Annotated in this window: 108 protein-coding genes, 6 pseudogenes and 1 riboswitch (1 of these 115 running past the window's edge); of the genes and pseudogenes, 91 read left to right on the top strand and 23 right to left on the bottom strand. The window is 40.9% G+C overall.

Going from position 1 to position 115343, the window contains the following annotated elements; translation table 11 throughout:
- The 21 genes from J2Z20_RS04985 to J2Z20_RS04885 all read left to right on the top strand — a co-directional run.
- A protein-coding gene (locus tag J2Z20_RS04985) for a 3-oxoacyl-ACP synthase (protein ID WP_209845930.1) crosses the window boundary here: on the top strand, window positions 1–477 show its end. Its footprint begins 558 nt before the window's first position; only the last 477 of its 1035 coding nucleotides appear in the window; its start codon lies off the left edge, out of view; the stop codon is at window positions 475–477.
- 4 nt (window positions 478–481) lie between these two features.
- The gene (gene phaZ / locus J2Z20_RS04980) at window positions 482–1378 is read left to right on the top strand and encodes an intracellular short-chain-length polyhydroxyalkanoate depolymerase (RefSeq protein WP_209845929.1); all 897 of its coding nucleotides are present in this window, start codon (window positions 482–484) and stop codon (window positions 1376–1378) included.
- Window positions 1379–1412: 34 nt separating this feature from the next.
- The gene (gene fabG, locus J2Z20_RS04975; RefSeq protein WP_209845928.1) at window positions 1413–2156 is read left to right on the top strand and encodes a 3-oxoacyl-ACP reductase FabG; all 744 of its coding nucleotides are present in this window, start codon (window positions 1413–1415) and stop codon (window positions 2154–2156) included.
- A 190-nt stretch (window positions 2157–2346) separates the two neighbouring features.
- Complete coding sequence (prpB, locus tag J2Z20_RS04970) at window positions 2347–3267, top strand: methylisocitrate lyase (protein WP_209845926.1); 921 nt, start codon at window positions 2347–2349, stop codon at window positions 3265–3267.
- Window positions 3240–4361 carry a bifunctional 2-methylcitrate synthase/citrate synthase gene (gene prpC, locus J2Z20_RS04965; protein ID WP_209845924.1) on the top strand — a complete coding sequence of 374 codons (1122 nt, stop codon included), beginning with the start codon at window positions 3240–3242 and terminating at the stop codon, window positions 4359–4361. Before prpB ends, prpC begins: the two co-directional genes overlap by 28 nt.
- 31 nt (window positions 4362–4392) lie before the next feature.
- Window positions 4393–5835: a bifunctional 2-methylcitrate dehydratase/aconitate hydratase gene (locus J2Z20_RS04960; RefSeq protein WP_209845922.1), complete on the top strand. Its 1443-nt coding sequence runs from the start codon at window positions 4393–4395 to the stop codon at window positions 5833–5835.
- A gap of 30 nt (window positions 5836–5865) precedes the next feature.
- The gene (locus tag J2Z20_RS04955; protein ID WP_209845920.1) at window positions 5866–6273 is read left to right on the top strand and encodes a VOC family protein; all 408 of its coding nucleotides are present in this window, start codon (window positions 5866–5868) and stop codon (window positions 6271–6273) included.
- Between the two features lie 151 nt (window positions 6274–6424).
- Entirely contained in the window at window positions 6425–7306 is an 882-nt protein-coding gene (locus J2Z20_RS04950; protein WP_209845918.1) for a L,D-transpeptidase family protein, read from the top strand.
- Between the two features lie 273 nt (window positions 7307–7579).
- Window positions 7580–8140, top strand: a complete 561-nt coding sequence (lepB, locus tag J2Z20_RS04945; protein ID WP_209845916.1) for a signal peptidase I — start codon at window positions 7580–7582, stop codon at window positions 8138–8140.
- Window positions 8141–8218: 78 nt separating this feature from the next.
- The gene (locus tag J2Z20_RS04940; RefSeq protein ID WP_209845914.1) at window positions 8219–9412 is read left to right on the top strand and encodes a MalY/PatB family protein; all 1194 of its coding nucleotides are present in this window, start codon (window positions 8219–8221) and stop codon (window positions 9410–9412) included.
- A 68-nt stretch (window positions 9413–9480) separates the two neighbouring features.
- Window positions 9481–9777 (top strand): DUF6509 family protein, encoded by a 297-nt coding sequence (locus J2Z20_RS04935; RefSeq protein ID WP_209845912.1) that lies wholly within the window; start codon window positions 9481–9483, stop codon window positions 9775–9777.
- 77 nt (window positions 9778–9854) lie between these two features.
- Window positions 9855–10070, top strand: a complete 216-nt coding sequence (locus J2Z20_RS04930; protein WP_209845910.1) for a hypothetical protein — start codon at window positions 9855–9857, stop codon at window positions 10068–10070.
- 351 nt (window positions 10071–10421) lie between these two features.
- Window positions 10422–10561: riboswitch (cyclic di-AMP (ydaO/yuaA leader) on the top strand.
- 5 nt (window positions 10562–10566) lie between these two features.
- A complete protein-coding gene (locus J2Z20_RS04925; protein WP_209845908.1) occupies window positions 10567–11031 on the top strand; it encodes a C40 family peptidase in 465 nt (154 codons plus the stop codon).
- 231 nt (window positions 11032–11262) lie between these two features.
- Complete coding sequence (locus J2Z20_RS04920) at window positions 11263–12375, top strand: Gfo/Idh/MocA family protein (RefSeq protein WP_209845906.1); 1113 nt, start codon at window positions 11263–11265, stop codon at window positions 12373–12375.
- Window positions 12376–12423: 48 nt separating this feature from the next.
- Entirely contained in the window at window positions 12424–13176 is a 753-nt protein-coding gene (locus J2Z20_RS04915; RefSeq protein WP_209845904.1) for a sugar phosphate isomerase/epimerase family protein, read from the top strand.
- Window positions 13177–13501: 325 nt separating this feature from the next.
- A complete protein-coding gene (locus J2Z20_RS04910) occupies window positions 13502–14848 on the top strand; it encodes a sugar ABC transporter substrate-binding protein (RefSeq protein ID WP_209845902.1) in 1347 nt (448 codons plus the stop codon).
- Between the two features lie 109 nt (window positions 14849–14957).
- On the top strand, window positions 14958–15848 hold the full coding sequence (locus tag J2Z20_RS04905; protein ID WP_209845900.1) for a carbohydrate ABC transporter permease: 891 nt from the start codon (window positions 14958–14960) through the stop codon (window positions 15846–15848).
- A gap of 15 nt (window positions 15849–15863) precedes the next feature.
- Complete coding sequence (locus J2Z20_RS04900; RefSeq protein WP_209845898.1) at window positions 15864–16754, top strand: carbohydrate ABC transporter permease; 891 nt, start codon at window positions 15864–15866, stop codon at window positions 16752–16754.
- Between the two features lie 80 nt (window positions 16755–16834).
- On the top strand, window positions 16835–18598 hold the full coding sequence (locus J2Z20_RS04895; RefSeq protein ID WP_209845896.1) for a sensor histidine kinase: 1764 nt from the start codon (window positions 16835–16837) through the stop codon (window positions 18596–18598).
- Window positions 18595–19779 (top strand): response regulator transcription factor, encoded by a 1185-nt coding sequence (locus tag J2Z20_RS04890; RefSeq protein ID WP_209845894.1) that lies wholly within the window; start codon window positions 18595–18597, stop codon window positions 19777–19779. Before J2Z20_RS04895 ends, J2Z20_RS04890 begins: the two co-directional genes overlap by 4 nt.
- Before the next feature lie 297 nt (window positions 19780–20076).
- Window positions 20077–21054: a polysaccharide deacetylase family protein gene (locus tag J2Z20_RS04885; RefSeq protein ID WP_209845892.1), complete on the top strand. Its 978-nt coding sequence runs from the start codon at window positions 20077–20079 to the stop codon at window positions 21052–21054.
- 42 nt (window positions 21055–21096) lie between these two features.
- On the opposite strand, the gene J2Z20_RS04880 is transcribed toward J2Z20_RS04885, so the two are convergent.
- From J2Z20_RS04880 to J2Z20_RS04870, 3 genes are all read right to left on the bottom strand, one after another.
- On the bottom strand, window positions 21097–21402 hold the full coding sequence (locus J2Z20_RS04880) for a DUF2653 family protein (RefSeq protein WP_209845891.1): 306 nt from the start codon (window positions 21400–21402) through the stop codon (window positions 21097–21099).
- Between the two features lie 5 nt (window positions 21403–21407).
- Window positions 21408–21893 carry a hypothetical protein gene (locus J2Z20_RS04875; protein ID WP_209845889.1) on the bottom strand — a complete coding sequence of 162 codons (486 nt, stop codon included), beginning with the start codon at window positions 21891–21893 and terminating at the stop codon, window positions 21408–21410.
- Between the two features lie 89 nt (window positions 21894–21982).
- Window positions 21983–22147 carry a hypothetical protein gene (locus J2Z20_RS04870; protein ID WP_209845888.1) on the bottom strand — a complete coding sequence of 55 codons (165 nt, stop codon included), beginning with the start codon at window positions 22145–22147 and terminating at the stop codon, window positions 21983–21985.
- Between the two features lie 196 nt (window positions 22148–22343).
- Between J2Z20_RS04870 and J2Z20_RS04865 the strand changes: the two genes are divergently transcribed.
- The 9 genes from J2Z20_RS04865 (at window position 22344) to J2Z20_RS04825 (ending at window position 33675) form a co-directional block, all read left to right on the top strand.
- On the top strand, window positions 22344–23258 hold the full coding sequence (locus tag J2Z20_RS04865; RefSeq protein WP_209845887.1) for a permease: 915 nt from the start codon (window positions 22344–22346) through the stop codon (window positions 23256–23258).
- On the top strand, window positions 23255–24136 hold the full coding sequence (locus tag J2Z20_RS04860; protein ID WP_209845886.1) for a TIGR03943 family putative permease subunit: 882 nt from the start codon (window positions 23255–23257) through the stop codon (window positions 24134–24136). Before J2Z20_RS04865 ends, J2Z20_RS04860 begins: the two co-directional genes overlap by 4 nt.
- 63 nt (window positions 24137–24199) lie before the next feature.
- Complete coding sequence (locus tag J2Z20_RS04855) at window positions 24200–26080, top strand: LTA synthase family protein (RefSeq protein WP_209847307.1); 1881 nt, start codon at window positions 24200–24202, stop codon at window positions 26078–26080.
- A gap of 43 nt (window positions 26081–26123) precedes the next feature.
- On the top strand, window positions 26124–28013 hold the full coding sequence (locus J2Z20_RS04850) for an LTA synthase family protein (protein ID WP_209845885.1): 1890 nt from the start codon (window positions 26124–26126) through the stop codon (window positions 28011–28013).
- Between the two features lie 482 nt (window positions 28014–28495).
- Window positions 28496–29743, top strand: coding sequence for a stalk domain-containing protein (locus J2Z20_RS04845; protein WP_209845884.1), 1248 nt, complete (start codon window positions 28496–28498; stop codon window positions 29741–29743).
- 362 nt (window positions 29744–30105) lie between these two features.
- Window positions 30106–30903, top strand: coding sequence for a sulfite exporter TauE/SafE family protein (locus J2Z20_RS04840; protein WP_209847304.1), 798 nt, complete (start codon window positions 30106–30108; stop codon window positions 30901–30903).
- Between the two features lie 118 nt (window positions 30904–31021).
- The gene (locus J2Z20_RS04835) at window positions 31022–31534 is read left to right on the top strand and encodes a hypothetical protein (protein WP_209845882.1); all 513 of its coding nucleotides are present in this window, start codon (window positions 31022–31024) and stop codon (window positions 31532–31534) included.
- 109 nt (window positions 31535–31643) lie between these two features.
- Window positions 31644–32318 (top strand): response regulator transcription factor, encoded by a 675-nt coding sequence (locus tag J2Z20_RS04830; RefSeq protein ID WP_209845880.1) that lies wholly within the window; start codon window positions 31644–31646, stop codon window positions 32316–32318.
- Window positions 32319–32343: 25 nt separating this feature from the next.
- The gene (locus J2Z20_RS04825; RefSeq protein ID WP_209845878.1) at window positions 32344–33675 is read left to right on the top strand and encodes a sensor histidine kinase; all 1332 of its coding nucleotides are present in this window, start codon (window positions 32344–32346) and stop codon (window positions 33673–33675) included.
- On the opposite strand, the gene J2Z20_RS04820 is transcribed toward J2Z20_RS04825, so the two are convergent.
- Window positions 33649–34716, bottom strand: coding sequence for a YeiH family protein (locus J2Z20_RS04820; protein WP_209845876.1), 1068 nt, complete (start codon window positions 34714–34716; stop codon window positions 33649–33651). The genes J2Z20_RS04825 and J2Z20_RS04820 overlap by 27 nt on opposite strands.
- 137 nt (window positions 34717–34853) lie before the next feature.
- Here J2Z20_RS04820 and J2Z20_RS04815 point away from each other — a divergent pair, with 137 nt between their 5' ends.
- From J2Z20_RS04815 to J2Z20_RS04800, 4 genes and pseudogenes are all read left to right on the top strand, one after another.
- Window positions 34854–35765: a LysR family transcriptional regulator gene (locus J2Z20_RS04815; RefSeq protein WP_209845874.1), complete on the top strand. Its 912-nt coding sequence runs from the start codon at window positions 34854–34856 to the stop codon at window positions 35763–35765.
- A gap of 227 nt (window positions 35766–35992) precedes the next feature.
- On the top strand, window positions 35993–36712 hold the full coding sequence (locus J2Z20_RS04810; RefSeq protein WP_245251861.1) for a DsbA family protein: 720 nt from the start codon (window positions 35993–35995) through the stop codon (window positions 36710–36712).
- Between the two features lies 1 nt (window position 36713).
- Window positions 36714–37148, top strand: a complete 435-nt coding sequence (locus J2Z20_RS04805; RefSeq protein WP_209845873.1) for a disulfide oxidoreductase — start codon at window positions 36714–36716, stop codon at window positions 37146–37148.
- A gap of 109 nt (window positions 37149–37257) precedes the next feature.
- Window positions 37258–37425: pseudogene (locus tag J2Z20_RS04800) on the top strand (SulP family inorganic anion transporter); the annotation flags it as partial.
- A gap of 84 nt (window positions 37426–37509) precedes the next feature.
- Here the strand turns inward: J2Z20_RS04800 and J2Z20_RS04795 are convergent.
- Window positions 37510–38439: an AEC family transporter gene (locus J2Z20_RS04795; protein WP_209845871.1), complete on the bottom strand. Its 930-nt coding sequence runs from the start codon at window positions 38437–38439 to the stop codon at window positions 37510–37512.
- A 219-nt stretch (window positions 38440–38658) separates the two neighbouring features.
- Between J2Z20_RS04795 and J2Z20_RS04790 the strand changes: the two genes are divergently transcribed.
- The 4 genes from J2Z20_RS04790 (at window position 38659) to J2Z20_RS04775 (ending at window position 44814) form a co-directional block, all read left to right on the top strand.
- Window positions 38659–39357 (top strand): GntR family transcriptional regulator, encoded by a 699-nt coding sequence (locus tag J2Z20_RS04790; RefSeq protein WP_209845870.1) that lies wholly within the window; start codon window positions 38659–38661, stop codon window positions 39355–39357.
- A 2-nt stretch (window positions 39358–39359) separates the two neighbouring features.
- Entirely contained in the window at window positions 39360–39989 is a 630-nt protein-coding gene (locus J2Z20_RS04785) for a sterol desaturase family protein (RefSeq protein ID WP_209845869.1), read from the top strand.
- 144 nt (window positions 39990–40133) lie between these two features.
- On the top strand, window positions 40134–43382 hold the full coding sequence (locus J2Z20_RS04780; protein WP_209845868.1) for a DEAD/DEAH box helicase: 3249 nt from the start codon (window positions 40134–40136) through the stop codon (window positions 43380–43382).
- Between the two features lie 139 nt (window positions 43383–43521).
- The gene (locus J2Z20_RS04775) at window positions 43522–44814 is read left to right on the top strand and encodes an amino acid permease (protein WP_209845867.1); all 1293 of its coding nucleotides are present in this window, start codon (window positions 43522–43524) and stop codon (window positions 44812–44814) included.
- 23 nt (window positions 44815–44837) lie between these two features.
- Here the strand turns inward: J2Z20_RS04775 and J2Z20_RS04770 are convergent, their stop codons facing one another.
- Together J2Z20_RS04770 and clpP are read right to left on the bottom strand one after the other, a co-directional pair.
- The gene (locus tag J2Z20_RS04770; protein WP_209845866.1) at window positions 44838–45044 is read right to left on the bottom strand and encodes a hypothetical protein; all 207 of its coding nucleotides are present in this window, start codon (window positions 45042–45044) and stop codon (window positions 44838–44840) included.
- A gap of 15 nt (window positions 45045–45059) precedes the next feature.
- A complete protein-coding gene (gene clpP / locus J2Z20_RS04765) occupies window positions 45060–45644 on the bottom strand; it encodes an ATP-dependent Clp endopeptidase proteolytic subunit ClpP (protein WP_209845864.1) in 585 nt (194 codons plus the stop codon).
- Between the two features lie 198 nt (window positions 45645–45842).
- Here clpP and J2Z20_RS04760 point away from each other — a divergent pair, with 198 nt between their 5' ends.
- From J2Z20_RS04760 to J2Z20_RS04750, 3 genes are all read left to right on the top strand, one after another.
- Entirely contained in the window at window positions 45843–46556 is a 714-nt protein-coding gene (locus tag J2Z20_RS04760) for a sigma-70 family RNA polymerase sigma factor (RefSeq protein WP_209845862.1), read from the top strand.
- Window positions 46557–46853: 297 nt separating this feature from the next.
- Complete coding sequence (locus J2Z20_RS04755; RefSeq protein WP_209845860.1) at window positions 46854–47843, top strand: Gfo/Idh/MocA family protein; 990 nt, start codon at window positions 46854–46856, stop codon at window positions 47841–47843.
- 232 nt (window positions 47844–48075) lie between these two features.
- Window positions 48076–49851, top strand: coding sequence for an ABC transporter ATP-binding protein (locus J2Z20_RS04750; protein ID WP_209845858.1), 1776 nt, complete (start codon window positions 48076–48078; stop codon window positions 49849–49851).
- Window positions 49852–49991: 140 nt separating this feature from the next.
- Here J2Z20_RS04750 and dapA read toward each other — a convergent pair whose 3' ends face one another.
- Window positions 49992–50885 (bottom strand): 4-hydroxy-tetrahydrodipicolinate synthase, encoded by an 894-nt coding sequence (gene dapA, locus J2Z20_RS04745; protein ID WP_209847297.1) that lies wholly within the window; start codon window positions 50883–50885, stop codon window positions 49992–49994.
- Window positions 50886–50994: 109 nt separating this feature from the next.
- On the opposite strand from dapA, the gene J2Z20_RS04740 reads away from it, so the two are divergent.
- Window positions 50995–51873 (top strand): LysR family transcriptional regulator, encoded by an 879-nt coding sequence (locus J2Z20_RS04740; protein ID WP_209845855.1) that lies wholly within the window; start codon window positions 50995–50997, stop codon window positions 51871–51873.
- Between the two features lie 7 nt (window positions 51874–51880).
- Here the strand turns inward: J2Z20_RS04740 and J2Z20_RS04735 are convergent, their stop codons facing one another.
- Window positions 51881–52774 (bottom strand): LysR family transcriptional regulator, encoded by an 894-nt coding sequence (locus J2Z20_RS04735; RefSeq protein WP_209845853.1) that lies wholly within the window; start codon window positions 52772–52774, stop codon window positions 51881–51883.
- A gap of 121 nt (window positions 52775–52895) precedes the next feature.
- On the opposite strand from J2Z20_RS04735, the gene J2Z20_RS04730 reads away from it, so the two are divergent.
- The 7 genes from J2Z20_RS04730 to J2Z20_RS04700 all read left to right on the top strand — a co-directional run bounded on the left by J2Z20_RS04730 (window position 52896) and on the right by J2Z20_RS04700 (window position 59444).
- The gene (locus J2Z20_RS04730) at window positions 52896–53819 is read left to right on the top strand and encodes a DMT family transporter (RefSeq protein ID WP_209845851.1); all 924 of its coding nucleotides are present in this window, start codon (window positions 52896–52898) and stop codon (window positions 53817–53819) included.
- A 144-nt stretch (window positions 53820–53963) separates the two neighbouring features.
- Complete coding sequence (locus tag J2Z20_RS04725; RefSeq protein WP_209845848.1) at window positions 53964–54515, top strand: HXXEE domain-containing protein; 552 nt, start codon at window positions 53964–53966, stop codon at window positions 54513–54515.
- 112 nt (window positions 54516–54627) lie between these two features.
- Window positions 54628–55860 carry an aminopeptidase gene (locus tag J2Z20_RS04720; RefSeq protein WP_209845846.1) on the top strand — a complete coding sequence of 411 codons (1233 nt, stop codon included), beginning with the start codon at window positions 54628–54630 and terminating at the stop codon, window positions 55858–55860.
- Between the two features lie 169 nt (window positions 55861–56029).
- Window positions 56030–57373 carry a hypothetical protein gene (locus J2Z20_RS04715; RefSeq protein WP_209845844.1) on the top strand — a complete coding sequence of 448 codons (1344 nt, stop codon included), beginning with the start codon at window positions 56030–56032 and terminating at the stop codon, window positions 57371–57373.
- A 71-nt stretch (window positions 57374–57444) separates the two neighbouring features.
- Entirely contained in the window at window positions 57445–58017 is a 573-nt protein-coding gene (locus tag J2Z20_RS04710) for a sigma-70 family RNA polymerase sigma factor (protein WP_245251860.1), read from the top strand.
- Entirely contained in the window at window positions 58004–58762 is a 759-nt protein-coding gene (locus tag J2Z20_RS04705; protein ID WP_209845842.1) for an anti-sigma factor, read from the top strand. The genes J2Z20_RS04710 and J2Z20_RS04705 overlap by 14 nt, the downstream gene beginning before the upstream one ends.
- Before the next feature lie 64 nt (window positions 58763–58826).
- Window positions 58827–59444, top strand: coding sequence for a DNA-3-methyladenine glycosylase family protein (locus J2Z20_RS04700; protein WP_209845840.1), 618 nt, complete (start codon window positions 58827–58829; stop codon window positions 59442–59444).
- A gap of 28 nt (window positions 59445–59472) precedes the next feature.
- Here the strand turns inward: J2Z20_RS04700 and J2Z20_RS17905 are convergent.
- Window positions 59473–59665 (bottom strand): annotated as a pseudogene (locus J2Z20_RS17905) (hypothetical protein); the annotation flags it as partial.
- Between the two features lie 225 nt (window positions 59666–59890).
- Window positions 59891–60547, bottom strand: coding sequence for a bifunctional transcriptional activator/DNA repair enzyme AdaA (locus tag J2Z20_RS04695; RefSeq protein WP_209845839.1), 657 nt, complete (start codon window positions 60545–60547; stop codon window positions 59891–59893).
- A 280-nt stretch (window positions 60548–60827) separates the two neighbouring features.
- Here J2Z20_RS04695 and J2Z20_RS04690 point away from each other — a divergent pair, with 280 nt between their 5' ends.
- The 19 genes from J2Z20_RS04690 to J2Z20_RS04600 all read left to right on the top strand — a co-directional run bounded on the left by J2Z20_RS04690 (window position 60828) and on the right by J2Z20_RS04600 (window position 78212).
- On the top strand, window positions 60828–61628 hold the full coding sequence (locus J2Z20_RS04690; protein ID WP_245251859.1) for a hypothetical protein: 801 nt from the start codon (window positions 60828–60830) through the stop codon (window positions 61626–61628).
- A 175-nt stretch (window positions 61629–61803) separates the two neighbouring features.
- Window positions 61804–62271, top strand: a complete 468-nt coding sequence (locus J2Z20_RS18105; protein WP_209845834.1) for a helix-turn-helix domain-containing protein — start codon at window positions 61804–61806, stop codon at window positions 62269–62271.
- A gap of 154 nt (window positions 62272–62425) precedes the next feature.
- Window positions 62426–62716 (top strand): MFS transporter, encoded by a 291-nt coding sequence (locus J2Z20_RS04680; RefSeq protein WP_209845833.1) that lies wholly within the window; start codon window positions 62426–62428, stop codon window positions 62714–62716.
- Window positions 62659–63009 carry an MFS transporter gene (locus J2Z20_RS04675; protein WP_209845831.1) on the top strand — a complete coding sequence of 117 codons (351 nt, stop codon included), beginning with the start codon at window positions 62659–62661 and terminating at the stop codon, window positions 63007–63009. The genes J2Z20_RS04680 and J2Z20_RS04675 overlap by 58 nt, the downstream gene beginning before the upstream one ends.
- Before the next feature lie 138 nt (window positions 63010–63147).
- A complete protein-coding gene (gene gpmA, locus J2Z20_RS04670; protein ID WP_209847291.1) occupies window positions 63148–63879 on the top strand; it encodes a 2,3-diphosphoglycerate-dependent phosphoglycerate mutase in 732 nt (243 codons plus the stop codon).
- 165 nt (window positions 63880–64044) lie between these two features.
- Complete coding sequence (locus J2Z20_RS04665) at window positions 64045–64461, top strand: acyl-CoA thioesterase (protein ID WP_209845829.1); 417 nt, start codon at window positions 64045–64047, stop codon at window positions 64459–64461.
- Between the two features lie 161 nt (window positions 64462–64622).
- On the top strand, window positions 64623–66167 hold the full coding sequence (locus tag J2Z20_RS04660; RefSeq protein WP_209845827.1) for a class I adenylate-forming enzyme family protein: 1545 nt from the start codon (window positions 64623–64625) through the stop codon (window positions 66165–66167).
- An 18-nt stretch (window positions 66168–66185) separates the two neighbouring features.
- Entirely contained in the window at window positions 66186–68018 is a 1833-nt protein-coding gene (locus J2Z20_RS04655) for an acyl-CoA dehydrogenase family protein (RefSeq protein WP_209845825.1), read from the top strand.
- A 165-nt stretch (window positions 68019–68183) separates the two neighbouring features.
- Window positions 68184–69407 carry a spinster family MFS transporter gene (locus tag J2Z20_RS04650; RefSeq protein WP_209845823.1) on the top strand — a complete coding sequence of 408 codons (1224 nt, stop codon included), beginning with the start codon at window positions 68184–68186 and terminating at the stop codon, window positions 69405–69407.
- A gap of 153 nt (window positions 69408–69560) precedes the next feature.
- Entirely contained in the window at window positions 69561–70280 is a 720-nt protein-coding gene (locus J2Z20_RS04645) for a YebC/PmpR family DNA-binding transcriptional regulator (protein WP_209845822.1), read from the top strand.
- A 373-nt stretch (window positions 70281–70653) separates the two neighbouring features.
- The gene (locus J2Z20_RS04640; protein ID WP_209845820.1) at window positions 70654–71118 is read left to right on the top strand and encodes a DUF2062 domain-containing protein; all 465 of its coding nucleotides are present in this window, start codon (window positions 70654–70656) and stop codon (window positions 71116–71118) included.
- Between the two features lie 194 nt (window positions 71119–71312).
- Window positions 71313–72062 (top strand): CPBP family intramembrane glutamic endopeptidase, encoded by a 750-nt coding sequence (locus J2Z20_RS04635; RefSeq protein WP_209845818.1) that lies wholly within the window; start codon window positions 71313–71315, stop codon window positions 72060–72062.
- Window positions 72063–72216: 154 nt separating this feature from the next.
- Window positions 72217–73434, top strand: coding sequence for an MFS transporter (locus tag J2Z20_RS04630; protein WP_209845816.1), 1218 nt, complete (start codon window positions 72217–72219; stop codon window positions 73432–73434).
- 28 nt (window positions 73435–73462) lie between these two features.
- A complete protein-coding gene (locus J2Z20_RS04625; RefSeq protein ID WP_209845814.1) occupies window positions 73463–73993 on the top strand; it encodes a PadR family transcriptional regulator in 531 nt (176 codons plus the stop codon).
- Between the two features lie 204 nt (window positions 73994–74197).
- Complete coding sequence (ptsP, locus tag J2Z20_RS04620; RefSeq protein WP_245252010.1) at window positions 74198–75847, top strand: phosphoenolpyruvate--protein phosphotransferase; 1650 nt, start codon at window positions 74198–74200, stop codon at window positions 75845–75847.
- A 41-nt stretch (window positions 75848–75888) separates the two neighbouring features.
- On the top strand, window positions 75889–76881 hold the full coding sequence (gene dhaK, locus J2Z20_RS04615) for a dihydroxyacetone kinase subunit DhaK (RefSeq protein ID WP_209845810.1): 993 nt from the start codon (window positions 75889–75891) through the stop codon (window positions 76879–76881).
- Window positions 76882–76918: 37 nt separating this feature from the next.
- Window positions 76919–77551, top strand: a complete 633-nt coding sequence (gene dhaL, locus J2Z20_RS04610) for a dihydroxyacetone kinase subunit DhaL (protein ID WP_209845809.1) — start codon at window positions 76919–76921, stop codon at window positions 77549–77551.
- A complete protein-coding gene (gene dhaM / locus J2Z20_RS04605) occupies window positions 77548–77943 on the top strand; it encodes a dihydroxyacetone kinase phosphoryl donor subunit DhaM (protein ID WP_209845807.1) in 396 nt (131 codons plus the stop codon). Before dhaL ends, dhaM begins: the two co-directional genes overlap by 4 nt.
- An 11-nt stretch (window positions 77944–77954) precedes the next feature.
- Window positions 77955–78212, top strand: a complete 258-nt coding sequence (locus tag J2Z20_RS04600) for an HPr family phosphocarrier protein (protein WP_209845805.1) — start codon at window positions 77955–77957, stop codon at window positions 78210–78212.
- Between the two features lie 75 nt (window positions 78213–78287).
- Here the strand turns inward: J2Z20_RS04600 and J2Z20_RS04595 are convergent.
- Together J2Z20_RS04595 and J2Z20_RS04590 are read right to left on the bottom strand one after the other, a co-directional pair.
- Window positions 78288–78959, bottom strand: a pseudogene (locus J2Z20_RS04595) (cupin domain-containing protein).
- Window positions 78960–79123: 164 nt separating this feature from the next.
- Window positions 79124–79582 carry an alpha-amylase family glycosyl hydrolase gene (locus J2Z20_RS04590; RefSeq protein WP_415639997.1) on the bottom strand — a complete coding sequence of 153 codons (459 nt, stop codon included), beginning with the start codon at window positions 79580–79582 and terminating at the stop codon, window positions 79124–79126.
- A 414-nt stretch (window positions 79583–79996) separates the two neighbouring features.
- Here J2Z20_RS04590 and rocF point away from each other — a divergent pair, with 414 nt between their 5' ends.
- From rocF to J2Z20_RS04575, 3 genes are all read left to right on the top strand, one after another.
- Window positions 79997–80875, top strand: a complete 879-nt coding sequence (gene rocF, locus J2Z20_RS04585) for an arginase (RefSeq protein ID WP_209845804.1) — start codon at window positions 79997–79999, stop codon at window positions 80873–80875.
- Window positions 80876–80901: 26 nt separating this feature from the next.
- Window positions 80902–82095, top strand: a complete 1194-nt coding sequence (locus tag J2Z20_RS04580) for an ornithine--oxo-acid transaminase (RefSeq protein WP_209845802.1) — start codon at window positions 80902–80904, stop codon at window positions 82093–82095.
- Window positions 82096–82444: 349 nt separating this feature from the next.
- A complete protein-coding gene (locus J2Z20_RS04575) occupies window positions 82445–83710 on the top strand; it encodes a cation:dicarboxylate symporter family transporter (protein WP_209845800.1) in 1266 nt (421 codons plus the stop codon).
- Window positions 83711–84132: 422 nt separating this feature from the next.
- Here J2Z20_RS04575 and J2Z20_RS04570 read toward each other — a convergent pair whose 3' ends face one another.
- Both J2Z20_RS04570 and J2Z20_RS04565 read right to left on the bottom strand, forming a co-directional pair.
- Window positions 84133–84348 carry a hypothetical protein gene (locus J2Z20_RS04570; protein WP_209845798.1) on the bottom strand — a complete coding sequence of 72 codons (216 nt, stop codon included), beginning with the start codon at window positions 84346–84348 and terminating at the stop codon, window positions 84133–84135.
- A gap of 46 nt (window positions 84349–84394) precedes the next feature.
- Complete coding sequence (locus tag J2Z20_RS04565; protein WP_209845796.1) at window positions 84395–84931, bottom strand: M48 family metallopeptidase; 537 nt, start codon at window positions 84929–84931, stop codon at window positions 84395–84397.
- 739 nt (window positions 84932–85670) lie between these two features.
- On the opposite strand from J2Z20_RS04565, the gene J2Z20_RS04560 reads away from it, so the two are divergent.
- Together J2Z20_RS04560 and J2Z20_RS04555 are read left to right on the top strand one after the other, a co-directional pair.
- Window positions 85671–87431, top strand: a complete 1761-nt coding sequence (locus J2Z20_RS04560; protein ID WP_209845794.1) for a GMC family oxidoreductase — start codon at window positions 85671–85673, stop codon at window positions 87429–87431.
- Window positions 87432–87773: 342 nt separating this feature from the next.
- Entirely contained in the window at window positions 87774–88994 is a 1221-nt protein-coding gene (locus tag J2Z20_RS04555; protein ID WP_209845792.1) for a sugar efflux transporter, read from the top strand.
- Between the two features lie 205 nt (window positions 88995–89199).
- Here the strand turns inward: J2Z20_RS04555 and J2Z20_RS04550 are convergent, their stop codons facing one another.
- Window positions 89200–89745 (bottom strand): TetR/AcrR family transcriptional regulator, encoded by a 546-nt coding sequence (locus J2Z20_RS04550; RefSeq protein ID WP_209845790.1) that lies wholly within the window; start codon window positions 89743–89745, stop codon window positions 89200–89202.
- Between the two features lie 246 nt (window positions 89746–89991).
- Here J2Z20_RS04550 and J2Z20_RS04545 point away from each other — a divergent pair, with 246 nt between their 5' ends.
- Both J2Z20_RS04545 and J2Z20_RS04540 read left to right on the top strand, forming a co-directional pair.
- Window positions 89992–90972, top strand: coding sequence for an aldo/keto reductase (locus J2Z20_RS04545; RefSeq protein WP_209845788.1), 981 nt, complete (start codon window positions 89992–89994; stop codon window positions 90970–90972).
- 25 nt (window positions 90973–90997) lie between these two features.
- Window positions 90998–92173 carry an MFS transporter gene (locus J2Z20_RS04540; protein ID WP_209845786.1) on the top strand — a complete coding sequence of 392 codons (1176 nt, stop codon included), beginning with the start codon at window positions 90998–91000 and terminating at the stop codon, window positions 92171–92173.
- Window positions 92174–92476: 303 nt separating this feature from the next.
- On the opposite strand, the gene J2Z20_RS04535 is transcribed toward J2Z20_RS04540, so the two are convergent.
- Window positions 92477–93685: a COG4705 family protein gene (locus tag J2Z20_RS04535; protein WP_209845784.1), complete on the bottom strand. Its 1209-nt coding sequence runs from the start codon at window positions 93683–93685 to the stop codon at window positions 92477–92479.
- Between the two features lie 425 nt (window positions 93686–94110).
- Between J2Z20_RS04535 and J2Z20_RS04530 the strand changes: the two are divergent.
- The 8 genes and pseudogenes from J2Z20_RS04530 to J2Z20_RS04495 form a co-directional block, all read left to right on the top strand.
- A pseudogene (locus tag J2Z20_RS04530) lies at window positions 94111–94710 on the top strand (IS256 family transposase); the annotation flags it as partial.
- A 551-nt stretch (window positions 94711–95261) separates the two neighbouring features.
- Window positions 95262–95453 (top strand): hypothetical protein, encoded by a 192-nt coding sequence (locus tag J2Z20_RS04525; protein ID WP_209845783.1) that lies wholly within the window; start codon window positions 95262–95264, stop codon window positions 95451–95453.
- Between the two features lie 1378 nt (window positions 95454–96831).
- Window positions 96832–97107, top strand: coding sequence for a hypothetical protein (locus J2Z20_RS04520; protein WP_209845782.1), 276 nt, complete (start codon window positions 96832–96834; stop codon window positions 97105–97107).
- Between the two features lie 239 nt (window positions 97108–97346).
- Window positions 97347–97841, top strand: a complete 495-nt coding sequence (locus tag J2Z20_RS04515) for a DUF6933 domain-containing protein (protein ID WP_209845781.1) — start codon at window positions 97347–97349, stop codon at window positions 97839–97841.
- Window positions 97842–98068: 227 nt separating this feature from the next.
- Window positions 98069–98392: a DUF3024 domain-containing protein gene (locus J2Z20_RS18215; RefSeq protein WP_209845780.1), complete on the top strand. Its 324-nt coding sequence runs from the start codon at window positions 98069–98071 to the stop codon at window positions 98390–98392.
- Between the two features lie 487 nt (window positions 98393–98879).
- A complete protein-coding gene (locus J2Z20_RS04505) occupies window positions 98880–99983 on the top strand; it encodes a P-loop NTPase family protein (RefSeq protein ID WP_209845779.1) in 1104 nt (367 codons plus the stop codon).
- 679 nt (window positions 99984–100662) lie between these two features.
- Complete coding sequence (locus J2Z20_RS04500) at window positions 100663–100857, top strand: hypothetical protein (protein ID WP_209845778.1); 195 nt, start codon at window positions 100663–100665, stop codon at window positions 100855–100857.
- 455 nt (window positions 100858–101312) lie between these two features.
- Window positions 101313–102170: a copper amine oxidase N-terminal domain-containing protein gene (locus J2Z20_RS04495; RefSeq protein ID WP_209845777.1), complete on the top strand. Its 858-nt coding sequence runs from the start codon at window positions 101313–101315 to the stop codon at window positions 102168–102170.
- A gap of 372 nt (window positions 102171–102542) precedes the next feature.
- Here the strand turns inward: J2Z20_RS04495 and J2Z20_RS04490 are convergent, their stop codons facing one another.
- Window positions 102543–103436 (bottom strand): AraC family transcriptional regulator, encoded by an 894-nt coding sequence (locus tag J2Z20_RS04490; protein ID WP_209845776.1) that lies wholly within the window; start codon window positions 103434–103436, stop codon window positions 102543–102545.
- 229 nt (window positions 103437–103665) lie between these two features.
- On the opposite strand from J2Z20_RS04490, the pseudogene J2Z20_RS04485 reads away from it, so the two are divergent.
- Both J2Z20_RS04485 and J2Z20_RS04480 read left to right on the top strand, forming a co-directional pair.
- Window positions 103666–103818, top strand: a pseudogene (locus tag J2Z20_RS04485) (aldo/keto reductase); the annotation flags it as partial.
- A 100-nt stretch (window positions 103819–103918) separates the two neighbouring features.
- Window positions 103919–104899 carry an aldo/keto reductase gene (locus J2Z20_RS04480; RefSeq protein WP_209845775.1) on the top strand — a complete coding sequence of 327 codons (981 nt, stop codon included), beginning with the start codon at window positions 103919–103921 and terminating at the stop codon, window positions 104897–104899.
- 908 nt (window positions 104900–105807) lie between these two features.
- On the opposite strand, the gene J2Z20_RS18325 is transcribed toward J2Z20_RS04480, so the two are convergent.
- Together J2Z20_RS18325 and J2Z20_RS04470 are read right to left on the bottom strand one after the other, a co-directional pair.
- Window positions 105808–106182 carry a VanZ family protein gene (locus J2Z20_RS18325; RefSeq protein WP_415639986.1) on the bottom strand — a complete coding sequence of 125 codons (375 nt, stop codon included), beginning with the start codon at window positions 106180–106182 and terminating at the stop codon, window positions 105808–105810.
- Window positions 106183–106627: 445 nt separating this feature from the next.
- Entirely contained in the window at window positions 106628–107170 is a 543-nt protein-coding gene (locus J2Z20_RS04470) for a hypothetical protein (RefSeq protein WP_209845774.1), read from the bottom strand.
- A 295-nt stretch (window positions 107171–107465) separates the two neighbouring features.
- Here J2Z20_RS04470 and J2Z20_RS04465 point away from each other — a divergent pair, with 295 nt between their 5' ends.
- The 6 genes and pseudogenes from J2Z20_RS04465 (at window position 107466) to J2Z20_RS04440 (ending at window position 112568) form a co-directional block, all read left to right on the top strand.
- Window positions 107466–108095 (top strand): hypothetical protein, encoded by a 630-nt coding sequence (locus J2Z20_RS04465; RefSeq protein WP_209845773.1) that lies wholly within the window; start codon window positions 107466–107468, stop codon window positions 108093–108095.
- A 290-nt stretch (window positions 108096–108385) separates the two neighbouring features.
- Window positions 108386–109102 carry a P-loop NTPase family protein gene (locus tag J2Z20_RS04460; protein ID WP_209845772.1) on the top strand — a complete coding sequence of 239 codons (717 nt, stop codon included), beginning with the start codon at window positions 108386–108388 and terminating at the stop codon, window positions 109100–109102.
- Entirely contained in the window at window positions 109099–109356 is a 258-nt protein-coding gene (locus J2Z20_RS04455) for a hypothetical protein (protein WP_209845771.1), read from the top strand. Before J2Z20_RS04460 ends, J2Z20_RS04455 begins: the two co-directional genes overlap by 4 nt.
- A 402-nt stretch (window positions 109357–109758) precedes the next feature.
- Window positions 109759–110367 (top strand): RNA polymerase sigma factor, encoded by a 609-nt coding sequence (locus J2Z20_RS04450; RefSeq protein ID WP_209845769.1) that lies wholly within the window; start codon window positions 109759–109761, stop codon window positions 110365–110367.
- Window positions 110328–111293, top strand: coding sequence for a hypothetical protein (locus J2Z20_RS04445; protein ID WP_209845768.1), 966 nt, complete (start codon window positions 110328–110330; stop codon window positions 111291–111293). The genes J2Z20_RS04450 and J2Z20_RS04445 overlap by 40 nt, the downstream gene beginning before the upstream one ends.
- Before the next feature lie 269 nt (window positions 111294–111562).
- A pseudogene (locus J2Z20_RS04440) lies at window positions 111563–112568 on the top strand (site-specific integrase).
- A 569-nt stretch (window positions 112569–113137) separates the two neighbouring features.
- Here the strand turns inward: J2Z20_RS04440 and J2Z20_RS04435 are convergent.
- The 3 genes from J2Z20_RS04435 to J2Z20_RS04425 all read right to left on the bottom strand — a co-directional run bounded on the left by J2Z20_RS04435 (window position 113138) and on the right by J2Z20_RS04425 (window position 114822).
- Complete coding sequence (locus J2Z20_RS04435; protein WP_209845766.1) at window positions 113138–113692, bottom strand: hypothetical protein; 555 nt, start codon at window positions 113690–113692, stop codon at window positions 113138–113140.
- 23 nt (window positions 113693–113715) lie between these two features.
- Window positions 113716–114255 carry a matrixin family metalloprotease gene (locus tag J2Z20_RS04430; protein WP_209845764.1) on the bottom strand — a complete coding sequence of 180 codons (540 nt, stop codon included), beginning with the start codon at window positions 114253–114255 and terminating at the stop codon, window positions 113716–113718.
- Window positions 114256–114471: 216 nt separating this feature from the next.
- Complete coding sequence (locus J2Z20_RS04425) at window positions 114472–114822, bottom strand: hypothetical protein (protein WP_209845762.1); 351 nt, start codon at window positions 114820–114822, stop codon at window positions 114472–114474.
- Window positions 114823–115343: the final 521 nt, after the last annotated feature.

Below are 115343 nucleotides of genomic sequence, written 5' to 3'. Positions count from 1 at the left end.
AATCAATTGCTAGAGAGTCATCTCATTACAGACGGTTCCTTCTCTGAGGATGTGGTAGTGCGCGCCGGCGGCACCAAGAGACCGATGACATCAGAGGCTCTGGAGCAGCGATTGAACTTCCTGGATGTGCCTAACCCTGAAGGGATGAAGCAGCGTCTTGAAACGAAATCGATGGATAACTTTCTTCGATCGATTCGGGAATGCGTCGCAAAGAGCGGGTATTCGGAGAAAGATATTGGATATTTAGGCATTCTTCACATGAAGAAATCAGCGCATGATTATGTACTTCGTGAGCTTGGCCTTAAGCAGGAGCAATCTATCTACTTACATGAATACGGTCACATTGGTCAAATCGATCAAATATTAAGTCTAGAGCTCGGTATTCAGCAAGGAAAAATTAAAGGCGGCGATTTAGTTGTCCTTGTCAGTGCCGGTATCGGCTATGCATGGGGCGCTACCGCTTTGAAATGGGGATGAGAAAATGGTGGACATCGCATTGAAATCAATTGAACTTCCAAACGGGGAAACAATGGGCTACAGGGAAAGAGCAGGCGGCGATGAGATTGTATTACTTGTACACGGCAATATGAATTCGTCAAAGCATTGGGATGTTGTCATTGAAAATCTCGACTCTGCATTTAAAGTATTTGCAGTAGATTTGAGGGGATTTGGCATTTCTACCTATCATCGTCCTATTGAAGATTTAACAGACTACAGCCGCGATTTGAAAATGTTCACGGAAGCGCTCGGTCTGAGCTCGTTCCATTTGGTTGGATGGTCGACTGGCGGCGGGGTAGTGATGCAGTACGCCGCGGACTATCCAGAGCAGGTGAAGAAGCTCATATTGTTGGCATCGATGTCTACACGAGGCTATCCATTCTATTACGATAACGAGCAAGGACTGCCTGACCTGGGCCTGAGAATTACGACAAGAGAAGGGATCGAACAGCTTGCTAGAACACAAATGGTTTCTGCTGCTGCAGTTAATAGAGATAAAGCGTTCATGAAGTCGTTGTTTGACTTTGCTGTTTATAACGGAAATAAGCCTGACCCTGAACGATACGAGGAATACTTAGATGATATTTTGACTCAGCGGAATTTAGCTGATATCTATCATGGATTGAATATATTTAACATTAGTTCCATCGATAATGAGGCGGCGAAAGGGACACGAGCGGCAGACCGAATCCAAGCTTCAGCGCTTGTAATTCGGGGAAATAACGATTTGGTAATTACAGAGCAGATGTTCCAAGAAATTTTAGAAGATTTGGGTGAACGCGCTCGGCCAGTACTTATGGACAATTGCGGTCATTCACCGCTGATTGATAATTTGCCGCTGTTGCTGCAGCATATGACTGACTTTTTGAAAGAACAATAATCATTTCAATTTACAGCTATGAGGAGGAACGGGTATGAGACTGGAAGGCAAGGTTGCCATCATTACGGGAGGCGGCAACGGAATTGGACGGGAAACAGCTGCTTTATTCGTCAGGGAAGGCACCAAGGTGTGTGTTGCTGACTATGATGAAACGGCTGGTCAAAGGGTGGTAGACGAACTGCTAGCTATTGCTGATGAGTGTGCGATGTTCGTTAAGGTTGATGTGTCGAGCGCGGAAAGCGTAGAGCATATGGCCAGGGCTGTCATTGAATCATGGGGGACACCGGATATACTCATCAACAATGCGGGAATTACTCAGGACAGCATGCTGACCAAAATGTCTATTGAGCAGTGGCAGAGGGTCATTGATGTGAATTTGAACGGGGTTTTTTACTGCACTCGATTTATTGCTCCTTATATGGTCGAGCGAGGAAAAGGGAAGATCATTAACACATCCTCTATCGTTGGCATGCATGGGAACATTGGTCAGACGAATTATGCAGCCACGAAAGCGGGTGTCATCGGCATGACAAAGACATGGGCGAAAGAGCTCGGTCATAAAGGAATTCGTGTGAATGCAGTCGCTCCAGGATATGTAGAGACGGGCATGGTCGCGAATGTACCGGATAAGGTGCTGCAGCTCATGCTGGATAAAGTTCCGCTGCATCGTTTAGGCAGACCGTCTGATATCGCTCACGCCTATTTATATTTAGCGTCAGATGAATCCGATTACGTGAATGGTACCGTGCTCGAAGTTAATGGAGGGCTGGTCATATAATGACTGATAAGAAAATATTGATGATAAATTACTGAAGAGAACCCCCTGCAACCAGATGCACATTTAAGCAGAGGGTTTTTCAGTTTTCATTTGAATTGAACAGATCGGAATATGTCCTACTCGTAAGTCATATCGTGTTTTAGCAGGAGTAATCGTTTGAATCATTATATTCTATCAAAGGAGTGTTACCATGAGTAGTTATCGTTCTCCTGGCACTGCATTTCGTTTAGCTGTTGCAGAGGAAAAGCCGCTTCAGGTTGTAGGAACTATTAATGCATACACAGCCATTATGGCGGAAAGTGTGGGCTACAGGGCTATTTATTTGTCGGGTGCAGGCGTTGCAAATGCTTCCTATGGTTTGCCGGACCTTGGAATTACGACCTTAAACGACGTTCTGGAGGATGTAAGGAGGATTGCGAACGCTTCAACGCTGCCACTGCTTGTGGACGTAGATACGGGGTTCGGCAGTGCTTTTAATATCGCTCGCACCATTCAGCAAATGGAGAAAGCCGGAGCAGCAGGGGTACACATTGAAGATCAAGTGATGGCTAAACGGTGCGGACACAGGCCGAATAAAGCAATTGTAAGTACCGATGAAATGACGGATCGCATTAAATCAGCTGTGGACGCAAGAATCGATTCCAATTTTGTCATTATGGCACGAACGGATGCGGTAGCTTCCGAGGGGATGGAGTCCTCTATAGAAAGGGCCTTTGCCTACGTAGAGGCTGGGGCGGATATGATTTTTGCAGAGGCTATTCATGAGCTGGATCAGTATAAGCAGTTTGCAGATGCTGTTAAAGTTCCAGTCCTTGCGAACATTACGGAATTTGGCCAAACCCCGCTGTTCACTATCGACGAATTAAGAGAAGCAGGAGTTAGTCTAGTGCTGTACCCTCTCTCAGCATTCCGCGCCATGAACGCCGCAGCTCTCAAAGTCTATCACGCTCTTCGTGCAGAAGGAACGCAACAAAATGTCATCGATCTTATGCAGACTCGGATGGAATTATATGATTTCTTGCATTATCACGATTATGAGAAAAAGCTGGATCAACTGTTTGCAAAAGAACAGGAGGAAGATCAATGGCTATACAAAAAACCGGAGGCTTAGCAGGTATAGTCGCAGGGCAGACCGCCATTGCGACTGTCGGTAAAGAAGGCAAAGGTTTAAATTATCGCGGATTTTCGATTGCGGATTTAGCGCAGTATGCGAGCTTCGAGGAAACGGCTTATTTACTCATTTACGGAAAACTGCCTAATTCGAAAGAGTTGGAAGATTACAAGGAAAAATTACAGAAGCTGCGTCATTTACCTGAGCCGCTTAGAGCCATTTTGGAGCAGCTTCCTTCGAATTCACATCCCATGGATGTGCTGCGTACAGGTTGCTCTGTGCTTGGCACGATGGAATCGGAGGGTCAGGAGCGTACACAGCAGGACATCGCCGATCGATTAATTGCATCCTTTGGTTCGATGCTGCTCTACTGGTATCACTTTCATAACACAGGAACACGAATTACTACTGAGACAGATGATGCGAGCGTTGCAGGTCATTTCCTCCATTTACTTCACGGGTATAAGCCAAGCGGGCTGCATGAGAGGGCAATGGATGTCTCTTTGATTTTATACGCTGAGCACGAATTTAACGCATCTACGTTCGCTTCACGCATTACCGCCTCCACTTTGTCTGATTTCTATTCCGCAATTACTGCTGGTATTGGCACGTTGCGCGGCCCACTGCACGGAGGGGCTAATGAAGCGGCAATGGAGCTGATCGAGCAATTCGATACGCCAGAAGAAGCCGAAGCGGGAATTCGAAATATGCTTATAGAGAAGAAGTTGATTATGGGATTCGGACATCGAGTCTATTCTGTATCCGACCCAAGGTCAGACATCATAAAGAATTGGTCAAGAGAGCTTTCCAAAGATGCTGGACAAATGAAACTGTACAATATATCGGAGAGCATTGAAACCATCATGTGGCAAGAGAAAAAGCTGTTTCCGAATCTCGATTTCTATAGCGCTTCTGCATATCATTTAATGGGCATTCCGACGCTCATGTTCACCCCGATCTTCGTCATTTCTCGTACTAGCGGCTGGGCAGCTCATATTATTGAGCAGCGGGCAAGCAACAAATTGATTCGTCCAAGCGCCGAATATATTGGTCCTGAACCAACCATCTGGATACCGTTGTCGCAAAGGATCTGACTATCCATTACTTTGAACAGGGGGAAAAATAATGTCTTCACATATCAGTAACGTTCGTCCAGAACCCGATAAAGTGCTCGTTGATATTGCTGACTATGTCCTGCAATTTGAGATCGAGAGCGAGGAAGCCTATCAAACCGCCAAGTACTGTTTAATGGATACTTTAGGTTGTGGATTTCTAGCATTGCGATATCCAGAGTGCACCAAGCTGTTAGGACCTATTGTTCCTGGAACGGTTGTGCCTAACGGTGCGAAAGTACCGGGAACGTCTTATCAACTTGATCCTGTTACGGCTGCATTTAACATCGGCAGTATGATTCGCTGGCTTGATTATAATGACACATGGTTGGCGGCGGAATGGGGTCATCCATCGGATAATTTAGGCGGCATTCTGGCTGTCGCTGATTATATATGCAGAGTTCGCGTGTCCGAAGGAAAAGCTCCACTCACAGTAAGAGATGTTCTTACAGCGATGATTCAAGCACATGAAATTCAAGGGATTATCGCACTAGAGAATAGCTTCAACCGTGTTGGTCTAGATCATGTCGTATTGGTGAAGGTAGCTTCGACTGCAGTCGTAACGAAACTGCTCGGAGGCAGCAGGGATGAGATCATTAACGCTATATCCAATGCTTGGATTGACGGTCAAGCTCTGCGAACTTACCGGCATGCCCCTAATACTGGCTCGCGTAAATCGTGGGCGGCGGGGGATGCGACGAGCCGTGCGGTTAGACTTGCGCTCATGGCGTTGAAAGGCGAGATGGGGTATCCATCGGCGCTGACAGCAAAGACATGGGGATTTTACGGTGTACTTTTCAAAGGAAATGAGTTCAGATTAGGTAGACCATACGGCTCCTACGTCATGGAAAATGTATTGTTTAAAATCGCTTATCCTGCAGAATTCCATGGCCAAACGGCTGTTGAATGCGCATTGAAGCTATATTCTCAGGTCAAAGACAGGCTTGATGAAATCGAGAAAATCGTCATTACGACACATGAATCAGCCATTCGCATTATTGATAAGAAAGGGCCACTCAATAATCCAGCAGACCGTGACCACTGCATTCAGTACATGGTTGCTATTGGTCTTCTCCATGGTGACTTGAACGCGGATCATTATGAAGATGCTGCGGCAAGAGATCCGCGTATCGATCAGTTAAGAGACAAAATGGAGACGGTAGAAGACGTTAGGTATTCACAAGACTATCTTGACCCAAGTAAACGGTCTATCGCAAACGCGATTCAAGTGTTTTTCACTGACGGCAGCTCAACGGAAAAAGTTGAAACGGAATATCCGATCGGGCATCGCCGAAGACGAGCAGAAGGAATTCCGCTCCTTGAAGCTAAGTTTCAGCAGAACTTAGAGACACGGTTTCCTTCTAAGCAGGTCACGGGTATATTGGAACTCTTTCAAGATGAGCAGAAGCTGGAGAAGACTCCAGTACACCAATTTGTAGATATGATGACCATTTAAATGGTCGTTGGATCAAAAGGAGGGATAGCAGTGATTAGAGGGATAGGACATGTCGCTTTTGATGTGTCGGATATGGATAAATCACTTCACTTTTATTGTGATGTATTAGGATTTACAAAAGCTTTTGAAATTGAGAACGATGAAGGTCAGCCATGGATAGTCTATATCAGAGTAGCTGGTTTGCAGTTTATTGAGCTGTTTTACGGAGGACAACATAAACCAGATTTACCTCCGCATTCTATTGGATTTTCACATTTGTGTCTTGAAGTTGAGGATATAAAGCAACTTGCCGAACATATGCATAAGCATGGAATCCCTCTTGATTCTGGACCTTCTCGGGGTAAAGATGACAATTGGCAATGCTGGGTTAAAGATCCGGATGGCAATCGGATTGAGTTCATGCAGCTCTCCCCGAATTCTCCTCAAATGAAGTCCTAATAATAAACATTTAATAAGGATAGACCAAGGATTGCTGAATCCGTTCAGCGGTCTTTTTTTCTATATTTAGTCCATGTATCAAGACAGACGGTTCCTTAATATATTGATTATCAGTGCACCATGAGAGGAGGTTTGTGAACTGGTTCATCATATGAAGCGAAGCGTCTTACTCACACTGGCTTTTCTTTTAATGTGGGTCATTCCCTTTGGAGAAAGAGCGAATGCGGAGGAAACCAATAATGATTTGATTATTGTGAACAAAAAAACGAATAAACTAGCTTTCTTTCAAGACGGTGAGCTGGTAAAGGAGTTTCCTGTAGCTACTGGAAAAACGAAAAGCTTGACCCCAGAAGGAAAATTCAAAATTGTAACCAAAATTAAAAACAGACCTTACTACAAAGAAAAGATACCCGGAGGAGACCCTCGCAATCCGCTTGGAGATCGTTGGTTAGGTCTAGAAGTCAATGGTACAGAAGGAACAACTTATGGGATCCATGGTAATAATAATGAGAAATCAATCGGAAAATATGTGAGTGCCGGCTGCATACGGATGCATAACGACGATATTCATTGGCTCTTTCCGAAAGTGAAAATGAACACCACCGTCATCATAACTTCATCAAGCTTATCGTTTAATGAGATCGCACAAAAAAATGGATATCAAATAGGAACACAGGTTATTGACGGGGAGATCGTGATCGACGGCAAGGTTACGAAATTAAGTAATCCGCTTATTCGTGTAAATAACCGCATCTTTGTTCCTCTTAGAGAGATCGTAGTTTTGCTTGGAGAAGAAGTTCATTGGAACAATGAAACCCAGTTGATCACTATATTAACCGAAGATCGAACAATAACTCATAAGCCGCTTTCGAATGTACTCATGGTTGATGGAACAGCCGCCCAAATTACGAGTTCTCGACTTTTAGGGCAAACCGTCATGTTCCCATTGGCTAATTTAGCAGTATTAACGGGTTATGAAGCAAAATGGGATAGCAAGACGAATCAGATCATTATTTCGACTAGTGAAAGATAAGAGTGTAAAAGCCGCATATCGCGGCTTTTTTATTGATCGATAGTACTTCAATATACATTACATACAAAGGAAATAATAGGTGATTTCACGAATAAATATATTAAGGAATTAAAGAATCCGATTTATCTAATGTTGAGAGAAATTAATTAGTAAATACAGTGAACAGTGACTTGATACAATGGGGAGGTTGCTGAGACCCACTGAGGATAATTAGTAGATTAGGAAAATTTGTGCTAGAATTTGCTTATCAAAAGGAAAGAGGTTACGTGCAGTATGAAAGTATTAAAAGAGATAGGAACTTGGCTTAGCTCTATTGGAATTGGCTTTATACTCACTTTATTCGTCGGAATATTTGTTTTCCAACCTTACAAGGTTGATGGCCATTCCATGGATCCGACCTTACATGATAAGGAGAGAATCTATGTATCGAAATTATCACATACCTTTTCGAAAGAGCCTGATTATGGTGATATTGTCGTGATCGATAGTCGTATCGACCGAAAACGTTCTTTTAAGGACAGTGTTATTGAGCACCCGTTAATTCAATTTATAATGGGGAAGAACACTAAAGAGGACCATACTTTTTACGTCAAAAGAGTGATTGGGAAACCAGGGGATGTCTTGGAATTTAAGGATCATAAAGTATACCGAAATGGAGTAGCGCTGCAAGAGCCTTATCTTAAAGAAACGATGAATTTTGTTTCGAATCAAAAATGGATTGTTCCCAAAGACCACATATTTGTCATGGGAGATAACCGAAATAATAGCAACGACAGCAGAAACATCGGTTATATTCCTCTCGATCATGTTATGGGTATTAAGAAGTTTCCTTAACTTGATAAATACTCGGAAGCTAGGGGAGACCCCTGGCTTCTTTATATGGAAACTTTAATATTGGGGAGGAGAATCATTATGCAATATGATTTTAACGAGGTTATTGATCGAAGTGGAACGAGCTCTGTGAAATGGGATCCGGCATATTTAAAAAGACATATAGATTTTGATGCTGAGGGAGGACTCCCGCTTTGGGTTGCTGATATGGACTTCAGATGTGCTGCTCCGATTATTAACGCATTGAAAGAAAGAGTAGAGCACGGAATCTATGGTTATAGCTTTCCAAACGATCATTACTATGATGCATTGAAATGGTGGATGAAGAAAAGACACGGATGGGAGATCCAGTCAGAATGGGTTACTTTGATGCCGGGTGTCGTTCCAGCACTGAACTTTATCATAAGAGCTTTCACCAAAGAAGGGGATAAAGTCATTATTCAGCAGCCTGTGTACCATCCATTCACCAATACAGTCGTACAAAATAATCGAATTGTAGCAAATAACGCATTGAAAAATGAAAATGGGATTTATGAAATGGACTTCGAGGACTTGGAACAAAAAGCGAAGGACCCAGACACAAAGCTGCTTATCTTATGTAATCCGCATAATCCGGTAGGGAAGGTATGGAGTGCAGAAGAGCTTCAAAGATTGGGGCAAATATGTAACGATAACGACGTGATTGTTGTTTCAGACGAGATTCATAGCGATCTTGTGTTACCGGGAAATCAGCATACGACTTACGCGTTACTAGGGGAATCCTTTGCAAATCATTCGATTATTTGTACGGCACCAAGCAAAACATTTAATTTAGCTGGTTTGCAGGCATCTAACATTATTATTCCAAACCCTGAAATAAAAGCGAAGCTTGATGAAGAATTGAAGAAATCATCGATACATGGCGTGAATTTGTTTGGGCTGACGGCTACTATAGCAGCATACTCCCCGGAAGGAGAAGAATGGTTGGAACAGCTTCTGACTTATTTGGATGCAAATGCCGATTTTATCAACAAATTTGTTAAGAAGCATATGCCAAAGGTGAAATATCACAAACCACAAGCGACATATATGGCATGGCTTGATTTCCGAGAAGTAGAAGAGAGCTTTGATAAACTCGAAAGAAGTGTGAAAGAGGAAGCTAAAGTGCTTCTTAATGGAGGCACTATGTTTGGGAGGAGTGGAGAAGGATTTATGAGACTTAATTTCGCATGTCCACAGTCCATATTAGAAGAAGCTTTAGAACGAATAGCAAATACGATTTATTTCCAAAAATAATGTTAGTTGACCATTTGAGGTATAATGGACAGATGGACCCAGTGACTACTTAGAAAAGGATGAAATGGATGTTAACGATCAAGTCTTATAGTGTTGAACTAATCAAAGATCCCTTTGGAATTATTTCTGGTAAACGTTATGAATTCATTCTCGATATTGAAGTCGATGAGGATGATGAATTATTTTCCGAAAATGGATTATATCTAAGAGTTATATATGGCGATGAAGAAACGCGGACAGGTATTGTGAAATACGAAATTCACGAAAGAACAACCGATAAATTCGTTGAGTTTGATCTTGAAGAAGATGAGATCGAAGCAGTAGAAGCTTTTTGCAGAGAACATCTTTCGGATGCGGCCGAGTAAGCAAATGAATAAAAAATCCTAATCAAAAGATTAGGATTTTTTATTTTGAGCAGACTGGCTTTAGAGGTTATCACCGGATGATTTCGAACGTTTCCCATCCGCTGGCAGTAGTTCGGTTTGCAATGAGTGGGCTGTTCCCGGTATCATCTGCACATACGTATAGATTATTTGCCATCGACTTCAGTGTCCTCTTCCCGTCAGCAGTCGTTCCTAGCTCAAACGTCTCCCAAGTGCCTATGGTGGTTCGATTGGCGATTAGCGGGCTTGCGCCAGCGTTATCTGCCGATACATAACGAGCGCGGATACAATAAAAAGCGTATATGATAAGGATTTGAATTAACCATTAGGAGTTGTGCTAAAGCACGTCTCCTTTCTTTTTTATACTCTTCATCGTTAACAATTTTTTCATATTTTATATGTCCAATATTTCTTATATCAACCTGATTCCACGATTAATTGATCTGATATTCATTATTGAACCTAGTAAAACACAAGATTTTCTAGGGAATTTTGCGAAGCGAAAGTTGAATTTTATCGAATAGGCTGTTAAAATTGTAATCAGTTACATAGTAACAAATTTGTAATCTTTGCTGTAACGAAGTTTCAAAATCTTTTGTTTCAAAGTCGTTTGTTTTAGGTGCAACACACAATAATAGCCGAATTCTTCGCACCGAGAAGCGGGGGACCCGACCTCAATGGGTGAATTGATCTTGCAACGGAGGGATCATAGGGAACCTTCAACCGAATCCTTAAGCTAACCTCGCAGGCACAGGAAGGAGTTTGTCTAATTTGAAGAAGAAAATAGCTGCAGCAGCATTAGGTTTAGTCATGATGCTCTCAACAGGAGCGGGCAGTGCATTTGCCGATTCTAAACTAGACAACATTGTTAACAATGTAATTGGAACGCCATATGTATGGGGAGGAGCATCCAAAAGCGGTTTCGACTGCTCTGGATTCACCAAATTTGTTTACAGCAAGTTTGGAGTAAACTTGCCTCACCAGGCCGCTTCTCAATTTCATATGGGACAGGCAGTATCTAAATCTCAGCTTCGCAAGGGAGATTTAGTATTCTTCAACACTTTAGGTTTTGGCATCTCTCATGTCGGTATTTATGTGGGTAATGGTAAATTTGCACAGGCATCCTCCTCTAAAGGAGTTACGATAACGCCACTTAGCAATACTTATTTTGCTCCTAAATATATTGGTGCCAAGAGAGTGCTAACTACAGAAGCCTATAAGAAACTCGTACTGTAATCGATTTTTACAATGACACATGAAAAGACAAGCACAACTTGAATGAACAAGCTGTGCTTGTCTTTTTTTTGTCGATCAAGTCCAATTTCATCATAATATGATTTACATATAAAGGAAAGTGTTGTTTGATTCACGAATTCTATGATCAAAAGATACATATTCATAGTATGGTTGATGAAATGATTGCGAAGCTGTGTCTCTAATTATAATCAGGAAGAAGGGTTGATTCTTGTGCGTAAAGTGAAGGTTGGTGTTATCGGAACCGGAGTGATTAGCAGCGTTTATTTAAAAAATTTAACCAGCATTTTTGGGAACATCGTTGAGGTTAGGGCCGTCGCAGATCTCGTGCCAGAGCTTGCTCGCAAGAGAGCAGAAGAGTTTCAAATTCCAGGTGTGTACACCCCTGACGAACTTCTCGCAGATCCTGAAATTGAAATCGTTCTGAATCTTACATCTCCAGCCGCACACGCCTCGGTAAATTTGAAGGCTCTGCATGCCGGGAAGCATGTATATACGGAAAAGCCATTTGCATTAAACCGTCAAGATGCGGATGAAGTGCTTGCCTTAGCTGAGTCCAAAGAACTTCTTGTGGGATGTGCACCGGACACATTTCTCGGAGCAGGCATTCAGACCTGTATCAAACTGATTGACGATGGATGGATTGGTACTCCTTACGCTGCAAGCGCCACGATTATAATGGGAAGTTCTTCAAGCGGCATGCATCCAAATTTCCGAAATTTCTTGAAGCTTGGCGGAGATCCAATGCTCGATATGGGTCCATATTATGTAACGGCTCTAATCGCATTGCTCGGCCCCGTGAGACGAGTAAGCGGTTCAGCTAGCCAGCTGAATCAAGAGATTGTCATTAACAATCCCCAATCACCTGCATTTGGTCAATCGGTTCCTGTAGAAGCTCCGACGAACGTAACGGCAGTCCTCGATTTTCAAAGTGGAGCGGTTGCAAGTTTCCAAGCTGCCAAAGAATCATTTGGTTATTTTCCGCGGATGGAGATTTATGGGACAGAAGGCAATTTCTTCGTTCCAGATCCCAATTTATTCGGCGGTACAATATCAATCCAGTTCCCAAATGGACAGGTCAAAGAAATTCCACATACCCATCCCTTTTCTGAAGAAGGGCGTGGAATGGGTATCGCAGATATGGCCTATGCCATTCAATCAGGCAGACCTCATCGGGCGAGCGGAAGATTGGCACGGCATGTACTCGACATTTCACTTGGCATCTTCGAAGCTTCAAAGACTGAACAGCACGTAAAACTAGACTCGACAGTCGAACGTCCGACGCCGCTTCCTCTAGGACTGAAATACAATACGCTGGATCTGTAGCTGAATCATAAGAATGACCATCACGAAAATTAGAAAGGATGCGATCAAATGAACAAGTTTCCTGTCGCTGTTCAGCCCTATACAGTGCGTGAAGCTCTAGTCAAAGATTATATAGGCACTCTCGAGAGAATTGCTCAGATCGGCTATCAAGGTATTGAACTGGGATGTCCTCCTGAAGGGATGGCGATCTCCGAACAGAAAGCGATCTTGGACCGCTTAGGATTGAGGGTTATTGGTACCCATGCAGGATTCGATACGTTAGATTTTGATCCAGATTTGATCTCGGATTATCTTGATGAGGTGAACGGCGGTAGATATGTTGCTGTGTCCTTACGATTCAACTCGAAAGAGGATGTATTGATAAAAGCAGAAAAAATGAATGTCATCGGAGCGAAATTTCGTAAGCGAGGCGTTCAATTTCTCTATCATAACCATAACTGGGAGTTTGTACGCTATGATGGCGAATATGCTCTAGATATTTTATTGCGAGAGACAGATCCGGCATTCGTTCAAATGGAGCTCGATACCTATTGGGTAAAGAGAGGCGGAGAAGAACCAACGGAGTACCTCAGCAAGCTTAAGAACCGGTGTCCGCTTCTCCATATTAAGGACGTGGAAGATGGAGAAGATCAATTTTTTGCAGAAATCGGTGAAGGTATATTAGATTTTAAAGCCATCGCTCGTGCTGCTGAAGAAGTAGGGACCAAGTGGTTAATTGTCGAACAGGACCAAAGTCGAAGAGATCCGTTTGAGAGTCTAGCCATCAGCTACAGAAATTTAAAAGAAATGGGACTCATTTAATAAAAAAAGGAGCTGATCATCCAAAGGGGGATGAGTAGTTCGGAGACGGCAGTAGCGAGACAAGCGGCCGTATCAATCTAAGCGGTAAAATAACTCAAACAGGTTATAAACAAATCGTCGGCGACAGCATCGTTAATGAAGAGGGGATTGTATCGTTAAAATTACCATATGAGCAGAGGAAAGAAGTTGTCAAAATACAGTGAGTATTTAAAACGCTCAACATGATCTTAAAAAAGTAAACATCAATTCTTAATTTCACACATTGTTGAAAAATGACTGATAAAACATAATAGACCTATCTTTTGAATATATAGGGGGTTTAGAAATGGCAAAAGGAAAAGTACTAGCAGTCATTTTGGCTAGCGCATTGGCGCTTAGCTTAGCAGCGTGTGGAAGCTCAAACAATTCCTCTACTTCAAACACATCTTCAACCAGTTCAACAGAATCAACGCCAACAAGCTCATCCGACAAAAAGGTAACAATCACATTCCAGAACATCTATCCGGATTCGACAACACCTTCTTATAAAATGCTTCATCAACTTGTAGACCAGTATGAGAAGGAACATCCGAACATCACTATTGATCTAGATTCCTTAAATACAGACCAGCAAAAAATGAAACTGAAAACGCAAGCGGCTTCGAAAGAAGTTCCTGATATTACAATCGTGAACCCTGCCGCACAAATGAAGCCATTTGTCGATGCAGGACTGCTTGCGCCGCTAAACGATATATTGGACAAGGATGGACTGAGAGACACTTATCAAAAAGGACTTCTTGATTACTACAGCTTTGACAATAATGTATACGCACTGCCAGACGGCAACAACATTGAGGTCGTCTACTACAATAAAGAGTTGTTCCAACAAGCCGGTATTACCGATACGCCAAAAACGTTCGACGAGCTTCTCCAAGACGTGAAGACGTTGAAAGCTAAAGGCATTACACCCATCGCTATTGGTGAAAAAGATTCCTGGACAGGCTCATTCTTGTTCATGAACATTCTTCTTCGCACGAACAACGGGCCAGGCTTCCTGCAGGACGTACTGGACAAGAAGAAAACATTCAACGATCCAGCCTTCACAGAAGCTGTAGCTAAATTCCAAGAGCTAGTAGATGCTGGAGCATTTGAAGAAGGTGCAACATCTATTGATTACAACGCAGGTGGAAACATTTTCAAAACAGGTAAAGCAGCCATGTATATTATGGGTACATGGGAGATTGGAGCGATCGACTCTTCGCCAGTTGCAGGTAAAGTTGGCGTATTCCAATTCCCTACGGTTAACGGAAAAGGCGACGTGAACGAATATATGCTAGCTCCAGGCAGCGCATTTGCAGTATCGGCAAACAGCGATCATTTACAAGAAACGAAAGATTTCTTACATTTCTTCGCATCGAATCTTCCTAAAGCAGAGTTTGATCTGAAGAACGCTGTCGGTATCGGACAAAAAGTAGATGGTGATTTCAAAGCTGCCGGTTATTCCGATCTTGCAATCAGTGCACTCGATTTGTTCAAAAATGTCAAAGGCGGAGATTTGGCCTTCGATAATACGATGAATCCTGCAACTGCTCAGATCCACCTCAGCAGCATTCAAAACTTGTTCGTCCAAAAAGTAGATCCAAGTCAAGTTGCACAAGAGCATCAATCTGCGTTTGAAGCTAATAACAAATAATGAATATAAAGTGTCGATGCGAGGGGGCTTTGACAGCCCCTTTACATCGAGCTTTTTGTATAGGGAGCAATCTAGATAACATATTTGGACATTGTGAGGAGGCGAGATCGTGAATGTGTTAAAGGTGCCAGCGCGTACGATAGCCGTCTTCGTACTGCCTTGTTTACTACTTTATGTATGCCTTGTTTTTATTCCTATATTGGTTTCCTTGTATAGTGCTTTGCTGGATTGGAATGGAATCTCTGGAGCTAATTTTATCGGATTAGCTAATTTTAAGACAATGCTATTTGACGATCCAGTCTTCTGGCCATCGGTTCGAAGAACACTCTTGTACGCCGTATTCTCCATGGCAGAAATTCCAATTTGTTTAATGATGGCGATCCTTCTCAATCGATATGTGAAAAGGGCTAATACTCTAGTATCTATCTATTTTATCCCGGTTATTTTATCGGTTGTAATCATTGGCCAACTGTGGAAAACGATTTATAATCCGGCCTCTATGGGCGGTATGATTAATGGAATTTTGAATAGTCTGCATCTTACAAGCTGGACGCATAGCTGGATAACCGAACCGAAAATTGCAATGTTCTGTCTGTACTTCGTTTCACTTTGGCAGTATTTCGGCTACCACCTTTTGATCCAATTTACAGGAGTCCAGAATATTCCTTCGGAAATTTATGAAGCAGCTAAAATTGACGGAGCTGACGGTTTTAAAGCAGACCGTTATATTACGTTCCCTATGGTCGTTCCGATATTTAAAATTTCGATTGTTCTCGCTTTTATCGGATCTCTCCAGGCATTTGATCTCATTATGGTTATGACGGGCGGAGGACCCGCAAATGCGACAGAAACGATATCTACCTATATGTACAACATGTCATTTTTATCTATGAAATATGGGTACGGAAGCGCACTGGCAACATTCCTAGTTGTGATTTGCCTTGTCTTCACAGTGATGATTAATTTTGTTTTCAAACGCATTGAAAATAAGGTAAGCTAGAAGGAGGACACGGTAATGAAAAAGATAAAAAAAGGGATCGTGTTTCTTCTTTTTGCGATTCTAATTGTGACTCAAATTTATCCACTATTTTGGCTTCTGCTCTATTCATTAAAAACGAATGAAGAAATTCTTGGCGGCAGCTTTTTTTCGTTCCCCGCTGCACCGAAATGGACGAATTATAAAGAAGCTTATGAAGCAGGCCATTACCTGCAGTACCTCTTCAATAGCGTATTCGTAACTGGAGTTACCATGTTATTTGTCATTTTACTTAGTTCAATGACGGCATATGCGATCGCTCGTTTCAAATGGAAATATGGCCAAGTCGTCATGACTGTTTTTCTGCTAGGTATGATGATTCCTCTTCAGGCCACATTGCTTCCATTGATGTTTATCTTTAAGAACATTCCTTCGGTATTAGGTTTAGATAACTTTCATTTTCATTTTTATTTCATAAATATTCATTTTGCTTGGAAGATTATAAACACTCATTTATCGTTGATATTGCCGTATATCGCTTTTCAAACGCCGATTGCTGTGTTCATTTTAAATGGGTTTATGAGATCGATACCTCATGAAATTGAAGAGTCGGCTTATATGGACGGCGCTAGTGTATATCGCATTTTCAGAAGCATCATTATACCCATCTCGGTACCGCCGGTTATGACTGTATGCATCCTGACGTTCATTAACATATGGAATGAATACATTCTTGCTGCGACCTTTATCTCCTCCGAGAAATTGAAGACACTACCATTTGGTGTATATTCATTTGTTAGCCAATATTCGGTCAATTACGGTGATATCGGAGCGTTTCTCGTGCTTGGAGCTCTGCCGGTAATTGTGATCTACTTCTTGCTCTCCGAGAAAATAACAAAAGGAATGGTTGCTGGCGCAGTGAAAGGTTAATAGATAGCCTATAAACAGTTGATTCATGAAGAACGATAATAGGAATAAGTAAGAACATCGAATGAAGGAGGTCACATCCTATGAAACGCGGGTTCAATTCCATTCACAATCGGTTGTTTTTACTTATTCTTTTTTGCATGTCGGCGATTTTACTCATTATAAGTCTATTATTCTATAATCGTACGACGATGCAGTATCATGATAAAATAAGTGACTTATCACAAAAAAACGTATCACAAACTGTTGGTTTATTTGGTCTCTTATCCAAAGGTTACGACAGTTTGTCCAAGTCAATCAGTAACAATTTTGATTTAGTCCGTCTGTTATCGGAGACGACGCACGAACCTGCACTTGAATATATTAATGAGCAATCGATCACCAATATTATCGGTGCCATTTTCTACTCCCGTGACGATTTAGTAGGCATCCATATCATTACAGATAAAGGGAAAATATATAATTACGGCAACTATATGAACGTTGTGGACCCTAATTACATGAACTCGGACTGGTACCATCAAATCCATGATTCCACAGGGAAAATGGTATGGCTTGGCGTATACCCGCATTCGATTATCGATCAGATGGAGAAGCGGCCTGTCTTCGCCTTTGGACGTCAAATTTACGATCTGAACGAGCACAGACCTATTGGCATTGTGTTATATGAAACCGATCCTAAGCCGATATTATCGGCATTAAATAACTTGAGGCTTGGAGAACATAGCAAAGTCTACTTGGTTTCTCATCGAGGTCGAGTCGTATCTTCGACTTCATCAGATGCAGAACTTTTACCTAACGATATACCGCTTCCAGGTGAAGAGAAAGATGTCATTGTCGAGCAGCGAAACGGTTCACTTATCGTTGCTTCTAAACTTCCTTTCGCCGATTGGTCTGTGGTCAGTGTAACTCCAAATCAAGATTTGAATGTTGAGTTGACGCAGACAAAGCGATATTTGGCTATTGTAGTTACGGTTCTCATTCTTGTGGCCACTTTGATCGCCTCGATCGTATCTCGCACAATCTCATCTCCTCTAATCAGACTTATTAAGGAAATGAAGCATGTTGAGATCGGAAACTTCAGAGGCGTATTGAATGTAACATCTTATCAGGAAATTAATATATTAGTGGCTTCGTTTAACCAGATGGTAACCCGAATTGAAGAATTGATTGAGCGGGTCAAAACATCGTCGGTCAGTGAACGAACAGCTGAACTTCATGCTCTCCAATCACAGGTGAACCCACATTTTCTATATAATACACTTGATATGATTTATTGGATGCTGGACGAAAAAGGGCAGGACAAGCTGGGCGAGGTCGTACTGTCTCTCTCTCATATGTTCCGCTACAGCAGCCATTGGGAGGAGGAAGTGACGCTTCGCGAGGAAGTAGAGCAAATTGAGCATTATTTAACGATCATTTCATATCGGTTAGAAGGGCGGCTCACGGTAGATGTAAGTATTGATGAACGGTGGATGAACTTTAGACTCCCTAAAATGACGCTGCAGCCTATTATCGAAAATGCAGTCAAACATGGACTGGAATCGCTAAGTAGAACTGGTGTACTGAAAGTTCATGCTGCTCAAGAAGGGCAAACTCTAAATATTATGATTGAGGACAATGGCAGAGGAATGGATGAAGCGAAGCTGAATCATTTGCGGGTATCAATCCATAACGAGCAGTCAGGCAGCAAAGGGAAGGGCGGAATTGGTCTACAAAATCTGCAGCGCAGACTAAGGCATATGTATGGCGACGGTTACGGAATTCAGATTGAAAGCGCTTCAGGGCAGGGGACAACGGTTGTCATTGTGATGCCGCTTGAGGCACAGAGGAGGATGGAGGCATGAATATTCTCATTGCTGACGATGAAAGCGTAATTCGCGAAGGGGTCAGACGTACGATCAAGAAGGCTTGTCCAGATTATCATATTTATTTGGCAGCCTCAACGGAAGAAGCAGTCAAAATGATGAGTGAACAACCAATTGATATCGTATTGACGGATATTTTGATGCCTGGAATGAATGGGCTTGAATTCATGCGAATCTCAAAGCGGAAGTATCCACATGTGAGATGGGTCGTTATTTCTGCACACTCGGAATTTTCATACGCGCAGGAGGCAGTTAGACTCGGAGCAAGGGATTACTTACTTAAACCGCTCGGTAAAAATAAAGTGATCGAATTGATACACATGCTGAAAGAGGAGATCGATCAGGAGACGGAGCACAGTAAAGACAGCAAGCTGCTCAAGACAAGCTTAAAATATTTGCGCGAAGCCGTATTTCAAAGACTCGCTTCCGGACTTGATATTGGCAACATCGATATTAAACCGTTTGTTCAAGATTATCCTGAGTTTTATTTGGTTATGATCCAAATGGAACCTGAAGACAAGAGTATACATCTCGATCATTTTATTGTTGAAAATGTACTTGGCGAACTGATTGATACATATGGCAAAGGATTTGTTGTCAGTTATGATCGGAAAAGCTTGCTTGGTCTTGTGAAGCTAGATAAAGGTTACCCCATTATGGTGCTGCAAGAGAAGCTGAAAGAGCATCTTAGACATTATATGAAGGTGCCTTTTCAAATTGTTAATTCAGGACTTATTCATGACTTCGCGTCTGTTCCAAAGGTCGTAACCCAAATGCGACATGCTTCCGCTGCGCAAGATTACGAATATTTTAAGGGCACAGCCGAAACGCCGATAGAGGTTGCTCTACAATATATTAAGACACATTACAATGAAGATTTGTCACTTGAGAAAGTTGCCTCCGTTGTTTTCTTAAATCCAGTCTATTTCAGCCAACTATTTAAAGCGAAAATGGGTCAAGGTTATAAAGAGTATGTTACTTCCCTGCGGCTTGAGCAAGCGAGACAATTACTCCTCAATCCAAAGCTGAGGCTCGCGGAAATTGCTGATCGGATTGGGTACCAGGATGTCCGCCATTTTACACAAGTATTTCGTAAAAAATTCATGCTTACGCCAACCGAATACCGTCTTCAGCAGAATGTGATTGTCATATCAGATTAGAATTTTTATCAATTCAATTTTAGAAATCAATCCAGAAGCTATCGAAATTGCTAAGTCAAATGCATACCAATGGCATAAACCGGAGTTCTACGGGAAGAATAGGGGAAATGCAAAGGATCATAGTTCATCGTTTATTTTCCTTTCCTACAACATTTTAGCATCAACCTTCTTTTACAAATTCCTTGTAAAAACGAAAGAATTCTTTTAAAACGTCACTTATTAACGTGAGCTTGCAAAACCATGTGCTTATGTGTAAAAATCAATCTAGATATAACATCTTGAGAGGACGAATGTAAGATGAGAAGAGTATTAAAGGTGTCAACTTGGATCGCAATTTGCATGATATTGCTTATAACTCCTTTTTTCATAAAAGCGAGATTGAAGGCATCAACACTTGAACCGAATGAGCCAAAAAGCAAATTCGAAGTAAGCACTAATCTTGTTAAATCTCAAGAAAAACCAACGGTACGTATTCCAGTTCTTATGTACCACGATTTTGTAGATAATCTGAACAGTCACTCGAATGTGAAGCCAATTGATTTTGAAAAGCAGCTTAAATATTTAAAAGATTGTGGCTATCAGACCATTTCAGATCGCGACTTAACGCTTTATTTTGAAGGTAAAAAGAATTTGCCTTCAAAGCCGATAATGATTACCATTGACGACGGCTATCAGAGCAACTACGATTCTGCTTTTCCAATTTTGAAGAAGCTCGGCATGAAGGCTACTATTTTTGTTATTGTCAATGATGTTGGCAAGAAGCCAGGATTCAGCAGGCACTTTGATTGGAAGCAAGCCAAAGAAATGTACGATTCGGGACTTGTTGATATTGAAAACCATACCTTCAATCTGCATTATGAAATACCGCATACTTCAAGACGGTTTCTCTTCTTTAAAAAAACGACGATGGTGCCAGTGTTAACGAACAAAATAACAGTGGATGGAGAGACGGAGACTGAAGCTCAATATGAGAAACGCGTTCACGACGATCTTTTGCTGGCCAAAAATTTAATTGAAAAGCATGTTGGCAACCACGTTGATGCCATTGCGTATCCTTATGGAGTCACGAACAAAACCGTTATGAAAATTGCTGCTCAAATTGGAATGAGATATGGATTCGTTATTAAAAACGGTATTTCTGATATTTACGATCACGATATGCAAATAGACCGAATTTCCGTTTCTGATAACGACACAGGGGCTAGTATCGTAAATAAAATTTCACAGGCACTTGCTGCCCGCCCAATGAGAGGAACGTTGCCCTTACCTCAATAAATAATATAAAATAAAACCGCCAGCGTGGCGGTTTTATTTTATTTATTCTTGAACAACTTCGATGACGGCAGATACACCGTTATCTTGATCAAAAAACAATTCTATCGACAGTGTATTGGGGTCGAAATTATGGTATTTATCTAGATAGATTGCTGTACCATCAACAATATCTTGTTCTGTAATTTCATAAATTCGATGCCCGTTTATTGTGCTTGCTGTCGCATAAATGCCTCTTGATTCTTCAAATAATAGTTCAGCTTCTAAATTACGAATGACCTCGTTATATCGTTCGGCAGTGAACACACAGACTGAATTGATGACATCCTGCTCATTAAATAATATTTTCATGGTCTTCATCTCCGCATTTTTTGGAACAGTCTATACCCAAGGTATATAATAACTGCCCAAAAAATAAGACCGAAAATTGAAAAACCTCCGCCTCCGTAACCATAGCCGTAACCATAGCCACCGAAAGGATGCAGTATATGTCCAAGCAATGTGCCTGCTGCCAGACCACCGAAGAAGCTTCCCCAGCGGCTGCCTGTATTAGGTTGTCCTACATAAGGCTGCCTTTGACGGGTAATATCCGGTGATGGAGCTCTAGGTCCTGTTCTATACCCAGGACTGGTGCCGCCATATCCACCTGTGAATGATCTGCTTGGTGATCTAAATCCGCCTCTTCGCGAATAGGATTCCGTTTTAATTTTATCTTGATCTTCTTTCTGGATTGTAGAATCTTGAGCGGGCGCCTTTTGAACTGAAGAATCATCTGCAAATGCAGTGAATATATTTGAACAAAGCAGTGTACTAAAGAGAATTGACATAAGCAATTTTTTCATTTTGTAACCTCCACTCTATGGTCTCATGTATCAAACAAATTAAGCCTGGTCCGAGAGGAACCGGGCTTAAATTTTCTTTGAAATTTGAACTATTTCTGATTTTGATCTGAACTGCCTGAGGATGGATTATCTTTAAATACTTTTGCCGCTTCTTCTGCGCTGAATTCGGTATCATTTACACCTGGGACAGGCATTTGGTTTAACTTGGTAGATTGCACGTCAGCTTTGGATGCTTTGTTTTGCGGATTAGCCACGTGTCAACACCTCCTTGATCAAAATAACAGCATGAGTTAGTTTATCGCAGTAACAATTTTTTATGCAAAATTAGTAACGTTCATTTATAATGCAAGCAGAAAATGAACTTAAAACTATCAAAGTTGGATTTTCTAAATAACTTGATAGATAATGAATTATGTTGGATTTTTACGCGCGTGATTAACGGAGGTATTCATGAAAACTTTTCTTCAATTAAACACCATCTTTCTGAGTATGATCATGGAAGCGATCCCGTTTGTATTGGTTGGTGTCATTGTTTCGGGTGTGATCCAAATATTTTTGAGAGAAAGATGGATTGCTAGAATTATGCCGGGCAACCGTTACCTATCATCACTATTAGGTTGCGCTGTTGGATTGTTTTTTCCCGCGTGTGAGTGCGGTATAGTCCCGATTACAAGGCGACTGCTCCACAAAGGTGTTCCTTTAAACGCCGGTATTGCTTTTATGCTAACAGGCCCGATCATTAATCCCATAGTTCTGTTTGCAACATACATTGCTTTTGGCAATGACTGGCGAATGACACTTATACGTGCAGGCATGGCGATCGTTGTAGCGTTTATCGTATCCATTATTATTTCGTTTATCTTTCCCGAACTTCCGTTTCGAAATGTGGAGCAAATGATAGCCGAGACGGCAGCGACGAGCGAGATACAGTTAGCGCATTCAGCCAACCCTCAGTTAGGAGGGCAACTGCTTGATGTCATGCAGCATGCGATTGAGGAGTTCTTTTCCGTTGGTAAGTATCTAGTGCTTGGTGCATTTATTGCTGCAAGCATGCAGACGTTCATTCCGACTTCTTCGCTTATTCATCTGGGAAGTAACCCTGTAACGTCATCCCTTGTCATGATCGGACTTGCGTTCGTTATGTCACTGTGCTCGGAAGCTGATGCGTTTATCGCTTCTTCGTTCCGCAGTACTTTTTCCGTTGGTTCGCTGTCAGCATTTCTCGTCTTCGGTCCGATGATCGATATTAAGAATACACTGATGTTGCTCGGGATTTTTAAAGGAAAATTTGTCGCAGTTCTCATTGCTCTTGTCGCAAGCATTACATTGCTGGCATCCTTAGTTGTAGGGAGGTTGTTTGGATGATTCGGCTTTATATATTAGCTGGTTTTGCTTTTATGTTTCTGCAGCTCCATCTAAATGGGAATTTAAATAAATATATAAATACGAGGTATGCTTATCTTTCGATTAGTGCCATCGTTCTTCTAGGGATTTTGTTTATTTTCGAATTTCTTCGCCTTTATTTGAAGGAGCGTAGAGAAACTGACAATGAACATGAACACATGCACGATAACGAACATCATCATAACGTGCACTCACATGGTCACGATCATTCACATGGTGAATCATCTAAGTTGAAACGTTTGCTCGGATACGTAATCTTAATCTTCCCAATTTTAACGGGGATATTTCTTCCGGTTCAGACGCTGGACTCGAGCTTTGTGAATGCAAAAGGTTTTTCGTTTCCAGGCATTGATACTTCAGCAGACAACCCTGGATATCATCAATTTTTGAAGCCAGATACCAGTGTGTTTTATGGTAAAGAAGGCTATGAGCAAGTGTCACATACGGAGATGTCACAATTTAGCAGCCGACAAGAAATCAATTTAACCGATAAAGATTACCTTAAAGGGTTGGAAGCCGTTTATAATTTTCCAAATGAGTTTATGGGAAAAACAATCGGATTTAACGGTTTCATCTATAAAGGCAAGCAGGTGGATGAGAAGCATTACTTCGTATTCCGCTTCGGATTTATACATTGTGTAGCCGATTCTGGCGTATTCGGGATGCTAGTCGAGTTTCCGAAAGATATTGATTTAAAAGACGATGAGTGGGTTCATGTCACGGGGACACTGACTTCGGAGTTTTATCAGCCATTCAAACAGACGATTCCCGTACTCAAAGTAAGTCAATGGAATAACATTGATACTCCGTCCGATCCGTACGTGTACCGTACGTTTTGATGAGGGCGCATTTTACTTTATAGCTCTTGCAAATGATATAATTGGATCATGATAGAACGGGAGATGTTGATTTTGGACAATAGATTAGAGTGGAAGAGTCTGCTTCTGAAGCCGTTTGTCTTCTTTACCATCCTTATGCTCTTGAAATTGCTGATCGTATGGGGCGTTGTGTTCAAGCCGAGCGGTGGAGCCTTTTGGATGACGCTCGTGACGGGTATTCCGCCAGTTTGGTTTGTTTTCTGCTTAATCGAGAGTTTCTTATATAAGCGTAAATTAGGCACCTATTTGATCGTGGATCTTCTATTTACTGCTGTCTATTTTGCCGTCATTATGTATTATAAATATTTCGGCGTAATCGTCACTTACCATGAGTTAAGGCAAGTAAACCAAGTGTCGGAAGTGAACAGCAGCGTCATTTCACTGATGGATCCATACTATTTGTTCATATTTGTCGATATCGTCTTACTTGCAATCCTGCTTGTGTGGAGCCGGCGTGTTCGTAACTGGGGGAAGGGGTTATCTGTTCGTGAAAATCGCAGCTTGTATGCAGCCGGACAAGTAGTCGCTCTTGTCGTCAGCGGAGCATTTGTACTGCCGCATCGTGATACGATGAACGAATTAGAGCAAGCACAAAGTATGGGCGTTATCAATTACGAAGTCTATCAAGCATTTGCATCATCTAAGGACGTAAAGGTTAATCCGCAGTCGATAACACCAGAGATAATTGCTCAGGTAAAAGGGGAATCAGATCCTGGGCAGCCTGTCATGTGGCAAGCGGCGAAAGGGAAGAACGTTATTATTATTCAGCTTGAGGCGTTTCAGAACTTTCTAATCGATTTAAAAATTGATGGGCAAGAGATCACACCTAACATGAACAAACTTGTACGGAATGCTCTTTATTTTCCGCATTTTTTCCAACAGGTCGGACAGGGAAATACAGCTGATGCCGAATTCGTGGTGAACACATCTCTTTACGTTCCACCGAACGGTGCAGCTTCTGAAGTCTACGCGGATAAAGACTTGCCTAGCATGCCGAAAACACTCGCCGCAAATGGCTATCAAACAGCAACCTTTCATACGAACAACGTGTTGTTCTGGAACCGGGATCAGCTGTACAAGGCGCTCGGTTGGGGCAAATATTACGATGACCGTTTCTTCGGAAAGACCGATCCGGTCTCATTTGCGGCTTCCGATGAAGTGTTGTACAACTTAACAGCTGATGAACTGGAGAAATTTCAGAAGAGCGGTAAACCTTTCTATGCACAGATTATTTCGATGTCGGGACATCATCCTTTTCGTATTCCTGAGAGCAAATATAAGATGCAGTTGCCTGAGCGTTACAAAGGAACACTCGTTGGCGACTATATCCAAGCTCAGAATTATGCTGACTTCGCACTAGGTCAATTTATTGCTAAGCTTAAACAGAACGGCGTCTGGGATAATAGTGTCATTGTCTTATATGGTGATCATCAGGGACTACCGATCTATTCGTTAAATAATACTGAAAAATCATTGATGAAAGAAATCTACGGACGTGAATACGGGCTTACTGATATGATGAACATTCCGCTGGTCATCTCCGTTCCAGGTGCTGCACCGCATGTGTACGAACAAGTTGGAGCCCAATCGGATATTTATCCAACCGTCGCGAATTTATTAGGCATTTCACTGAGCAATCAGGTACATTTCGGGCAGGATCTCTTTAATCATAATGACAATATTATTCCGGAACGTTACTATTTGCCGTCCGGTTCTTTCATCACTGAGAAGGGGGCATTTGTCCCTGGGGCAGGATTTGAAGATGGCACCACATATTTGTTGAAAGGCGGACGAAGTACAAAGCCTGAAGTTACTAAAGATGAATATGAACGCGCGCACAAACTGGTTAGTATGTCCGATCAATATGTGTCATCACTTCCGGAATGGAACAAAGAGACACATTAGAAATCGAACTAAAGAACAATAAAGTATTCTTGAAAGGAAAGTCATGAAACAGTTATCAATAAAGTTACTGAAAACTCAGCCATTATTCTATACTTTTGTATTGATTTTTATAAAACTAATACTTCTCAGATATTTTCTATTCAATGAAATATTATGGGGCAGAACAATTGCTGATGGTCTTGCTCTGCTGGCAATTCTTTGTATTTTTGAGCTTGTCACGTCAGCTAGATGGAAAGGGATCGTGTATTGGATCTTAAATTTGATCATGTCCTTTATTTTGTTTTCATCAACGGTCTATTTCGCGCACTTCGGATCTGTTCCAACCTATACAGCGCTGTTGCAACTGAATCAGGTGATGCAAATCCAAGCGAGCGTACAATCTACAATTAAACCAAGCTACTACGTATTTTTTGTCGATCTAGCTATCACTGCGATTATTTGGATTTTGTTCTTGAGAAGGAACAAGGAAAATCGGGTTCCAAAGAGAAATATCGTTTGGAAGACAGGAGTCATTTTAGCAGCCATTCTTTGTTTTACTTTATCCGAACGTTATATTCAACTTGCAAGTTCCATTTCTAATGAAATTGTGCAAGCGGAAAACCTTGGTTTTCTGAATTATCAAGTGGCAGCTGCCATTAAAACGACCAAGGAAGCGACTGCCTTGAAGAACGGCAACCTTAAAGATACGATTCAAAAAATCAATCAGCTTGAGGGAACGTACGCTTATCAAGACGCTTCATCAGCGACCAAGACGCCAGCTTACTTCGGGGCAGCTAAAGGTAAAAATTTAATCATTGTACAGATGGAGGCTTTCCAGAACTTCCCAATCCATTTGTCGCTCGCTGGTCAGGAATTGACTCCGGTATTGAATAATCTAGTTGACAACAGCTTGTATTTCCCGCATATCTTTCAACAAATTGGTCAAGGTAACACGTCCGATGCTGAATTTATTTCGAACACATCGATCTATCCAACAGGAACGATCCCGATGTCGACCGGTTTCGGAGACAGAGCTTTGCCAAGTTTGCCGCGGCTTCTTGAGAAGTATGGATATGAGGCGGATACCTTTCACGTCAACAGTGTAACCTTTTGGGATCGGGTTAAGCTGTACCCGGCGCTGCATTTCGACCAATACTTTGATAAACCATATTACAATAACGATCATTTTAACGATTTCGGTGCCTCTGACGAAGAGCTGTACCGGGTAGGCGCTCAAAAAATATCGGATATCGTGAAAAAGAACAAACCATTTTACACGCAGTTTGTTACCGTATCCAGTCATTTTCCGTTTCAAGTGCCAGACGATCGCAAGCGGATAACGTTGCCTGATTCTCTGAAAGGGACACAGCTTGGAGATTATTTGACAGCGATCAATTATACGGATTATGCACTGGGGACTTTTATAGAACGTTTGAAACAAGAAGGGCTATGGGACAATACCGTTCTTGTGTTATATGGTGATCATTTCGGTCTGCAGCCGCAGGATAACGATCCAAATTGGGTATCTTCCCAGCTTGGTATTACGTATGATCCAGTTGTGAGTCGGTTTAATATTCCGTTGATCATTCATCTGCCTGGTGAGAATAAAGGCAAAGTAATTAACCAAGTAGGTGGACAGCTCGATATTTTACCGACTGTAGCTAATCTAATGGGTATCTCACTTAAGAAAGAGCACTTTGTTGCATTCGGACACGATCTTCTTAATATTAATCATAACGCGTTCGGTATACGATACTATTTGCCGACGGGTTCATTCATCAATGATGATGTCCTGTTCATTCCTGGCAAAGGATTTGACGATGGAACAGCAACTTCGCTGAAAACGTTGAAGCCTGTCCAGGATATTACTCCATATCGGAAAGACTATGACTACGTATTGAAGATGATGGGCCTTTCTGATGAATATGTGCAGTTGCTTCCAAAACGAGAATAAATCCTACAATAAAAAACGAGCCATAGAAATGATTCTATAGGCTCGTTTTGTTCTATTCATTTGGAAATAATAATGAGGGATATGACATTTCCCTTTTCAAACTCGTATAGAAGGCGGTCTTGGATTTACGATGACAGATGTCAATCTTAACGCATGAAAATGAATCTTTAAGCTCATGTTAAGAAAGGGGAGGTGACAGTCATGACAGGAAGAAACAGTAAACCGAAGAAAAGAGGACCGGCCGCCGCACCTACCAGACTTGAACAATTCGGGGAGTCGCTGGCAGAGGGCACCGAACCGAAAGCAATGAAGCGTAAGTAAAATAGGAAATTATACGATTGAACTCTAAGAGACGACTATCACAACGCGATAGGGAGTCTCTCTTTTTTAGAACATTAATTAGAAAATATAGTAATTTTATGGTAAAATGAAAGGGATAATTAAATCTTAAAAATTGATTTTTGATGATGGGAGACATCAAGATGAAATTGTTGGGGAAATTTTTGCTGTGCAGTATCCTTATCTTAAGTGGCACTTCTGCTATGCAGAGTAATCATGTGAAAGCTGAAGCCAGTCAAGTTGCCATTATGCTGGATGGTTATCCGCTGCCTTTTCCCGTGCAACCTGCAGTTATTCATGGGACGACGATGGTTCCTTTCCGAGCCATTTCTGAGGCGCTGGGTATTACGGTGACGTGGAATCAAGCAGAACACAAAATAACAGCTTTCAAAAAGAATGATGAGGGTACACAACAAGTAGTACTTACGTTGGGAAGTAAGAATGCAATCGTAAATAGAAATACCGTAACATTAGCTGCGGCTCCGCAAACGATCCAAAGCAATACGATGATACCGCTTAGTTTTTTCAGCCAGCAGTTTGGAGCGACTGTGGCTTGGGATAGTCAAACCCGCACGGTTTCGATCACATCTCCGAAGGAGAAAATGTATACACTAGGTTTCTATGCGTTATCTTCATTTAATGAACGTTCATTAATATCAGACTTCAACTCTGTCGCTTACGGCTGGAGCCGCATTGATGCTAACGGACAATTCACATTAGAAGGCAAGGATTACAAATGGCCGCAAGCTGCAGGTGAAGTAACTCCTGAATCGATCATTCAGGATACATCTCAGCAGGGAGCAGAGCCTTATCTTATGGTCTACTCTGTAGATTCTAATCACGAGCTCACGAAAATATTAGAAGATGAAAATCTTCAGAAGCAGACAATTTCAAGTATCGTAAATACTGCAACAGATAAAGGGTTTAAGGGAATAGTATTGGACTTCGAGGGACTCGGTTTAAGCGGGGATAAAGTCAAGGCTAGATCAGACTATAATTCGTTCATCAAGAGAATGTCCGAAGAGGCGCACGGAGCCAATCTTAAACTGAGTGTCGTTCTTCATCCTCTGAACAGCTCGTATTCTGGGTATGATTATCAAACACTTGGCAAGTTGGCTGACGACCTGATCATTATGGCTTACGCGTACGAAGATGAGAAGAGTCCTGAGCCGCTGAACAAAGTGGATGAGGCGATTAGGCTTGCTCTGAAGGAGACGAGTAAAGACAAACTGATTCTAGGTATATCTCTTGCCAGCGAGAACGCAACGTCTGTGAACAGTAAAGTTGGACTTGCCAAACGTTATCATCTAAAAGGTGTCGCTGTATGGCGTTTAGGCCTAATCGGTCAAGCAGCTTGGAGCGAAATGAATCACTCAGTAATAAAGGAATAATCATATTAAACCATCCGCAAAGGGTGGTTTTTTTATTGATTTCACTGAAAAAAATAACACCCCGTAAGGGGTGTAACTATTTATAAATGATTCTTACACCTAGATGGGTGTAAATTTCTTCGGTATAATGTTGATTTGGACAGGTTTTTTCAATGAAAAGGCTATGACGACGAGATATTAATTTATCCTTACAATCAGGGCATCGCTCTGTAAACAAATTCTTAAGAAGAGTAAACAAGCACAAGCACCTCAATTCTCATCAGTTTACTTGGTATTATTATACATAAAAAAATCTGCTGCGTACAGAGAGAAATTATTCGTCCTTTTATACAATGAATTTATACATCGATCGAAGGAAGGGTATTACAATAATGGAACACATTGTCTTATTCATCATTGGACTTATCGGTTCGTTCTTTTCTGGGTTACTTGGAATCGGTGGTGCAATTATTAACTATCCTCTCTTGCTTTATGTGCCCGTATGGTTTAACGTTGATTCATTCAGTGCGAAAGAGGTTGCAGATATTAGTATTTTTCAAGTCTTTTTTTCATCGCTTGCTGGTGTTTTGGCATATCGATTTCAGACAAAAGATGAAGGGCCTGTAGTTCATAAGAGACTTGTAATGAATATGGGAATCAGCATTTTGGTCGGCAGTTTAATTGGCAGTTTGAGCTCTAATTATTTGCCGAACGAAACGATTAACATTGTGTATGGAGTACTAGCTATTATTGCTGTTATTTTAATGCTCTTTCCAAACCACGGTGAAAAGAAACACTTTAATATTGCGCAGATTCGCTTTAATCCTTGGATCGCTGCAGCATGTGCTTTCTTAGTCGGTATTGCCTCGGGTATTGTCGGAGCAGGCGGGGCCTTTATGCTCATTCCCATTATGTTAACGGTGCTTAAAATCCCAACTCGCGTAACTGTTGCCTCTTCACTGGCCATTGTATTTATTTCAGCTGTTGGAGGGATGACAGGGAAAATTGCCGCAGGCGGCATTCCATTTTGGCCAACATTATTTGTTGTAATAGGCAGTTTACTCGGAGCTCCGCTCGGTTCCTTTGTGAGCCGAAGACTGAATGTGAAATATTTACGTGTTTGTCTTGCGGTATTAATTGCAGCAACAGCTATTAAAATTTGGGTGGATATATTAACTTAATGAATAGCCGGTCTTCGTTTTTACACACTTTTTCCATAATTATAAACGGATTGTTCCACAATTTCCTTCTATACTGTCGTTGTAAGTCAAAATCAAACGATGAAGGAGAAATGAACGAATGAAGAAAAAAGTTGTATTTCTTTTAATGTGTCTCATGCTATTGGGTGCAGGAAGTGCATTTGCGGCTGCATCGCCAACTGACAATTCCGATCCAGCTGCGAGCCAAATGGTTGCTTCTGTCAAGAAATTTGAGCTGCTGAAAGAGTTTCAAGATGAGCTTCATCAAATCAACAGCCTACGAATCACTAGACTTGAGACGAAAACACAAATTGTACAGAAGCAAGATCAAATTATTGATCTTACCTTAGCAGCGAAAGAAAATGGAAATAAAGAAGCGTTAAAAGAAGCTGCTGCTGTTCGCAAGCAAATCCATACCGTCAATGCGGATCTTGACAATCTTTGGAGCAACATGAAGGATGAAATGAAGGCGTTTAAACAAGCGGTAAAAGACCGTGATTCCGGACAGGCGCAAGCTCGCATTAACAATGTGATATCCATTTTCGGTGAAATCAACGGGAAATTGACGGACAAGGCTGGCTTGTACGACCAAATTATTGATATCCTAAAATAAATGCGGAAAACAGTATCAAATAGAAAAGGGGCAGGGAAACCTGTCCCTTTTTCCATTATATAAGTTTTTATGATGTTATAATAAAGCGAAGAAGGAGGTCGGTTATTTTATGAAACATGTATTTGTTGTTGACGATGAGAAGAATATACGAGATATTTTAAAAAAATATATAGAGAGTCAAGGCTATAACGTCACGCTATTTGACCACGGAGTTAATGTGATAACGGAAATAGGAAGACTGAAGCCGGATTTAATTGTCCTTGACATTATGATGCCAGGTATCGACGGAATGGAGCTGTGCAGAGAGATACGTAAAACATGCGATATCCCGATCATATTCGTAACCGCTAAAAACGAGGAGATAGATCGGGTGCTCGGGCTAGAGATCGGTGCAGATGATTATTTGTCTAAACCATTTAGTCCAAGAGAACTCGTCGCTCGCATAAAGAACATTTTCAGAAGACTTGAGAGGAAGCCACCTCATGCCGAATTCATAGAATTGAACGATTTAACATTACATAAAGAGAGACGAATGCTGCTAAAGGATGGTCAGGAAATCAAGCTAACGATCAAGGAATATGAGCTCATTGAATTTATGGCGGACCATCCTCGCTTGCCATTTACTAGAGAGCAGTTGACACGGAAAGTATGGGGTTACGATTACTATGGGGATGAGCGGCTCGTCGATGATTTAGTAAAACGGATTCGAAAAAAACTGTCCGAACACGATTCCAGTGTACAAATTACAACCGTTTGGGGGTACGGCTACCGTCTTGATGTCTAATATGAAGATTGGGACTAAAATACAATTGAATAATGTAATACTAATTTTAACTATCCTAATCGTCACCTCATTGTCGTTTCACGCTTTCTCAGAACGATATCTTATAAACGAAGCGAAACGTCAAATGAAGGCGGATGCAGAAGCAATTGCCTTATCATTTAAAGGTACAGATGTGCTCTCAAACCATGTTGTCGCGGAACGCATGGTTAAACGTGCTAAGCTAAAGCTCGTTGGTCAAGCGATCACGTCGCAAATTATAATTACAGATAGGAACAACAAAATTTTGTACACAAATGCTGACAAGAGTGAAATTCGAGCTTTACTCGGTTTAAATGAGAATAACAACAAATCTTACCTTGTAGAAAGGAGAAGGATTCAATCCGAAAATGGACAACTGTTAGGGAACATGCTGCTGGCCATACAAATTAAAGATGTTAATGGTTTGAACCGTCTCTTACGAGGTGCTCAGTTAGCCAGTTTGCTTATCGGAGGCCTGATTGCGATTGCAATGGGATATGTACTCGGGGGAACCATTACAAAGCCGATACATCATTTGGCCAAAGGAATGCGAAATTTTTCGGTCAAAAAGAAGATGCCTCAAATTACGGTTCATACGCAAGACGAAATAAGAGATCTTGCTGAATCTTTCACCGAGATGGCTTCAAAACTTCAGATGAATGACCGTATGCAAACGGAATTTTTACAGAATGCTTCTCATGAACTGAAAACCCCACTAATGACGATTCAAGGAAATGCAGAAGCAATAAAAGATGGCTTAGTGCAAGGCATAGAAGCAGAACAAAGTCTAGACTTGATTGTATCTGAATGTCAGCGGCTAAAGGGCGTCGTGGACGAACTGATTTATATGACTCGCCTTGAACATTCGTCAGACCAATTGCATTTTGAAGTGATGAAGATCGGAGATGTAATCGGAGATGCTCTGAACCTTGTTCAAGGATTAGCAGATCAAAGAAGCATTGATCTCATTTTAAATGGGGACTTGCAAGCAGAAGGGCAGTTTGACCGGGAGAAGTTGATAAGGGTGTTCTTAAATATTGTAGGGAATGGGATACGATATGCCAAGTCGAGTGTCCGCCTAAATGTAACTGCAAGTTCGAATCAAGTAGAGATTATATGTATGGACGATGGTCGCGGTTTTGCTCCGGGAGAGGAGCAGAAGGTGTTTGGTCGGTTCTACAAAGGGGAACAAGGTGGAACTGGGATTGGGCTTGCCATTGCTAAAGCTATCATAGAGGCTCACGGCGGTACGATCGAGGCTCGCAGAGGAACCCCGAGCGGTGCCGTGTTTCGTCTCTCTATCCCTTTGAGATCAGATAGAAACAAAGGTGAATATTGATAACAGGGTTGATGTAATTAACATGGCAGCGAGGGGACGCATAGCTTTTGTGCGCAAATCACTTAGACTTACATTCAGTCCAAGGCCAACCATTGCCATGGTTAAAACAAACGTAGTGATATTTGAAATATGGTTCATGACATGTTGTGGTACGAATACTTGTTTTCCGAGCACATAGCTTCCAATGATACTCATAACAATAAATCCAATTAAAAACCATGGGAACTCTATTCTCGTACCTTTTTGAACTTTATCAGTTCGTTTCATCCAATACATTAAAATAAAGCTTAGTGGAACAAGTAAGAACACGCGCCCTAATTTGGCCAATAAACCAATGGCGAGCGCGTCAGGTCCAGCAGGTGCTGCTGCTAAAGCAACGTGGGCAAGCTCATGTAGGCTTACACCAGACCAAATACCGTACTGTACATCTTTCAGATGAATAAAGGGTCTAATTATCGTATAAGCAATTGAAAATATGGTACCAATCAAAGCGATAATCCCTGCCCCAATCGCTGTATCTTCATCCTTTGCTTTCAAAATTGGAGATACTGCTGCGATAGCAGCTGCGCCGCAAACCCCAGTACCAATGGATAGAAGTAATGATAGAGCAGCGTCTGCTTTTAGCCATTTGGCGATCAAAACCGTTAAAGCGATGGAGAACACGATGGTGCCAGCATCACGTACGAGTAAGCCTAATCCCTGATGAAGCACAATATCGATATTTAGTTTAAGACCGAACAAGATAATGGCTAGACGTAAAATGTTTTTAGCTGAAAACTGAATTCCTGCTCGTATTTGTTCAGGGTATCCAAAAAATTGGCGATAGATTACAGCTATAATAATGGCGCACGCAAGTTGACCCACGTGACTAAACCCTGGTACTTTTCCTAAACCATAACCAAGCAGTGCAATGATAAACGTAAACCCAATTCCTCCAGCCCACAAACCGATAGATGAGAATTTGTTTGGCTTGTTATTTGAATGAGTTAGAGACAATGAATCATCTGTTTGTGGAAAGTTTTCATTTGATTCTTTCTTCATAATGTCACCTCCGTTATCGGTATCTTTAGCATAAAGCAAACAATCAAATAAGAAAAATAAATCATTATGATGATTATCATAAGTAAATATGTATAATAAGATGGAAGCTTTATTGAAATAGATTGAGGTGATTAAAATTGGATCAACAGCTGCTTGTTTTTGTTACCGTTGCAGAGAAGCAGAACTTTACACGTGCTGCTGAGGAATTGCATATGACCCAGCCTGCAGTAAGTCAGTATATACAGACGCTTGAACGAACAGTTGGAACGAAATTACTCGAACGAAGCAATAAATTTGTGCGATTAAATAAAGCGGGCGAAATTGTATACCATCATGCAAAGGTAATATTAGGACAGTATGCTCGCATGCAGTATTTGATAGATGAGTTAATGCATACAGCAAGTGGAAATTTATCTATAGGGGCAAGCTATACATATGGGGAATACGTTCTGCCGCACATTCTGGCTTATATGCACGAACATTATCCGCTGATCAAGCCAACGATCACGATAGGAAATACAAAGGAAATTGAAGATTTGGTAGTCAGTCATGGTCTTGATGTCGGCATTGTAGAAGGGGAGTTTAAAGATGACAGGTTATATATGGAGCCTTTTGCGGAGGATTTCATGTATATCATTGTCTCTTTGAAACATCCACTCGCTGCTCGAAAGAAAATTCGGTTATCAGAATTAAATAAAGAGACATGGATCGTAAGGGAATTGGGCTCGGGAACTCGAGAGGCGACGGAAAAAATGTTCGACAGGTTCAAGTTATATCCTCATAACATCATGGAATTTGGGAGCACACAAATTATTAAAGAGTCTGTAGAAGCCGGGCTCGGAATTACAATGCTTTCCCACTGGGCTGTCCGAAAAGAAATCTCTCTTGGCACCTTAAAAATACTTGAGCTAGACGAAACTCCTGTAACCCGTAAATTTTCATTAATCACACAATCTACACCGTTCTATACGAAAAGCATGGAAGTCTTTTTATCTATTTTGCGAAGGAAAGATATCTTCTCATTCATGAAGGGTGGGACTTTGTCTTGACATTGAATTCGCTTAACACTACTATTCGTAAGTAGCGTAAGTAATTTTAGAGAAGGGATTTATAGGGAATATCGTCTATGTATCTAATATTTCACCAAAATGTCCTTTTACGGCAGCTATGATCTTCAGGTATTATTTTTCTTAGGTGCGAAATTGAATATTATCATATGACAGAGATATACGGTACAAGCAGTATTATAATTAATTTTAGAAAAGGATGAGATCTAATGTCATCTAATCATCGTAAAAAACAGAAACAGAACTACAAGGAACAGCGCATGCAGCAAAAACAAAAAGATCAGGCGAGAATGAGAAGACTTCTTTGGATTACTGGTTCAATTATAGTTGTTATCATCGCGGCGATGATTATATTTAAGCCGAAGGCTACTGAGAATATCACTGCTATTGACTATACGAATTTGCCGACAATAGGTGACAAGAATGCTCCCGTTAAAATTGTCGAGTTGGGAGATTTTAAATGTCCATCCTGTAGAACCTTCAGCCAAGAGATTGAGCCAAAGTTAAAGGCGGATTACATTGATAAAGGCATCGTATCTCTTTATTTCATGAACTTGCCGTTTATTGGACCCGATTCAAATACAGCGGCCTTAGCAGCTCAATCCATTTTTCATCAGAACAATGACGCTTTCTGGAAGTATTACGATGCCATTTATAAAAACCAGCCAGACGAGAACTTGATATGGGCGACTCCTGAATATCTAGTAGATTTGGCACGCAAGGAAGCACTATCAATCGACTTTACTAAGCTTGAACAGGATATTAAATCGAAGACATATCAGAAAGATATCGACGAACAAACGGCTTTCGCTAATAAAAATGTTGTGAACAGCACACCGACACTTTTTATTAACGGTGTTAAATTTGAACAAGCGAATGATTACGAGAAATTGAAAGCTGCAATCGAATCTGCGCAAAAAGGTGAGTAGAATGACAATTCGATCTTTCATGAAACAATATGGAATATATATGGCCTGGCTCGTTTCGATCTTAGCGGTCAGCGGCAGCCTTTATCTAAGTGAAGTGTTGCGATTCATGCCATGCAAACTATGCTGGTTTCAAAGAATCTTTATGTACCCGCAAGTCATCTTGCTCGGAATTGCCTGCTACAAAAATGATCGGAGAATCATTCCATATATACTTCCTCTAAGTGTAATTGGGGGCTTAATCTCGCTTTATCATTATTCGGAGCAAAAAATTCCTCTACTTGCTAAGGTATTGCCTTGTACGATGGGTATACCTTGCAATAAGGATTATATTAACTGGTTCGGCTTTATTACGATTCCATTTCTAGCACTCGTTGCTTTTATTCTTATTATCGTGTTCTTATCGTTAAGTAAGGAAGACTCTGAGACTCAAGAGTAAAACAATTCGATTGTTGACCGCATGTCATTGACATGCGGTTTTTATGTCATAGGGGGTAGAGGTATATGGTCTATTTCACTATAAAACAATAGATAAGGAGTGGAGTTTTCTTGTTCCGGAAGCCATTGCCTTCTCCATTTTAGCTGGAGTAGACCCAATGGTTGGATTGTACGCTTCCTTTTGTATTGCAGTGACAATTTCCATTGTAGGCGGCCGAATGGGGATGATTTCGGCTGCGACTGGAGCAATGGCGTCGCTTATGGGGCCGATCGTCGCTACGCTTAGTTCACTGCGAAATTACTTTATAACAAGACAATCCCGTTTCTTTTAGAAGCGGGATTGTTTCTTTTTGTATTCAACATTACCCAAACAAAATCTTCGCCATATAAACAACTATAGTAACCGTAATACTACTTAGAATAGTCGATACTAGAACAGTTTGTGCAGCATATTCAGGGTGATTATTATATTCCAAAGCAAATAGTGCAGTATTTCTTGATGTCGGAAATGAGCTGGCGATCAACAAAGCTTGTGCAACCGTACCTTCAATTCCTAAGCATGTAATGATAATTAGAGAAATTAACGGAGAGATGATTAATCGACCAATAACACTGAGAGAAAGGATCAAGGGTATTCGATTTATTTTCAAATAGGCACTTTGCGCACCTAGTGTAAGCAGTGCAATTGCCAGAAAAGCGTTAGATACATTGTCTAATGGATTCTTTATAAATAAAGGGATTTTAATAGTAAGAGAATTAAATATGAAGCCTAATAGAACAGCGTATAGAGTGGGGATTTTTAAAAACTCCAAAACGATCTTCCAACCTTTATTATGGTGAACGGAGACTGAATTAAGCAAACCATAGGTGTAAGTTAACAGATTTTGAAATATCGTTACAACAATCTGCACGGATATACCAAGCGGGTTATTGTGGAATATGAGCTGGCTGACAGGAAGTCCAAAATTACCTGAGTTACTGAGTACTACGCTATTTTTAAAAATGGAGGAAAGTTTTCTATCAAATTTAACGAGTTTAGAAATTCCTGTAGATATGATAATCAAGGTTAAGCTTAATAACATTAAATACCCAACGATGATCAAAAGCAAATCCCATTGCAGCTTACTCTCATAAATGTTCAAAAAGGTGACTGCCGGCATTAAACAATAAGTAGTCAGTTTAGATAAAGTATTAATATCAAATTTGAATTTTCTATGGAGAAACGCGCCAACACCTACAAGCCAAAATACGGGCAATATGATATCTACTACAATGAGAAATAAAACGTCCACAGCGATACCTGCTCCTTATTTAAGAAAATTGCTGTTCCTATTGTTAATAGTAAGATAAGTGTTTAAAACAATAAACATTTGTGTAATAAGATGTATTAAATGAATTAAGTTCAAGGATTTGAATATTTCCCATTGAATAAGATGGAAAAATATTCTAATATGAGTGGTAATACCAGTATAAATGACTGGTCATACCAAAGTGTATTAAAGGTGAATATGATGAAGCAGAAATCAGTAAGAGAACGCTCCTCGGATATGATTGAGAAAAAGGTGGTGAAAGCAATTATCGAAAATAAATTCCCAGTTGACAGTTCCTTGCCATCTGAGCGGGATTTAGCGAATGATTTTGGTGTAGGCAGACCGACAGTAAGAGAAGCGTTGCAAAGATTATGCCGTGATGGCTGGATCGAAATGAAGAGAGGGCAATCTGCGATCGTGAATGACTATTGGCGGAAGGGGAATTTAACAACTCTCGAAAATATCATTCAACATCACGATGCTGTGCCTGATGAGTTTGTCGTTTATTTATTGGAGCTAAGATTGTTGCTAGCGCCTTCGTATACTCGTGAAGCAGTAACTATAAATCAGGCGAAGGTTATCGCAATGCTCGCTCATCTTGATGAAGTAGAAGATGATCCTGAATCCTATGCCCGGTTTGATTGGGACATTCAAAAGGGTCTTGTACGCCTCACTTCAAATCCGGTCTATCTGCTCATCATGAATAGTTTTGATTCATTCTACATCAACATGGCAACGAAGTATTTTGATTCCGAGTCCAATCGAAAATTCACAGCGGAGTACTATGAAAATTTGCTAAAAGCTGTGCTTCAAGGAGATTCTACTCAAACAGAACGAATCGTGAGAGATACGATGGAGCAAAGTATTATTCTTTGGAATCAAAAAAGTAGGAGGGAATAGAGATGAAGGCTAAATATCTGAAGGAGTTTATCACATTTCCTGATGTCATGGTCATGAGTACTTTGTTTCTTTTAAGTACGTGCTTTACCGTATATAACATGTCAAGTGCTGCGATTTGGATCGCAATTGCTGCAGGGATGGTCACTTATATCACAGGCGAGTATTTTACACATCGATTTTTATTCCATTTAAAAACACCTAAAAATCCATTTTTTCTAAAACTTTTAAAGCGCTTACACTATGACCATCATTCAAATCCAAATGAGCTGCACTTGCTTTTTCTGCCGCTTTGGTACAGTGTTCCTAATTTTGCGATTGTAGGGGCGATCGTCTATGTCATCACAACAAAATGGATCATAACGAATGCTTTTTTAACGGGAATGATGCTGTTCTTTCTCTTTTATGAATGGAAGCATTATATCGCACATCGACCTATCCAGCCCGTCACAAAATGGGGGAAATGGATGAAGAAAGTACACTTATGGCATCATTTTAATAATGAAAACTATTGGTTTGGCGTGACAAATCCTAGCTTTGATTATTTAATGGGGACGTTTAAAGACCGAGAGAAGGTTGAAAAGAGTCCTACAGCCAGAAATCTTGAGAAACGGGGCGAGCATATCCAGTCCTAATAAGGGGAGCCAACTATTTTCGGTGAAAATCTCATCACCAGACTTGGAGATGGGATTTTTTTATTTTCTTTATGTTCTGTTATTATAGGACTTATAACAATTCTGGGATGTCATTTTTATATTTAGAAGGAAGGAAACAAAGGAATGCGTTTTCAGTTGACTAAAGAGGCCATTAGGTTGTTAAGCGGCAGGTTCTCTTATGAAGATGGGGAAGACTTATATCAATCTGGTAAAGTCGCTTTGGGTAGTGCAGATCCGGAAACTTCTATCTACGAAGCCACTGTTGCAGATGACGATACCGATTACAGCGTTACTGTACAAATGAATCAAAATGAAAATGTTGATGCAAACTGCACCTGTCTTGAGTTCGATCCAGTGGACCTATTTTGCAAACATGTCGCTGCCGTACTTCTAAAAATCCTTGATATTCCGGTTATAGAGCATCGAAATATGGCTTCTACAGATGCATCGTCAGGAGACAAAAGGCTAGTAAGCAGAATGCTTCAAATGTTCGACGACAACAGGCGAGTAAGTACGAGCAGCTTACAATCTATCTACGATACAAGGGAGCTTCTGAATATAGAGTTCACGATGAGACCCCTCCCATACGGCGACCGGAAGTATATGTTCGGAATCGAGATGAAGACCGGAGTCAAGCGGTTGTATATTGTACAGCGAATAAGAGAGTTTCTAAATCAAATGGACCGGAGAGAGGACTATATGTTCTCTAGACATTTTACTTATGATCCGAAGCTTCATAGATTAGGAAAAGAAGATTATTCGATCATTCAGCAATTAATTCAAATTTATCACAATGAACAGATGTATCGTGAAACGATGGGCCATTATTCCTTTCGGATCAACAGCACAAGCGGAGAACGGATATTATTGATTCCTCCTGCAAGTTGGGAGGCTCTATTTCCACTGCTCACCGATGTTCCATCCGTAAAAATTGAGCAGAATGGTTTAATATATGAAGGTATCCGATTTTCTGATGAATCAAGCCCACTTCACTTAACGTTTGAACACCCAGAAGGACATGGTTATCGGTTGAACGTTCAAGGCTTGGACAAGATGATTGTCATGGAAGCATATGGACTTGTCCTCTTCGAGGGGAAGTTGTTCAAGCTTAAATCGGAGGAATGTAAGCAATTATCGAATTTGCAGAGTATGCTTGAAAGGTCACGCAAGCATCATATTCTAATACCGGCAGATCAAATGGAGCTATTTATGGAAAAGGGAATACCTGTTCTAATAAAGCTGGGCAGAGTGACTATCTCGAAGGCCGTTTCAGATCGGATAGTGCATACTCCGCTAAAGGCAAGACTTTATTTGGACCGTGTGAAAGATAGATTGCTCGCGAGCCTTGAGTTTCAATATGGTGAAATTGTAATGAATCCGTTAGAAGGAGCCGAACATAGTCGTACTGAAGGCCAAATCCTTATGCGGGACGGGGAACTCGAGCGCAGGATCCTTGAGCTTATGGATCAGGGTGATTTCACCAAGACAGAAAGCGGGTATTTCTTGGAGGACGAAGACTCTGAATATTATTTTTTGTACCATATATTGCCGAATCTTGAGAAGCTTGTGAGTGTCTATGCTACCACAGCTGTAAAAGAAAGAATTTATACAGGTCATATCTTTCCAAAGATTATGGTTGATGTGGACGATCGAACCGATTGGCTAAAGTTTACTTTTGATATGCAGGGGATTCCTGAGTCGGATATCAGCAAGCTGTTAAAGTCCTTAGATGAGAATCGTAAATTTTATCGACTTCCTAATGGAGCGTTATTACCTCTCGAAAGCGAGAAGTTTAGAGAAATCGTAAGCTTTATGAACGAGATGGGCATACGGGGCAAGGATGTGAAAGGTTCGGAAATTCATCTTCCCGCACTGAATGGTCTCCGTTTGATCGATTATGACAAGCAAGGAAATACTATTACTCTAGGTAAATCATTACGCCGCTTTCTGGAAAATATGAGGAATCCGGACAATCTGGATTTCCCTATTCCGAACAGTCTGGAGAATGTGCTTCGAGACTATCAGATGTACGGCTACCAGTGGATGAAGACATTAGCTCATTATCGCTTTGGCGGTATTTTAGCTGATGATATGGGCCTTGGAAAGACACTGCAAAGTATCGCGTTTATTGTTTCAGAGCTTCCAGAGATCAGAAATTTGAAGAAGCCAGCGATGATCGTTTGCCCCGCTTCACTCTTGTATAACTGGCGGAATGAACTAAGCAAATTTGCACCAGAGATTCGGACTGTCATCGCTGATGGCAACAAAGTAGAGCGTAGTAAACTTCTAAGGGATCTATCCCAGGCGGACGTTCTAATCACTTCATATCCACTGCTCCGAATTGATATCGAGCTGTATGCTGATCAATCCTTCTACATTCTTATCTTGGATGAGGCTCAAACCTTTAAGAACCACTATACTCAGACGGCACAGGTAGTGAAAATGATTCAGGCTCGGTATCGCTTTGCTCTGACGGGTACACCCGTGGAGAATAGGCTTGAGGAATTATGGTCTATTTATAATACTGTGTTCCCTGAGTTGTTTCCTGAAAGGAAGGAATTTAACGAATTGCCGAGGGAACTAGTCGCGAAGAGGTCTCGTCCATTTCTGCTGCGTCGTTTGAAGATGGATGTACTTAAGGAGTTGCCAGGCAAGATTGAATCCATACAATCTTCTGAATTGCTGCCTGATCAGAAGAAGCTCTATGCAGCTTATTTGGCTAAGCTGAAGCAGGAAACTCTAAAGCTTCTGAACGATGACACCTTCGAGAAGAATCGAATTAAAATTCTAGCTGGTCTGACTCGTCTTCGCCAGCTCTGCTGCCACCCTGCGCTATTCGTTGAAGGCTATACTGGAAGTTCAGCGAAATTCGCGCAGTTGCTGGAAATCGTGGAGGAGTGCCTGAATACTGGGAAGCGAATACTGGTGTTTTCACAATTCACCAAGATGCTGGGGTTGATCGGACGAGAGCTGGGCCGCCAAGGTGTTCCTTATTTTTATTTAGACGGCAGTACCCCTTCCTCCGAGCGTGTAGAACTGGGCAACAGATTTAACGCAGGGGAGAAAGACGTGTTCCTCATTTCATTAAAGGCTGGCGGCACGGGCCTAAACCTGACTGGAGCGGACACCGTCATCCTTTATGACCTATGGTGGAATCCTGCTGTTGAGCAGCAGGCAGCGGACCGAGCACATCGTATTGGACAGAAAAACGTCGTTCAAGTGATACGCCTAGTTGCTCACGGTACCGTGGAAGAGAAAATGTACGAGCTCCAGCAGAAAAAGAAGAACTTGATCGAAGAAGTGATCGAATCAGGACAGGAAGCTATTTCTTCACTCACTGAGAATGAGATCAGAGAAATCCTTATGATTTGATGATAAAATATTCTGCGGATTTGAAATTTCTTCCTGTCGCCATATCGCTCTTGCATTTCTTTCATATTCCTCGTACGATAAATTTTTGGGAAATATACAGACTAGCTTAGAATAGAGCAGATGAGGAGTTATTAGGAAAATGAACGAATTGAAGCGAAATCTTAAGCCGCGTCACATCTTAATGATGACACTGGGCGGAACGATTGGGGCAGGTATTTTTAAAGGATCCAGCTCTTCCATCGATATGGCAGGACCTTCCGTGCTGCTTACGTACGTAATCGGTGGGCTAATATTACTTGTTGTTATGAGAAGTTTGGCAGGGCTTGTTCTCAAGAACAAAACGGCAACGAGTTTAAGGGATTTAATCGAACCAATTTTAGGGAACGGTGTTGGCTATACCGTTGGGTGGATCTATTGGTTAGATTGGGTGCTTGTGATGGCTGCCGAGATGGCTGCCGCTGCGTCCTTTTTATCCTTTTGGTTTCCGAATGTACCGTTATGGGTGTTAGCACTCATCGGATCATTAGTGATGACTGCAATTAACTTGTTCCAAGTGAGAATTTACGGCGAGACTGAATATTGGCTTGCTGGGATTAAAATTGCGACATTGGTTCTATTTGTACTGTTAGGATTTGTTGTATTAGGTACACATTCTTCGGTAAATGAAGTAGCGCATAATCTAACAGGTCGTGGCGGATTTTTCCCGCACGGTTTTAAAGGGATGGTATCTGCAATGCTTGTTGTCATGTTTAGTTTTGGCGGAATCGAAATGATAGGAATGACTCTTGGGGAGACAGAAAATCCAGAAGAAACGATTCCAAAAGCATCGCGGAGCATTATAGTACGTATTCTAATTTTTTATATTTTACCGATATTTATTATCCTTAGCCTCGTTCCTTGGGATGGACTCTCCAAAGTGACGCAAAGTCCGTTTGTTGAAGTGTTCGCCCAAGCAGGTATTCCATATGTGGATGCAATCATGAATTTTGTGCTGCTAACTGCCGTATTATCCGCTACAAATACAGGGATGTATTCATCAAGCCGTTCTTTTTATGAACAAGCGATAAAAGGAAATGCACCGAAATTTTTTGCGAAATTATCGAAAAATGATGTGCCTGTTCGAGCGATACTATTCAGTACAATATTTCTATATATCGGTGTCATCGTTGCTTTCTTTGCCAAAGGGCATACGTTCGATTATTTAATGGTGTTCCCTGGGTATACCGTAATGATCATGTGGATATTCCTTGTACTCTCCCATATCAAGCAATACGGCATGAAAATTTCGACGGGACTCACACTGCTGACGCTTACAGGTGTTCTTATAGGGGTTATTCTGACAACTCCTCTTGTTGGAACACTGATTACAGCTGGAGTGTTGCTTCTCATTGTCATTTCATATTTTGTTCAACGTAATAAAACCGCAGGATAAGGTCCTGCGGTTTTTTTCTGACTTTACCTAGAGAATCCGATGGTTGAACGCTGCCGTTTGACGTTATCTATTGACACAGATTGGATCGACGTAATGGGGATATAAAACAACTCATAATCAGTTCGATAGGCAACGAACTTGTCGTCGGCTTGTTCCAATACTCCACCGCTTACGTTTGCGCCATTTGTAAAATGGACAGTCACTTTCTGGTCTAATAAGTTTGTTAACATACCGTCGCCTCTTTCTTATAAAGATGTAATGACCTTGTCGATAATCCCATATTCCAGTGCTTCTTGAGCTGACATAAAGTAATCGCGGTCCATATCTTTTTCTACTTTTTCATACGGCTGCCCGGTTCGCTCGGCTGTAATGCGGGTCGCTTTATCACGAATTTGCAAAATACGTTTAGCACTGATGGCAATATCGCTGGCTTGCCCTTGAGCACCGCCATGCGGCTGATGAATCATAATTTCACTGTTTGGCAGCGCAAAACGTTTGCCTTTCGCACCTGCAAGCAGTAAGATAGACGCAAATGATGCAGCAAATCCAGTACAAATGGTATGCACATCCGGTTTAATGAACTGCATCGTATCATAAATTGCAAAGCCTGCAGAAGTCGCGCCGCCTGGACTGTTAATATACATAAAAATTTCTTTATTTGGATCTTCCGCGGCAAGGAACAATAATTGAGCAATGATGCTGTTAGCCAAAGTATCATTGATCTCTGATCCCAAGAATATGATACGATCCTTTAACAATCTTGAGTAAATGTCGTACGATCTTTCGCCTTGCGCAGTTTGCTCGACCACATAAGGAACATAGACACTCATTTTCATACCTCCAATTTACTTTCCATCAATTGACTTTCAATTCGTAAACGAAGAACATACGCTAAAGGATACGGGAGAAGAACAGATAAATAAATTCATTAAACAGCGTATCTTTTATATGAACTCATTCGTTTATATGGGAGATGGAAAAAATTTCTCATCACAAAGTTAAAAATGTTCATGGAAGGGGTATACCTAATGATCATAGAAAATAGTGAAGCAAAGACAGCAGTTCGTCACTTAGATGAGCTGCAATCAGTGCTATATCGATATTGTCTGTTTCTCACAAAGTCGAATGTAGATGCCGAGGACTTAGCACAGGACACTTGGGTAAAAGCATTCGGATCTTTTCATGGACTAGAACATACGAATCCTCAAGCGTTACTCATGCGAATTGCGAAGAACAACTGGATTGATCAGATGAGGAGAAGAGCTGTCTTCGCAAGGATCCATAGTGAAGAACATCTGAAATTCACCATGCCGGATCATGGACTGTTTGAGATTGAGCTTGTGTTTCAAGCCATCATCAAGCATTTGTCTCCTGTGCAAAGAGTTGTATTTTTACTGCGAGATGTATTTGAATACGCCAATGCGGAGGTCGCACACATGCTTGATATGACCGAGGGAGCGGTAAAAGCAGCACTTTATCGGTCACGTCAGTCGCTTAGCATAGTAAGGGAAGAGCTCGAAAAAAGTGAATTATCGTTGCCTGAGGAAGAACACTTGCGAGCTTACTTAAGAACACTTGCATTTGCCTACCAAAAGGGAAATATCTCGTTGCTTGTTGAAATGCTAAGACTAGGGGAAATGGAGCCGGTTCTTGCGATTTCGAACATTCAAAACAGAATGCTGCGGGATTCGCAATCATTACGTCCTGTTTATTCTCAGCAAATGACACGAATGGCAGCATAGAAACTGAATAAACGCTTTATCTAGAATTGAACTTTAAAGCATCGCATAACTGGCGGTGCTTTCTCGCTGTTTAGAATATTTCAGATATGTATATACAACAATATAGAAAGTTATAACATGGACATTGTCGAAAAAGTAGGTCCTGAGGAACACGGGAGAAAAAAGGCAACAAAGTCGTGAGGCTTGCCAGCAAATACGGGAGTCTGTCTTCATTTCACGTGTATAATTAATATCGTCAATTCAAGCGTAACGACTGTATAATAAAACGTATGTTAAGAGTGAAAAGGGGTTTAAGAAATGGTTCGTTTTGGCGTAGTCGGTACTAATTGGATAACAGAACAATTCATCGAAGCAGCGAGTTCAGTAGAAGGATTTGAGCTAGCAGCAGTTTATTCTCGCACAAGTGAAAGAGCAGGGCAATTCGCTAGTAAATACGGAGTTACTAAATTATTTACAAGTTTAGAAGCAATGGCAGCAAGTCAAGAAATTGACGCCGTGTATATAGCTACTCCGAATTCATACCATGCCGATCAAGCGATTCTTTTTTTACAAAATGGCAAACATGTTTTATGTGAGAAGCCTATGGCTGCTAATGCAGTTGAAGTTGCTAGAATGATTCAAGCAGCGAAAGATCATAACGTCTTGTTAATGGAAGCCATGAAGTCAACACTGCTTCCAAACTTTAAAGTTATTCAAGAACATCTGCACAAAATTGGTCCTATTCGCCGTTATTTTGCAAGCTATTGTCAATATTCCTCCCGCTATGATAAATACAAAGAAGGAATCATTCTTAATGCATTCAATCCTGAATTCGCGAACGGTTCTCTGATGGATCTTGGAGTATACTGCCTGTATCCTTTAATTACACTGTTTGGTGCTCCTAAGGAAATTGAAGCAACAAGCGTTATGCTGGATTCAGGTGTCGATGGAGAAGGAAGCGTACTATTAAAATATGACGATAAAGATGCAGTCGTCATGTATTCCAAAATAACCAACTCTTATTTGCCAGCCGAAATTCAAGGAGAAAAAGGCTGTCTAATTATTGATAAAATTCATACTCCCGAAAATGTAGAAATTCGCTACAACGACGGTACAGTAGAAAAATTAACAGTCGACCAAGCTCATCAGCCAATGTATTATGAAGCAAAAGAATTTATCGACTTAATTCATCAAGGTAAAAAAGAGTCGCATAATAATTCTCATCAGAACTCGTATGTTACGATGCAAGTAATGGATCAAGTCCGTGAAAAAATAGGTCTAGTGTATCCGAGTGATAAGAGAAGTTGACTGAATATAGAAGTCAGAAAGAAACCATCCCACGGTCATTTTGGGATGGTTTCTTTTTTGCGTTAGCGTTTCATATTTTTGCGTGAACCTGCTCATTATTTGCGCGATCATGTGTGTTATTCTCGTATATAGTTTTTTTTGGAATCACTGGTTACATACCCCATATAGGTATGTTATATTATGTGTGCAGAACGTGCAGGAGATTAAGCTTTTGCGTAAAGGAGATATGGGTTTGAGCGAATTTAGACAATTTTTACCTTATGTAAAAAAAGAAGCGAGTCTGTATATTTGGGGATTTGTCGGAAGCTTATTCCGATTCCTAATCCCGCTTTGTGTACCTTTGATATTCAAATACATATTTGATCATTTGCTCCATAATGAATCATTATCTCGTGCTGATAAAATAGAACAAATCATATTTATTGCAGCCATTATGCTCGTTGTCTTTCTCCTCATTCGAACGCCTATGGAATACGTAAGGCAATATTGTATGCATAAGGCAAACAACAATATCATCAAAGCACTTCGTAAGGATGCATTCAAGAAAATCCATACACTCGATGCTAAATACTTTGCAGACAATAAGAGCGGAGAGATTGGTACGCGCTTTTTCGACGATATTGAGAAGGTAAGAGGATACATGACGGCTGTTTTCTCGAACATTTGGATTGAAATGACTGTGCTCGTGTTTGTCACTACCGTTATGTTTACATTAAATGTGGAGCTTACGATCCTCGCTGTATTTCTAGTCGGCTTTCAATTTACGCTGGCTCATTTTCTTTCAAAAAAATTCAAAAGGTCTACTCGCAACATGATGAATTATCGCTCTGTTTTAAACGGATTTATATTTGAAATTATTCAAGGTGCGTTTATTTCAAAATTATTTGCATCAGAACAACGAGACAAAGAGCAACTAGATCAGCATCTAGGACGTTACGAGGTTTTAACAGATAAGCAAGCGAAATTAAATGCAATCACATTAGCCTTAGTGAACGTGTTAAGTGATATGACACCTTTTATTGTTGTGTTAACCGGAAGTCTGTTTGTCATCGACGAACATTTGACACTTGGCAGTTTAATCGCATTTTTCGCTTATGTAGATAAAATGAGAAGTCCAGTTGCCGCTTTGGTTCAAGCTTTTCCTGCCATTACAGAAGGCAATGTTGCACTGCAAAGAATTTTTGATTTCTTTAACATTCCGTCTACAATCATAGAGAAAAATAATGCTGTGGAGTTAAAGCAATTTAAGCAATCCATTACATTTAACAACGTTTCTTTTTCTTACCATGAGAATGACGAAGTAATTAGAAACCTATCCTTTACGCTTGAAAAAGGGAAGACGTATGCGTTCGTCGGAGAGAGCGGCGGCGGTAAGAGTACGATCTTACAGCTATTAATCCGGATGTATGATGTAACTCAGGGTGAAGTTGTCATTGATGGAGTGAATATAAAGGACTACAAAATATCCAGTTTGAGGACTCATATGGGGATTGTGACGCAGGACAATTTTTTATACAGTTCATCCATCAAAGATAATATTAAGATGGCCATGCTGGATGCAACGGATGATGAAATCTTCACCGCCGCGAAAAAAGCTTTCGCTCATGATTTTATCATGGCATTACCTAATGGATACGATACAGAGATTGGAGAGAGGGGCGTAAAACTCTCAGGCGGTCAAAAGCAGCGGGTTGCCATCGCCCGTGTCTTTCTGAAAAATCCATCGCTGATCATATTAGACGAAGCAACAAGTGCTCTTGATAATGAAAGTGAACAGCTTGTACAGCAATCCATTAACCAAATTGATCGCGATAAAACGATTATTATGATTGCCCATAGGCTTTCCACTGTCATGAACGCTGACACAATTTTTGTCATTCGAAATGGAGAAATTATCGAAAGCGGCAACCATGAAAGCTTGCTGGAGTTAAACGGCTATTATAATGAGTTGTATTCTATGCAGAAACAGAAAAGTGATGAATATGTTAATGTTGGAGTTTCTCTATAAAGGGGCATGGATCGTATTTATCTCATTCTTTTGGTTTACACCATAATGATTCTGAGCGATTATGCTGTTTCATGCAAAATCAAAAGAAGAAGGACCTCATCAAATGAAGCACTTCTTCAACGCAATTTATGGAATCCGTTTTACATAATCCCACTTAAATTCGATACCAACATTTGCTCCATCTCCTCCTGAAGCGAAGAAGAAATCACACTCATTGGCAGACGAACATGATCAGATGCAATGAGTCCTTGGCGAGCTAGGAGCCATTTTAGAGGAGATGGATTGGATTCCTTGAACAACAAACGTATGAATGGCACCATTGATTCAAATACAGTCATAGCTTCCAAATCTCTTCCTTCCTCGGCAAGACGGAAAACTTGGAGGAACTTTGCAGTTTCTATACTGGCCGAAGCAAGTATCCCTCCAGATGCGCCTGCAGTTAACATGGAATGAAAATAGATGTCTTCCCCGCAAAGCACAGGTTTTGAGGATAGACGTGTTAATTCAGATACAAGCTCCGTGTTGCCGGAACAATCTTTTAGTCCGATGACACCATCCATATCTAATATGGTTCTCGCCGTATCTAGAGTGATTCGTACTCCTGTACGCGAGGGAACTTCGTACATAATGACTGGAATTCCAACCTGAGCAACCGCGCGAAAGTGCTCCACAATCCCTTCTTGTGAGGGGCGATTATAATAAGGTACGACAATAAGAACAGCATCAGCACCCAGCTCTGCGGCTAATTCTGTTCGTTTCAAAGTGCTCATTGTATCATTGGTACCCGTTCCAACGATCAGTGGAATAGGATTGTTCTTCATTGTATGCTTCGTTAATTCTACTAGAGAAGTTACTTCATCCCAACATACCGTTGGTGCCTCACCGGTCGTACCGTTCACGACTAATCCTTGAATTTCATGCGTCAATAAGCTTCTTAAATATTTCTGATACGAATCTAAATCAAGCTCGTTGTTCGTTTGGAAAGGAGTAACGACGGGCACAAATATTCCTTTTAAATTTCTTTCGTTCATCAGAGAATAACCTCCTTGATTTGTAATAATTTTACTTTATCATGGTTATTCTCATCAGCGTTATCTATAATAATTAATAATGGATATCAATAATATTGATAGTGGTGATATGATGGAGCTTATATATTTTAGGACATTTCGTGAGGTAGCCGAGCGTAGAAGCTTCACGCGTGCTGCTGAAGAGCTTGGATATGCGCAGTCTAGCGTTACAACGCAAATTCAAAAGCTGGAGAAAGCGTATGGGGTTAGGCTGTTTGAACGGTTCGGCAGGCAGCTTCGACTAACTTCATCAGGCGAATCCCTGCTTAAGGTAGCTATTCAAATGCTTGATCTATATGACGAATCAATGGAGGCGATAGGGCAGAGCGTAGGGAGCACACTTTCAATTGGCACCACAGATTCTATAGCATCTTATTATCTCCCCTCAATGATTCAACATTTGCGTGAGCAATTCCCTGAATTGACGATTAAACTTAAGCCTAATACTGAATCGAATCTCATCATGAATGTTAGAGAAGGCGAATACGACATCGGTCTACTATTAGATGATAAGCCAGCAGACAGCCTCCTCCATTGCATTAAGATTAAGGAAGAACCTCTCATTATAGCCGCTCATCCAGATCACCCACTTGTAAAGCAATCGAGAATAGAAATAACAGATGTTCATGATTCTGAATGGATTATGGCAGAAGAGAGTTGTAATTATCGGGTTATGCTGGAGAAAGTTCTAAGAGAGCATAATGTCCCATACCGAATTGGGTTCGAATTAGGTAATCCTGAAGCTGTTAAACGCTGTGTCATGAGTGGACTTGGAATTGCACTTCTGCCAATGATGGTCGTAGAGCAAGAGATTCAGAGAGGGGAATTGGCGGCGTTGAACTTTTCTCATCCTGACATAAAGCTGAATCTTCAATTACTAACCCATCCGAAGAAGTGGATGTCCCAGCCCCTGAATGTACTTATTCATTTATTAAAGACGAAGAGCAAATAGGGAGGCTCTAATCGAGAAATGATGTGCTGGATTTGAAGTTTCGGGTTAAATGATGAATGAACGCATTAATCGCAGAGCTCATATAGGTGTCTTTATGGTATACGACGCCGATCTGTTTTTGAGGGATTGGATCGACGATCGGAATTAGCTGGACCTGGTTATTTTGATTGTTTTGCATATAAGATCGCGGAACCACTGTGGCACCAAAATTATGAGTTGCCATCTGCAGCAAAGACTCCAGAGTAGACATTTCTAATATCGGCTTTAACTTTACGCCAATCTCATTGCAGTAGAAATCGATCATTTTTCTGACGAGAAATTTTTTAGGCAATAAAATAACGGGAATGTCTTTTAAAAATTCAAGCTTTATCGATTTTTCAGCAGCAAGTTCATGTTCGTGTGATACGACGAGGACAAGTTCTTCCTGATACAAAGGAATACTTTCCAGCTGCTCATCCTTCAAAGGCAAGAAAACAACTCCTAAGTCTAAACGATTATTTAACAACCCTTCGCGTGTTTCCTCCGTTGCCAACTCTATGACAGACAATTCAATTCCAGGATACTCCTTATGGAATGAAATAATGGAATTCGTAAGGAGATGATTCCCTGAGCAGCCGATGCTTAGTTTACCTCGCTGCATTCCTTTGAGTCCGTTAATCTCCGCTTTAGCTTGCTCTAATTCATTGAACACACGATAAGTGTGGTTAAGCAGAATTTGTCCTGCCTGCGTTAAATAGTTCTTCTTACCAACACGTTGAAAGAGAGGGGTACCGAGTTCTTCTTCTAGTAGTCGAATTTGTTGACTGAGTGTAGGCTGGGAAATACCTAGTTTTTCTGCAGCTTTCGTAAAATGCAGCTCTTCACTGACCGCCAAGAAATATTCAAGCAATCGATGTTCCATCTCTTCACACCTTCATCCATAGATAATAACTATGATTATAATTGATATCATTGAATTGAACAATTATTTTCGTTGTTTTATAGTGAATAGGACATCATGAGATTAAGGCGGGAATAAGACGATGAAATTACGTTACTGGTTATTTCTTTTATTATGCAACTTATTATGGGCTGGCAATATGGTGACCGGCAAATATGTAGTGACGGAGTTTACACCTCTATGGATTACATTTTTGCGTTGGGCGATCTCAATCGTCATTCTGTTTCCTATTGCCCACTTTTATGAAAAGCCTGATTGGAAAATGGTTATAAAGCAATCCTGGCTCAAGTTAGCCTTCATGGGGATATTGGGGATCGTTCTATTTAACATCCTTACTTACTCAGCGTTAAAATATACTTCTTCTACAAATGCGTCTCTGGTCAGCGCACTAAATCCGGCAATTATTATGATTCTTTCTGTATTCCTACTGAAAGAGAGAATGACGTTTGTTCAGATTATGGGTCTCATCATCTCCTTCTTCGGTGTAGTTGTCATACTCACGCAGGGTAATCCTCTGCAAATCCTTTATACCAACTATAATAAGGGAGATTTACTTATGCTTGGGGTTGATCTAAGCTGGGCTGTCTATTCGATTATGGGTAAAAAAATGACAGGAGTGCCGCCCATTACAGCTACAGCGATATCATCGTGTATCGGTGTTTTGATGATGCTTCCGTTTCTATTTAATGAGCCTCTTCAATTCAATAAGATCACTACTCACGGAATAGCTGGAATCGTATATATTGCTCTATTTGCTTCTGTGTGCGCATTTGTATTATGGAACATCTCTGTTCGTAGTCTTGGGGCGGGTAAGGCAAGCATCTCCTTGAATCTGATTCCAATATATACAGCAGTCATCAACCTGTTACTTGGCAAACATCTTGACCAAGCTCAAATATGGGGAGGGTTGATTGTCTTAGCAGGTATGCTTTTAACAAGCAACATATTTAAACAAAAAAGAGAAGCAGTAAATTTTACGATTCCTAAAGTACATCAAGCAAAGTGATCGTAGTTATATTACTGCGATATAAAAGGAAAAGATCACGCCTTTAATGGCGGCTGGCTTTTCCTTTTTTTATTTCGTATTTCATCTAAAATCGATTGACAGAAATATTTTCCAGATGTAAAAGTAACTGTGGAGGGGATGTCGATGATTACATGGTTAGACCACTTATTATCCATTCATACTGTGATATGGTTATTCCCGATCGCGTTTATGTTTCATGACCTCGAAGAAATCGTAATGGTTGAGAGCTGGATGAAGCGCAATCGTGCACACTTGTATAACCTGTTGTCTGCCCGAATGGTTAACGTCATGGAAAGAAATTTTAGTATGAGCACCGCTTCATTTGCAGTAGCCGTATCCGTTATGCTGATCGGTGTGTCATACGCTGCAGTAAGTGCCGGTTTATCTGTAGATCACGGCGGTTCCATGTTGCCTTTTGCAGGAGCCTTAGCGGTGTTCTTCTTACATGCGTTCACACATATAGGTCAGGCCATTTATGTTCAAAGATATACGCCAGGGGTGCTCACTTCGATCATCATCGTTCTTCCATACTCGGTGTATGCCTACTACCGGTTATTTGGAGACAGTTTAATAACATGGAAAATAGCGCTGCTCGGTATACCCGTCGGATTCTTATGCGGTGCATTACTTCTTTCGATTGGACACTTTACAGGTAGACTCATAAAGAATAGTTAATGGTTTACACGGGAAAGTCTTGCTCACGATCTTTGCAAATAAATCAACAGAAGCATATGATGAATGTAATTGAAACTATACATATCATGACATTAAGGGGAGACTGACTAGGATGAGAGATTTTGAGAAATCACTTGAACAATATGCAGAATTGGTCGTTAAAGTGGGGGTCAACATTCAGCCGGGGCAGGTACTGATGGTGACCGCACCACTTGAGACACTGGATTTTACTCGTCTAATCGTGAAAAAAGCATATGAAGCTGGAGCTAAATACGTACAGGTGGACTTCGAGGATGATCAAATTACACGCAGCCGCTTCGAATACGGAGCAGACGGAACTTTTGATTATTATCCTTCATGGAGAGCCGAAATGCTTGAAAAATTTGCGGAAGAAGGCGGAGCTACTTTGACGATTAAGGTGCCTGATCCAGAGCTGTATAAGGGCATCGATTCGGACAAAGTCGCTCAAGCGACGAAGGCCGCAGCAGCCGCAAGACGCGCTTACTCCAATTACACAAGAAATAACAAGATCAGCTGGTGCTTGATTAAAGCGCCTACGAAAGCTTGGGCAAACAAAGTCTTTGCTGACTATCCCGAAGATGAGCGAATGAACGTCATGTGGGAGACCATTTTCCGAATGAACCGCGTGGATGGCGGTGACGCAGTGGAGAATTGGAAGAAGCACTTAAGTCAGCTTAAGGACATGCAAGAGAAACTTAACCTTAAAAAATATAAAAGCTTGCATTACCGTGCACCAGGTACGGATTTGAAAATCGAGCTGGTGGACGGTCATATTTGGCGTGGAGGCGCAAGTAAGAATCAGCAGGGGCATGATTTTGTAGCCAATATGCCGACTGAAGAAGTGTACACAATGCCTAAGCGCAGTGGTGTAAACGGTTATGTAACGAGCACAATGCCGCTGAATTTGAACGGACAACTGGTTGATCAAATCAAGTTCACCTTCAAGGATGGCAAAGTAACTGAGTATTCTGCGAAATCGGGTGAGAATCATCTGAAAAATTTGCTGTCCACGGATGAAGGAGCGAGTTATTTGGGCGAGGTAGCGCTCGTACCGCATAACTCACCAATCTCGAATCTAAATCGCATATTCTATAATACAGGCGTAGACGAGAATGCCTCTTGTCATTTGGCTCTAGGCAGCGCGTATCCATTCAACCTGGAAAATGGCACACAGATGACGCAAGAGCAGCTTCTTCAACATGGCTGCAACGTAAGCCTCACTCATGTCGATTTTATGATAGGCTCTAGTGAACTCGATATCGACGGAGAGCTGCCGGACGGAACAATAGAGGCTGTATTCCGCAAGGGAAATTGGGCAATTTGATACGATATTCATTGATGAGAAAGAAGGACCCGCTTCACCATTGAAGCGGGTCCTTTCATTTGAGTTTTTCATCAATGCTAATCATTTATTTTCTGTGAACACAAACCGTTTGGGCGAATGATTCGTTACCTGTAAATGAATACATTTTATTTATGGGAGGGAACGATCAATGAGTAACAAGAAAACTATTTGGGGATGGCTCGGATTTGGAGTAAGTATCCTAATTGTACTGTTAGCTCTACCTTTTACATCAGTATTTGCGGAAAATACATCAACCGGTGCTAGTATTAAATCTGATGTGAAAACGGCCGAGGATTTGGGTGTACTATTGGGAGATGGGAAAGGTCTAACTCCTGAATACTTAATGAAGTCAACGACACGTTTGCAAGCAGCCATTATTTATTTGCGGCTCAAAGGCTTAGGGGATGAAGCAAGAGCATTTAAAGGAACAGATAATTTTGCGGATGCTGGTCAAGTAGGAGCTTCTAATCTTCCGATTCTCGCCTATTTAAAGGCTCACCCTAATCTGGAATGGTTGGGATCTGGGAACAATCAGTTTGAACCGCTGGAACAAGTTACTGTACAACAATTTTATAAAGTGATGCTGTCTGCGCTAGGATATGAATCCGGATCTGACTTCTCTTATGCGGATACGCTCTCCTTCGCTAAAGAATACGGGATTTATACCGTCTCGAATCGTCATCGATTTGTGAATAGAGATATAGCAACTGCAGTCGTTCAAACATTGTCACTTAAACTGAAAGGAAGCAGCAAGACTTTATCTGATATGCTTGTTGCAAAAGGAGCTCTCAAAGCGAAGCAGACAGAAAAGTTAGCCAATTCCCGTATTAATATGATGACTGACCAGAAACTGGGTGACTATTTAACTGATGATCATGGAATGACCTTATATTATTTTACAAAAGACGTGGCAAATCCGAACGCTTGTCAAGGCGGCTGCTTGGCGGCTTGGCCGATTTTCAGCAAAACAAATTTTCAGGTGCCAGCGGGTTTAAATGTGGACGATTTTAAAGTTTTCAAACGAACAGATGGCAAAGAGCAGGTTACTTATAAAGGATGGCCATTATACTATTTTGCTGGAGACAAAAAGGCAGGAGATACGAATGGAGAAGATGTCGAGCATGCCTGGTTTGTCATCAAATCACCAGAATACTCTATAGCGATCGGCACAGATAAGGATCTCGGAAATTATTTGACAGACGCAGACGGGAATTCGTTATATTATTTTACAAAGGATACTCCAAATACGAGTAACTGCAGCGGAGGATGCCTGAAGTTATGGCCGATTTTCCACGCCGACACTATCGTTGTTCCAACGGGATTTAATGCTGCGGATTTTGGAGAAATTACAGGCTCGGACGGAGCTAACCAAACGACTTACAAAGGGCATCCGCTATATTATTATGCCGGCGATCATAAGCGCGGTGATGTGACAGGTCAGGACGTTCAAGATTCATGGTATGTTATCGAGCCGGGAGCAACTTTTAAATGAGTAACAGTACTGATGCAGCATGAAGATGATTTTCCGTAAATAAGCAGGTAAGCGCCGGAGGTGAAGAGGGTTTGGACGTCATATCGGATGCTGAACTCATGCGAAGGGTTCATGATAAACAACGTTTTGCTCTAGAAGAATTATATGATAGATATGTAAAATTGGTCTATTCCTTTGCAATGAAGGCAACACGCGATGAACAGAAATCCAGAGAAATCGTCCAGCTCGTATTTATGCGCCTATGGACATCATCTTTGAGCTTTGATCCTGCCAAAGGCAAGTTCGTCAATTGGCTCATCACGATCACCCGCAATATTACCATTGACTATTTGCGGATTCAGAATAGAAAGAACCATTTGGTAGATATTACAGATTTCAGAGCAGTGGAAGCGGCCGAACTGACAGAGGAAACAGTGATCGAGCAATTGCAGCGTCAGCGCATCAGGCAAGCTTGTCAGGAGTTAAACGAGAAGCAAGCACAATTAATCGAACGCATATATTGGCAGGGCTTTACACTTAGTGAAATTGCTGAACAGAATAATGAGCCGCTTGGAACGGTAAAAAGTCGATTACATCTTGCGTTGAAGATTTTAAGAAATCATTTGGGCCTGGCCCAAGGAGGGGTGCGGGATGTCGAACTCTAAATTGCCGGAATGTGATCTAATGCTAGACGTACTTACAGGTGAATGTACAGAGATTGAACGGCTTCAGTTCGAACGTCATCTGCACTACTGTCATTCTTGTCGCCAGGAGTGGGATGATTTTCGGGAAATATGGGAGGTATTGCCCATGGATATGGACGAAATTGCTGTCCCGAATGATTTGAAACAGGAAGTAATGAGCAACATATTTAGGCCTGAATCTGTTCAACATCAGATGTATTCCAACAGGAAAACATTCGTTTTTACGAAGGTATGGAAATCACCAATATTCTATGCTTCGATGACAGTTGTAGTATTGTTGCTCTTGGGAGCGTGGAAATGGGATGCATTACATGCCGGATATTTAACGGGGAATAGGAGTACATTACACATCCCTATGAAAGAGATTGAAGATTTCCCTATGTACTCTTTTTCCTCGAATATGCCAGATGTCAAGGGAAACGTGTCGTTAGTGAGTCAAGGCCAAACGAAAAAATTGATCATTACAATGAATGGTCTCCATCCAACGACAGGAAAAAATGTGTATCAGGTGTGGCTGCTGCATGGAGATGAACGTTACAATTGCGGTACTTTCCGAGTGAGTTCGGATGGGCGAGGGGTATTAATCTATCAATTATTAGATCCTGATGTACAGATTGATGGATTTGGAATTACGCTTGAACCTGATTCTAATGGGAGCAAGCCGCGGGGGATCAAAGTGGCCGGCACTAAGCCGAAGCAAGTATAATAGATGTTATAGAGCAAAAAAAACTTCTGGGTATGATCACTGCCCCCATCTGGAGGATGTACACTTGCAAACCGTGAGAACAAAATATTTTGATTATGGTCAAGAAGAAATCGATTATTTGAAAAGCGCGGATGAAACGCTCGGGAAAGCGATGGCACGAATGGGCAAAGTTGAACGTGTCATTATTCCTGATCTTTTCGCCGCGCTTGTATATGCCATTGTGGGTCAGCTTATTTCGGCTAAGGCAGCCCAAACGATATGGGAAAGGATGCAGGAACGATTCGGAGAAATTTCCCCGCATAATATCGCTATGCAGTCCGCTGATGATATTCAAAAATGCGGTATGTCGATGAAAAAGGCAGTTTACATTCAAAATATTGCTAAAACGATTGCCCAGGGCGGTTTTGATTTAGAAGGTCTAAATCATTTGTCAGACAATGAAGTCATCAAAAAGCTAATGACATTGAACGGTGTTGGTAAATGGACCGCCGAAATGGTGCTTATCCATGCAATGGAACGTCGTGACGTAGTCAGCTGGGGCGATATAGCCATTCGCCGCGGTATGATGAAACTGTACGGACTAAGTACTATTACAAAAGAGCAGTTTGAGCAATATCGTCTTAGATATTCGCCTTTCGGTTCAGTAGCTTCGATTTATTTGTGGCAAATTTCATTTGAATAGGTGAGAGGTGGTCAGGGTTCGGATCCACTTCACGATCGGTTTCCACCGTTTATACTGATACGAACCCTATTGCCAAGGCGTAGGAACAGGTCAATATCTCTGCGAACAAGGGTACTGCGGGTTTCTCGGAACTTCGATACTGGCATCTTGCGTACATAACAGTAAGTACATCCGAACGAACAGCCTGTATAAGGAGTTTTATATACATATTTCGTCTTCATACGCTTGCTGTATACCTTCTTTCAACATGACAGTGTCCCGCTCCAACTGCGCGAACTGAAGATGGTTTTTGAATGCTGTTCGAAAACCTAACATTAGCCCAGCTCGCCATTTCCTCAAAGGATTGATGATTAGAACCCACGTAACAAAGGCCTTCAGTTGTAGCCGCGATATGCAGGTTCCATTCTTTGCAGGTTAATAACGTCCAAAAAATTGGTGAATTCATTTCATTTTTCATTTTCGACCTTCCTTATGCTTCTGATTTCATTCTGCATCTGACGGTAGCATGCTAGGGTGTAGCCAGTTTTCTTTTTAAACAGAGTTACAAAATAAGGGGTATTTGACAATCCCACACTCTGGCCAATCTCAGCAATCGATTTGTCGGTAGTCACTAGCTGATACTTGGCCTGCTCGATCCGTTTTTGCTGGATACACTCTACCGGAGTGATGCCCTTGATTCTCTTAAATGTCCGGTGCAGATGATATGGACTGCCATGACTTCGTTCTGCGAGTAGGTTCAACGTTAAATGTTCCATGTAGTTCTTATCTATATAATCATTCACTAGAGCAACCCACTCCTCATCCGGCAATCGTTGACCGGTAGGTTTGCATCGTTTGCATGGACGGAAATTTGCAGACAGGGCCTCATCGGCGGTGCGAAATAAACAGATATTTTCTCTTTTAGGAGGTCTTGATTTGCAGGACGGCCGGCAGAAAATTCCCGTCGTTTTCACTGCGTAAAAAAAATGTCCGTCGTAAGAATGATCATTATGGATGATGGCCTGCCATTTTTCGTCCGTCAAAGTTTCCTGTGTTGTTAAGTTACTTTCATCGTCTACGATTCCGATAGATTTCTCAGGTTCCCACTTCATTTGCTTCTCCATCTTCCGTTCACCTCCACGAACAGTATAACCTCTAATGCGAACTTTTGTACCCCTTCTTCAATGTAAAAGCAAGATAATGAAATATCTAGCCTCAACTTGTGAGAGGAATTATCTTCTTATCAACATTTTACTTTATCTTTGGTAAGGTGTTAGATAGAGGTGAACTGTCATGATAAAAAAACTTTGTTTATTCTGTGATCAACTTGTTCCTATAGAATCAAATGGTGATTACGATAAATATATAGGTTGTCACTGCTCACCTGGAGGTTCCTATCAACTTTTGAGAAGCAGCTACGATCTAATCCATTCATACTCCCATGCAAAGAAACGTCAACTCTTTCCGATCATATCGGCTTACATTCGGGAGATGACAGATCGTGATGAACTGGTGAAGTTATCGATGGATGATTTAGAGACGATTGCTAATTCCCCGAACATACCGATGACCATTGAGGAAAAGGGAAGTCGGTTATTGCAATATATGTACAGACATTCTAAGGGACCGGGAGAACCTGTTGTCATCCAGCCGCTTGCTCATAGCTATAATTTGACGTATTCTCCCAATCTACAAGAGCTTGTCTATATTATTGATCAGCTTCGAAACGACCAATTCATCGTAAGGGAAGGCATGACCTTTAAGCTTACCGACAAAGGTTGGAGCGAAGCTGCTGCCAGAGCTGGAGGGCGAAAGTTAAAGCCATGCTCCGTTTTACTTGGGGACGATCATGAATTGTCTGCCCAGTGGTCTGAACAGGTGCTTCCAAGAATCGAACAGTGCGGGTATCAACCCATTTTAGTGAATCATTCGAATAAGACCAATCGCGATAATGATTTTACTAAGCAAATTTCCGAGAGTAAGCTTATTATCGCGGATTTAACCAGTCATTCACCAGAGGTATATTTTGCAGCGGGTTATGCGCTCGGCATGAATATTCCGGTCATTTTCACGGTGAAGCGCAGTCATTTGGATCAAGTCATTCCATCTCATCAGATACGTCCACTTGCGTGGGACACAGCAGAGGAGCTGGCAGCTATGCTGCAGCAGAAATTAAGCTATCATTTGTCTTCATTAGTAAAGTGAGCAGTATGAGTTCAAAGTTGGAATCTTTGTGTTATACATGAAATCTGGCATCCCTAAAGCAGTTTGGGGATGCTTTTTTTATTTGCCTGGTATCGTCTAACTGTTTCAATCTTGGTAAGATGATAAATGTAACTTCATATTTTGTGATCTATGCTGAATGTCAACTTGAAACGGAATGTACGATAACCGCAATCAGGCCTTTAAGCGAGAACAACTGCTTGATACAGTGTGGCCGCTAGAATATCCTGTGGAACGAACGGTCGACGACCATATTTACAGGCTACGGAAAAAGCTTAAACATTGGGACGGCATTGCAATCAATACGGTACGGGGATATGGATACAGCCTTACTGTAAGTGAACCAAGGCGGATGGAAAATCCTTCGATGAATGACGAGGACATGAAGGAAGCCGTAAGCGACATGTTCAAAAAATATCATTTATTCGGTCAGGGAAAATCAATGCTTGCGCTCTCTACCCAGCAAGAGGTGCTCGGTTTCGAGGTTGGCCCTTTTTATCGAATGTATATGCGTTTCATTCAGGGGGACATCAACTGGTTTATCGGCGTCAACGGTATTCCGGTCCGAGAAAAGCTGTTTTTTAAAACATCATGCGCTCGAAGCCGCACTAATCGGCAAATATGAAGCGGCTTTCAAAGCACTTGATAAGGAATACGAGCTGACGAAACATAAGCAAGAGTTAGAACAGGTCATCGAAAGTGTATTGGCACCTGTCTGATATTCCTCTGACATTCAAATGTTATGATCATTTCATATCTCGATATCGGAGGAATGATCCATGGATAAAACGATTCGTTTGGGAGCGCTGTCGAACCGAAACTTCAGGCAAATATTTTTTGCCTATGCCTTCGCTTCCTTCGGAGACTGGTTCGACATGCTAGCCATTCAGGTGTTGGTAGCTTACCGATGGGACGTTGACCCGCTTCTTCTCGCGCTGATCCCTGCCACCATGGGCATGCCGGGCGTGTTGCTCGGTTCTTTTGCCGGAACCATGGCATGGGCATTTTCCTTTTGGGCAGCTCCCGATCGGGAACGGAGACGGGCATTCTGCTCGGTTATGGTGTTTTGATCGGTATTGGAAACGGGCTGTATATGGTGACGCAAAACTATATACTGCAAAAAGAAACGCCTGCGGACATGACTGGGCGCATATTCGGCATTCAAAATACGATTATTAGTTTAATTATGCTGACAGCTCCGTTTGCAGGCGGAATGCTCATCCGTTCTTCTGGAGCGGGGAACGCATTCGTGCTGATCGGTCTTGTGACTAGCGCGCTCGGTATGCTGGGTGTGATACTAAGAAGCATAATATGGCCAGTTTCGGAACAAAAAAAAGTGTTGGGTATAAGTCGAAATGTTTGACGGTTTCGATTGATCCAAAATTGAATAATGTGCACTCTACTGGGAGATACAGAGATACGTACAGGATAATGACATATGTCTAACGAATACTTTGGATACTAATGTGTATACCTTCTGGATCGAAAGGAGCGAGTTCCCATCAAAGTTGTATTAATTCGTCACGGTCAAAGCGTATGGAATTTGGAGAATCGGTTTACGGGCTGGACAGATGTAGACTTATCCGAAAATGGACTTAACGAAGCAAGAGATGCCGGGATCATTTTGCGAAAAAATGGATTTGAATTTGATGTTGCTTTTACGTCCGTCTTAAAGAGAGCGATAAGAACGCTATGGATTATTTTGCACGAGATGGACCTGATGTGGATTCCTGACCATAAGACATGGAAATTGAATGAAAGACACTACGGTGCGTTACAAGGGCTCAATAAAGCGGAGACTGCCGAAAAATATGGAGAAGAACAAGTTCATCTATGGAGAAGGTCTGCAGATGTAAGACCTCCGGCACTCGATAAAAATGATGAAAGATATGAGGCTTCTCATCCCAAGTATAAAGACCTGAAAGAAGGCGAGTTTCCTCTTACGGAAAATCTTGAAGATACCGGCGAAAGAGTATTGCAATATTGGAACGAAACAATTGTACCTGCTATAAAAGACGGAAAGCGGGTCATTATTTCTGCACATGGGAATACGATAAGGTCACTTGTCAAATATTTGGATAACATTCCTTCGGACGGGATTGCCAACTTAAATATTCCAACGGGCGTACCTCTTGTATATGAATTTGATGATGACCTCAAGCCAACTAGACGTTATTATTTAGGAATTGACGGCGAACTTGATGAAGGAGTAATTCCTGAACACATTAAATGAAACTGAGAAACAAATAACGAAAAACACTGTATAAACAGAGAGAAGTTTCTGATTTGTGCAGTGTTTTTTGTGTGCTTAAGAACTAAGCTGTAATGCTCGATGATTACGATTTATAACTGGAACATGTATAATGAAGTGAATACATAAGTTTAAGGAGGATTCATTTTGTTTATATGTGAAGTTGAAGTACCCGTTAGATATGCGGAAACAGATGCCATGGGAATTGTTCATCACGCCAACTATCTCGTATGGTTTGAGCTAGCTAGAACGAAATACCTTGATGACATCGGAATCAGTTATCCGTCAATAGAATCAAGAGGATTCCTAATACCCGTTCTCGAAGTGAATTTAACATATAAAAAACCTTTCCGATATGGTGAGACGGCACTCGTTAAAACCTGGATCGAACAATATGAAGGACTCAAAGTGATTTACAATTATGAGATCTATAATGGGCAAGGCGAACTTTGTATAGAAGGGTCCACCTCACATGTTGTTGTGAAGAAGGAGAACTTTAAACCGATTAATATCAGAAAACATCTTCCTGATTTACATACCGCCTGCGAAGAGAATAAACGTTGACATTTTATATAAATTGTTCGTTGTGGAGCACTTATCTTGAGTGCTCTATTTTTTTATCTTGAACTAACTTACGCATTTGAAAAATATAATGAATAGACAGTACATTTTTCTAGGTATGCAGCGTACGGATTTCAATATAAAGTATGGAGGGGGAATTAGGTGTGAACATTTCAGCCTATTTATCGATGAATGCTCGTAAGTATCCGTGCAAAGAAGCTCTTATCATGGGGCAAGACAGAATTAGTTTTGAGCAATGGGAAGACACCGCTAATCGTATGGCATACCATTTACACTCCCTAGGAATAGACAAGAACGATAAAGTAGTGATGATGATGCCGAATTGCCTCGAATTCGCCGTCATGTATATGGCTGTAATTCGCTGCGGGGCTATCATTATCCCTATAAACATCCGTTCTACAAAGGATGAAGTTACATATATTGTGGAGCATTCAAATGCAAAAGGAATCATTGTGCACGACACTGTTCTACTCACTGTAGAGGACATCCGCTTGAGTACGAACGTTGCCATCACAATAACCACGGGGGCAGGTTCCGACAATTGGATAGGGCTATCAAGCCTAACTCTGAGCAAATCAGAGCACAAAATAAAAGGGCTTACAGGAATTGTACATACTTTTAGCGAAGATAATGAGGTCAGCATTTTATATACATCGGGTACCACAGGGAAGCCAAAAGGCGTTCTCTTTACCCATCGAAATCTCTTAACCGTAGCAACGATGATGATCGCTGAAATGAACATCAAGCACGACAGTCGTATTTTGCAGCTTATGCCTCTCAGTCATTCCGCACCCCTTCATTTACTATTCATCGCAGGTATTATCAGCGGAGCAACTCAAGTTCTTGCACCTGCCTTCTCACCAGATCTACTGCTTGAACTCACTGAAAAAGAGCAAATAACTCATTTTTTTGGAGCGCCTGTTGCCTATCTGTTGACGATGAAGCATTCGCGTTTCATGGAATATGATCTATCTTCTGTTCGGTACTGGATCTATGGCGGTGCCCCTCTATCAACGGAAATGGCACAAAGCATGGAAAGAGGCTATGGAAGAGAAAAATTAGTCAGCGTATATGGTTTGACGGAAGCGGGTCCATCTGGAGCTTGTTTGTTCCATGCAGAGCATCCTGACAAAGTAGGCAGCATTGGAAACCGAGGTGTATTATTTACGGAGCTGGAAGTCGTTAACGAACATGGCGTGTCTGTCAAGCCAGATGAAATCGGTGAAATACGAATTCGCGGCGAAGGGAATATGAAGGAATATGTTCGAAATACTGAGGCTACTAAAGATACGTTAAGAGACGGATGGGTGTACTCCGGTGACCTTGCTAAAGTGGACGAAGACGGTTTTATTTGGGTTATTGATCGGAAGAAAGATGTCGTTATAACAGGCGGTGTGAACGTATTTCCCAAAGAAATAGAGACAGTGCTTGGACAACATCCGGCTATTCAGGAATTGGCTGTGGTTGGTGTTCCTCATCCAGAATGGGGTGAATCCATCAAGGCCTGCCTCGTTATCAAGGAGGACGAGTGGAACAAAGGCGGAAGTGTGAAGGATTGGCGCCAAGAAGTACATCATTTTTTACAAGGGAAAATCGCTGATTATAAAATACCTCACCTTGTGGAATGTATCCCAAGTCTTCCGCGCAATTCAAATGGCAAGATTCTGAAGCACGTATTACGAAAATGATACAGGAGGAATGTGATCATGAGAAATATTCAAGCGGAAATTAATAAACGCCAATATTCAGATAATATTCCACATCCGAGAGAATCTGCTAAGAACTTTTTCACTACAGACCCCAATCTCATTTACCATGTACAGCGTTTCCTCCCCCCATCTATGCAAAAATGGGCGATGGAGCAATTAACGACTTTTGGCGAACGAGTGGCTGGTCCGATAGACGACAGGGCTGCCTATACGGACGCAGAAGGGAAACCAAAACTTAAGAAATATAACCGCTTAGGCGAAGACATATCAGAGATTGTAACGAATGATGGTTATAAAAAGACTGTGGCTGAAGTATACGGAGCGGGAATTGTCAGTCACCTGTATCATCCCGTAGAACAATTGGGAACTACAGTCCCCTATATGTATTCCTTCTTGATGGGTTATCTCCTTAGCCAATCCGAAACCGGGTTCTATTGCCCAGTTACGCTTACGATGTCAGCTGCTTATTTAATTGATACTTTTGGTGATGATCACCAGAAGAAGACTTATCTAACGGGACTTACTTCTACAGACTATGAGACTCTTTACGAAGGTGCTACGTGGTTAACAGAAAGACAAGGGGGCTCTGATGTAGGAGCAAATCGAACAGTGGCAGTAAAAGTAGATGGAGAGGAGAATGTATACACTCTAACCGGGGAGAAATTTTTTGCGAGCAACGCTGGCGCCATGGTGGCCACGGTTCTCGCTCGAGTGGATGATCAGAAGCAGGGAACTAAAGGGCTCGGATTGTTCCTTGTTCCTTGGATCAAGCCAAATGGACAAAAGAATCAAATTTATATTCGTAGATTAAAAGAAAAGCTCGGCGTAAATGCAGTTCCGTCAGCGGAAGTTATTTTGGAAGGCGCAGAGGGCTATCTGATCGGAAAAGCTGAAAACGGATTTAAATATATGGCCGAAGCACTCAATATTTCACGTATATGCAATGCCGTCGCTTCCGTTGGTATTATGCGCAGGGCGCTTCATGAAGCCGTGTATTATGCCGAAAACCGAGCCGCCTTTGGAGCAAACATCACCCAATATCCGATGGTACGCGAAATGATTAGTTCGCAGCTTAGAGATGTCGAAGTGAGTACGAGTGCTGTTTTTCATATGATCGAATATTTTGACAAGGTGATAAATGGAACTGCAACGCTGGAAGAGCGAGTGATGTCGCGGGTTCTGATTCCACTTATTAAATATCGGACAGGAGAAGAGGCAGTGGAGGCCGCTCATACGGCGATAGAAATTCATGGGGGGAATGGTTACATCGAAGAATACGTTACACCTAGACTGCTTCGAGATGCACAGGTCACCACCGTATGGGAGGGGTCTTCGAATATATTAGCCCTAGACTTACTACGAGTGATCGAGAAAGAGAATGGGCACGAACTGTTCATGCGAACAATGCATGTCCTTATCGACGGTTTGACTCATTCGTTATCGATGCCTTTCGCCGTGCAGCTCAGAAATCAACTGACCATCTTAAACGATAATCTAACTTATCTTCTTCAGCAGCCAAAAGACTACCTAACATACAAACTGAAGTCAATAGCAGACCATATGGTGGATATTTACTCTCTCTGCTGCATCGTAAGAGAAGCACAAGATCAATTAGAGAATGATGGGAATGCTCGAAAATACGTTGTAGCTGAGCTTTACTGGAAGAAACATTTCTATGCTGATGCGAATCGTGGTATACAGGGGGATTCTCTCCTTGATGTTCAATTTTATTCAGAGCTATTAAATTATGGACACATAACGGAAGAGCAAATACAAAGTGCCAGCATTTTTCGTAATTCGCTTGAGGAGCTAAGTGATATTCAATCATAATTTAACGATGTCTATGCAAACAGGCTGATTCATGGAATGTAAATAGTCGGTCTGTTTTTTATTGATTGAAACCGTTATTATCATGAAATAAAATGAAATTATTGGATTTTTTTTACTTAAAGAAAACAATTCAAGAGTAAACTGCAAGAAAAAGGAGTTTTGTTGATGAATGCGAAGCGGGTATTTTTTCTGTTCTTGCTGCTCAATATTTTAAATTATTTAGACCGCAATGTGACCTCGGGCGTACTGCCAGTCCTTCAACAGGATTTTAAATTTAATGATGCTGCTGCGGGCCTGCTTGGAACGGCATTCATGATTACATATGCGATTACAGCGATTCCTTTCGGAATATGGTCAGACCGCTGGAAACCTCATAAGGTGGCTGCAATTGGTACGGCAATTTGGAGTATAGCCACAATCGGGTCGGCATTTGCATGGAGCTTTTCTTCTTTGTACCTGTTTCGAGCTTTGGTTGGTATAGGTGAAGCGGCATTTGTGACGACAGGCAGTTCGATTCTTTCAGGCCTTTATCCTGAAGGCAAGCGTGCCAAAACACTCGGATTATTTAATTTGGGATTGCCGATCGGCAGCGCGCTTGGGGTGACATTAGGCGGTGCCATCGCTTCCTCATTAGGTTGGGAGTGGGCTTTTGCAATTGTAGGGATTCCAGGACTCTTGCTGGCTTATCTTACGTGGAGACTGCCTGATGTTGATTTCAGTAAGGTTAAGGGAGAAGGAAGACTGGAAATCCGCAAAGGAGACGTCATCAAAATTTTTTCGAATATTCCATTTCTATTGTCCTCGTTGGGTTATGCAGGGATAGCATTTGCATTCGGCGCCATTGCTTATTTCGGTCCAAGCTTGCTGCATCGGTCTTTCGGATTTTCAGTTGCTTCATCGGGAACAGTAGCCGGAGGACTCATTGTTGTTGCAGGCTTAATTGGTGCACCGCTCGGCGGGATGATTGCAGATATGTGGCAGAAACGTAATCCGAGAGGCCGAATATACACAGTCTCATCAGCAATGCTCCTATCTGCGATTTGTCTCGCAATCGGAATGCAAGTTTTAAGTTTGCCGCTTCTATTCGCTTCTGTTTTCTTTATGATGTGGCACGTTGGTATTGCGTCAGCTATTGTGTTTGATGTATCTTATAGACCCCTTTGGAATACAACTCAAGCATTAGCCATGTTTATTATGCATCTATTCGGAGATGTATTCAGCACTACGATCGTCGGCACCATTTCAGATCGAAGCGGATTAGTGCAAGCCATTCAAATTTTGTCGGTACCTATGCTTGCGTCAGCATTGTTATTTATAGCGATTATTATTTATGTTCCTAGTAAACGGCGGTCAGTTCAGCCACCCAATGCAAATGAGTTGATGTTATAAGCGCTCGAGGTCATCAATCACTTTAGCTAGTTTCGCTATTTTGCCATAATTGTAGCACTTCAACTTGTTCAAGTGACCTATAAGATATATAATAAACAAGGGTATATAGAAGACCGATTATGTAATTCATGTTGGAAAGAGAGCGAGAAAAGTATGGGTCGTAAGTGGAATAATATTAAAGAAAAAAAAGCTTCAAAAGATGCAAATACGAGTCGTATATATGCAAAATTTGGACGCGAGATTTATGTGGCGGCTAAACAAGGTGAACCGGATCCAGAATCGAACCGAACCTTAAAAGTCGTACTCGAACGTGCAAAGACGTACAATGTACCGAAAGCGATCATTGACCGTGCACTTGAAAAAGCAAAAGGTAATTCGGATGAAACCTATGACGAACTTCGTTATGAAGGCTTCGGACCCAATGGATCCATGGTCATCGTAGACGCACTGACAAATAATGTGAACCGTACCGCTTCAGAAGTGCGTGCTGCATTTAGTAAAAATGGCGGCAGCATGGGGGTAAGCGGATCTGTAGCATATATGTTTGATGCCACAGCTGTTATTGGTTTAGAGGGTAAATCAGCAGAAGAAGTGTTAGAAATATTAATGGAAGCAGAAGTAGACGTGCGAGACATTATAGAGGAAGATGATGCAGTTATCATTTATGCGGAACCAGATCAGTTCCATGCAGTGCAAGCAGCTTTCAAAAATGTCGGAATTACTGAATTCACAGTAGCTGAACTTACAATGCTTCCGCAGACTTATGTAACACTTCCAGAAGACGCACAAGCACAATTCGAAAAAATGATTGATGCGTTAGAAGATCTAGAAGATGTTCAACATGTTTACCACAATGTGGATTTTGGTGAATGAGTCTGATCGATCTATTTTATTAAACATGTGAATTCTAGAGAAGAGCGCCTTTTGAATGTTGAGACCTTGAAGGATAAACTCCCTCAAGGTCTTTTTTAACTAGATATGTACCCATCTCGTTCAACTTGTGCTTCGAGATTCTTTTCAGTATGTCTACTAATGTAGACGATTTCAGGCAAAAAAATGTTTCTTATACATTTTTAATCTTAGTCGTTTATACTGGTAATGTAGCTTTTGTACGTTACGAAAGAAAGATGAAATGATTCATGAGAGAGTAATACCTCAATTCCCGCCAGAAGATGATTTTACTGATGGTCACTAGTATGGGGTATGCTATATTTTATGATACAAAGAGCAATGAGAGTGGTGGCATATGAAAGGTTTTTTAAGCAAGTTGAAGACAAAAATTAAGAGTAATTGGCACTTGTTGCTCAATGACCCTGCAGGACCGCATCTAGTAGCAATGAGCTTTGCGATCGGGGTAATCTCAGAAATGTTGACTATACCAACAGTAGGAATCGCTTTTGTGCTAATGCTTGTTATTGTCAGGTTACTGAAGTATAGTATGACATCTGCATTAGTAGGCTATTTCTTTACAAAGATTGTATACATTCCATTAGCACCATTGGAATTAAAGATCGGAAAAAGTTTGCTCCATAATAACTTTGATCCGTATTCGCATAAATGGACATGGGCTAGAGGTGTATTACACAAAGGTGCTGAGTTGTTGCTTGGGGCTGTTATTATTGGTGGGATTTTAGCTGTCATTTGTTACTTTGTGATCAGACTTATCCTTGTACTAAGGTTAAAGCGAAGATCAAAAACCACTATTTCTTAAAAATACAAGGGCTTTAGAATCACTAGAAGATTCTAAAGCCTTTTTGTATTTTAATCTCAATAAAGATAAGTTCACACCTATCAATAAATGAATGTATTTCCAAAAAACAGTTGACTAATTTCTATACCCCAATTATTATCATTATTGATAATGATAATAAAAAAATAAATTTGTTTACAGAAGGAGACTGTATCATGAAAAAATGGATTGATTTAAAGCTAGCCGGGTTGTTAGCACTTCTTACACTATTTGGCCTTATAACCGGACTGCCTTACGTCAAGGCTACATTGGGGGATAAACTAGTTCAGTTAGACGTTCCATTATCGCTTATTTTAACCTTGCAGACCGTTCAAGGGACGATCGTTGCTTTCGTATTAGCCTTAGTTGGACTTAAAACAGGGAAGTACATAGGATTAGATTCGCCTATTTTAAGAGCTTTTGTATCGAGAACAGCTATACCTAAAATTTCAATGAATAGCTTCTTGAAGTCAATTGGATGGGGGCTAGCAGCTACAGCGATTGTGTTAGTATTGGAACTCGGAATATTCAAGCCGCTACTATCTAATGAGAATTTGCCGTCAATTAAGGTAAAGTGGTGGGAAGGTATGCTTACTGCGTTTCAAGGAGGTATTTTTGAAGAAGTTTTGTTAAGGCTGTTTCTCGCCACTCTGATTATTTGGGTGCTTTCTAAGTGGTTTGGCAGAAGGGCAGTCGTATATTGGATTGGAATCATTGCTGCGGCTTTACTCTTTGGTGTCGGGCACTTGCCGGCAGCGAAGCTTATGTTTGGCAGCTTAACTGATATTATGATCATTCGAGTCATTGTTTTAAATTCAATTGCGGGCATTATTTATGGATGGCTTTACTGGAAAAAGGGTCTGGAACACGCAATAGTAGCTCATATGGTTGGAGATATTGTACTCCACGGAATCATGGGAAGTTAACACTAGTTATACGTTATATATTGTGAATTACACAAAGACCGTCTCGGCGGTCTTTTTGCTGTGGTAGATGAAAATTAGAGTGAAAACCCATTGACTTAATACCTCTAATCGAGATATTATTACATCGAATAGAGGTATTGAAAGGGTGGGATTTATGTTAATAATTAGTGATTTGAAATATCCGAAGCATGTTTGGGTTTTATCAGTATGTGCATTACTCATTATGGCGGGCTTTTCATTTTTATGGCCTTTGACTATGATTTACGTCACTAAGGTGCTTCATCGATCTGTAAGTACTGCAGGGATTGTACTATCGGCGGAAGCGGCTGCAGGTATTTTGGGAAGTATGCTGGGCGGGGTTTTGTTTGATCGTATTGGCGGTAAAAAGACAATGATTAGTGCGTTAATTATCATTGTTATAAGCAGCTTCTTAATGATTGGATTGGAATATTGGTTAGGTTTCCTGATCGCTTTTGTGGCTATGACCATGTTCATTGGTGTCATTTTCACTTCTATTAGTGCATCTGCGGGCATGATTTGGCCTGAAGGCGGAAAGAAGCCCTATAATCTTAACTATATTTTTCAAAATATAGGTGTTGCGATCGGCACATCTTTAGGGGGGCTTACATCCTCTTATTCATTCCGCATATCATTCTTCGTTATGTCTTTGCTTTTTACAAGTGCACTCATGTTGTCTTTCACTGGATTACCTAATTTAATGAGTAATAAAATTAAAGTCATTACCGAAAGCAAAGATGGACATATGTTTCAAATGCGGGGCTTAATCCCCTTGCTTCTGCTAGGACTTGGCGGCACCTTTGTGATGATCGGTTACATTCAATGGCAAACTACCGTACCTGTGCTCATGAACGATATAGGGTTTTCGACAAGCTCATATAGCTTTCTTTGGACTATAAACGGTATACTCGTACTGGGGTTACAACCTTTTAACAAACTCATTCATGAACGTCTAAATTCAGCCCTATCACAGTTCGTGATTGGAGTAGGATTGTTTTTGTTATCCTTCATTTTAGTTTCTTTCCATGATCATTATTTGTTCTTCTTATTAGGCATGGTGTCATTGACTCTCGGGGAAGTCATCGTATGGCCATCGATTCCAGCCTTTGCATCTCAGTATGCTCCAGAAGGCCGCAAAGGGGCCTATCAAGGAATTATTAATGTATTTAATTATTGCGGACGATTGCTCGGACCCATCTTGGGTACTTCACTGTATCAGAGCTGGGGAGCTATGCCAATGCTCCTTGTTATGATACTATTTCAATTGATGGCTTTAGCGGTTTTTCTGCTAAGTCTCACTCTTTTTAACACAAAGTCAGTACGGTTAGGGAAACGTACTAACAGTTCGATTTAATAAATACACTTGTGAGGCGATCATTTTTATGTTAGAACTTGCTATTCTAGGTTTTCTTCATGAATCTCCAATGCATGGATATGAATTGAAGCAGAGATTAACGATGTTGACCGGTCATTTTCGGCCAGTAAGTGACGGTGCTTTATATCCTGCGATTAGTCGCCTAGAGAAGAATAAGTTCTTGGTAAAAAAAAGAGAACCTGGTGAAAACGGTCAAGAGAAGATGGTTCTCTATCTTACCGAAGAAGGCGTCGCCAAACTAATGAAAGAGTTAGCTGATCCAGAAGAAATGGATATTTCAGACCGAAATCGTTTTTTTACTTTACTCGCATTCCTCAAGTTTTTGGAACCACAAGCTCAAATCAACGTTTTACAACGCCGCTTGAACTTTTTGATGGGCGGGAAGAGCTTTTTTTCTAATAATGGAACTCTAATTAAATACACTGAAGATCACGATCTGTTCCGTCATGGAATGTTACATATCGCTAGGGAAACGAGCCGAGTTGAGCGCCAGTGGCTCAAGGACACCATTATCAAACTGGAAGAAATGAATAAGTAATAGAAAAATGGACAACCACTTTCCACCAAAATGGATAGTGGTTTTTTATATGCACAATTCTGTTCTGATTTTAGTATTGTGATAATCGGAAAACTGGTACATATAGATTAGTAAACAAGTAATTATTTTTTCACCATCGATGTGTGTATCTCGGAGCAATTTAACTATCTTTGGGTGCAGGGTGGTAGATTTGCTGTGGAAAAGATGTATAAAGGTATAGGAGTATCACAGGGAATTGTAATGGGAACAGCGCTTTGGCTAAGAAATAATCCTTTGTCATTCAATGAACTACATGAAGACGTTGATCATCTTAATCTTGGTGAAATCATTGAACAAACAAAGAAAGTATTGCAGCAAATGGAAGCTGAAATCGCGAATAATATTGGTCAGGCAGAAGCATCCATTTTTGAAATGCATCAATTGATATTGGAAGATGATTATTTAATAGAACAGATTGAAGAGCTGCAGAAGAAAGGAGTATCACTTAAAGATAGCGTTCGGCAAGGGTTAAGCACCCTATCTGAACAATTTAGCAAACTAACTGATGACTATATGAGGGAAAGGTCCGGAGATTTCAACAATTTACTTCAACTGATGATGGGCGTCATAGAAGGTAATTTGAAACAGATCGATTTTCCTCCGGGTACGGTTCTGGTTACGGATGAGTTATATCCGAGCGATATTATTCATTTACAGGCCAAAGAGGTCATAGGGGTAATATCTGGTAAAGGGGGAAGCAACGGCCATGCGGCAATTCTTGCGCGTTCCTTAGGTAAACCAGCGGTACTCGGTCTAGGAAATGTGATAAATGAGATTGTGAACGGAATCCAAATTGTTGTCGATGGGGAAAGCGGCTTGATCATTATCGAACCGAATGAGCAAACCTTACAATCGCTTCATCATAAGTTCGAAATCTCAAGTAAACATAAGGACTATATCGATTCTTTTCGGTACAAAAAAGCTGCTCTGCGTGATGGGACTAGAGTCCATATGCTCGCAAATGCAGCCAAGACTGTTGATGCCAAAGACATTGAAGGCTATCAACTAGATGGAATCGGGTTATTTCGTACGGAATATTTGTATTATGAACATAACGATTTACCGAGTGAAGAAGTACAGTTTGAGTATTATAAATCAGTTTTAAGTACAGCAGGAGAAAAATCGGTCACATTCCGAACGTTCGATATTGGCGGAGATAAAGCAGTTCCGCAATTGACGGTTAGTCAAGAGACCAACCCTTTTCTAGGCTTAAGAGGCATCCGGCTTGCTCTGTACCATTCACAAGCTTTTCGTATTCACTTGAGGGCTTTGGTAAGAGCCAGTCATTATGGGCGGATGGAAATCATGTTCCCCTTTATCTGCAATGTACAAGAAGTGCTTCAAGCGAAAAAATTGTTGCAAGAGGTTATGAGTGAGCTTACTTTAGAGGGACATTCCTATGATTCAAATATACCCGTTGGAATCATGGTCGAGATTCCAAGTGCTGCGATTAATATCGAATCATTTATTCGACATTGCGACTTTGTGAGTATAGGTACCAACGATTTGGTACAGTACACCCTCGGCATTGATCGCACGAATCCGCTTGTCGCGGATTTGTATCGTGAAGAAGATCCAGCTGTCCTTGAGCTTATCGCTAAAGTCGCATCTGCAGGCCAAAAATATCAAGTTCCTGTCAGCGTATGCGGTGAAATGGCAGGTAATCCGAAGTTTACGGAATTTTTGATCGGTCTTGGGATTGCTAAACTGAGCATGAGCGTAGCAAGGTCCTCTGAGATCAAAGAAATCTTAAGCAGAACAACCTTAGATGAATGTGCCATTATTGCTGCGCAAATGCTTCATGCGGGCACATGAACATATAACGAAGACCCCAAAAAAATAAGGAGGCGTTTATTGTGAAAAAACTGATTAATGATCCGGAGCAGGTTGTACGTGACATGATTGATGGGATTTTATACGCTCACCCTGAAAGACTAAAGAATGTCCCGGATACAAGCGTGCTCGTTCGCGCAGATGCACCTGTTCATGGGAAAGTAGCATTGGTAAGCGGCGGTGGAAGCGGTCATGAACCGGCTCATGCAGGCTACGTAGGAAAAGGTATGCTTGATGGCGCAGTATGCGGAGAAGTATTCACCTCACCGACACCGGATCAGGTACTGGAGGCTATAAAAGCGGTGGATGGCGGAGCAGGAGTATTATTAGTGATTAAAAACTACACCGGTGATGTAATGAATTTCGAAATGGCTGCGGAATTGGCCGAAGCGGAAGGCATCCAAGTGACCAAAGTCATCGTCAATGACGATGTTGCGGTGGAGAACAGCACTTATACGACCGGTAGAAGAGGAATTGCGGGTACCGTATTTGTCCATAAGATTGCCGGGGCTATTGCCGATCAAGGCGCTTCACTGGAAGAAGTGGAGAGAGTCGCCTTGAAAGTAATCGATAATGTAAGAAGTATGGGAATGGCGCTCACACCTTGCACAGTTCCCGCTGCAGGTAAAGCAGGCTTCGAAATTCCTGAAGATGAAATGGAAATCGGAATGGGCATTCACGGTGAGCCAGGGACGCATCGTGCGAAAATAGAGAGTGCTGACACTGTAGCTGATCAATTATTATCATTGGTGATTAATGACCTGAATTTGCAGGCAGATGATAAAGTCGCAGTTATGCTCAACAGCCTAGGTAGCACACCTCAAATGGAGCTTTATGTGATGAACAAAACGATAGGCAAAGTGCTTCAAAGTAAAGGAATTATCGTACACAAAACGTACGTTGGCGAATTTATGACGTCGCTTGAAATGGCCGGATGTTCGGTGTCGGTGCTGAAATTGGACGAAGAGTTAACTGAGTTATTGGATGCGAAAGCCGACACGCTAGGTTGGAAGTAATATTTATCGTTAAATTCTTTGGTGGGGAAGAGATAAAATGTCAATTACCTTCAATCAGCTCACGAAGTGGATAGTAAGGGCAGCCGAACAGATTATGAAGCAAAAAAACTATTTAACAGAATTAGATCAAGCGATTGGTGACGGGGATCATGGTATTAATTTGTCCCGCGGTTTTCAGGAAGTAGTTCATAACATTCAAACATTAGAAACGGACGACATCGGTCAATTATTCCATACGATTGGTAACACATTAATCCAAAAGGTTGGCGGCGCATCGGGGCCTATTTATGGAATCGCTTTCATTAAAGGCGGGGCAATACTTAAAGGGAAAAAGGAAATTACAGTTTCTGAATTCTCACAATTTCTGCACAAATCTGTTGAGGCCATAAAAGGTATAGGAAAATCTGAGGTTGGCAATAAAACAGTGCTCGATGTATGGACGCCTCTTGCAGACTATTTACAGGAAAAAGGAGAAAACATCGATTGGCAAGAAGCAATCTCCTATTGCTGGGAGCAAGCAGAGAAAACGAAATCAATGAAGGCAGTCAAAGGGCGTGCTGCCTATCTAGGAGAACGTTCTATCGGTCATCTCGATCCTGGGGCGGTATCATCATCCTTTTTGTTTGAAGCATTATTTGAAACGTTAGGTGAAGGGAATGAGGCAAAATGAGTCGATATGTAGGACTTGTGCTCATTTCTCATAGTTATGATTTGGCTTATGGTCTGAAAATGATTGCTTCTCAAGTAGAACCGGACGTTCCGATTGCAATCGCCGGCGGTACAGAGGATAACGATATTGGTACTAGTGTGATCAAGATAAAAGAAGCGATTGAAAGTGTGTATTCGGATAAAGGCGTCATTCTATTTTTTGATTTGGGCAGTGCTTTGATGAATGCCGAATTGGCTATTGATATGTTAGGGAATCCACAGAACGTCAAGATTGCAGATGCGCCTTTAGTGGAGGGTGTGTACGCTGCTGCAGTTGAGTCTGGATGTGGTGCCGATTTGGAAGAAGCATTGAAGGTGGCCGAACAAACCAGGTTGCTTGAAAAGAAGATATAAGGTGATTAAAGATGAGAGTAGAGAAAGATATTATCGTCCTAAGGCCAGACGGTTTACATGCTCGTCCCGCAGCTGAGCTCGTAAAACAGATGAAGCAATATGAGAGCAACATCCATATTATCTATAAGGATACAAAGATCGATGGAAAAAGCATTATTCAATTAATGAAGCTGTCTGTGAAACAGGGTGAAATGCTAAAGGTTGAGATTGAAGGGGATGACGCCGACGAAGTCGCGGCAGCAATTGAAAGGTTCTTGAGCAGTGAGTAGAATAGAAACTTTGTAGGCGAAACGTATGACAGAACTATAGAACATGTGAAAGTATAGGGCCGCGTAAATCGCGGCCTATTTTTGATATCCCCATCCATTGCCGATGACAGGCTGTTGCTGCGGATAATCAAATGTTTGACGATGTTGTTGACCATGTGACTGATTGTAGTATGCCTGATTCACATATGCTGGATTGGTCGCAACTTTACCTGACTTGCAATCACTTGGCGGTCCAATAAATACAGTTTGTGTAATAGGTGCCAACGTATCCTTCACTTTTGCCTCATTGAGACAATACGTATGAGCTAACACACTCGCTGGCGTCAATCGAAGCAGGTCGGAACCAGGTATAATTTCCGGAATAGGAGCATCGAATACGGCCAATAAATGCGTGTTATCAACCTAAGCAATTTCATAATGCCACCATCCTTGAGGAACATTAGCCACTTGGCCCGGCTGAATTGGGAAATTGCGAAGCTCTTTCGTAAAGGGGTTAATCAGGGAGACGACGGCCGCGCCTGAAATACAATATACCAATTCAGAAGCATTTTGATGGATATGAGGCTCAATGACGTTTCCCGTGCTAAGATAAATGTCTAGCAGGGAGGTATTTCGTAGTGTGTTCAGCTGTTTGATGGAGAGAACATTAATATAGTTCTGATTATCTTTTTTATAAAATGTGTTGTTGCTTAAATCATACGTAAACTGTGCGGATGGTGAAGAATAGTCCATATAAGAAGTCGCCACTTTATTCCCCTGTCTCTCATTCAATAATAGGCATTTGACTTATGGGATATCTTATGTTTCATTTCGAATGATCGTGCTTCGATTTATGATCTTGAAGGTATTCATAATATTTATTGCAACAAAATAAAAAGAGGATCCATCGTGCGGATCCTCTTTCTCTTTCACTACGGATCGACTTGAGCCGCTTGCCACTGTTGAACACCATCGGCACCCATCAAATGATTAAGAACGACATCACCGTACACTTGAATTCCGTTGGTATGCAGCGTGCCAATTGCACTAGTCAACTGACTCTTTGTTCCATATTTTGTGCGTACAGTACCCTTTTGGTTGAATTCACCCAAATCGTATTTGTCGTAAACCCCGTAACCAACATCACTAGAACTTCCACCTTTGTATGCAGGCGGTATCCAGACAGCTGTTATTCCAATATTTTTAAGGTGTGCGGCATCGTTGCCCAAATTAGTCCAAAGTGTGCCGTTATCCGGCAAATACCATTCGAAGTATTGCATCATCGTGCCATTAATGCTTGTAGCTGCTTGAGCAGGTGTGGAGGAAACCAGAGTAACTGTTGCGAGAGCAGAGATACATAGGACATAAAACCATTTTTTTAACCTAATCATCTTTGCCATCCTCCTTAAATAGAATAAACAATGTAAATACTCAGAAGCTTCAAAACATGATTTCAAAAAACACCTCCCTAACAGAGTGATAGAGTCAAACTGCTGAAGAGTAAATCATAGAAGTATCTGAGAATATTTGGAAATTATTACAATTATATGATAACGCTTTCATAAGAGTCAGTCTACTAATTTTTTATAGCACCGAACTTTTGAAAAGCTGATCTATTGTTATCTTACTTACAAGCTCCAGCATAATTTGTTAACGATGGATTACGGATAATGTACTCTTCAGTGGCTTGGGGGTGGTGATTTTGAGGCTCGAATTTGCATAACATCTATAGCATGAAGCTTTGAGGAGGGATACATTTTATCAATTTTACTAAATGATAGTCATATCCCCTGGGGGTGACCGTAATGAACAAGAAAATAAGTGTGGTACATGTACCATTTACGTTAGGCTCACATCGAAGAGGGTGCGACCTCGGACCAAAGGCAATTAAATATGCGGGTCTTATGGAATCCTTACAGCGAAAAAATTATGACGTATCCGAAAAAGAGGTTGGCTTGGTTCAAGTCGAAGATGCGCAAAATCCTGTACTGAAAAACTTATCCTCTGTTATTGAAACTGGAAATAGGATCGCAAAGGATGTAGATCAGGTCATTAAATCAGGAACCTTTCCGTTAATTATTGGCGGGGACCATAGTATCGCTATTGGTACGATTGCTGGCGTGGCTAAAAACTATTCAAACTTAGGTGTGATTTGGGTTGATGCGCATGGGGATCTAAATACAGAACAAACAACCCCGTCAGGTAATATTCACGGTATGCCGCTAGCCATAAATATAGGAATAGGTGATGAACGATTAACATCTATTTATCATTTCGCTCCTAAAATAAAGCCGGAAAATGTAGTCATTATCGGTGTGAGAGATTTAGATCCAGGTGAAATTGCTTTGCTAAATGAAAAAAATATCACCTGTTATTCCAATTGCGATGTTGAAGAACACGGGATCGCACGCATTATGGATGATTTACAGCGTAAATTTGAAGAAAATGGTGTAGATTATATCCATCTTAGTGTTGATTTGGACGTGCTCGAGCCCTACTTAGTCAAAGGTGTGGGCACGCCGGTCCAAGGTGGATTAACGTACAGAGAAACTGCTTATCTTTTAAAAGAAGTATGTAAGTGGAATAAACTCGTTTCTGCTGAGTTTGTAGAATTGAATCCTCTATTGGATGAACGTAATGTAACCGCTGAAATTGTCGTATCACTCATTAACGAATTGTTTTAAAAATGTATAGAAGGGGAGGGGTTCTTATGAAAGACTCAAACCACTATATTGAACAAGAGCAAAAGTTCGGTGCCAACAACTATAAGCCATTACCTGTTGTGATTCTCCACGCCGAAGGCGTATGGGTGACTGATCCGGAAGGCAACCGCTACATGGATATGTTAAGTGCTTACTCTTCCGTGAACCAAGGTCATCGGCATCCAAAGATTATTGCAGCGCTTAAGGACCAAGCTGATAAAGTAACTATTACTTCTCGCGCCTTTTATAATGACAGACTGGGCGAGTTTTATGAGAAGCTTCACCTCATCACTCAAAAGGACATGATTTTACCCATGAATACAGGAGCGGAAGCTGTTGAAACCGCTGTCAAGGCAGCGAGAAGATGGGGATATGAAAAAAAGGGTGTACCTGCAGATGCCGCCGAAATCATTGTTGCTCAAAATAATTTTCACGGTCGAACGACGACGGCGATTTCTTTTTCCTCCGATAAAGAATATAGGACAAATTTTGGACCCTTCACGCCCGGCTTTACGATCGTGCCATATGGAGACCTTGATAAATTGAAACAAGCAATTACTCCGCATACGGTCGCTATTTTGCTTGAACCCATTCAAGGAGAAGCGGGAATTATTATTCCGCCTCAAGGATATTTAAAAGGGGTACGGAACCTTTGTACCGAGAATCATGTGCTCTTTATAGCAGATGAAATTCAGACGGGATTCGGACGGACCGGAAAGATGTTTGCATGTGATTGGGAAGAGGTTGTCCCCGATATGTATGTGCTCGGGAAAGCTCTAGGCGGTGGCGTATTTCCTATATCTGCTGTAGCCGCAAATAAACATATTTTAGACGTCTTTGTCCCGGGAAGTCATGGTTCTACATTTGGTGGGAATCCACTAGCCTGCGCAGTAGCGATCGCTGCACTTGAGGTGATCGAAGAGGAAAGCTTGGCCCACAAATCCCGAACTCTAGGAGACTACTTTTTGAAAAGACTTCAAAACATCTCTTCACCATCTGTAAAAGAAATCAGAGGCAGAGGTTTATTTATCGGCATTGAACTGCATGTACCAGCAAGACCTTATTGTGAATCACTGAAAACACACGGTTTACTCTGTAAAGAAACTCACGAAAATGTCATCCGCTTTGCTCCTCCCTTGGTCATAACAAAAGTGGAATTGGACTGGGCAATTGAGAAAATTGAACTGGTGTTCAAGCTTTGATTCAGAATTTGAAAGTGAAGAATAAAAGCGCTATTTATCTGATCGGATTCAGACAAATAGCGCTTTTTGTGTTTATTTTGATGTTGCTTTTCCATTTTTGTTTTCGTACTATTCGTCGTCGTGTCAATTTGAATATTTTGACCTCCGCGCCTTAAAGTATGAAGATCGTAGCCTTTCTCTCTAGTCAGTTTTTCCCGTTTTTTACGGGATGAACTTTTAGCCATGTGCAGTCATCTCCTTTAATATGTTAAAGGACGAGCCTAAAAACTGGGAGATTTTGTATTTTGATAATTGGTTTAAATTTAGTATCATTTTTATACATCATAAGTATTACGGAGGGGTATTTACATTGAGAAAGTTAGGTTTAGCTTGGCAAATATTAATTGGTCTCATTTTAGGGATTATTTTGGGGACCATATTCTACGGAAATCCTTCTGTAGAGAAATTTTTGCAACCCATTGGCACGATATTTATTCGATTAATAAAAATGATTATAATCCCAATTGTTATTTCTAGTATAGTTGTCGGAGTAGCGGGTGCAGGTGATATTAAAAAAGTAGGTAAACTCGGCGGAAAAACAATCATCTACTTCGAAATTATTACCACGGTCGCAATCGTGATTGGTTTAGCAGCAGCGAATATCTTTCAACCAGGGACAGGCATCCATCTGGATTCGCTGGCAAAAGGCGATATTTCAAGTTATCTTTCCACTGAAAAAGAGGTTGAGTCACATAGTTTGGCAGATACTTTTATTAATATCGTACCTCAAAATATTTTCGCTGCATTAACGGAAGGGAATATCCTAGCGATTATTTTTTTCTCTGTCATGTTTGGATTAGGTATTGCGGCGATTGGAGAGAAGGGGAGACCTGTTCTTCAATTTTTTCAAGCCACATCGGAAGCGATGTTTAATATGACAAATAATATAATGAAATTAGCTCCAATTGGAGTATTTGCACTAATCGGTGTGACGGTATCAAAGTTCGGTATATCCTCATTAATTCCACTTAGTAAACTAATTATAGTGGTATATGCAACAATGATATTCTTTGTATTAGTCATACTTGGTTTAACAGCTAAGTTGGTTAAAGTAAATATTTTTAGTCTATTGAAAATATTAAAAGATGAACTTGTGTTAGCTTTTTCAACTGCAAGTTCTGAAGCTGTAATGCCAAAGATTATTGAAAAAATGGAGAAATTCGGTTGTCCAAAAGTTATCACTTCTTTTGTTATTCCAACGGGTTACTCATTTAATTTGGATGGTTCTACGCTTTACCAGGCAATTGCTGCACTATTTATTGCTCAAATGTATGGAATAAACATGTCTCTTACACAGCAAATATCTTTAGTGTTAGTATTAATGGTTACTTCAAAAGGAATTGCAGGAGTACCGGGCGTTTCTTTAGTCGTACTTCTGGCTACATTAGGATCAGTCGGCATTCCTATAGAAGGGGTAGCTTTCATTGCTGGAATAGATCGCATTTTAGATATGGCTCGTACAACAGTAAATGTAGTGGGTAATTCATTAGCAGCTATTGTCGTTTCAAAATGGGAAGGCCAATATGATGGGCAAAAAGGAATAAAATATTTAGCTTCATTTGAAGAAAGAAATTAAAAACCAAAAAAACCAGGGACAGACTCGGTTTTTATAGAGAGCACTTAAACTGACGGGACGCTAACCAGCGTCCTTTTTTATTTGTGCGGGATTGAAATAGAGCTGGCCCTGTCAGGGAAGATGAAAGATTAATCGTCACTAAAAGCAATATTTAGATTAAGCAAGAAACAATAGGGATGGAAGGTTCAGAATTCCGCGGTAGTTAATTTGAAAGTTTCCATACCTGTGATAACCGCAGGCTATTCAGTAAGAATCAAAATTCTGCGAATGGTATACGATAGTTAAACTAACGGTTACGATAGCTCAATAGCCAACGAATTTAAATAAGACACTGCTTGAAGAAGTGACCTTACCGTTCTTGCGCTTTTTGTATTTGTATTTTTCTTCCTTATTAGAAAGGAGGATAGGATCTTTATTAGCTCTTAGTAGTACAAATAGCTCCGATAACGATCCAATATTTCCGCTTCCATGGGCGATTTTAATGGTGAAATTTCTTCCATTAGCCGTCGGTGGGTCTCTTCGGTCATTTGATACAGCGGTTCAAGAATCTCCAGAGATTCAATGAAAGTCATTCGATTGGCGATAGGAGGATGTGTTGCATCAAGTCTTGATCCGGTCAGCAAGTCACGACGTTTCATTCTTTCATGCTCACTATCCGGGATATCTTCCAAACGCTGCCGAAATTCATCGAACAAAGGTGCGGACGACTAATGTACGAATCGCGGAATTCAGCACAAACCCCCGATTTGAATCTCCATTTATACCATGGGCCAGCTCATGAGCAATAACTGCTACGAGTTCCTGTTTATTTAACGAGAGAATAAGGGGCATGCCAAGGCCTAAAATGTTTCGGCGTTTAAAACCTGCATTGGCAAAAAAAGCGTTATAATCTTCATCGATATAGATTTCGGATACCGGGTAAGCGTTCATCGCTGACGCAATTTCATCTACAATCTGATAGAGAATTGGAAATTGTTCGCGTGACAAAAGTGTATTCTTGGGTTTGTACGTCCGGGGGCGTGCGAGCCATGCGGCGAGAATGCAAATGACGCCGATGATTAGCAGAGGCACATGAGTGTAATGCTTGATCAATAAATAACAACCTGCGGCAATCAAGCCAAGACTCACCGCATGAACCATCAGTGCGAGGGTTAACGCAGCTATTTTTATACCTGTCAATCGGGGCTTCATGATACCGTTGCGAATTACCGTCTCCAACAAGCTTTGGGCGGAATATGCTTTTTCAAAATATTCTTCGGCTGAAAATCTTCCGGCTCCGGATTAACATTCCAGTTACAATGGTCATACCATATTATAACGTTGCGAGGTCGGAATCAGAGCCTGACACTGCGGGCAATGGGTTTGATTTGCAGTCTCCAATGTTTATCACATGTCGTTCCCTTCTGTCCAAATCTACTTCTTATCATACCCTGAAAATTATGGAAGAATATAGACCAAAACTTGGAAACACCCTGAATGAGCGACCATTGAAAGCTGGATGAAAGAAGGGTATTCGTTTTCTGTAGGGTATGCATGTCTAATGGAAAGATACCAAAATTTCGATAAGTATGTAGGTGATACTCAGCCTCTATTAAGGCGACGACTGTATAGTGCTAAGAAGTGTAATTAAACAAGTTTTATTGTCCTTTTCTTTCACTCTAGTACTCTACATTATTCTTTTATTTCAATTAGATTCAGACCACTATACTAGTTTAGTACTATATCTTTCATTATTACTTGTGTTCCTTGGCGTTTTTCTCACCTTGTTTGTAATGGGTCTGGTCTCTAAAATTACGGGACCCTTACCGTACTTATTTCATTTGTTGAAGTAACATGAATGGTGCTGAGGTTAAATATGAGAAGTTTATTCTAATAGCTCTACCTATACAAAAAACAACCTGTTTACATATCTTGATAAGTAGAAGGTGAATAATTAACAAGAAGGTAGGTAGAGAGATTAATGGGACATAAAATAAAAAAGGAAGAGTATAAAAAGAATGTTTTTGATTATATTGTAATCGGTGCCGGAACAGCAGGCGGGGTAGTAGCAAAGAAATTAACGGATGACCGACATACTTCCGTGCTTGTTCTTGAGCCTGGAATAAATAGTACGGCTCTGTTAAGCAGTCCGAACATTTTAAACGCCATTTCTTTGTCAAGTGATAATAAGTTTGCCTTCAATCTTCTATCTAGATTAGAGCCGTCTATTCAGCGGCAGCTTGTTACGATTAATGGGCGTGTCATTGGGGGGAGCTCAGAGGTTAACTATATGTTTGCTGTCCGTGGGAGTAGAGAACTTTATGACGAGTGGGCGGCTCTTGTTGGCAGCGATCAATGGAGCTACAATCAAGTTCGTCCCCTGTTTATTGAAAATGAAACCTATACGGGACAAACTCAAAGTCCGAACGAAAGAGGAAGAAAGGGACCGATATTTGTTAGGCAGCAGCATATTCCTCCAAATGGGCTTATCGAAACACTGACAAATGCAACAGCAAAAGTATTGGACATCGACATTGTCGTGGACTATAACACAGGAGTACGAGACTGTACTTTTTATAAAAACCAATTTATCCAGAAAGAAATTGGCAGTACCCTTACCCGCTCATCAACAGCAACGGGGTATTTAAATGAGTGTATTGTAACTCAAGGTAATGAATTTCATCCAGATGAGCTGGGGGTTGGAAAGAGGAGGCTGATCATTTTCGCTAAAACGACGGTGAACAAAATCTTATTTAAGAAAAAGGAAAGAAAAATGATCGCCATTGGAGTCGAGTATGTCAAGAACGGTGTCTCTCATAAATCGTTTGCCCGAAAAGGTATTATCGTTTCTGCAGGATTTTTCTCCTCCGTCATTCTGCAACGGTCAGGGATTGGAAAATCCTGTGATTTGATTAATGCAGGAATTACACCATTGATTGAAAATCCAAACGTAGGTCACAATCTGCAAACTCAAGCGTATGCCGGCCTTGGAGTCGAGGTGGATACATCTCAGATATTACCGATATTTGCAGCCGATCCAAATCAGCCTATTGCCTTAGGAGCTTTTAAATCAGAGCATGTTAATAGTTTGGAGGGCCGCCGGTTGCAGCTGCAAGGAGCACCTGCGCCAATCTTTCTTCCTGCTCAGGATGTAGCTAGTAATGGGTGGGAACTAGATTTTACTAAGCTTACCAATATCATGAGTTTTGGCATAATCGATCTGGATCCAAGAAGCAGGGGGACGATCATGGCAGCTCATAGTGATCCTGAAGCCCTTCCATCGTTTTCTTTCAATCCATTACAGTCAAATACAAATGATCTAAATTTCATGGTGGATCAATATATCAACACGTACAATATTATTAGGGAGGCTAGAATCAATAATAGTGGTATTCATAAAGTGGTATACCCACCCGAGGAGATCTTTACTATTCCTGATGAGGTAGAAAAAAGAAGAAGGCTTGGGGATTATGTAAGGGCTTCTTATTCGAACTTTTACCATTATGGCGGGCAATGTAAAATGGCGAAGTGCATTCAAGATGGAGTTGTCAATGAATTACTTGATGTCTTCGGGACAAAAAACCTTAAAGTAGCCGATCTATCCATTTCTCCTATTTTGCCAGACGGCAACACATCCATACCCGTTCAAATGATTGGACTAAATGCAGCACGTATTATTCAAAACAATCCCCACCCTTACGTTGCACATGATGATGATTTTGATTACGAATCAGAAAATTAATATATTCAATACCTAAAACTTGGAGATACCCTTAGAGAGATAATCCTTCATTTTATGAATAGTAATGGTGGAAAGGCGATCTATAAAGTAACACATGTGACTTCGCATGAACAAATGTAAGAGCTAGCCAAGTATGCTCTTAAAGAGTTTGGACAAATCGATGTATTAATCAATTATGCCGGATTAATGCCAAACTCGCTTCTTTATAAGAAAAAAATCGAAGAATGAAATGCAATGATGATGTAAATATCAAAGGCGTACTTTACCGAATTGCCGTTGTCCTTCCATCCATGAGAGAACGTAAATCAGGTCATTTGGTGAGCTCTAAGGAGGACGAAAAGGTTGTATACACGGTTAAAAAACCTGTTTGCGATCAAAGGATATCGTTTATTCGTCATTTGTATGCTGCTGGTCGGCATCGGAATTTCTATTACTATGCCGTATTTATCTTTGTATTGTACAGAAGATCTTGGAATGAGTGCGGGAGCCTTTGGTGTTTTCATGGCGGTGAGTTCAATAAGCGGCGTGGTGGTGAACACGCTCATCGCTAAACGTTCGGATAGCGGACTGGACCGAAAATGGATTATTATTTCAGCAATGCTTTCATCTGCTTTGGGGTATGCTTCGTATTTAGTATTTCATAACTTCTTTATTCTACTGATTGCCGTAAGTCTTTTTAATGGGTTAGGGGCTGCTGCCATGCCGCAAATCTATGCCTATGCACAGGAATCGGCAAATGCAAGCAAATCCGATGACAAGACTTTTGCGATGTCTGCACTACGTTCTCTTGTATCTCTCGGGTTCCTAATAGGACCATTAGGCGGGACATTAATTTTGGGAGCGTTTGGGTACAAGGGGCTGTTTCTGGGGACATCTGCGATTTTTCTTACAATTACAGTTCTGGTATTCCTGTTTCTGCAAGAACGAAAAGCGGCTCAAAACAATATCAGGAAGAGACGAAGTACAGTTACCTATACGCTTAAAAGCAGGCAGATCAGACTTCCTCTTATCGCCTTTATCTTTCTGTTTGCGGTCAATGCCATTAATGGGATCAACACGCCTTTGTTTATTGTGAATGAGCTTCAGGGCTCGCATGCGGATGTCGGCTTGGTGGTAAGTATTTCTGCTGGTTTGGAAATTCCAATTATGCTTGTACTCGGTGCCCTGAGTAGAAAAATATCGAACCATGCCCTGATGATTTACGGCTGCTTTATCTCGATTATCTATTACATCCTCTTAAGTGTATCAACTCAGTCCTGGCACCTGATTGCTGCGCAGCTTCTTCAGGCAACATTTGTGGCTATTATCATGGGCAATGGGCTAAGCTATTTCACGGATTTGCTGCCTAATTCGCCGGGGCTGTCCACAACCATCTATACCAACGGGTCCATCATTGGAAGGTTAGTGGGCAATCTGGGGGGCGGTGTCATTGCACAGTTTGCAGGGTTTCGTCATGTTTATTGGGTATGTCTGGCTCTTGTGGTTTTGTCGTTCTTGATATTATGGAATACAAGATCCTATCGGCAAACGGAAGTACCCACAGAATACACTCAGTCCGTCTAACTTCCGATCCAACTGCTGTTACGACTCCGGCGATTTCGTGACCAGGAACCTTAAAACGTCGTCAGGCCGTAATTGTCTCCGCCGAATCGTGGTCTATTCAAATGACGGGGGATGGCTAACATGGATAAAAAACACCTCATTTTTTCCCAAGAAACGAAAAAAACTCAAGACCAATGTGGTGCTTGAGCTACAGTCAGATTTTCGATTACACATTTCTCTCTAGCAATGTCCCCAGTTGTTCTGCCAAGACATGATGGGGGACAGGCTTTTTATTAGTAAACCACCATTCCACAACCCCTACGTAAGCAGATGCAACAAACCTAACTAGAAGATCTTCATTTAACCTCTCGTTCTTACCTTTGGTTACATCGACCTCATTCGTTAATTCTTCGATAAGTAAGTCAAGAAACCGCCCACGAAAATAAGGGGCACCTTTACTCGCTAACATCATTGAAAAGAATGAATAATTACGTTCAAAGTATTCGGTCCACATCAGAGTCGCTTTGATAAAATCCAATTCGGATGCCGTTCTGCACATTTCCCTTAGAACGTTTATATGTTCTTCAATGAGATTATCCAGCAGATCAAATTTATCTAAATAATGAAGATAAATGGTCCCGCGACTCACATTCGCCCTGTCGGAAAGATCCTGTATCGTAATGTCATCAAAATTTTTCTCTGACATCAGTTCAATAACAGCTTTTTTTAACGCTTCCTGCGTTTTGAGTATTCTTCGATCCACTTTAGCCAATTGGTGGTCACCAATCTTTCGTTAATAATTAACAATTATCAAGTAACTGTTCATTACTTTACAAATCAAGCTCATTTAACAATTGTTGATGTTCAGTATCTGTTTATAATTATAGACATAAGTTTATTAATACATCAAGAATGATTAGGGCATCGGCGATCCTTAAAAAAGCCTTTCGAATTAACTTGTAGTTAACTCCAAACGGTAAACCTCTTTATATGATCAGAAAAAGGAGTGTACAGACGAATGGAATATGTGAAGCTTGGAAATACAGGCTTGGATGTGTCACGGCTTTGCCTTGGCTGTATGGGCTTTGGTACAGCAGTGGGGTGGGTTCATCCATGGGTACTTGATGAAGCGGGCAGTCGTCCCATTATTAAAAAAGCTTTGGAGCTTGGTATCAATTTTTTTGATACGGCGAATGTATATTCAGCCGGAACAAGTGAGGAGATTATCGGATCAGCTTTAAAGGATTATGCAAATCGTGATGAAATTGTACTCGCAACGAAGGTTAATGGCCGCATGCATGAAGGTCCAAACGGTGCCGGACTTTCCCGAAAGGCAATCATGAGTGAAATTGATAAAAGTCTTAAGAGACTGGGAACAGATTATGTAGATCTGTACCAAATTCACCGCTGGGATTACAATACCCCCATCGAAGAGACAATGGAAGCCTTGCATGATGTGGTAAAGGCAGGGAAGGCAAGATACATAGGCGCTTCTGCCATGTATGCATGGCAGTTTCTGAAGGCGTTACATGTAGCTGAGAAAAATGGATGGACGCGGTTCGTATCGATGCAGAATCATTTGAACCTCATATACCGTGAAGAGGAGAGGGAGATGCTGCCGCTTTGCAAGATAGAAAAAATCGGTGTGATTCCATATAGCCCGCTTGCAGGCGGAAGATTGACGCGTGATATACAGGAAACAACACATCGTTCCGAAACCGATCAAATTGCAAAAGCTAAATACGATGCGACAGCAAATACCGACCGATTTGTCTTGGAGCGGGTTGCGGCAATAGCAGAAAAACATGGCATTCCCCGCGTTCAAATCGCACTTGCCTGGTTGCTGCAGAAAGAACCGGTAACAGCTCCTATTATCGGTGCGACGAAAGTGTCTCATCTCGAAGATGCGGTAGCTGCTCTCTCAATTAAATTAACACCTGAAGAAATCACGTCTCTGGAAGAACCGTATGTCCCTCACCCAATAATTGGTTTTCAGTAATAGTGGTGCGGAGGAGGAAAGAACAGTGGAACGCCTATGGACGAAGCAGTTTATTCTGATGACTTTAGGAAACCTATTCCTATTCAACGCATTTTATATGTTGTATCCGACGTTGCCGCCGTTCATCAAACAGATGGGAGGCAACGAATCGCAGGTCGGTCTGGCGATGGGCGCGTTTATGCTGTCCGCCGTTATTTTCCGACCGCTCGTCGGCGGGCTGCTAGACCGCTTCGGCAGGCGTTCGTTTATCGTCTGGGGGCTGCTTCTTTTCATCTTGGCGATGTATATGTATGACTGGGTTGGGGGAATTTTCGTTCTGATGGGGCTCAGAATCTTGCACGGGATGAGTTGGGCCGTTTCCACAACCGCCACGATCACAGCGATTACGGATATAATACCATCCACCCGCCGTGGAGAGGGAATGGGGTGGTTTAGCACGTCCATGACCCTGGCTATGGCAATCGGCCCGATGTTCGGCATCTGGGTTACACAGAACCTTTCGTACAGCGCTTTGTTTTTATTCGCCGTCGTCCTCTCTACGGCAGCGCTGCTCCTGATGCTTGGTGCAAAAATGCCTTTCCGGCCGCAAACGGGCGCAAGAAGAATCGAATTGTTCGAAAAATCGGTCTTGCCCGTTGCGGCATCGGTCTTTTTTTTGTTTATCGCTTATGGCGGCATTACCACCTTTGTTCCGCTGTTAGCTGACTCGATCCAGGTCAATCCCGGCGCGTTTTTTCTAGCCTTTGCTGCAACACTTGCGCTCAGCCGTCCCATTTCGGGAAAACTTTCTGATCGGTACGGAGAGGTGTTTGTCATTGTACCGGCACTTGTGATTACGATTTGTGCATTGATTGTCTTGAGCCTCTCGACCGGTTTGATTGGCGTGCTAGTATCGGCGGTTCTATATGGTATCGGCTTCGGTTCCGCGCAGCCGGCTCTTCAAGCGGCAACCATACGTCTGGCCCGTTCGGACCGTAAAGGAGTTGCCAACGCCTCTATGTCGACTGCTAATGACCTTGGCATCGGTCTAGGTGCGATCATGCTAGGCTGGGTCTCCCAGTACACAAGCTACCAAGTATTGTTCGCTGTCAGCGCCGTGTCAGTTGCGTTTTCCTTGATACTTTTCACTTTTTTTGCGAAACGTTTGTTGAAAACCAAACAGTCTCTGAATGCCGATTCTCTTCCTTTCGAATCAAGTTGACGAGCCTTACATAAGCAAACTGTTAACAAGTTGCAGTTTGCTCAAGGCATCTGCTCCTTAACGTATTCTTCTATTCAATATGATGTTAGTGGGTCTGACTTGCGGTTCAATAATGGACTAAACCGAAAGAATAGAGTGCTAATTTTTAAAGCATATTAGTCCGACCCGTTGTCATTCGACATCCGTCCGGATTTTTAATAATAACGGACTAAATTCGTTACGCTAACGGGCAGTCATGCGAAGTCAGATATTGACATAATCAAGTGAAAAATGGTCGTCTGAATAGACGACCGTTTTTCATTTTTATTTATTTGCCCCATTTAAGATACTAAGTGAATTGTTAAGTGCAGATTTGCACTGGCTGGCATCAGGGTTTCCTGAACGAACTGCTGCCAATACAACGTCAATAGTTCCATCAATTTTCGTCCATGTTGCACCATCTATTTTTCTAAGCTTAGGCTCCGATGTATCCCATTGATGTTCCAAAGCGTCAGCCCCTTTTTTCGCTGAAGCAAAGTCATTTGAGTTTACATTTTTTAGTATATCATTTTCAATTTTAATAAAATCAGTTAATTGTCCAGCTAATGTAGCTTGTTGTGTAGAACCAGCTTGCGTTGCTATATTTTGGCTTAACCCAACATAACCGCCTATAACAACAGCTAAGAAAATACACAGTACCACAACGGTTTGCGTCAAAACATTTTTCTTGCTTCCATTCGCTTGGTTTGCTTCTGCTGGTTCACTTTCTGCTTTTGTATCAATTTTTGTAACGGCAAGAAAAATGATTATCGCTAAAATAGCTATAAGAAAAATTACACTAGTAACTGTTGTCCCCAAACCTAACCCGCCATTAATTTTTGGTTGAGATAGATAATCTCCTAATGATGCACCGAGCGGACGAGTAAGAATATACGCAATCCAAAACGCTAGTATCCCATCAAGTTTCAAAAATTTCCACGCTAACAATATGATAGCTATTATAATAATGACTGTTATTCCTGTGTGAAGGTAACCAAGACCGAGTTGTTCGGAAAATAAATCGCCGACTGCCGTTCCAAGGGCAAATGTGAAAAGAATGGTAAGCCAATAGAAAACTTCTCTTTTTCTTGTAAAAATCGAGTGTATCGATAGTGTTTTTTCACTAAGATACCAAAAAAGAAAAGTTAATCCTAGTAGCACGGAAAAAACGACTGTACTAGTCTCAAGAGGTATTCCGACATTGTCTGTCAAATTATCAGTTACCAACGTTCCAAATACGCTTATAAGCACAACCGTTAGCCAATAAATGCCTGGAACATATTTAGTTGCTCTGAATTGAAAATACAATACAATAAAAAACGCTATTCCCATAATTATTGTAGTGAGAGTTAAACCAAATCCGAGATTGAAATTTAGGAAATCAGCAAATGTTTCACCGACAGTTGTGCATAAAACCTTGATTATCCAGAAGAAAATAGTAACTTCTGGCACCTTGTTAAGTAGGATTTTCAATTTATTTTGGTTCGCTTCCATACATATATTCCTTTCTTTGCAGTGGTTTCCCACTACTTAATTTTTATTTCTCCCTCAATTTATAAACACGTTATTTTGAGGTTAAAATAACATTAATATAGTGAGATTAGAGTAACATTAAAAAACTATTAACAATTACACAGAAAAAAATCTGAGAGCGTAAAATATTATGTGTAAATAGCTGAATAGCAAAAAAGGAAGGCCTTTTCTAGTAGAATGGAGTTACCAGACAACAATCCATAGAAAAGAGGCCTTCCCTATGAATCGGATACAACAGATTTAGTCCAAGCACTAGTGACCAAACAAGATGTGACCGAAGTATTTCGTTTTCATCTAGAAATATCCATGAATCACCTTATAGAGACCGAACTAACCGCTTTTCTAGATTATGAGAAGTATGACCGAATTGGTTTTCATTCAGGCAACTTGCCTACACCTTAGCGCCTACAGAGTCTGCATTCGTATGGAAAGAGCTCCTACGATATTCGGGAACGTGGTGCGGAGGAAGTCTTGTAGTTTATCTCTGATGGTCTAAAGGGCATGCCAGCTTCCATTGCAGAAGTGTATCCGCATGCAAAATACCAAACTTGCTGTGTACACTTAGCTCGTAATCTTGCCCATAAAGTACGTGTTGCGGATCGTCAAGAGATCTGCGAGGACTTCAAATCGGTGTATCGTGTAGAAAATGAAGAAGCTGGCAAAGCAGCACTTCAAGCCTTCTGCGACAAATGGAAGTCCAATTATCCAAAAGCAACCAAATCACTGTTCGACAATCCCTACATCTTCACTTTCTACAGCTTTCCAAAACCGATCTGGAGAAGCTTGTACTCAACAAATCTGATCGAATCGATCAACAAACAAATTAAGAAATACACGAAGCGTAAGGAGCAATTTCCACACGAGGAGGCATTAGAGAAATTCCTGGTTTCCCAGTTTGAAAATTACAACCAACGCTTTGCCACACGTTGCCATATTGGCTTAGAGCTCGTGCTGAGTTAGCAGCAATGTTTAGTACACGTAATTAATTCAGTATGCTACTGGAGAAGTACTTTTCCATTTACACAAAAATATTGACGCTACCATTAAGGACTAATTAAGTAGATAAAAGATTGGATTAGAGATTGGATAAAGAACAATTTTTGAAAGTGTATCTACGAAGTCGGGGACATCTGCTAACATTGCATTCCCAAACCGGTCGCTAACGCTCCCTTGGTCACCAAGAGGAATTCCGGAGAAGTGGAATCAGGTGACACATCAAATCGGCTAAGTCTGACGACCCGGAAACTACGTTGCCTAAGCCGCTTGGACATCGTGAACACGGAAACGTTATCAGAAAGGCACGAGAAAATATGAAGTGGAAGGGTGAAACAATGAAGCCAAATAAATTATCCAGCTTGTTGTTAGGGTTATTGTTATTTTTAACAGCTTGTTCAAATCTGGAACATAATAATGTGGCTGCAACCCCTTAATCGTCTCCATTTTGGAATGGAAACCTAATGGCGATACAATCGCTCTTACTATTGGTCAAATAGGTCAGCAGAATATAGCATTTTACTCCGTTAACGACGATTCTCCATTGGATATTATTTCAGATCAAGATTTTATCGGCGTCGGTTCTGGTAAGTGGGAAGATAATTCCAAATTTATTGATTGGGCCTCTGGAAAACCATCCAATACATTTTCTTTGTATCGTTATGATATGAAGACAAAACAAATTCGAAAATTAGAAGCGTTATCTAGTGATGAACTGAATAGGTGGTATCAATAGGCATGCCATTCAGCGGTTTAGTATGTTTTTTCAGCGGGCACTTAAGGAAGGGTGCCTAATTTATTCGCTATTAGTAGAGTGATATGGGGAACCATACCGCAATGAAGGCTAATTATTCATTGGGAAGGGCATTCCAAGATCTTGTTCTTGAACTCATCGGAAACTAAGCTAACGGAAAACATCAGTTAAATAAATAAGCGGCAGTCTAGGACTTTGTTTTCCGGTCCATGGCTACCGCTCTTGTATCTAAGGGGATAGTCTAATATTTATTTTACTGATCCTACCGGTTGTTAAGTATTAAAAACAAAACCGCACCAATTCGATACATCCGGACTAATACTTTAACACTCACCTGATAATTGGAATTGGCATTAATAATAGTAATGCAACGAAACCGACTATGTAACTCCAAGAAGATACATATGAGCAGCAGAAGACTAGAGTCCATTGAGTAAACGGAGTACGATAGCTGAATAGATGACCAGCAACCTCTTTTAAGCTACAGGAATGGGATAAAGTTCTTACAGGTAGAAAATCATGACATGTGTGTCCTAATTATAGTAATATAAATTAAGAGGATACTCGTAAATCCAACTTAATCAGTAACTTTTTTCGAAGTTTTTCGCAAATAATACGTTATATGAAAGCATGGCAAATCTTAATTTTGAGGGATGGGTTCAATGATGCGGAATTATATTACTCTTATAATATCTATATTTTTAATATTTTTAGTTGCTTTTGAACTAAGGTCACTTCAACAACCAAAAACGGGGCCAGTGGGAGACGGTACAATATCTCCTTTATTATATATTTCAATTATATCAAGTTTACTTCTTGGGGTTATCTGGTTTCCTTTAAGTATTTATAGAATATATAAAGGCAAGAAACAGGCAGATAGTAATTCGAAGAAAAAATCTGATTAAAAACAAAACAAAGGACTGACTAAAGACTTTGGTAAAGGACTATTTTTAGGGCTTATTAAAGGACTAATCAAAGGATAAATTCAATTGAATTAAAGCAAGAGATTTTTGAGGTTGTTTCAAGAAGGCCATGCCATCATATAACACCGTATTCACGCTGCGGGCTTGCGCCCTTGATCCGGCCGATGTTGAGAAGCGAGGAAGTGGAATCAGCCGGACAACCCTGCGAGCCTAAGTCTTCGACCCGTTCCCGTTGGTCACTTAAGGTTCTCGGGTTCGTGAATACTGAGAACGTTATATGACATACTTGCAAGTGCGGATTAAGATCAAAAGAAAAATACATTGGAGATCATTGTCAAATGACTTGTCCGTGTAATGTTTCAATCACTACATACGGCGAATGAATAGAATAAGACAGGGTTTTACTAGAAGCAAACTAAAATGCTAGAGGTAACGATATGAAGAAAATTTTGATTTCACTTTTAGCTACTGTAGTTGTTTTTATCGGGATAATTTGGGCATCTGAAACAAGATATACAGCAGAAGTCGTAACAATTAAAGAAATTAATCGAGGAACAATAATAATTGAAAACTTGAGTGGAAGAGAAAGACAAATTGAAATACCTAAAATTATAACGGAGCTGATTCAAAAAAATGAACAGTATTTTATTTCATACAAGAAAAGTAGGTTTAGTAAATGGGAACTTGAGGAGATAAAACCTATAGAAACATAATCGAAAACAAAACTTTTCTATAGTAATTCGATGAAGGCAAGAACGTCATATAACATTTAGTATTCACGCTTCGGGCCTTACGGCCCTCAGTCCGCCAGATGGAATTGGGGGGAGTGGATCAGGCGGACACACCTGCGAGGCTAAGTCCTGTCGGAACCGGCCACTTCGTGGCCTTAAGCCTCTCGGCGTCGTGAATACGGGAACGTTATGCGAAACCAGTGCGAGAAGGGAACAACAGAATGCTTACTCTAAGACTTACTAAAGAATTATTGAAAGACATGAAAACAACTCCAGTTGAAGAATTCAGTGTAGCTCCGTTTTTAAGCTGGCATGTAAATATATATAACTTGAACAAAAGAAAACACATTGTCTTTGTGAACGATTTAACTAGATTAGCTATTATCATTGATGGAATAAGAACAGGGCAAATAGAGCGATTGAAAGATAAATTCATGTTAACTCTTCGGGAATACTTACTCCGAGAGGGGGTTAATGAAAGTTTGATCAATAGATATTTAGCGTATGGCGCAGAAGTAATTATTTCGAAGACAAACAATAGAAGTGTCCTTGGAACAATGAAAGAAGTTACATGGTTTATTGAAGATGACTTTTACGATAATATTGAACGCTTGAAATGGCTGAACAGAATGATTCATAAACCAATAGATTACATGGAACCGATCAGTTACTTTAAAGAATCCTTATGGGATCATAAGAACTACAACACAGTGTGAAAGATTATTCAAGGTGGTACTGGCATCGCATAACACCACATTCACGCTTCGGGCCATTCGGCCCTCGGTCCGCCCGATGGATTTTCGAAGAAGCTAATTCAGGGGACACACCTGTGAGCCCAAGTCTTCGACCCGTTCACATACGTTCACTTAGGGCTCTCGGCGTCGTAAATATTCTTACGTTATGCGAAATCATTGCTAATCATTAAAATCCCGGAGTGATAAAAGTGCTAGATGCCTTTACTAAAAAGAGAATTGAAAAAATACTTGATAACTATATCGACAAAAAAATTCCTGAACATCTCAAAAGTGAATTTCAAATTCATTATAAATTTAGGGGCAATTCAGTCACATTAAGTCAAGAAAGACCAGGATACATGGGGAAACGATTTGAGTATCCTATTGCCCAACTAAGATTAGAAGAATTACTCTGGAAGGTTTATTGGCAAGATAGTAAGAATAAATGTCATTTTGTGAATGACATAAAACCAGATGAACATTTTGAAAAACAACTAATGGAAATAGATAGAAATGATATTTTTTGGGCCTAATCGAGGATGGCAATGACTTCACATTACACCATATTCACTCTGCGGGCCATTCGGCCCTCGGTCCGGCAGAAGATAGAAGTAGATTCGAAGCTGCATTTCAGTAGCAGGAAGTATATCCAGCCGGACACACCCGCACCACCTAAGCGCATTGCGGCCAGTCACTTCGTGTGACATTAAGGTGGTGGGGCGTCGTGAATACAAGAACGTTATGCGAAATACTCGAAATTCGAACAAATACAAAGGAGTAAAAATTAGAAGATTAATTACTTTTCTAATTATAGCATATTAAGCAATTTTAGGTATAGATCAGCATCTTTAATTGCCTTTTTAGGATTGATGACCGAATGGGAAGATGGAAGTGGATTTCCCTTTAACTGCATATGGCAAACGGGTGCAATACTTGAAAAAGGGAATTGCCCCCTTTTTGTTGAACTTATAAATAATTTGGTTTAAATTTTTAATAATTTAATTCATACAGGAGAAAACGATGCTTATTTTTTTAGAAGGATTACCAGGAGCAGGTAAATCGACTAACTCTGGACTACTTTATAGACAGTTTGAAAGGAGTGGTAAATCTACCAGATGGATTCATGAAATGCTTCGACTTCATCCTGTTTTATTTTTTAACGAAGCTTGCTTAAGTAAAGAAGAATATGAACAATGGTGCAATAAATACGATATAGCAAGAGGCATTGATAAGATAGCTCAAAAACGTGATAATTATGTGGGAATTGATTTGCTAGAGGTGGAATGGCACTATCAAGAATTATTTTCTAAAGAGGCGTTTCAAGCCCTCAAGCAAAAAGACGTCTGGAATTTTTCACTTTGTGACTATAAGAAGGTTGCATTAGAAAAGTGGCGTGCATTTGCTAAGGAAGCGGCTAAACAACCAGAAAAGGTATTTATCCTAGATAGCTGTATCTTTCAATATCAAGTTTTTTCTTTTCAGTTAGTTGATGCTCCACAAGAAGAGCTCTTTGCGTTTGTTGGTGAACTTTGGGACATAGTAGGGAGTTTAAATCCTAAATTAGTCTATCTATATCGTGAATCTGTTGAGAATCAGATTGAACATCTTAAGAAAGTCAGAGGGGAAATATTCTTTCGATTAATGTGGGAACGGGATCGGCATAATCCCTATTATAAGGACAAACCTTACGGTGAAGAAGCTTATCACCAATTCTTAAGAGAGTATGATCAGATAGTACGAGAACTCTTTAAAGATACTCCTTGCCCTAAGCTATCCTTAGAAGTAACCAGAGGAGATTGGACACAATATCAGGACTCCCTACTTAAGTTCTGTAATCTTGAATATCACCCTGAACCTCACTCTACCTTTCCATTAGGTGAATTTAGAAATAAAGATTTAGACTTAAGTTTGAAAATATTTGGGGAACCAATTAGTGGATATAAATTAGTAGATCCTAATGGAGTATCTCGCCGATTATATCCTCGATCTGATAAAGAATGGTATATTGAGGATTACCCTGTAAATCTAATTCTGAATGATAAGAATAAGAATCAAATCATTATTGGTGGAGAAAACCTTACTAATCGCTGGACGGAATCAAATTTAGTATTTGACCGCTTCTAGAGAAGATAGTTATTGAACAAACGGGGACTTTTGTTAATAATCATGATCGCTGCGGCGGTCTTTTTTTCTTGTTAAGCGGTTCAGATTTTTGCTATTGGCCGAATTGCTCAGCAAGGAGAATTTACTCATGCTTCAGGAATTGAAAAACAGGATATTGGTGAATTTCCACCAATTGCCCATATGCTTACGCTTATGTTTTTTGGAAGCATACTCTTTTACAAACAGAACATTTTTACATGAATCAAAGGTGCGATGAAACAAATCCAAGAAAGTATTTAGGTTAAGAATTTGCAACAGAGCTAATAAAAAGTATCATTCTGGAATTTCAAAGATAATCATACGAATTTCTTTGAAATGGATAATAGGGGGCTGTTTCACTGGATCATAAATCAAGTCACAGTTGAACTGTGTCTTAATTATTTCTATCAATGGCTTAAAATAGCATCGGAGGGGCAAATGATAATCGGGTTCCTGACTGGACTCAATTAAGAACTATGATAGAAAAGAGTCTACCAAAAGCATTGCTGATGCCATGTACGGACTAATGTGTGAATTTTAAATAGATCTATCAAATCAATGTATGGAATATGTCTATCTATACTAGTACCGGATAGTGCAGTATTTGATTTACGGGGTGAAGGGTAGGGCTTGAGGAAGGATAAAGGAGAGGTGTTTACTTATGTGTAAATCTATATCGTATTTATTAATTTCTATTGTATTAATATTGAGCTTTACAGGCTGTTCTTCCGAGTCTTCTAAACATGTTGAAATTGGCAACGTTCCTAGTGAGATTCATTTTAATGGCGAACTATATAAGGCAACTGGAGAAAAAGCAACTGCCATCGGTAAGAAAATAGGAGAAGCATTAGCTTAAAATGGAAAATATACTAAAGAGGTATACGAAATCGAGGGGATTGATTCCTCAAAAAAAATAGCAGTCAAAATGCTGAATAACACATTTATCGTATTCTCATTAGAATAATTAGCTGTACGTTATTCGGATCGAACATTCTGACCAGACGATATTCTTGGGGACATTGAAGAACATGATATCATTAGAAGGGTGAAGGCTTTCTATGGCAACTACAAATCCGGTATTTAGACATAGAATGTAATTAACAAGAAGAATGTTTATCAAAAAAAAAAACGCGAAGCATCTTCCGACCCAAGAAAACAAGACAGGCTGAAGTAAGCTAGTAGCGCTAGTAAATAGTGTAGGATCATTTAGTTTGTTCTTTTTACAATGGTCTACACCTAATCATGCTGAATCATGATGCAATTTCTTAATTTGCGCATTGCAAAATCTTATGTACGAGGAGGATTCACACAATGAAAAAAATTATTCTTAGCACTGCACTCGCTCTAAGCCTCATTGCTGCATCGGTGCCTGCTCATGCGGCAGAGAGTCATCCGATTATCATGGATGGCGTTGCGATTACATCCGATGTACAGCCTGAGATGAAGAACGGTCGTACAATGGTGCCTTTGCGCGTGATCAGCGAAAATCTGGGGGCTGTGGTCGATTGGTCGGGCTCGGAAGTGACGATTACGAGAAATGACATAAAAGTAACGTTGCAACTGAACAGCAGCACCGCAGTGAAAGATGGAAAGACACTGCAATTGGATGCAAAGCCGTACATCCATAATAATCGCACCCTCGTTCCCCTTCGCTTTATAGCAGAAACGTTCGGCTGTACGGTCAATTACAGCAAGAGTACGGTTACGGTCGATACCGCACCATTGATCATCAATGGCGTTAAAGTGACAACTTTGCAGTATGAATACCACATGGTAATAGGCGGATACAGGCAGCAGCTCAGTGGCAAGCGTTATAACGAAGAGATTTATGCCCTCTTTGAGTCGAATAAAGGTGCTAAGGTGGATGCTCCGACGAATTATGGGTGGAATGACAATTGGAATACTCTGGGGTGGTATACGAAAACCGGTCAATATGATTTTCTGGATACGGCGGGACATAGTGTCCAACGTTTTGATCCTTATACTTTGAGTGGTCCATCTGGGCTCAACGGATTCACGGAAGAACAATTGGCAGGCTATCCGAAAGTGCTGATTTTTGACGCTGTGGAGGGGCAATGGTACATGTTCAGCGAGACTGCGCTGGATTCCATTGCAAAATTGATGAATACAGCTGAACAAAACGGTTTGTTGAAGAGTACGGAATTGTAAATGGAACGGACTGGGGAAGCGTAATATTTGTGTCACACTAACTTGTACCGATTACCGATTAGGCATGTATCTAAACAATTTTCCCGCTAATTCATTAAGCTAACGGGCAGTTTAATGTAGTGATGGCTCATCCCGTTCGGCAATGAATTCGGATTAAGGTTACAGCGACGACACCAAGCTAGCCATCTCTCAAAGGTTTCAATCAAGCGGACAGGACCTACATGACGAAAAATAAACAAGGAGCAGCTTGTGGAGTGCAACTGCTCCTTGTTTTATTAAGCTACTTGTACGATTTTGATTAACTTGACATTTGGTAATCAGTCAGTGTTATTTGATACACGCAGTTGGAACCCCCAAGAAGGCGGATTCTGGTTACGCCCTTAGGCGCTTTATATCTTCTCTTGGTGGGAAGCCAAACATACGGGAATATTCACGGCTGAATTGCGATGGACTTTCGTAACCTACCCGAAATGCGACATCTGCAGCATCTGTTGATTCGGATAATAACAGGCGCCGCGCTTCTTGAAGTCTTAGTTGTTTTTGAAACTGAATCGGGCTCATAGCAGTAACCTCTTTGAAGTGCCTATGAAGCGACGAAACACTCATATTCACTTTTTCCGCAAGCTCTTCAATTCGAAATGGCTTATCAAAGTTATTCGTGATATGTTCGATAACGTCTTTAATTTGATGGGCAGAGCTGCCCTTTATTGCAATTTGTTCAAGCGTAGACCCATGCTGACCTTGCAAAACCCTATACAGAATTTCCTTCGTAAACAGCGGCGCAAGTATCGGGATATCCTTTGGGTTGTCCAGCAAACGAGCTAACCTGATGACCGCATCCAACAAAGGCAGTTCCATCCGGCTAACAAACATGCCTCGATTAGCATTTTCTTTCGGTCCTACCCGGATTTTAGAATCACCTAAAACCTCTAGAATTTGATTCGCCGTAAATTCAAGTTTGAAACCTAAATATGGAACATCGGAAGTGGCTTCAGTCACTTGGGCGGTAACCGGCAAGTTAACTGATGAAACAAGGTAATCCGCAGGATTGTATTTAAAGCGCTCCTGTGCCAGCCATACCTCTTTAGCACCTTGAACCACAATGCAAAAGGAAGGCTTATAAACTCCGTGGCTTGGTTCTGTCGCATTCGACTGACGCATGAAAAATAAGGATGGAATAGCGGTTGGGTGAACACCATCTTTTTCTGCATAACGCTTAATAATGTTGGCAAGCTCACTTTGCTGTTTAGATATTATTTCCGACATAATATCCTCCTTATCCTTCAATCTTTATAAATTGATTATAATTCATATTCATCTGTTACATAAGTGGTAGTGAGAGGATTAGGCAAGCATTTGACACGAATGGGATAACGGTCTCTTTGTCATCCGGTGCACAATAAGAATAAGCGCGGCGACGGATGCCCGTTATGGATGTAATGGATAAGATCAAATCGATCTAGAAAATTATCCTTAATAAACTGGAGGATTTTAGATGCAAAAAGTAATTTTGAACAATGGTGTTGAGATGCCTATACTCGGTTTTGGTGTTTTTCAGATGGCAGATCAAACTGAATGTGAACAAGCCGTTTATGACGCGATTATGGCGGGATATCGGCTGATTGATACTGCTGCCTCGTATCAAAACATACGCAATAGAGCAACCATCAGATGTAGCGATTAATGAAATGATTATTCGACCTACACATCAAGAACGTTGAAAATTTGAGTTAAGGAGTGTATCAGTCATGGAGTTTACGAAACTTGGAAACACCGGTTTGGATGTATCTCGAATCTGCCTTGGTTGTATGGGCTTTGGTGTAGCAGAACGGTGGACTCACCCATGGGTAATTGATGAAGAGAATAGCCGTCCAGTTATTAAAAAAGCTCTAGAACTGGGAATTAATTTTTTTGATACGGCGAATTTATATTCAGATGGAACAAGTGAGGAAATTGTCGGTCGTGCGCTAAAGGATTATGCTAATCGGGATGAAATTGTCCTTGCTACGAAGGTTTGGGGGCGCATGCATCAAGGTCCTAATGGTGCAGGGTTATCCCGCAAGGCAATCATGAGTGAAATTGATAAAAGCCTCAAGAGACTGGGAACCGACTACGTGGATTTGTATCAAATCCATCGTTGGGACTACACTACGCCTATTGAAGAGACCATGGAAGCCATGCACGATGTGGTCAAAGCTGGCAAAGCAAGATACATTGGTGCTTCAGCGATGTATGCGTGGCAGTTCCTAAAGGCACTTCATGTGGCAGAGAAAAACGGATGGACACGGTTTGTATCCATGCAGAACCATTTGAATCTCATATATCGTGAAGAGGAGCGCGAGATGCTGCCTCTATGTAGGGAAGAAAAAATCGGAGTGATTCCATATAGTCCGCTTGCATCAGGAAGATTGACACGTGATCGTGGGGAAACAACTCATCGTTCCGAAACCGATCAAGTTCAAAAAAGAAAATACGATGCGATGGGTGATGCTGATCAATTGATTGTGGACCGCGTAGCGGAACTTGCTGAAAAACATGGAGTTCCCCGCTCTCGAATCGCACTTGCATGGTTATTGCAAAAACAACCGGTAACAGCACCTATTGTAGGTGCTACAAAATCGTTTCACCTTGAAGATGCGGTAGGTGCGCTTTCATTGAAGTTAACGCCTGAAGAAATTGCACACTTGGAAGAGCCGTATGTGCCACACCCAGTGGTTGGTGCAAACTGATTATAAGAAACGAGAAGCCCTTATTCTGCAATAATTGCTGTTACAACATACCGAGCCTGCCAAACATCCTTCCGGCAGGCTCGGTATCTTATCTGACTATAGCTCAACGAAGGCTACCTCAACTTCTTCTGTAACGGTTGATATTATGCGGCGAATAGCTTTGAATAACTAAATTAAAAGCCTTCTGTTCTCAAGGTAAATAAAGGAGTTTAAGCGTGGTGACTTTAACAATGATGGAAAATCATATATTACAAAGTTATTCGAAAAGAAGATTGATTACATAAAAAACATACTGAGTTCTCAAATGAATTTTTCTGATGTTGATAGTAGGCCAGTATTTCATCAAATTTTGAATCGTTACACTATAGAGTTAATTTAAAATTATTTACACCAATGGTTAGCCATTGCTGAAGAAGGGGCAAGGCTTGCTGTTGCACCAAAATGGAAACAGATCGATGAAATGATTGAGTTGAGTTTACCATCGATAATCTTCAAGTTAGATGCTGATCTAGGAAAGAAGATAGATATAGCTCAAGTCTACTATAAGAGAATAATAATGCGTATGTTAGAGTAAAATAGAACTAAACCGTCTAAAAACACTATAGAGGTTGCTTAACAATAAGCTGTCTTCCCTTGACTTAGGGGCAGCTTATTGATGTTTATCACCTTTTAATAGAGATGGCTATTCATATAGTAATATATTAACTGCGAGATGGAAACTTTTGAATTCAGTTGAAAGGTTTAATGTTTTATCAAAAATAAAAGGAGCTGGAACGGATGGAAGAGTATATACAACCAAATTACGAAAACTTCAAAAAATTAGGAAAATTAGACGACTTTATATAGGCCGAAATTCAAATTATAAGTTCCGCTAACAAAGCGTATTTCATACGCTATGCTAAAAAGGTTCAACTTGGTAGATTCTCTTGAAGTAACTCTTTAACTAAATTAGTCTTGCGTAACAACATGGCAAACATCCAACCAATAAAAACTCCTAACATATTAAGAATTACATCATCTATATCTGCAACTTTGTTGGGGTAATCCGTAATGAAATCTAAAGTAAATTGAGATAATTCAATGAACAGACATGTTCCTAGACAAACCAAAAAAATAATTTTGAAATTGATATCTTTCCAACATAGCTTCACGAATATAGGCATTGGTAGTAGTAAGACTATATTTCCGAAAATTTGTATCCAATATTTCCTATCTATTGCAGTCATAATTGCTTTTAACGGTATTATGTTGTAAAATTTTTCAACCGTAAAGGAACTGGATATTTAGTAAACAATACTAAGGGTGTAAATGTAAATTTCAGCACTCCTAACAAGTATAAAGTGAAAAGTAAGGTAAATATGTGATTTTCCAATGGTTTTCTTTTTCGAAAAATTAACATGCAACTTGTATATATAAGCACTATTACAAGGAAAAGTGCTAAGTAAATGATAGGGGATGGATCAAGTGTAAAACTAAGATAGTGCAAGTTTCTCATCCTCTCAAATTATGCTAATGTTAAATAACTCAACTTTCACACAATGATTTGCTGAGAAGTGAAAGTAGAGTTATTTATTAGTTTATTTGCATTAATTTTACCACGAATAGCTGATGTCGATATCCCCAGTCATATGTTGATCTACAAACTCTTCACACCATCAAGTGGGCATTTTTATAGTTCATTCAAAAAGGGCTAGAATAGTCGACCCTCGGTTTTTCTTTCTTTGATTATTAATGAATAATACTCTTGATAATTGGATATACGAAGAAGCTAGATGTACCAAGTGTAGCTAATGCTAATACTATTATTGTCATAGACACTTTTCTTTTGGCTCTTTCCAATCCTAATAGCAAGAAGAACAATAAAAGTACTGGAATAACAATTGCAATTGCGGATAATCCTCTAGGGCTTTCTCCATTGAGAGCTTCTGGTAATAACCAGATGATCGGCGAAGTTATACATATATCACCTATAATACCATCTCTATGTGACAGCGCTGCTAATATACCTAAAGTTGGGCACATTGGCACGGCGAATACCAGCCAAGGAACAGCTTCCCGCCATCCTGCAATCAGAGGCAAAGATTCTTGTAATACGAAAAGTAGATGATAAAAAACAAGCCAAGTAATGATGTAGGCGGTTACTGACGCCCCGGTGTATACAGTGCCGCTGATGGCATGATCCGACGCAGCAGCGTAAGCTGCCGATGCAGAAGCAAAAACAAGAATTGCAAGTGCCGTACCCGTCGCTGGTTTGAATAACTTTTTCAACATCATCTCAATCCTTCAATTTTTTAACTCAATCTACTTTTACCACTATTAACGTGATCTGTAAGGTGAATTTTGTCGAAAGCATAAAATTTTTATGACGTCAATAGAAATTCTGATATTCGAATTTAACTTGACACCGGCATTCCATCCCATATTCAGAAGATAATACAGCGGATGAGCTATAGGCTGTCAAATATTTTCTCAGTCTACAACTTTATTTTCCGAGTCTACTGAAGGTCGCGCGATCATTGAACGATTTTTTGGGCTATTAGAGAGTAATTACATTCACAGGGTTGGGATGACAACCGGTAGCCACCCAAAAGATCCCAGAAGAAATAATCCTGAGAAAATTGCTAAAAAGTATGTATTTAGAGCAGAGGAGTTGGAACAACTAATTGAGGTTGCTATTGCCAACTATAATACATCCTTGCATTCCAGTTTAGGTATTAGTCCTTTAGAAGCCATGGAACAGAGAATAAAGTATCAAGACATGATCCCTCGACAACTATCTGAGCAAGAAAGAGTGGAGTCAAACTTTTTCTCCCTGCAAACAACGCGTGTGGTTCAAGGGAATAAGAATACCGGAAAGCGTCCACATATTAATTACGAGGGAGTCCCTTATTCCAGTACATTGCCTGCCAGAAATTTCAGTTTAGTTGGTGAAAAGCTGATTGTGGATGTAAATATTGATGATATCTCAATATTGAAGGTGTACTTACCAGATGGTCAAGAATTGGATTATTTAAAAGCAAAAGGTCCATGGGGGCGTATGCCTCATACCTTACGAACGAGAAAAACCATTAATAAATTGGTGCGTGAGGATAAACTTAAATTTGACGATGTGACATCTCCAATTGATGCACTTGAAAGCTGGCTAGAGGAAAATTCTACTTCATATAAAAAACCACGTAATGAATTAGCTACTTGACAAAGATATAAACAAAAATCATTACCTCCTGTAGAAATTAATGATGAATTAACAACCGTGTTAGATAACGAAATCACAATTGATACGACCAGCGATGATATGGCCATAGAGTTAGAAGAACTACGGAGGAGATTCAAAACAAATTGTTAAAATAGGTGATCCAAGTGGCAAAAGTGATTAAAAATCAATAAGAGTCAGATGCTCTTCTACAAGGCCAGATATTCCTCTAGGAAGTCATCCAGTCGAAACAGAGGATTATCAAATTCCTACCAATATTCCTTGAGACTTTGTTGTCTGACATGGGACATGATTTTGCATTTACCGGTAAAACCAGTGTCAAAAGGAATAGACTTATTGCTTTCTTGCATCAGCAAGGAAATGCAAACCGATACAGAATTGTTCTGTTATTCATAGATGAAGCACAATGTTTAGAACAACTGTACTATGAATGGCTGATTGATTATTACAATAAACTTGATAAATTAAATATAACTCTTGTATTGATTTTAGTTGGCCAAGAACAATTAAATGCTCAGCAGCTGGTATTCAGTCATGGACAAGCTGATCAAATTATTCAAAGATTTATGATTGAAGAACACAAATTCATTGGCATCAGAACATTGGAAGATATTCATGTATGTTTAAAATGTTACGACGAATTAAGTGAATTTCCTGCCGGGAGTGGATGGTCGTTTACACGATACTACTTTCCAGAGGCATTTGCTGCAGGGGAGAGACTTCAAAATTATTCGAAGGAGATCTTTGAAATTTTCACTACCCTACGCCAGCAATATAATTTAAAAGGCGTATTTGAAATTCCAATGCAACATATGACAATGGCCATTAAGATAGTCTTATTAGACTATGGAAAAAACAGTTCAAAACCTCAGAATTGGATTAGTAAAAAAATTTGGATTGACTCCATATTGAAAACAAATTACATCATTTCGGAACAGCGAAAAAACCCTAATACTGTAAAAGAAAAGAAGGGGGGAATCAACCAATGAAAAAGAATAAAATTCTCTCAGTTGAGAATCAGTATGGAAAGAATAGATTAAACCTTCAGGTTGATTTCTTAAAAGAACTAGATAAGGATAAGTGGGATGTGAGAATACTGGGGATACCATACAATCACTCAATTTCTTTTGAACATATACCTGAGGTCAAGATCCAACTAATAGCTACATCTGTTCAAAAGTCGCTAGCCTTGAAAATTTCCTGTATTATATGCAGCGTTATGACTGGAAAGAGGCTCCGATAAAGCCGGTAAGATCTTTAATATATCAGGAAGACAGACCTAAACTCCCGATAAAAAAGGAAAACGAGTTTAACTACATGAGTGACTTTGTATGGGATCAAATAAATGAGAATATCTCCAAAATAGAGTCATTAGTCATGATGTGTCGTGGGACAAGAACTTGTACCGATTGCCGAAATGGACAAGAACATGTTCCGATTAGATAAATATCTAACTGGGCTTCCATGCAATTTCATTAAGCTAACGGGCAGTAAAGCGGAACAAAATAATTAGTTGGATGTTGGCTTGAAACCGTTACTCATAAAGATAACTTTTCCGTAAATTCCGTATCAATATTTTGTAGATCGTGGGTTCAGGAACTTTTTTGGGTGCTATGTGTTATATAGTGTAATACGAAGCAAGGAGGTGGCGGCGACGTCACAGGAGCATGAATCCGAAACGCTGTGCATAGACACGCTAATCGTCAGCGTGCAGAACGGGGATCGCGAGAAGTTTGCGAATATTGTCCAGACCTTTCAGCAGCCGATTTTCCGCTACTGCTACCGGCTGCTCGGAAACAGACAGGATGCCGAGGATGCGGTTCAGGATATTTTTATTAAAACCTACGAGTCCATTCACCGGTACAAGCCTGCCGCAAGCTTTTCGTCTTGGCTGTACCGCATCGCGGGCAACCATTGTCTTAATCTGCTGCGCAGACGCCGAATGCATCGGTTAGCGATGCGCATTCTTAAGCCCGGGTCAGATGCGGCCGGAGCTGAACAGGAGTTTGAGGAGCGGTTGTATAGCTACCCGCTGGCCGCGGCGTTGTCGAAGCTGTCGCTGGAGGAACGCAATCTGCTCGTTCTGCGGGTCTTCGAACAACGGACCTATGTAGAAATGAGCGGCATTTTGGGCATCAGCCCTAATGCCCTGCATAAGCGCATGGAGAAAATCAAATCGAAAGTTCGGGAAACGATGACGAAGGAGGGGTTTTTGTGCAGCGTGCAGGAATCCAAATTGATAACGAAGATCTAATCAGGGCTGCCGCCGGCGATGAACGGCTACCAGTTATCGACGTCAAGGACCGGGTGATGGAGCGGATTGGCAGTAGAAAAGGAGGCGGGTCCTGGCTTGGGTTCAGACTCATGAATCGCGCGGGAGCACTGACGATGCTACTTGCGATGCTGCTTATTTCGACCTCTGCTTACGCCGCTTCGGAGTGGATCCAGATTCGCAATGCGGCAGACGTGGTTAAAGTTCAATACGAACCGGAATACTTTGCTCCGGAGCCGGTGGCCCAGTGGGATCCTTATCAATGGAAAGCACTCAATTCAGCCAAGTCGGGCGAGCTGGTGGCCTATTATGTGAAGGGCCAGAACGACGATGACGCTTCGAGCAGCAGTGACCTGCTTCACTTCGCTGTCAAGGAGCGACGGTTTACTTCCTACCCCGATTTCGTGAAGGAGATGCGCCGAACCGGGGTGACGGTGCTGCCGGAGAAGGTTGAAGGGTATACGTTGAAATACGGTAACGTGAGTCCCCACTATCCGTTAACAAGTTCGACCGTTTACAGGCAAACGCTTGGTGAATTGATAAATCAGGCTAACCAGGCGAAAGCGGGGCAACGCCTCTTCGCGAAGAAGCTTCCGTGGACGGACGCGGGCTCGGTGGGCGCTACATATGCCAATGGCCGCGCCTACGTCGACTTCGGGATGACGCTGCTGCAGGGAGGTACTATGAGGGTAGAGCAAGAATCTGAAAACCAAACAGACAAGTTTAAGATCGAGGGCAGGGCGGCCGTCTACAACGATGTAAAGAAAGAGAACGTTAGCTACCATTATCTCAACTGGTACGACGAGAAGCGGGATGCATATTATACGCTAACGACGTATGGGGATCGCATACTAACCCGGGAGCAACTGGTCCAGCTGGCGGAAGAATTAATCAATGATGGGATATAGCCCGTCCGCAGAGATTCAAAGACCGATTACAGTTGCATCGAATGAACGATGCTCCCGGTTTCCAAACCGGGGGCTTGTTCCCAGTCAAGCCTCCACAAATTGTTGCTGTAGATAGTGGTTACGTCCCGAATTAATTGTGTTGGTCGAAAGAACTAGCCTATGATTCTACTGTATTTTCATATAGTGTTACACATCATATGTGGACATCCGTTTTATTGGAACGGAAATGTCCTTTTTTTGTGTAAATAGAGGTGGAGGTAGTGGAGGAAATGGCTTCGTTTTTTCATGCATATTGTCCTGAAGGAGTGAACAGCAAATACCGTCTCATTGTTTTTGACGATAAGAAGGAGGCGTTCATTCCTCTTACAGAGTTTTATCACGATCAGTTCAACAGGATCAGTGAGAGTTCCGTAATCGCTTATTTAAACACCTTAGAGCCATTCTTCTATTGGTTAAAGAAGTATACACAGGCCAATCCACTTATCGATTTAGAATATAATGATAGTGTTTCTGAACAACCAGGGGAAAGGGGGAACAGACCAAGGATGCCCAAAGCGGCAGGTACCGAGGAACCGCTATCTTTCAGAAAACAAACAGATTCTTATTTTAAGATCATCAATTTGAAGAATGGGTACCTGAGATCATTGGAGATTGGGATCTGCCATACCGCATTTACCAGGCTGGGGATACTCGGGGTTGGCGACTAAGGGATGAAGTAATAACCAGATTTATGTTTGAAACAGGGGCGAGAATATCTGAGATATTAGAGCTTACCGTTGGGGATTACAGAAAACGTTCGGATATCCATGAACTAGCTGCTACGAATAAAGGCAGCTTTAAGCGACGAATCAAGTTCATTCGGATATCCCCTGAAACATTTAAGTTATTAATCAAATACGTGAACTCAGAGCGACGTCATTTCGCAAGCACACAACTGTATGATTTTTCAATGGATTTAACCAGGATCTGTGACATCGACTTCTACAGGTTGCACCTTCCGTAAATGACATGGGAGAGAACTTTTGGGGAGCAAGACGTTCGAAATCTCCGGAAGAGTTTATATTAGGTTCACCTATTGATGCAAGAACGAATGTTTTCACGATGGGAGCTATCGCTTTTGGATTACTTGGTGGCGAAATGGATCATTCGTTTTCAAAATGGGAAGCAAATAGATCACTTTACGAAGTCGCTTTACGAGCAGTTAGTAAGGAACGAGAAGAACGATTTAAAACTATTAATGATTTTATAAATGCTTGGAATTCAGTTAAAAATTAAACACGACCACACAAGGCTGCCGATTTGTAAACGGCAGCCTTGTTTAATCAAACTTATTATTTTGCATTATTTTTCATCTACAAAACAGGGGGATATAATGTATATATATCATATAGGGCGTGGTATTTAATTGATTTATAGACATATGTACAAAATACGGGTTTTGTGAATATATGTTCGTATTTTTTTATCCCACGTCGGAGCCGGCTAAAAAAGTTCCATTATTCTCTTCTTCTCCTGTCGGAGGACAAGAACTTGTACCGTTAAAGGACAAGAACTTGTACCCTTTGCCGCCCTTTTCGATTTTTTTCCTTGTTATAACAAAAATAAACAAGAATAAAACCCGTTGGACCTGCTGAAGTACCTAAGGTATCGTTATGTGGGCATATTTGCGTCAATTTTACTTAATGTAGGCACATTTGTGCATTTTTTTAATGAGACAAAAAAACACCGACATAAAAATAAAAAAGCCCAAGAATCGGGCTTTTTGGGATTATGTTAATGTAGGCACTTTTATGTCAACGGACAAACAGCCCCATCCCAAAAAACGAAGATGGGGCTTAGGTATACTATTCTAGGTTTAAATCATTAATACTATTTACATGTTGGATATCTCCTTTAGTTTCCTTAGGAGGTAGTAACTTTCCGTTCTGAATTTTAAATTTACCTTCATAAACCCCTTTAATAACATAAGCATTTTCAGCAATTGGACCGTCATACTTCTCTAAGTACACAATTGCTTGCTGATTCTTTAATAAAACATCATTTCCCTCTACGGTGTAATAAAGTCCATCCTCCCCAATTCCGCCGGTTTCTAAAATATTAATTGTTTTATCAGCTTCTCCCTTATATGCTTTATTTACCGAAACATTTGATAAGGTGAATACAACATTCCCGTACGTGAAACTCTTAGATGAATTCACTTTCACATTTGCAATCAATGATGCACTCTGTTCCAAGCTCTCTATAGAGTCAAAACTTTCAGTTAAATCAAAATGCGTTATCACTTTTTTGTTTATTTTAGCGGCATTTGTTTGTAAGGAGGTTGCAACTATTACTCCAAAAAGGACCACTAAAGAAATTGCAATTATCAAATAGTTTGTTTTCCTCTGGGTCTTAATCATAATATAATCCCTACCTTTCTAAATTAATATAGATAGTTGACACCTTTTATATCATCGCTACCAGGAGAAGTAGCAACCCTGCCATCACCCCAAGTACACATAATTTGGTATTTATCCGATACATGATCTAAACCGAGGGCATGTCCAATCTCGTGGGCAGAAACACCTTGTCTCTGTGCATTAGACATACTATCCATAGTACTAGTGTTAAAATCAATAATAGACTTAGTATAAGTGCCTGATGTATGAACAGGTTTGTTTGCACATTGGGCGTTCCAGCCAATGTTGGCACCATAACTATCATTATAGAACAGTATGGTGTTAGTTTCTCCAGCACTATGTGATTCAAAACTTACATCTACATTAGCGTTTTTCCAAGCACTAATTCCCGTTGCTGTAGCCAAATTGTAAGTAGCGGAAGTTCCTTGGTAATTAAAACCTATGGTTGTAACACCATACTTCCCTCCTAGAAGATTGTATGCACTAGCAGATGTGGGGACAAATAAAGCCGACAAGAACAATAGTGAGGAGCTCAACAATAAAGTACTAATTTTCTTGAACATCAAACATACCTCCATCTACCATTTTTTGTAATACAATTCTATTAAATAACAAAAAAACGGAAGTGTAAATACAAAATATGTATTTAAATACAAAAAAGCACAAAAAAGTCTGATTAATCGTGTTTATTAAGATTAATCAGACGATATAAGATTTAGTAAGTGAGCGAGAAACATGAAGAGTTCTTAGTAATAATCTCGTTCAGATAACTTTAGTTCTTATGAACCGTATTTTCCTCTGTTTATTCCCTTGAAGTATTTATCTTGAATCTTTACTGCAATAGCCTCATCAGTAGAGGTGTCTTTAATTTTGTAAATCTCAGTTCCAACATCATAAATATTCGAAAAAATGTTTGATGAAAACTTGTTAGCTTCATTATCAGAGTATTCTTCTATTTTACCTATTTGTTCATCAACCTCTTCAACGGTTGTATCATTAAATATATACATATTCCCTTGCCAAACTACAAAATTTGATGACCAGTCACCGCTACTTCCTCCCTGACTTGAATTACAGCCACTTAAAAAGATGAGGGGAATAATTATGAGAAAGCTAGTAAAATACCTCATTAAGATCCTCCTTTAAATATCCATGTTTTAAAACATAATAGCATAAAAATAGAAAAATTTAATAAAAAAATAATTATCTGCATTATTTGTTCAATTCAGAAATTCGTAACTTAACTGATAATAGGTGTAAAAAGCTGGATTTCATTACTCGTTTATTGGTGGAGTCGAACGCGCGGAGAAAAACAGTACGCTTGTAAATCTTCAAAAAATCGTATATGCACTTGATGTCCCTTTAAGCCATAATAAGAAGAGTCCAACGTCGAACTTGGGTCTATGCCGATTCCTTTACACATGAGGATTCTTCGCTGTTGCTCCAAGTTCTTCACAGCTTCCCTGGCCTTCGTCTATATACACGAGACTCGGCTTCTTCTTTTCCCTCCTACCAGGCCTTTTGAGGATGCGGTAGAATTCACTTTATGTTACGGCTCGGTATGTTGCTCGCCCTGTCTCTGACAGATACTTTTGTCGATACGCTTTTACGCACAGATTTCGCCATACGCAAGTATCCTAGCTACGAAGGT

Origin of the sequence: Paenibacillus sediminis, assembly GCF_017873765.1 — a bacterium.
Lineage (GTDB): Bacteria > Bacillota > Bacilli > Paenibacillales > Paenibacillaceae > Paenibacillus_AG > Paenibacillus_AG sediminis.
The sequence above is the reverse complement of the archived record's forward strand: the minus strand, read 5'-3'. Positions and strand labels throughout refer to the sequence as shown.

Excerpts from the sequence above, each read along its gene's own strand:
- phaZ (WP_209845929.1), top strand. The coding sequence starts at position 482 with ATGGTGGACATCGCATTGAAATCAATTGAACTTCCAAACGGGGAAACA.
- fabG (WP_209845928.1), top strand. The coding sequence starts at position 1,413 with ATGAGACTGGAAGGCAAGGTTGCCATCATTACGGGAGGCGGCAACGGA.
- prpB (WP_209845926.1), top strand. The coding sequence starts at position 2,347 with ATGAGTAGTTATCGTTCTCCTGGCACTGCATTTCGTTTAGCTGTTGCA.
- prpC (WP_209845924.1), top strand. The coding sequence starts at position 3,240 with ATGGCTATACAAAAAACCGGAGGCTTAGCAGGTATAGTCGCAGGGCAG.
- J2Z20_RS04960 (WP_209845922.1), top strand. The coding sequence starts at position 4,393 with ATGTCTTCACATATCAGTAACGTTCGTCCAGAACCCGATAAAGTGCTC.
- J2Z20_RS04950 (WP_209845918.1), top strand. The coding sequence starts at position 6,425 with ATGAAGCGAAGCGTCTTACTCACACTGGCTTTTCTTTTAATGTGGGTC.
- lepB (WP_209845916.1), top strand. The coding sequence starts at position 7,580 with ATGAAAGTATTAAAAGAGATAGGAACTTGGCTTAGCTCTATTGGAATT.
- J2Z20_RS04940 (WP_209845914.1), top strand. The coding sequence starts at position 8,219 with ATGCAATATGATTTTAACGAGGTTATTGATCGAAGTGGAACGAGCTCT.
- J2Z20_RS04935 (WP_209845912.1), top strand. The coding sequence starts at position 9,481 with ATGTTAACGATCAAGTCTTATAGTGTTGAACTAATCAAAGATCCCTTT.
- J2Z20_RS04930 (WP_209845910.1), top strand. The coding sequence starts at position 9,855 with ATGATTTCGAACGTTTCCCATCCGCTGGCAGTAGTTCGGTTTGCAATG.
- J2Z20_RS04915 (WP_209845904.1), top strand. The coding sequence starts at position 12,424 with ATGAACAAGTTTCCTGTCGCTGTTCAGCCCTATACAGTGCGTGAAGCT.
- J2Z20_RS04910 (WP_209845902.1), top strand. The coding sequence starts at position 13,502 with ATGGCAAAAGGAAAAGTACTAGCAGTCATTTTGGCTAGCGCATTGGCG.
- J2Z20_RS04900 (WP_209845898.1), top strand. The coding sequence starts at position 15,864 with ATGAAAAAGATAAAAAAAGGGATCGTGTTTCTTCTTTTTGCGATTCTA.
- J2Z20_RS04895 (WP_209845896.1), top strand. The coding sequence starts at position 16,835 with ATGAAACGCGGGTTCAATTCCATTCACAATCGGTTGTTTTTACTTATT.
- J2Z20_RS04890 (WP_209845894.1), top strand. The coding sequence starts at position 18,595 with ATGAATATTCTCATTGCTGACGATGAAAGCGTAATTCGCGAAGGGGTC.
- J2Z20_RS04885 (WP_209845892.1), top strand. The coding sequence starts at position 20,077 with ATGAGAAGAGTATTAAAGGTGTCAACTTGGATCGCAATTTGCATGATA.
- J2Z20_RS04880 (WP_209845891.1), bottom strand. The coding sequence starts at position 21,402 with ATGAAAATATTATTTAATGAGCAGGATGTCATCAATTCAGTCTGTGTG.
- J2Z20_RS04875 (WP_209845889.1), bottom strand. The coding sequence starts at position 21,893 with ATGAAAAAATTGCTTATGTCAATTCTCTTTAGTACACTGCTTTGTTCA.
- J2Z20_RS04865 (WP_209845887.1), top strand. The coding sequence starts at position 22,344 with ATGAAAACTTTTCTTCAATTAAACACCATCTTTCTGAGTATGATCATG.
- J2Z20_RS04860 (WP_209845886.1), top strand. The coding sequence starts at position 23,255 with ATGATTCGGCTTTATATATTAGCTGGTTTTGCTTTTATGTTTCTGCAG.
- J2Z20_RS04855 (WP_209847307.1), top strand. The coding sequence starts at position 24,200 with ATGTTGATTTTGGACAATAGATTAGAGTGGAAGAGTCTGCTTCTGAAG.
- J2Z20_RS04850 (WP_209845885.1), top strand. The coding sequence starts at position 26,124 with ATGAAACAGTTATCAATAAAGTTACTGAAAACTCAGCCATTATTCTAT.
- J2Z20_RS04845 (WP_209845884.1), top strand. The coding sequence starts at position 28,496 with ATGAAATTGTTGGGGAAATTTTTGCTGTGCAGTATCCTTATCTTAAGT.
- J2Z20_RS04835 (WP_209845882.1), top strand. The coding sequence starts at position 31,022 with ATGAAGAAAAAAGTTGTATTTCTTTTAATGTGTCTCATGCTATTGGGT.
- J2Z20_RS04830 (WP_209845880.1), top strand. The coding sequence starts at position 31,644 with ATGAAACATGTATTTGTTGTTGACGATGAGAAGAATATACGAGATATT.
- J2Z20_RS04820 (WP_209845876.1), bottom strand. The coding sequence starts at position 34,716 with ATGAAGAAAGAATCAAATGAAAACTTTCCACAAACAGATGATTCATTG.
- J2Z20_RS04810 (WP_245251861.1), top strand. The coding sequence starts at position 35,993 with ATGTCATCTAATCATCGTAAAAAACAGAAACAGAACTACAAGGAACAG.
- J2Z20_RS04805 (WP_209845873.1), top strand. The coding sequence starts at position 36,714 with ATGACAATTCGATCTTTCATGAAACAATATGGAATATATATGGCCTGG.
- J2Z20_RS04790 (WP_209845870.1), top strand. The coding sequence starts at position 38,659 with ATGAAGCAGAAATCAGTAAGAGAACGCTCCTCGGATATGATTGAGAAA.
- J2Z20_RS04785 (WP_209845869.1), top strand. The coding sequence starts at position 39,360 with ATGAAGGCTAAATATCTGAAGGAGTTTATCACATTTCCTGATGTCATG.
- J2Z20_RS04780 (WP_209845868.1), top strand. The coding sequence starts at position 40,134 with ATGCGTTTTCAGTTGACTAAAGAGGCCATTAGGTTGTTAAGCGGCAGG.
- J2Z20_RS04775 (WP_209845867.1), top strand. The coding sequence starts at position 43,522 with ATGAACGAATTGAAGCGAAATCTTAAGCCGCGTCACATCTTAATGATG.
- J2Z20_RS04770 (WP_209845866.1), bottom strand. The coding sequence starts at position 45,044 with ATGTTAACAAACTTATTAGACCAGAAAGTGACTGTCCATTTTACAAAT.
- clpP (WP_209845864.1), bottom strand. The coding sequence starts at position 45,644 with ATGAGTGTCTATGTTCCTTATGTGGTCGAGCAAACTGCGCAAGGCGAA.
- J2Z20_RS04760 (WP_209845862.1), top strand. The coding sequence starts at position 45,843 with ATGATCATAGAAAATAGTGAAGCAAAGACAGCAGTTCGTCACTTAGAT.
- J2Z20_RS04755 (WP_209845860.1), top strand. The coding sequence starts at position 46,854 with ATGGTTCGTTTTGGCGTAGTCGGTACTAATTGGATAACAGAACAATTC.
- J2Z20_RS04740 (WP_209845855.1), top strand. The coding sequence starts at position 50,995 with ATGGAGCTTATATATTTTAGGACATTTCGTGAGGTAGCCGAGCGTAGA.
- J2Z20_RS04735 (WP_209845853.1), bottom strand. The coding sequence starts at position 52,774 with ATGGAACATCGATTGCTTGAATATTTCTTGGCGGTCAGTGAAGAGCTG.
- J2Z20_RS04730 (WP_209845851.1), top strand. The coding sequence starts at position 52,896 with ATGAAATTACGTTACTGGTTATTTCTTTTATTATGCAACTTATTATGG.
- J2Z20_RS04725 (WP_209845848.1), top strand. The coding sequence starts at position 53,964 with ATGATTACATGGTTAGACCACTTATTATCCATTCATACTGTGATATGG.
- J2Z20_RS04720 (WP_209845846.1), top strand. The coding sequence starts at position 54,628 with ATGAGAGATTTTGAGAAATCACTTGAACAATATGCAGAATTGGTCGTT.
- J2Z20_RS04715 (WP_209845844.1), top strand. The coding sequence starts at position 56,030 with ATGAGTAACAAGAAAACTATTTGGGGATGGCTCGGATTTGGAGTAAGT.
- J2Z20_RS04705 (WP_209845842.1), top strand. The coding sequence starts at position 58,004 with ATGTCGAACTCTAAATTGCCGGAATGTGATCTAATGCTAGACGTACTT.
- J2Z20_RS04695 (WP_209845839.1), bottom strand. The coding sequence starts at position 60,547 with ATGGAGAAGCAAATGAAGTGGGAACCTGAGAAATCTATCGGAATCGTA.
- J2Z20_RS18105 (WP_209845834.1), top strand. The coding sequence starts at position 61,804 with ATGTACGATAACCGCAATCAGGCCTTTAAGCGAGAACAACTGCTTGAT.
- J2Z20_RS04680 (WP_209845833.1), top strand. The coding sequence starts at position 62,426 with ATGGATAAAACGATTCGTTTGGGAGCGCTGTCGAACCGAAACTTCAGG.
- J2Z20_RS04655 (WP_209845825.1), top strand. The coding sequence starts at position 66,186 with ATGAGAAATATTCAAGCGGAAATTAATAAACGCCAATATTCAGATAAT.
- J2Z20_RS04650 (WP_209845823.1), top strand. The coding sequence starts at position 68,184 with ATGAATGCGAAGCGGGTATTTTTTCTGTTCTTGCTGCTCAATATTTTA.
- J2Z20_RS04645 (WP_209845822.1), top strand. The coding sequence starts at position 69,561 with ATGGGTCGTAAGTGGAATAATATTAAAGAAAAAAAAGCTTCAAAAGAT.
- J2Z20_RS04640 (WP_209845820.1), top strand. The coding sequence starts at position 70,654 with ATGAAAGGTTTTTTAAGCAAGTTGAAGACAAAAATTAAGAGTAATTGG.
- J2Z20_RS04635 (WP_209845818.1), top strand. The coding sequence starts at position 71,313 with ATGAAAAAATGGATTGATTTAAAGCTAGCCGGGTTGTTAGCACTTCTT.
- J2Z20_RS04630 (WP_209845816.1), top strand. The coding sequence starts at position 72,217 with ATGTTAATAATTAGTGATTTGAAATATCCGAAGCATGTTTGGGTTTTA.
- J2Z20_RS04625 (WP_209845814.1), top strand. The coding sequence starts at position 73,463 with ATGTTAGAACTTGCTATTCTAGGTTTTCTTCATGAATCTCCAATGCAT.
- ptsP (WP_245252010.1), top strand. The coding sequence starts at position 74,198 with ATGTATAAAGGTATAGGAGTATCACAGGGAATTGTAATGGGAACAGCG.
- dhaL (WP_209845809.1), top strand. The coding sequence starts at position 76,919 with ATGTCAATTACCTTCAATCAGCTCACGAAGTGGATAGTAAGGGCAGCC.
- dhaM (WP_209845807.1), top strand. The coding sequence starts at position 77,548 with ATGAGTCGATATGTAGGACTTGTGCTCATTTCTCATAGTTATGATTTG.
- J2Z20_RS04600 (WP_209845805.1), top strand. The coding sequence starts at position 77,955 with ATGAGAGTAGAGAAAGATATTATCGTCCTAAGGCCAGACGGTTTACAT.
- J2Z20_RS04590 (WP_415639997.1), bottom strand. The coding sequence starts at position 79,582 with ATGATTAGGTTAAAAAAATGGTTTTATGTCCTATGTATCTCTGCTCTC.
- rocF (WP_209845804.1), top strand. The coding sequence starts at position 79,997 with ATGAACAAGAAAATAAGTGTGGTACATGTACCATTTACGTTAGGCTCA.
- J2Z20_RS04580 (WP_209845802.1), top strand. The coding sequence starts at position 80,902 with ATGAAAGACTCAAACCACTATATTGAACAAGAGCAAAAGTTCGGTGCC.
- J2Z20_RS04570 (WP_209845798.1), bottom strand. The coding sequence starts at position 84,348 with ATGAAACGTCGTGACTTGCTGACCGGATCAAGACTTGATGCAACACAT.
- J2Z20_RS04560 (WP_209845794.1), top strand. The coding sequence starts at position 85,671 with ATGGGACATAAAATAAAAAAGGAAGAGTATAAAAAGAATGTTTTTGAT.
- J2Z20_RS04545 (WP_209845788.1), top strand. The coding sequence starts at position 89,992 with ATGGAATATGTGAAGCTTGGAAATACAGGCTTGGATGTGTCACGGCTT.
- J2Z20_RS04535 (WP_209845784.1), bottom strand. The coding sequence starts at position 93,685 with ATGGAAGCGAACCAAAATAAATTGAAAATCCTACTTAACAAGGTGCCA.
- J2Z20_RS04520 (WP_209845782.1), top strand. The coding sequence starts at position 96,832 with ATGAAGAAAATTTTGATTTCACTTTTAGCTACTGTAGTTGTTTTTATC.
- J2Z20_RS04515 (WP_209845781.1), top strand. The coding sequence starts at position 97,347 with ATGCTTACTCTAAGACTTACTAAAGAATTATTGAAAGACATGAAAACA.
- J2Z20_RS04505 (WP_209845779.1), top strand. The coding sequence starts at position 98,880 with ATGCTTATTTTTTTAGAAGGATTACCAGGAGCAGGTAAATCGACTAAC.
- J2Z20_RS04500 (WP_209845778.1), top strand. The coding sequence starts at position 100,663 with ATGTGTAAATCTATATCGTATTTATTAATTTCTATTGTATTAATATTG.
- J2Z20_RS04495 (WP_209845777.1), top strand. The coding sequence starts at position 101,313 with ATGAAAAAAATTATTCTTAGCACTGCACTCGCTCTAAGCCTCATTGCT.
- J2Z20_RS04490 (WP_209845776.1), bottom strand. The coding sequence starts at position 103,436 with ATGTCGGAAATAATATCTAAACAGCAAAGTGAGCTTGCCAACATTATT.
- J2Z20_RS04480 (WP_209845775.1), top strand. The coding sequence starts at position 103,919 with ATGGAGTTTACGAAACTTGGAAACACCGGTTTGGATGTATCTCGAATC.
- J2Z20_RS04470 (WP_209845774.1), bottom strand. The coding sequence starts at position 107,170 with ATGTTGAAAAAGTTATTCAAACCAGCGACGGGTACGGCACTTGCAATT.
- J2Z20_RS04465 (WP_209845773.1), top strand. The coding sequence starts at position 107,466 with ATGACAACCGGTAGCCACCCAAAAGATCCCAGAAGAAATAATCCTGAG.
- J2Z20_RS04455 (WP_209845771.1), top strand. The coding sequence starts at position 109,099 with ATGAAAAAGAATAAAATTCTCTCAGTTGAGAATCAGTATGGAAAGAAT.
- J2Z20_RS04435 (WP_209845766.1), bottom strand. The coding sequence starts at position 113,692 with ATGATTAAGACCCAGAGGAAAACAAACTATTTGATAATTGCAATTTCT.
- J2Z20_RS04430 (WP_209845764.1), bottom strand. The coding sequence starts at position 114,255 with ATGTTCAAGAAAATTAGTACTTTATTGTTGAGCTCCTCACTATTGTTC.
- J2Z20_RS04425 (WP_209845762.1), bottom strand. The coding sequence starts at position 114,822 with ATGAGGTATTTTACTAGCTTTCTCATAATTATTCCCCTCATCTTTTTA.